107 protein-coding genes and 1 tRNA gene (2 of these 108 running past the window's edge) are annotated in these 115343 nt (G+C 71.7%); 38 read left to right on the plus strand and 70 right to left on the minus strand.

What is annotated here, in order from left to right; all coding sequences use genetic code 11:
• Positions 1-259 carry the final stretch of a PAQR family membrane homeostasis protein TrhA gene (gene trhA, locus ITJ68_RS10535; RefSeq protein WP_194661202.1) on the plus strand. Its footprint begins 446 nt before the window's first position, so only the last 259 of its 705 coding nucleotides appear in the window; its start codon lies beyond the left edge, outside the window; its stop codon occupies positions 257-259.
• A gap of 100 nt (positions 260-359) precedes the next feature.
• On the opposite strand, the gene ITJ68_RS10540 is transcribed toward trhA, so the two are convergent.
• Together ITJ68_RS10540 and mca are read right to left on the minus strand one after the other, a co-directional pair.
• Entirely contained in the window at positions 360-659 is a 300-nt protein-coding gene (locus ITJ68_RS10540) for a hypothetical protein (RefSeq protein ID WP_194661203.1), read from the minus strand.
• Positions 656-1546, minus strand: coding sequence for a mycothiol conjugate amidase Mca (gene mca, locus ITJ68_RS10545; RefSeq protein WP_323743281.1), 891 nt, complete (start codon positions 1544-1546; stop codon positions 656-658). The genes ITJ68_RS10540 and mca overlap by 4 nt, the downstream gene beginning before the upstream one ends.
• A 34-nt stretch (positions 1547-1580) precedes the next feature.
• On the opposite strand from mca, the gene ITJ68_RS10550 reads away from it, so the two are divergent.
• Both ITJ68_RS10550 and greA read left to right on the plus strand, forming a co-directional pair.
• Positions 1581-2060 carry a DUF4307 domain-containing protein gene (locus ITJ68_RS10550; RefSeq protein WP_194661204.1) on the plus strand — a complete coding sequence of 160 codons (480 nt, stop codon included), beginning with the start codon at positions 1581-1583 and terminating at the stop codon, positions 2058-2060.
• 73 nt (positions 2061-2133) lie between these two features.
• Positions 2134-2622 (plus strand): transcription elongation factor GreA, encoded by a 489-nt coding sequence (greA, locus tag ITJ68_RS10555; protein ID WP_071279270.1) that lies wholly within the window; start codon positions 2134-2136, stop codon positions 2620-2622.
• A 107-nt stretch (positions 2623-2729) separates the two neighbouring features.
• Here greA and ilvA read toward each other — a convergent pair whose 3' ends face one another.
• Together ilvA and ITJ68_RS10565 are read right to left on the minus strand one after the other, a co-directional pair.
• Positions 2730-3980, minus strand: a complete 1251-nt coding sequence (gene ilvA / locus ITJ68_RS10560; RefSeq protein WP_194661205.1) for a threonine ammonia-lyase — start codon at positions 3978-3980, stop codon at positions 2730-2732.
• Between the two features lie 45 nt (positions 3981-4025).
• Entirely contained in the window at positions 4026-5333 is a 1308-nt protein-coding gene (locus ITJ68_RS10565) for an AI-2E family transporter (protein ID WP_228505227.1), read from the minus strand.
• A 96-nt stretch (positions 5334-5429) separates the two neighbouring features.
• On the opposite strand from ITJ68_RS10565, the gene ITJ68_RS10570 reads away from it, so the two are divergent.
• Complete coding sequence (locus tag ITJ68_RS10570) at positions 5430-6701, plus strand: winged helix-turn-helix domain-containing protein (protein WP_194661206.1); 1272 nt, start codon at positions 5430-5432, stop codon at positions 6699-6701.
• Here the strand turns inward: ITJ68_RS10570 and ITJ68_RS10575 are convergent.
• Both ITJ68_RS10575 and ITJ68_RS10580 read right to left on the minus strand, forming a co-directional pair.
• Positions 6698-7600 (minus strand): M48 family metallopeptidase, encoded by a 903-nt coding sequence (locus ITJ68_RS10575; protein WP_194661207.1) that lies wholly within the window; start codon positions 7598-7600, stop codon positions 6698-6700. The genes ITJ68_RS10570 and ITJ68_RS10575 overlap by 4 nt on opposite strands.
• Before the next feature lie 22 nt (positions 7601-7622).
• Positions 7623-8204 (minus strand): LemA family protein, encoded by a 582-nt coding sequence (locus tag ITJ68_RS10580; RefSeq protein WP_194661208.1) that lies wholly within the window; start codon positions 8202-8204, stop codon positions 7623-7625.
• A 254-nt stretch (positions 8205-8458) separates the two neighbouring features.
• Here ITJ68_RS10580 and ITJ68_RS10585 point away from each other — a divergent pair, with 254 nt between their 5' ends.
• On the plus strand, positions 8459-10924 hold the full coding sequence (locus ITJ68_RS10585) for a hypothetical protein (protein ID WP_194661209.1): 2466 nt from the start codon (positions 8459-8461) through the stop codon (positions 10922-10924).
• 166 nt (positions 10925-11090) lie between these two features.
• Positions 11091-12755, plus strand: coding sequence for a class I adenylate-forming enzyme family protein (locus tag ITJ68_RS10590; protein ID WP_194661210.1), 1665 nt, complete (start codon positions 11091-11093; stop codon positions 12753-12755).
• 81 nt (positions 12756-12836) lie between these two features.
• On the opposite strand, the gene ITJ68_RS10595 is transcribed toward ITJ68_RS10590, so the two are convergent.
• Together ITJ68_RS10595 and ITJ68_RS10600 are read right to left on the minus strand one after the other, a co-directional pair.
• On the minus strand, positions 12837-14159 hold the full coding sequence (locus ITJ68_RS10595; RefSeq protein ID WP_323743282.1) for a threonine/serine exporter family protein: 1323 nt from the start codon (positions 14157-14159) through the stop codon (positions 12837-12839).
• 28 nt (positions 14160-14187) lie between these two features.
• Positions 14188-14469 (minus strand): hypothetical protein, encoded by a 282-nt coding sequence (locus tag ITJ68_RS10600; RefSeq protein ID WP_194661212.1) that lies wholly within the window; start codon positions 14467-14469, stop codon positions 14188-14190.
• 171 nt (positions 14470-14640) lie between these two features.
• On the opposite strand from ITJ68_RS10600, the gene ITJ68_RS10605 reads away from it, so the two are divergent.
• On the plus strand, positions 14641-15741 hold the full coding sequence (locus ITJ68_RS10605; RefSeq protein ID WP_194661213.1) for a fatty acid desaturase family protein: 1101 nt from the start codon (positions 14641-14643) through the stop codon (positions 15739-15741).
• A gap of 141 nt (positions 15742-15882) precedes the next feature.
• Here the strand turns inward: ITJ68_RS10605 and ITJ68_RS10610 are convergent.
• The 7 genes from ITJ68_RS10610 to ITJ68_RS10640 form a co-directional block, all read right to left on the minus strand.
• Positions 15883-15959 (minus strand) — tRNA-Leu (locus ITJ68_RS10610).
• Between the two features lie 76 nt (positions 15960-16035).
• Positions 16036-17520, minus strand: coding sequence for an NAD(P)/FAD-dependent oxidoreductase (locus tag ITJ68_RS10615; protein ID WP_194661214.1), 1485 nt, complete (start codon positions 17518-17520; stop codon positions 16036-16038).
• 42 nt (positions 17521-17562) lie between these two features.
• Positions 17563-18111, minus strand: coding sequence for a DUF501 domain-containing protein (locus ITJ68_RS10620; RefSeq protein ID WP_194661215.1), 549 nt, complete (start codon positions 18109-18111; stop codon positions 17563-17565).
• A gap of 53 nt (positions 18112-18164) precedes the next feature.
• Positions 18165-18710, minus strand: coding sequence for an FtsB family cell division protein (locus ITJ68_RS10625; protein ID WP_194661216.1), 546 nt, complete (start codon positions 18708-18710; stop codon positions 18165-18167).
• A 192-nt stretch (positions 18711-18902) separates the two neighbouring features.
• Entirely contained in the window at positions 18903-20186 is a 1284-nt protein-coding gene (gene eno, locus ITJ68_RS10630; protein ID WP_194661217.1) for a phosphopyruvate hydratase, read from the minus strand.
• A 98-nt stretch (positions 20187-20284) separates the two neighbouring features.
• Complete coding sequence (hisS, locus tag ITJ68_RS10635) at positions 20285-21538, minus strand: histidine--tRNA ligase (protein ID WP_194661218.1); 1254 nt, start codon at positions 21536-21538, stop codon at positions 20285-20287.
• Between the two features lie 290 nt (positions 21539-21828).
• Positions 21829-22557, minus strand: coding sequence for a MazG family protein (locus ITJ68_RS10640; protein ID WP_194661219.1), 729 nt, complete (start codon positions 22555-22557; stop codon positions 21829-21831).
• Positions 22558-22671: 114 nt separating this feature from the next.
• On the opposite strand from ITJ68_RS10640, the gene nhaA reads away from it, so the two are divergent.
• The gene (gene nhaA, locus ITJ68_RS10645) at positions 22672-23850 is read left to right on the plus strand and encodes a Na+/H+ antiporter NhaA (protein WP_228505229.1); all 1179 of its coding nucleotides are present in this window, start codon (positions 22672-22674) and stop codon (positions 23848-23850) included.
• A 106-nt stretch (positions 23851-23956) separates the two neighbouring features.
• Here nhaA and mfd read toward each other — a convergent pair whose 3' ends face one another.
• The 15 genes from mfd to ITJ68_RS10720 form a co-directional block, all read right to left on the minus strand.
• The gene (gene mfd, locus ITJ68_RS10650) at positions 23957-27556 is read right to left on the minus strand and encodes a transcription-repair coupling factor (protein WP_194661221.1); all 3600 of its coding nucleotides are present in this window, start codon (positions 27554-27556) and stop codon (positions 23957-23959) included.
• 101 nt (positions 27557-27657) lie between these two features.
• The gene (gene pth, locus ITJ68_RS10655) at positions 27658-28242 is read right to left on the minus strand and encodes an aminoacyl-tRNA hydrolase (protein ID WP_194661222.1); all 585 of its coding nucleotides are present in this window, start codon (positions 28240-28242) and stop codon (positions 27658-27660) included.
• Positions 28243-28276: 34 nt separating this feature from the next.
• The gene (locus tag ITJ68_RS10660) at positions 28277-28909 is read right to left on the minus strand and encodes a 50S ribosomal protein L25/general stress protein Ctc (protein WP_194661223.1); all 633 of its coding nucleotides are present in this window, start codon (positions 28907-28909) and stop codon (positions 28277-28279) included.
• Between the two features lie 222 nt (positions 28910-29131).
• Positions 29132-30097 carry a hypothetical protein gene (locus tag ITJ68_RS10665; protein WP_194661224.1) on the minus strand — a complete coding sequence of 322 codons (966 nt, stop codon included), beginning with the start codon at positions 30095-30097 and terminating at the stop codon, positions 29132-29134.
• Positions 30098-30105: 8 nt separating this feature from the next.
• A complete protein-coding gene (locus ITJ68_RS10670) occupies positions 30106-30762 on the minus strand; it encodes a response regulator transcription factor (protein ID WP_194661225.1) in 657 nt (218 codons plus the stop codon).
• Positions 30759-32003, minus strand: a complete 1245-nt coding sequence (locus ITJ68_RS10675; protein WP_194661226.1) for a sensor histidine kinase — start codon at positions 32001-32003, stop codon at positions 30759-30761. The genes ITJ68_RS10670 and ITJ68_RS10675 overlap by 4 nt, the downstream gene beginning before the upstream one ends.
• A 77-nt stretch (positions 32004-32080) precedes the next feature.
• Positions 32081-33025 carry a hypothetical protein gene (locus ITJ68_RS10680; protein ID WP_194661227.1) on the minus strand — a complete coding sequence of 315 codons (945 nt, stop codon included), beginning with the start codon at positions 33023-33025 and terminating at the stop codon, positions 32081-32083.
• 25 nt (positions 33026-33050) lie between these two features.
• On the minus strand, positions 33051-34427 hold the full coding sequence (manD, locus tag ITJ68_RS10685) for a D-mannonate dehydratase ManD (RefSeq protein ID WP_228505231.1): 1377 nt from the start codon (positions 34425-34427) through the stop codon (positions 33051-33053).
• Positions 34424-35701 (minus strand): mannitol dehydrogenase family protein, encoded by a 1278-nt coding sequence (locus ITJ68_RS10690; RefSeq protein ID WP_194661228.1) that lies wholly within the window; start codon positions 35699-35701, stop codon positions 34424-34426. The genes manD and ITJ68_RS10690 overlap by 4 nt, the downstream gene beginning before the upstream one ends.
• Positions 35698-36585: a sugar phosphate isomerase/epimerase family protein gene (locus tag ITJ68_RS10695; protein WP_194661229.1), complete on the minus strand. Its 888-nt coding sequence runs from the start codon at positions 36583-36585 to the stop codon at positions 35698-35700. The genes ITJ68_RS10690 and ITJ68_RS10695 overlap by 4 nt, the downstream gene beginning before the upstream one ends.
• Entirely contained in the window at positions 36582-37796 is a 1215-nt protein-coding gene (locus ITJ68_RS10700; RefSeq protein WP_194661230.1) for a Gfo/Idh/MocA family protein, read from the minus strand. Before ITJ68_RS10700 ends, ITJ68_RS10695 begins: the two co-directional genes overlap by 4 nt.
• Positions 37793-38644 carry a sugar phosphate isomerase/epimerase family protein gene (locus ITJ68_RS10705; protein ID WP_194661231.1) on the minus strand — a complete coding sequence of 284 codons (852 nt, stop codon included), beginning with the start codon at positions 38642-38644 and terminating at the stop codon, positions 37793-37795. The genes ITJ68_RS10700 and ITJ68_RS10705 overlap by 4 nt, the downstream gene beginning before the upstream one ends.
• A gap of 81 nt (positions 38645-38725) precedes the next feature.
• Positions 38726-39676, minus strand: a complete 951-nt coding sequence (locus ITJ68_RS10710; protein ID WP_194661232.1) for a carbohydrate ABC transporter permease — start codon at positions 39674-39676, stop codon at positions 38726-38728.
• Positions 39673-40695, minus strand: coding sequence for a carbohydrate ABC transporter permease (locus ITJ68_RS10715; protein ID WP_194661233.1), 1023 nt, complete (start codon positions 40693-40695; stop codon positions 39673-39675). Before ITJ68_RS10715 ends, ITJ68_RS10710 begins: the two co-directional genes overlap by 4 nt.
• Positions 40695-42035, minus strand: a complete 1341-nt coding sequence (locus tag ITJ68_RS10720; protein ID WP_194661234.1) for an ABC transporter substrate-binding protein — start codon at positions 42033-42035, stop codon at positions 40695-40697. The genes ITJ68_RS10715 and ITJ68_RS10720 overlap by 1 nt, the downstream gene beginning before the upstream one ends.
• Before the next feature lie 215 nt (positions 42036-42250).
• Here ITJ68_RS10720 and ITJ68_RS10725 point away from each other — a divergent pair, with 215 nt between their 5' ends.
• On the plus strand, positions 42251-43291 hold the full coding sequence (locus tag ITJ68_RS10725; protein ID WP_194661235.1) for a LacI family DNA-binding transcriptional regulator: 1041 nt from the start codon (positions 42251-42253) through the stop codon (positions 43289-43291).
• Positions 43291-44727 carry a glucuronate isomerase gene (uxaC, locus tag ITJ68_RS10730; protein ID WP_416354646.1) on the plus strand — a complete coding sequence of 479 codons (1437 nt, stop codon included), beginning with the start codon at positions 43291-43293 and terminating at the stop codon, positions 44725-44727. Before ITJ68_RS10725 ends, uxaC begins: the two co-directional genes overlap by 1 nt.
• 111 nt (positions 44728-44838) lie before the next feature.
• Here the strand turns inward: uxaC and ITJ68_RS10735 are convergent, their stop codons facing one another.
• Entirely contained in the window at positions 44839-45366 is a 528-nt protein-coding gene (locus ITJ68_RS10735; protein WP_194661237.1) for a gluconokinase, read from the minus strand.
• 112 nt (positions 45367-45478) lie between these two features.
• On the opposite strand from ITJ68_RS10735, the gene gndA reads away from it, so the two are divergent.
• A complete protein-coding gene (gene gndA, locus ITJ68_RS10740; protein WP_194661238.1) occupies positions 45479-46936 on the plus strand; it encodes an NADP-dependent phosphogluconate dehydrogenase in 1458 nt (485 codons plus the stop codon).
• Positions 46937-47010: 74 nt separating this feature from the next.
• On the opposite strand, the gene ITJ68_RS10745 is transcribed toward gndA, so the two are convergent.
• Positions 47011-48138: a glycosyltransferase gene (locus ITJ68_RS10745; RefSeq protein WP_194661239.1), complete on the minus strand. Its 1128-nt coding sequence runs from the start codon at positions 48136-48138 to the stop codon at positions 47011-47013.
• Positions 48139-48213: 75 nt separating this feature from the next.
• Here ITJ68_RS10745 and ITJ68_RS10750 point away from each other — a divergent pair, with 75 nt between their 5' ends.
• From ITJ68_RS10750 to ITJ68_RS10760, 3 genes are all read left to right on the plus strand, one after another.
• Positions 48214-48843, plus strand: a complete 630-nt coding sequence (locus ITJ68_RS10750; protein WP_194661240.1) for a TetR/AcrR family transcriptional regulator — start codon at positions 48214-48216, stop codon at positions 48841-48843.
• A gap of 301 nt (positions 48844-49144) precedes the next feature.
• Positions 49145-49978, plus strand: coding sequence for an alpha/beta fold hydrolase (locus tag ITJ68_RS10755; RefSeq protein WP_194661241.1), 834 nt, complete (start codon positions 49145-49147; stop codon positions 49976-49978).
• A gap of 189 nt (positions 49979-50167) precedes the next feature.
• Positions 50168-50638 carry a BLUF domain-containing protein gene (locus ITJ68_RS10760; protein WP_194661242.1) on the plus strand — a complete coding sequence of 157 codons (471 nt, stop codon included), beginning with the start codon at positions 50168-50170 and terminating at the stop codon, positions 50636-50638.
• 16 nt (positions 50639-50654) lie between these two features.
• Here ITJ68_RS10760 and ITJ68_RS10765 read toward each other — a convergent pair whose 3' ends face one another.
• Entirely contained in the window at positions 50655-51338 is a 684-nt protein-coding gene (locus tag ITJ68_RS10765) for a hypothetical protein (RefSeq protein ID WP_194661243.1), read from the minus strand.
• Positions 51339-51461: 123 nt separating this feature from the next.
• On the opposite strand from ITJ68_RS10765, the gene ITJ68_RS10770 reads away from it, so the two are divergent.
• Positions 51462-53027, plus strand: a complete 1566-nt coding sequence (locus ITJ68_RS10770) for a molybdopterin-dependent oxidoreductase (RefSeq protein ID WP_323743283.1) — start codon at positions 51462-51464, stop codon at positions 53025-53027.
• On the opposite strand, the gene ITJ68_RS10775 is transcribed toward ITJ68_RS10770, so the two are convergent.
• The 10 genes from ITJ68_RS10775 to ITJ68_RS10820 all read right to left on the minus strand — a co-directional run bounded on the left by ITJ68_RS10775 (position 53008) and on the right by ITJ68_RS10820 (position 64831).
• Positions 53008-53859 carry a putative protein N(5)-glutamine methyltransferase gene (locus ITJ68_RS10775; RefSeq protein ID WP_228505386.1) on the minus strand — a complete coding sequence of 284 codons (852 nt, stop codon included), beginning with the start codon at positions 53857-53859 and terminating at the stop codon, positions 53008-53010. The two genes, ITJ68_RS10770 and ITJ68_RS10775, sit on opposite strands and share 20 nt — an antisense overlap.
• Positions 53856-54833 carry a ribose-phosphate diphosphokinase gene (locus ITJ68_RS10780; RefSeq protein ID WP_071279358.1) on the minus strand — a complete coding sequence of 326 codons (978 nt, stop codon included), beginning with the start codon at positions 54831-54833 and terminating at the stop codon, positions 53856-53858. Before ITJ68_RS10780 ends, ITJ68_RS10775 begins: the two co-directional genes overlap by 4 nt.
• Before the next feature lie 88 nt (positions 54834-54921).
• Complete coding sequence (glmU, locus tag ITJ68_RS10785) at positions 54922-56349, minus strand: bifunctional UDP-N-acetylglucosamine diphosphorylase/glucosamine-1-phosphate N-acetyltransferase GlmU (protein WP_194661244.1); 1428 nt, start codon at positions 56347-56349, stop codon at positions 54922-54924.
• A gap of 256 nt (positions 56350-56605) precedes the next feature.
• Positions 56606-57985, minus strand: a complete 1380-nt coding sequence (locus tag ITJ68_RS10790; RefSeq protein ID WP_194661245.1) for an MFS transporter — start codon at positions 57983-57985, stop codon at positions 56606-56608.
• Between the two features lie 335 nt (positions 57986-58320).
• Positions 58321-59361 (minus strand): NAD(P)-dependent alcohol dehydrogenase, encoded by a 1041-nt coding sequence (locus ITJ68_RS10795; RefSeq protein WP_194661246.1) that lies wholly within the window; start codon positions 59359-59361, stop codon positions 58321-58323.
• Positions 59358-60767, minus strand: coding sequence for an ROK family transcriptional regulator (locus ITJ68_RS10800; protein ID WP_323743284.1), 1410 nt, complete (start codon positions 60765-60767; stop codon positions 59358-59360). The genes ITJ68_RS10795 and ITJ68_RS10800 overlap by 4 nt, the downstream gene beginning before the upstream one ends.
• Positions 60768-60775: 8 nt before the next feature.
• A complete protein-coding gene (locus ITJ68_RS10805) occupies positions 60776-61810 on the minus strand; it encodes a sugar phosphate isomerase/epimerase family protein (protein WP_268096544.1) in 1035 nt (344 codons plus the stop codon).
• Positions 61807-62904 (minus strand): Gfo/Idh/MocA family oxidoreductase, encoded by a 1098-nt coding sequence (locus ITJ68_RS10810; protein ID WP_323743285.1) that lies wholly within the window; start codon positions 62902-62904, stop codon positions 61807-61809. The genes ITJ68_RS10805 and ITJ68_RS10810 overlap by 4 nt, the downstream gene beginning before the upstream one ends.
• Positions 62889-63581: a ThuA domain-containing protein gene (locus ITJ68_RS10815; protein WP_194661247.1), complete on the minus strand. Its 693-nt coding sequence runs from the start codon at positions 63579-63581 to the stop codon at positions 62889-62891. The genes ITJ68_RS10810 and ITJ68_RS10815 overlap by 16 nt, the downstream gene beginning before the upstream one ends.
• A gap of 53 nt (positions 63582-63634) precedes the next feature.
• Positions 63635-64831, minus strand: a complete 1197-nt coding sequence (locus ITJ68_RS10820) for a Gfo/Idh/MocA family protein (protein WP_228505233.1) — start codon at positions 64829-64831, stop codon at positions 63635-63637.
• Between the two features lie 97 nt (positions 64832-64928).
• On the opposite strand from ITJ68_RS10820, the gene xylA reads away from it, so the two are divergent.
• The 4 genes from xylA (at position 64929) to ITJ68_RS10840 (ending at position 69479) form a co-directional block, all read left to right on the plus strand.
• Positions 64929-66122, plus strand: a complete 1194-nt coding sequence (gene xylA, locus ITJ68_RS10825; RefSeq protein WP_194661248.1) for a xylose isomerase — start codon at positions 64929-64931, stop codon at positions 66120-66122.
• A complete protein-coding gene (xylB, locus tag ITJ68_RS10830; protein WP_323743286.1) occupies positions 66115-67581 on the plus strand; it encodes a xylulokinase in 1467 nt (488 codons plus the stop codon). The genes xylA and xylB overlap by 8 nt, the downstream gene beginning before the upstream one ends.
• A gap of 85 nt (positions 67582-67666) precedes the next feature.
• Positions 67667-68659, plus strand: a complete 993-nt coding sequence (locus ITJ68_RS10835) for an acetylxylan esterase (RefSeq protein ID WP_194661249.1) — start codon at positions 67667-67669, stop codon at positions 68657-68659.
• Positions 68660-68756: 97 nt separating this feature from the next.
• Positions 68757-69479 carry a VIT1/CCC1 transporter family protein gene (locus ITJ68_RS10840; protein ID WP_194661250.1) on the plus strand — a complete coding sequence of 241 codons (723 nt, stop codon included), beginning with the start codon at positions 68757-68759 and terminating at the stop codon, positions 69477-69479.
• A gap of 2 nt (positions 69480-69481) precedes the next feature.
• Here the strand turns inward: ITJ68_RS10840 and ITJ68_RS10845 are convergent, their stop codons facing one another.
• The 9 genes from ITJ68_RS10845 to ITJ68_RS10885 all read right to left on the minus strand — a co-directional run bounded on the left by ITJ68_RS10845 (position 69482) and on the right by ITJ68_RS10885 (position 78759).
• A complete protein-coding gene (locus ITJ68_RS10845) occupies positions 69482-70048 on the minus strand; it encodes a GrpB family protein (protein WP_194661251.1) in 567 nt (188 codons plus the stop codon).
• A 4-nt stretch (positions 70049-70052) separates the two neighbouring features.
• Positions 70053-71009: a carbohydrate kinase family protein gene (locus ITJ68_RS10850; RefSeq protein WP_194661252.1), complete on the minus strand. Its 957-nt coding sequence runs from the start codon at positions 71007-71009 to the stop codon at positions 70053-70055.
• A complete protein-coding gene (locus ITJ68_RS10855; RefSeq protein WP_194661253.1) occupies positions 71006-72466 on the minus strand; it encodes a glycoside hydrolase family 32 protein in 1461 nt (486 codons plus the stop codon). The genes ITJ68_RS10850 and ITJ68_RS10855 overlap by 4 nt, the downstream gene beginning before the upstream one ends.
• On the minus strand, positions 72463-73563 hold the full coding sequence (locus ITJ68_RS10860; protein WP_194661254.1) for a glycoside hydrolase family 172 protein: 1101 nt from the start codon (positions 73561-73563) through the stop codon (positions 72463-72465). The genes ITJ68_RS10855 and ITJ68_RS10860 overlap by 4 nt, the downstream gene beginning before the upstream one ends.
• A 15-nt stretch (positions 73564-73578) precedes the next feature.
• Positions 73579-74475: a carbohydrate ABC transporter permease gene (locus ITJ68_RS10865; protein ID WP_323743287.1), complete on the minus strand. Its 897-nt coding sequence runs from the start codon at positions 74473-74475 to the stop codon at positions 73579-73581.
• Between the two features lie 4 nt (positions 74476-74479).
• Positions 74480-75454, minus strand: a complete 975-nt coding sequence (locus ITJ68_RS10870; protein ID WP_194661255.1) for a carbohydrate ABC transporter permease — start codon at positions 75452-75454, stop codon at positions 74480-74482.
• Positions 75455-75550: 96 nt separating this feature from the next.
• Positions 75551-76861, minus strand: a complete 1311-nt coding sequence (locus tag ITJ68_RS10875; RefSeq protein WP_194661256.1) for an ABC transporter substrate-binding protein — start codon at positions 76859-76861, stop codon at positions 75551-75553.
• A gap of 119 nt (positions 76862-76980) precedes the next feature.
• Complete coding sequence (locus tag ITJ68_RS10880) at positions 76981-78039, minus strand: LacI family DNA-binding transcriptional regulator (RefSeq protein ID WP_194661257.1); 1059 nt, start codon at positions 78037-78039, stop codon at positions 76981-76983.
• Between the two features lie 120 nt (positions 78040-78159).
• On the minus strand, positions 78160-78759 hold the full coding sequence (locus ITJ68_RS10885; RefSeq protein ID WP_194661258.1) for a TetR/AcrR family transcriptional regulator: 600 nt from the start codon (positions 78757-78759) through the stop codon (positions 78160-78162).
• A gap of 108 nt (positions 78760-78867) precedes the next feature.
• On the opposite strand from ITJ68_RS10885, the gene ITJ68_RS10890 reads away from it, so the two are divergent.
• A complete protein-coding gene (locus tag ITJ68_RS10890; protein ID WP_194661259.1) occupies positions 78868-79527 on the plus strand; it encodes an NAD(P)-dependent oxidoreductase in 660 nt (219 codons plus the stop codon).
• 316 nt (positions 79528-79843) lie between these two features.
• Positions 79844-80197 carry a hypothetical protein gene (locus ITJ68_RS10895; protein WP_194661260.1) on the plus strand — a complete coding sequence of 118 codons (354 nt, stop codon included), beginning with the start codon at positions 79844-79846 and terminating at the stop codon, positions 80195-80197.
• Between the two features lie 85 nt (positions 80198-80282).
• Here the strand turns inward: ITJ68_RS10895 and ITJ68_RS10900 are convergent, their stop codons facing one another.
• Positions 80283-81149, minus strand: a complete 867-nt coding sequence (locus tag ITJ68_RS10900) for a cyclase family protein (RefSeq protein WP_194661261.1) — start codon at positions 81147-81149, stop codon at positions 80283-80285.
• A 136-nt stretch (positions 81150-81285) separates the two neighbouring features.
• Here ITJ68_RS10900 and ITJ68_RS10905 point away from each other — a divergent pair, with 136 nt between their 5' ends.
• On the plus strand, positions 81286-81759 hold the full coding sequence (locus tag ITJ68_RS10905) for a MarR family winged helix-turn-helix transcriptional regulator (protein ID WP_194661262.1): 474 nt from the start codon (positions 81286-81288) through the stop codon (positions 81757-81759).
• Between the two features lie 6 nt (positions 81760-81765).
• Here the strand turns inward: ITJ68_RS10905 and ITJ68_RS10910 are convergent, their stop codons facing one another.
• Positions 81766-82542 carry an alpha/beta fold hydrolase gene (locus ITJ68_RS10910; protein ID WP_194661263.1) on the minus strand — a complete coding sequence of 259 codons (777 nt, stop codon included), beginning with the start codon at positions 82540-82542 and terminating at the stop codon, positions 81766-81768.
• 56 nt (positions 82543-82598) lie between these two features.
• Here ITJ68_RS10910 and ITJ68_RS10915 point away from each other — a divergent pair, with 56 nt between their 5' ends.
• Together ITJ68_RS10915 and ITJ68_RS10920 are read left to right on the plus strand one after the other, a co-directional pair.
• A complete protein-coding gene (locus ITJ68_RS10915; RefSeq protein WP_228505391.1) occupies positions 82599-83009 on the plus strand; it encodes a MarR family winged helix-turn-helix transcriptional regulator in 411 nt (136 codons plus the stop codon).
• 244 nt (positions 83010-83253) lie between these two features.
• A complete protein-coding gene (locus tag ITJ68_RS10920; protein ID WP_194661265.1) occupies positions 83254-84057 on the plus strand; it encodes a glycoside hydrolase family 16 protein in 804 nt (267 codons plus the stop codon).
• A gap of 104 nt (positions 84058-84161) precedes the next feature.
• Here the strand turns inward: ITJ68_RS10920 and ITJ68_RS10925 are convergent, their stop codons facing one another.
• On the minus strand, positions 84162-84647 hold the full coding sequence (locus ITJ68_RS10925) for a MarR family winged helix-turn-helix transcriptional regulator (RefSeq protein ID WP_194661266.1): 486 nt from the start codon (positions 84645-84647) through the stop codon (positions 84162-84164).
• Between the two features lie 60 nt (positions 84648-84707).
• On the opposite strand from ITJ68_RS10925, the gene ITJ68_RS10930 reads away from it, so the two are divergent.
• The 3 genes from ITJ68_RS10930 to ITJ68_RS10940 all read left to right on the plus strand — a co-directional run bounded on the left by ITJ68_RS10930 (position 84708) and on the right by ITJ68_RS10940 (position 86933).
• Positions 84708-85076, plus strand: a complete 369-nt coding sequence (locus ITJ68_RS10930; RefSeq protein WP_194661267.1) for a VOC family protein — start codon at positions 84708-84710, stop codon at positions 85074-85076.
• A gap of 120 nt (positions 85077-85196) precedes the next feature.
• Entirely contained in the window at positions 85197-86147 is a 951-nt protein-coding gene (locus tag ITJ68_RS19560) for an AraC family transcriptional regulator (protein ID WP_194661268.1), read from the plus strand.
• A 75-nt stretch (positions 86148-86222) separates the two neighbouring features.
• Positions 86223-86933: an NUDIX hydrolase gene (locus tag ITJ68_RS10940; RefSeq protein WP_416354647.1), complete on the plus strand. Its 711-nt coding sequence runs from the start codon at positions 86223-86225 to the stop codon at positions 86931-86933.
• Positions 86934-87426: 493 nt separating this feature from the next.
• Here ITJ68_RS10940 and ITJ68_RS10945 read toward each other — a convergent pair whose 3' ends face one another.
• The 8 genes from ITJ68_RS10945 to ITJ68_RS10980 form a co-directional block, all read right to left on the minus strand.
• Positions 87427-88074 (minus strand): hypothetical protein, encoded by a 648-nt coding sequence (locus tag ITJ68_RS10945; protein ID WP_194661269.1) that lies wholly within the window; start codon positions 88072-88074, stop codon positions 87427-87429.
• A 4-nt stretch (positions 88075-88078) separates the two neighbouring features.
• Positions 88079-89404 (minus strand): family 1 glycosylhydrolase, encoded by a 1326-nt coding sequence (locus tag ITJ68_RS10950; protein ID WP_194661270.1) that lies wholly within the window; start codon positions 89402-89404, stop codon positions 88079-88081.
• Positions 89401-90318, minus strand: coding sequence for a carbohydrate ABC transporter permease (locus ITJ68_RS10955; RefSeq protein WP_228505235.1), 918 nt, complete (start codon positions 90316-90318; stop codon positions 89401-89403). Before ITJ68_RS10955 ends, ITJ68_RS10950 begins: the two co-directional genes overlap by 4 nt.
• Positions 90308-91276 carry a sugar ABC transporter permease gene (locus ITJ68_RS10960; protein WP_323743288.1) on the minus strand — a complete coding sequence of 323 codons (969 nt, stop codon included), beginning with the start codon at positions 91274-91276 and terminating at the stop codon, positions 90308-90310. The genes ITJ68_RS10955 and ITJ68_RS10960 overlap by 11 nt, the downstream gene beginning before the upstream one ends.
• Positions 91273-92535, minus strand: coding sequence for a sugar ABC transporter substrate-binding protein (locus ITJ68_RS10965; RefSeq protein WP_194661271.1), 1263 nt, complete (start codon positions 92533-92535; stop codon positions 91273-91275). Before ITJ68_RS10965 ends, ITJ68_RS10960 begins: the two co-directional genes overlap by 4 nt.
• 190 nt (positions 92536-92725) lie before the next feature.
• Positions 92726-93775: a LacI family DNA-binding transcriptional regulator gene (locus ITJ68_RS10970; RefSeq protein ID WP_194661272.1), complete on the minus strand. Its 1050-nt coding sequence runs from the start codon at positions 93773-93775 to the stop codon at positions 92726-92728.
• A gap of 636 nt (positions 93776-94411) precedes the next feature.
• Entirely contained in the window at positions 94412-94882 is a 471-nt protein-coding gene (locus tag ITJ68_RS10975; protein ID WP_194661273.1) for a hypothetical protein, read from the minus strand.
• Between the two features lie 107 nt (positions 94883-94989).
• Positions 94990-95871: a manganese catalase family protein gene (locus tag ITJ68_RS10980; RefSeq protein WP_194661274.1), complete on the minus strand. Its 882-nt coding sequence runs from the start codon at positions 95869-95871 to the stop codon at positions 94990-94992.
• Between the two features lie 143 nt (positions 95872-96014).
• On the opposite strand from ITJ68_RS10980, the gene ITJ68_RS10985 reads away from it, so the two are divergent.
• A complete protein-coding gene (locus tag ITJ68_RS10985) occupies positions 96015-97442 on the plus strand; it encodes a hypothetical protein (RefSeq protein ID WP_194661275.1) in 1428 nt (475 codons plus the stop codon).
• Between the two features lie 112 nt (positions 97443-97554).
• Here the strand turns inward: ITJ68_RS10985 and ITJ68_RS10990 are convergent, their stop codons facing one another.
• From ITJ68_RS10990 to ITJ68_RS11005, 4 genes are read right to left on the minus strand one after another with little or no spacing between them, the layout of a single operon-like run.
• Positions 97555-100032, minus strand: coding sequence for a glycoside hydrolase family 3 N-terminal domain-containing protein (locus ITJ68_RS10990; protein WP_194661276.1), 2478 nt, complete (start codon positions 100030-100032; stop codon positions 97555-97557).
• Complete coding sequence (locus ITJ68_RS10995) at positions 100029-100916, minus strand: carbohydrate ABC transporter permease (protein ID WP_194661277.1); 888 nt, start codon at positions 100914-100916, stop codon at positions 100029-100031. The genes ITJ68_RS10990 and ITJ68_RS10995 overlap by 4 nt, the downstream gene beginning before the upstream one ends.
• Positions 100913-101941, minus strand: a complete 1029-nt coding sequence (locus ITJ68_RS11000) for a carbohydrate ABC transporter permease (RefSeq protein WP_194661278.1) — start codon at positions 101939-101941, stop codon at positions 100913-100915. Before ITJ68_RS11000 ends, ITJ68_RS10995 begins: the two co-directional genes overlap by 4 nt.
• Before the next feature lie 8 nt (positions 101942-101949).
• On the minus strand, positions 101950-103245 hold the full coding sequence (locus ITJ68_RS11005) for an ABC transporter substrate-binding protein (protein ID WP_194661279.1): 1296 nt from the start codon (positions 103243-103245) through the stop codon (positions 101950-101952).
• A gap of 159 nt (positions 103246-103404) precedes the next feature.
• Here ITJ68_RS11005 and ITJ68_RS11010 point away from each other — a divergent pair, with 159 nt between their 5' ends.
• Positions 103405-104457 carry a LacI family DNA-binding transcriptional regulator gene (locus ITJ68_RS11010; RefSeq protein WP_194661280.1) on the plus strand — a complete coding sequence of 351 codons (1053 nt, stop codon included), beginning with the start codon at positions 103405-103407 and terminating at the stop codon, positions 104455-104457.
• A gap of 8 nt (positions 104458-104465) precedes the next feature.
• On the opposite strand, the gene ITJ68_RS11015 is transcribed toward ITJ68_RS11010, so the two are convergent.
• Positions 104466-105440 (minus strand): AraC family transcriptional regulator, encoded by a 975-nt coding sequence (locus ITJ68_RS11015; RefSeq protein ID WP_194661281.1) that lies wholly within the window; start codon positions 105438-105440, stop codon positions 104466-104468.
• Positions 105441-105562: 122 nt separating this feature from the next.
• On the opposite strand from ITJ68_RS11015, the gene ITJ68_RS11020 reads away from it, so the two are divergent.
• Both ITJ68_RS11020 and ITJ68_RS11025 read left to right on the plus strand, forming a co-directional pair.
• Complete coding sequence (locus tag ITJ68_RS11020; RefSeq protein ID WP_194661282.1) at positions 105563-106021, plus strand: MarR family winged helix-turn-helix transcriptional regulator; 459 nt, start codon at positions 105563-105565, stop codon at positions 106019-106021.
• A 156-nt stretch (positions 106022-106177) separates the two neighbouring features.
• Positions 106178-106327 carry a hypothetical protein gene (locus ITJ68_RS11025; protein WP_175481309.1) on the plus strand — a complete coding sequence of 50 codons (150 nt, stop codon included), beginning with the start codon at positions 106178-106180 and terminating at the stop codon, positions 106325-106327.
• Between the two features lie 245 nt (positions 106328-106572).
• Here ITJ68_RS11025 and ITJ68_RS11030 read toward each other — a convergent pair whose 3' ends face one another.
• Positions 106573-107586 (minus strand): LacI family DNA-binding transcriptional regulator, encoded by a 1014-nt coding sequence (locus tag ITJ68_RS11030; protein WP_194661437.1) that lies wholly within the window; start codon positions 107584-107586, stop codon positions 106573-106575.
• A gap of 229 nt (positions 107587-107815) precedes the next feature.
• On the opposite strand from ITJ68_RS11030, the gene ITJ68_RS11035 reads away from it, so the two are divergent.
• The 6 genes from ITJ68_RS11035 (at position 107816) to ITJ68_RS11060 (ending at position 113951) form a co-directional block, all read left to right on the plus strand.
• Positions 107816-109045: a sugar ABC transporter substrate-binding protein gene (locus tag ITJ68_RS11035; RefSeq protein WP_194661283.1), complete on the plus strand. Its 1230-nt coding sequence runs from the start codon at positions 107816-107818 to the stop codon at positions 109043-109045.
• 210 nt (positions 109046-109255) lie between these two features.
• On the plus strand, positions 109256-110128 hold the full coding sequence (locus ITJ68_RS11040) for a carbohydrate ABC transporter permease (protein ID WP_416354648.1): 873 nt from the start codon (positions 109256-109258) through the stop codon (positions 110126-110128).
• Complete coding sequence (locus ITJ68_RS11045) at positions 110125-111012, plus strand: carbohydrate ABC transporter permease (RefSeq protein WP_194661284.1); 888 nt, start codon at positions 110125-110127, stop codon at positions 111010-111012. The genes ITJ68_RS11040 and ITJ68_RS11045 overlap by 4 nt, the downstream gene beginning before the upstream one ends.
• Positions 111013-111062: 50 nt before the next feature.
• Positions 111063-111917 (plus strand): ThuA domain-containing protein, encoded by an 855-nt coding sequence (locus ITJ68_RS11050; RefSeq protein WP_194661285.1) that lies wholly within the window; start codon positions 111063-111065, stop codon positions 111915-111917.
• Positions 111914-113017, plus strand: coding sequence for a Gfo/Idh/MocA family protein (locus tag ITJ68_RS11055; RefSeq protein ID WP_268096507.1), 1104 nt, complete (start codon positions 111914-111916; stop codon positions 113015-113017). The genes ITJ68_RS11050 and ITJ68_RS11055 overlap by 4 nt, the downstream gene beginning before the upstream one ends.
• A 139-nt stretch (positions 113018-113156) precedes the next feature.
• Positions 113157-113951, plus strand: a complete 795-nt coding sequence (locus ITJ68_RS11060) for an SDR family NAD(P)-dependent oxidoreductase (protein WP_194661286.1) — start codon at positions 113157-113159, stop codon at positions 113949-113951.
• Between the two features lie 64 nt (positions 113952-114015).
• Here the strand turns inward: ITJ68_RS11060 and ITJ68_RS11065 are convergent, their stop codons facing one another.
• Positions 114016-114495: a MarR family winged helix-turn-helix transcriptional regulator gene (locus tag ITJ68_RS11065; RefSeq protein ID WP_194661287.1), complete on the minus strand. Its 480-nt coding sequence runs from the start codon at positions 114493-114495 to the stop codon at positions 114016-114018.
• Between the two features lie 164 nt (positions 114496-114659).
• Between ITJ68_RS11065 and ITJ68_RS11070 the strand changes: the two genes are divergently transcribed.
• Positions 114660-115343, plus strand: partial view of an MDR family MFS transporter gene (locus ITJ68_RS11070; RefSeq protein ID WP_194661288.1) — the 5' end (the start) only. Its footprint extends 1470 nt past the window's final position; only the first 684 of its 2154 coding nucleotides appear in the window; the start codon lies at positions 114660-114662; its stop codon lies beyond the right edge, outside the window.

Below are 115343 nucleotides of genomic sequence, written 5' to 3' on the forward strand. Positions count from 1 at the left end.
CGTGCCGCTCTACCTGGCGCTCGGCTGCGCGGCCCTCGGGATCCTGCCGCAGCTCTTCGCCGCGAGCGTCCCGATGACCGTGCTCGTGCTGGCCGGCGGGCTCGCCTACGTCGTCGGCGCGGCGGTGTACGGCTTCAAGCGGCCGAACCCCTCACCGATGTTCTTCGGCTTCCACGAGGTCTTCCACGCCCTCACCGTCGCGGCCTTCGCCGCGCAGTGGGCGGGCATCCTCCTGGTGGCGCTGCACCCGGTCCGCTGACGGTCGGCACGGCAGGTCGGGTGCCGGCGGTGACCACGAACGGACGGGAGGCTCGTGGCGGTGTCGCCCCGGGCCTCCCGTCCCTCGGGTGCCTGGCTCGCTAGCCGCGCTCGGTGTCGTCCCCGACGTCGGTGCGGCCGTCCTCGTCGGCGCGACGCGCCGGCTCGTCCGTGAGCGGGCCGCCGTTCCGGGCCTCGGCCTCGAAGCGCTCCCGGATCTCCGCGCGGTAGCGGGTGCGACGGATGCGGCGCGTCATGTCGACGAGCAGCAGGATCGTCACGACGGCGACGACTGCGATCGCGATGAAGCCGGCGACGCCCGGGGTGACGTCGACGTCGGGCACGGCCGAGGTCGGGCTGGGGCTCGGGGTGGCAGCGAGCACTGCTGCGATGGTGGTCACGCGGTGACGTCCTGTTCGGCTGGGATCCCCGCGAAGAGGTCGGACTCGGGCAGCTCGGTGGGCACGCGGGCCTCGACGAGCTGGTAGTCCTCGGTCGGCCACACCGTCGCGAGGAGGTCGTTCGGCCAGTAGAAGAAGGGACTGTTCGGCGGCACCTGGCTGGCGTGGGCGCGCAGGGCGGCGTCGCGGGCGTCGAAGTACTCGTGCACGTCGACGTGGCTGGTCGCCAGGTCGGGCCGGTCCGCGAACCGCTGCACCCACTCGCCGAGCTGCTCGACGAGGGGGCTGTCGGGCTCGCGTTCCTTGATGGCTTCGTAGAACGCGGTGAAGCGACGCGGGTTCATGGTGCGCTCGTAGTAGAGCTTCGCGACCGCCCACGGCTCGCCCGCGTCGGGGTACTTCGTCGGGTCGGCGGCGTCGCGCCAGGCGGCCATCGAGACCTCGTGCGTGCGGATGTGGTCCGGGTGCGGGTAGCCGCCGTTCTCGTCGTAGGTGACGAGCACGTGCGGACGGAAGCGACGGACCACGCGGACGAGCGCCTCGGTCGAGTACTCCAGCGGCACGGTGGCGAAGGTACCGGGGCGCACGGTCTCGCCCTTCTCGGCGTCGGGCAGCCCGGAGTCGTGGTAGCCGAGCCAGACGTGCTCGATGCCGAGCGCGGCCTGTGCCGCGGCCATCTCCCCGCGCCGGAAGCCGGCCATGTCCCGGTGCGCGCGGCTCATCGCGGGCGCGGGCAGGTCCTCGTTGAGGATGTCGCCGGCCTCGCCGCCGGTGCAGGAGACGACGAGGACCTCGTTGCCCTCGGCCACGTACTTCGCCGACGTGGCAGCCCCCTTGCTCGACTCGTCATCGGGATGGGCGTGGACGGCCATCAGACGATGTGGCACGGGTGGATCCTCACGGGTGGGGTCGGGGTCGGAGGTGGCGCACGGCAGGCGTGAACTACCCTGGGATCAGGATAATCACCCCGGGAGCCCCGAACTGTCCGAACAGCTGAACCCGAGCACCACGGCCACCCTCGACGACCGCTACGGCCGCACCGCCGGCCGGTCGCGCCGCACCAGGACGATCGCGATCGCCGCTGCGGCCGCCATCGTCGTCGTGTTCGGTGCCTGGGTGATCTGGGCCGGCCCCGGGCAGACCTCGCACGGGCTCGACTCCGACGACGTCGGCTACCAGATCCTCTCCACGCACAAGGCGGTCGTGCACTCGCAGGTGTCGGTCGACCCCGGGACGGCCGCCGAGTGCACGGTCCAGGTGCTCGACAAGTCGTACACGATCGTCGGCTGGAAGACCGTGACGCTGCCCCCGGCGACCGAGCGCTCGCGGACGATCACGACCGACGTCAACACGACGACACGCGGCGTGACCGGCTTGATCCACACCTGCTGGGTTCCCTAGACTGCCCTGATTCGCCTGACGAGACCGACCGCTCCGGTCGGTCTCGTTCTTCATGGTCGAAGGGACTGACGACATGAGCAACGACACGCAGGCCACCTGGCTCACGCAAGAGGCACACGACCGCCTCAAGGGCGAGCTCGAGGAGCTGAGCGGCGAGGGCCGTGCCGAGATCGCGCGCCGCATCGAGGCCGCTCGTGAAGAGGGCGACCTCAAGGAGAACGGCGGCTACCACGCCGCCAAGGACGAGCAGGGCAAGATCGAGGCCCGCATCCGCGTCCTCACCAACCTGCTGAAGACGGCCACCGTGACCGAGGCCGTCTTCGACGGCACCGTCGAACCGGGCACCGTCGTCACCGCCACGATCGCGGGCGATCCGTCGACGTTCCTGGTCGGCAGCCGCGAGATCGTGGCCGAGGGCTCGGACCTCACCGTCTACAGCCCCGTCAGCCCGGTCGGTGCGGCCATCGTCGGCCTGCGCGCCGGTGACTCCGCCACGTACACGGCGCCGAACGGCAAGGAGATCGCCGTCGAGGTGACGAAGGTCGAGCGCTACGAGCCGTAGCGCGCAGCCGGGCTGTCAGCCCGGACACGTCCATGACGGGAGGCCCGTGGCGGGATCGCCACGGGCCTCCCGTCATGTCCGGGGCCGACCCCGGCACCCGGCGCCGATCAGGGGGTCTGCAGGAGCCGTTCCGGGCGGAAGCCCGCCTCGTGGAGCCGCTGGATGACCTCGTCGGCGTGGTCCGGGCCGCGGGCCTCGATCGACAGGTCGAGCGCGACCTCGCTGATGACGAGCCCCTGGCCGTGCCGGGTGTGGAGGACCTCGACCACGTTCGCTCCGGCGTCGGAGATGACCTGCGCCACGCGCGCGAGCTGGCCGGGACGGTCTGGCAGCATGATCCGGATGCCGATGTAGCGCGAGGCGGCGACCAGGCCGCGCGTGATGATCCGCTCCATCATGAGCGGGTCGATGTTGCCGCCGCTGAGCAGCACCACTGTCCGGCCGGTGTCCCGCACGGAGCCGGCCATGATCGCCGCGACACCGACCGCACCGGCGGCCTCGACCACGAGCTTGGCGCGCTCGAGCAGCACCAGGAGCGCGCGGGCGACGTCGTCGTCGGACACGGTGACGATCTCGTCGACCAGGTCGCGGATGATCGGGAAGTTCATGTCGCCGGGGCGGGCCACCGCGATGCCGTCCGCGATCGTCGGGGTCGTGGTGATCGTGACCGGTTCGCCGGCGTCGAGGGAGTCCGGGTACGCGGCGGCGTTCTCGGCCTGCACCCCGATGACCCGGATGGTCCGGCCGAGGCGTTCCGCCAGGCCCTTCACCGCGATCGCGATGCCGGAGATGACCCCGCCGCCGCCGATCGGCACGACGACGGTGTCGACATCGGGGACCTGGTCGACGATCTCGAGGCCCACGGTGCCCTGCCCGGCGATCACCGCGGGGTGGTCGAACGGCGGGATGAAGACGGCGCCGGTGTGGGCGGCGAAGTCCTTCGCGGCGGACAGTGCTTCTTCCACCGAGTGGCCGCGGAGCACGACCTCGGCGCCGTAGTGGCGCGTGGCCTGCAGCTTCGGCAGGGCGACCCCGACCGGGGTGAAGATCGTCGCCGGGATGCCGAGCTCCCGGGCAGCCAGTGCGACGCCCTGGGCGTGGTTGCCGGCACTCGCGGCGACGACGCCCGCGGCCCGCTGCTCCTCGGTCAGTGCGGAGAGCCGGTTGTACGCACCGCGGAGCTTGTACGCCCCGGTGCGCTGCAGGTTCTCGCACTTCAGGTGCACCGGGGACCCGAGGACCTCGGCGAGGAACTGCGAGGTCTCCATCGGCGTGACCCGGGCGACCCCCGCGATCGTCTCGCGCGCCTTCTCGATGTCGTCCAGGGTGGGGATCGTCGGCGCAGTGGTGTCGGTCACGGTCCCATCATCGTCGGTCGGGAGCCCGATGCCGAACCCGTGACGCTAGTTGGTGCTCGCCGTTCCCTCAGCCGCCGCGGGGGCCTTGTCGCTGCCGGGAGCCGGGACGTCGTCGCCGACCTTGTGCCGACGGCGGCGCATCAGCTGGAGCTGCCCGTGCTGGCCACGCTTCGGGGTGGCCTCGAGCACGTGGTCGGAGTCGAGTCGACGCCAGCGACCACTCGCGATGGTCGTGACCATGGCGTTCAGGGTGGCGATGAGCGGGACGGCGAAGAACGCACCGGCGATGCCGGCGAGACCAGCCGACGCGGTGACGCCGAGGACGACCGCGAGGGGGTGCACCTTCACGGCGTTGCCCATCACGAGCGGCTGCAGGATGTGGCCCTCGATCTGCTGCACCAGGAGCACGACGGCCAGGACGAGCACCGCGGCCACCGGGCCGTTGAAGATGAGCGCGACGAAGATCGCCAGGAACCCGGTCACGATCGCGCCGACGACGGGGATGAACGCCCCGAGGAACACGAACGCGGCGATCGGGATCACGAGCGGCATGCCGCCGAAGAACAGCCCGACGATGAACGCGCCGCCGCCGATGCCGACCGCGTCGACGAAGGCGACGAAGATCTGCACGCGGATGAAGCTGGTGAGGGTGATCCACCCGGCGACACCGGCGCCGTCGACGGCCGCACGGGCCTTGCGCGGGAAGAGCCGGACGGTCCAGCGCCAGACGTTCTTGCCGTCGATGAGCAGGAAGATCGTCGTGAACAGGACGATGAACAGGGCTTCGAACGCGTGGGTGGCCCCGGAACCGGCGCTGGCGACCCCGGACAGGATCGACGCGGAGTTGTCCTGGAGCCACTTCGTGCCGTCGTCCAGCCAGCCGTTGACGTCGCCCTGCGTGATGCCCAGGCCGGAGTTCAGGACGAGGTCCTTGATGTTCGCGTACTGGTCCACCGTGCGGTCACGGAGCGAGGGGTACGACGCGATGACCTGGTCGACGACGAGCCAGATCAGCGCGCCGACGGCGGCGATGCCACCGAGCAGGCTCATCACGATCGCGAGCCACTTCGGCACGTGGTGCCGCTGCAGCCAGTTCGAGATCGGGACGAGGAGCGCCGAGATGACGATGCCGACGAGGAACGGGATGAGGATCTCGCTGAACACCGTCATCAGCCAGATGAAGAGCGCGATCACCCCGACGACGACGAGCACCCGCCACGACCAGGCACCCGCGATGCGGACGCCCGTCGGCACCGCGTCCTCGACCACGGGGTCGGGGTGCGTCCTCGGCGTCACGACCACGGGTGCGGGTACGGGTGCGGGTGCGTCACGGTTCTTCTTGCCCCAAGCCATGCCGCCGATCCTATCCGCGGGCCCGCCCGTCGGGTTCCAGATGCGACATGTGGGTACTGGCAGGCGTCGTCGGCGGTGCTCAGTAGGGTCGGTCGCATGGCTCGCACCACGCTCTCCGCCGCCGAGGCACGCCGCGTCAGCCTGGCGGCGCAGGGCTTCGGACGTGCCAGGACCGACCCGGTCACGACCCGGTCCCTGACCGCGACGATCGGGCGGCTGGGCCTGCTGCAGATCGACTCCGTGAACGTCTTCGAACGCAGCCACTACCTGCCGTTGTTCGCGCGGCTCGGTGCCTACGACCGCACGGCACTCGACCGCCTGACGTTCACGAAGCGGGGACCGTACGTCGAGTACTGGGCGCACGAGGCCGCCTTCGTCCCGCGCGACGACCTGAAGCTGTTCCGCTGGAAGATGGACGCGATGCGCGAGCGGGACGCCGGCCCCACCCGCGCCGCCTGGGTCGAGCGCACCGCCGGTGTCCGGCAGGAACTCCGTGCCCTGCTCGCGGCCGAGGGCCCGATGCCTGCGAGCGCGGTGGAGCACGAGTCGAACGTCCGTCGCGGACCGTGGTGGGGCTGGAGCGACGTCAAGACCGGGCTCGAGCAGATGTTCCGGTGGGGCGACGTCGTCAGCGCCGGTCGCGCCGGGTTCGAGCGCGTGTACGCCCTGCCGGACCAGGTGCTCCCCGCCGGGTTCCTCGACGACGCCCCCGCGCGGCCGGACGCCATCCGCGACCTCGTCGCCCGGGCCACGCGGGCGATCGGGGTCGGCACCCGGGCGGACATCGCGGACCACTACCGCCTGCGCTCGGACGACACCGCGGCCGCGATCGCCGACCTGCAGGACGCCGGCGTGCTCCTGCCCGTGCAGGTCGAGGGCTGGCGGGAGCGCGCCTGGCTGCACGCCGACGCCCGGGTGCCCCGCACGATGACGGCGGACGCCCTGCTGAGTCCGTTCGACCCCGTCGTGTGGTTCCGGCGCCGGGCCGAGCGGATGTACGACTTCCACTACCGGATCGAGATCTACACGCCCGCGCCGAAGCGGGTGTTCGGGTACTACGTGCTGCCGGTGCTGCAGGACGACGCCCTCGTGGGCCGGGTCGACCTGAAGAGCGACCGGCAGGGCGGGGTCCTGCGGGTGCGGACCGCCTGGGACCAGGACACGGCGCAGATCGACGCCGAGCGCCTCGCCGTGACCCTGCGGCCTGCGGCGGCGTGGCAGGGGCTCGACGGCGTCGAGGTCACCGACCGCGGCACGGCGGCGGCGCGGGTCGCGGGGGCCCTCGGTGTGCCGCTCGTCCCGCACCAGGCGGCCGACGACGCCGACGCGGCCGCAGTCACCGCGGACGGTGACGCTCCCGCTCCCTAGAAGTGGTCCTGGATCCCGCGCAGGCGGGCGATGCGGTCCGGCAGCGGCGGGTGCGTCGAGAACAGCCGGTCCAGCACGCCGGGCCGCATCGGGTCGGCGATCCACAGGTGCGCCATCGCGGAGTTCTGCGTCTGCATCGGCTGGCCGTACGCGCCGAGCTTCTCGAGCGCCCTGGCGAGTCCCTCCGGGTGCCGGGTGGTCAGCGCGCCGGTGGCGTCCGCCAGGTACTCGCGCTGCCGGGACACCGCGGCCTGCACCCCCATCGCCGCGATCGGCGCCACGACCACCGCGGCGAGGCCGGCGACGAGCAGGATCGGGTTCGCGCCGCCGCCGTTGTCGCTGTTGCGGTTCCGCCCGCCGGACAGCCCGCTGACGACCGAGATGCGCAGGAGCACGTCGGCGATCAGCCCGACGGCGACGACGAGCCCGAACACCATCGTCGAGACCCGGATGTCGTGGTTCCGGACGTGGCCGAGTTCGTGCGCCATGACGCCCTGGAGCTCCTGGTCGTCCATGAGCTCGAGCAGCCCGGTGGTCGCCGCGACCACGGCGTGCTCGGGGTCACGGCCGGTGGCGAAGGCGTTCGGCGCCGGGTCACGGATGACGTACACGCGCGGCATCGGCGTGCCCGTCGCGATCGCCAGGTTCTCCACGGTGCGCCAGAGCCGGGGTTCCGTCGTGCGGTCGATCTCGACGCCGCCGGCGATCGCCGTGGCCTGGCGCGCTGCGGTGAAGTACTGCAGGAGCGCGTAGGCGAGTGCCACGACCAAGACGATGAACCCGATGGAGACGTTGCCGGCGAGGTACCCGCCGAGGAACCCGAGCGCTCCGATGACCACCAGGAAGACCAGGACGATCACGACGGTGTTGCGCTTGTTGCGCGCGATGGCGCTGTACATGCGAGGGGGCCGTGCCGCCGTGTCAGAACTGGACGCGCGGCGGTTCGGCGATCGCCGCGGGTTCGGTGGTCTCGAAGAAGGAGGCCTCGCTGAACCCGCGGCTCTTCGCGAACGACGAGTTCGGGAAGACCTTGATCTTCGTGTTCAGCTCGCGGACGCCGCCGTTGTAGAAGCGCCTGGCCGACTGGATCTTGTCCTCGGTGTCGACGAGTTCGGTCTGCAACTGCAGGAAGTTCTGGCTCGACTGGAGCTGCGGGTACCCCTCGGCGACGGCGAACACGCTCTTGAGGGCCTTCTGCATGTGCCCCTCGGCCGCGGAGGCCTGGTCGGCGTCACCCGCGTTGAGCGTCTCCGCCCTGGCCTTCGTGACGTCGTCGAACACGGCCTTCTCGTGCGTCGCGTACCCCTTGACCGTGCTGACGATCGTGGGGATGAGGTCGGCGCGGCGCTTGAGCTGCACGGAGATGTCGCTCCAGGCCTCGTCCACGCGGACCTTCAGCGTGACGAGGGAGTTGTACGTGACCCAGAGGTAGATCCCGACCACCACGAGGAGCACGACCACGACGCCGACGACGATCAGGGTCGTGATGAGACCGGTGTCCATGCGGGAGTGCTCCTTGTCGCGTCGGGTTGTCCGCGGCCTGGCCGGTGTCACCTGCACGCCGGACGGACCAGCGTCGATTCTAACGACGGCACGCGCGTGGTCCTCGCCCGCTCCGCGGTTCACGGAGGATTCCCGCGTGCCGCACATCCGACGTTCGGCAGAGACCCTGGTACGGGGTGCATCGCGGCCGGGAATCGCAGATCCCCCGCGAGGAGGATTGACCGATCGGCCCGCGTCGCGTGGGATGGGGGGACATGAACACGCGCGGGGACCACGTGGACACCAGGGCCGTCGGGGGCGACGGCTCAGCTCGTCGTGCCCGGACGGCGGTGACCGGGATCGCCGCTGCCGTGCTCGCGGGCGCGCTCCTGGTGCTCGGCGTCGCCCCGGCGGTGGGAGCGACAGGGGCCCCAGACACGACCGCGCAGGCCACCAGCACGGTCACGGACGGCGCGGCAACGGGCAACCCGGAAAGCGCGGACGACGCGGCAACGGGCACCGCCCCGGCCCCGGACGCCCTGTCCGCCCAGCGCCCCACCGCGTCCCCGTCCCCCGAACCCGCGCGGCCCGGCGCACCGACGTCACCCCCGCCGACCGGCCTCCCGGCGACCGACCCGACGATCGCCGACCCCGGCGACATCACCAGCGCGACCGGGGCCTTCCGCGGCACGGCGACACCCGGTCACGGCATCCGGGTGATGGACCCCCGCGTCGCCAGCGCCTCCGTCTGCACCGCCACGACCGACCTCCGCGGCGCCTGGTCGTGCTCGGGCACCGTCCGGAGCGGCGCGCAGCAGGTGTTCACCGTGCAGGACACGACGGACGCAGCACGACGGACGGCGGACGCCCCCGCCGCGGACGTCGTCGTCCCGCCGGTCGTCACCACCCGCGGGACGACCACCGGATCGGTCTCCGGCAGCGGCGACGCGGGCATGACGGTCACGGTGACGGCGTCCGGCTCCCGGGCGGAACGCACCGCCACGGTCGGGTCCGACGGCCGGTGGGTGGTCTCGTGGGCGATCGGGGCAGCCCCGCGCCCGAGCGGCACCGTCTCGATGACGGCGACCCAGACCGCGAGCACGGCCGCCGGCTACCTGTCCGACCTCCGGAGTGCGACCTCGCAACCGGTGTCGGTGACGTTCGACCGCACACCCCCGGCCGCGCCCCGCATCACCGCTCCTGTGGCCGACCCCCGCGCCGTCGTGCAGCCGCTCACGGTGCGCGGGACCGGCGAGGCGGGGGCCCAGCTCACCGTGTACGTCGACCGCGTCCCCGTGTGCGGGACGACCGTCGGCGCAGACCGCTCGTGGTCCTGCTCGACGGGCGGCTCCCGGTTCACGGCCGGTCGGCACCTCGTCTCGGCGCTGCAGCACGACGCCGCCGGCAACCACTCGGCACCCTCGGCGTCCGTCCGGGTGGTGCTGGCCGCCGCCGGCGCCAGCGTCCCCGGGTCCACGCCGTCGGGGACGGCCGGCGCGGACGACGGCCCGACGTCCGGCACGTCGGGGCAGCCCGGACTCGGATCTGCGAACGGCGGCACGACGGGCAGCCCGGGCACCGGCGGACACGACCGCGACACCGGGCACCACGGCGGCGGCACCGGGAACGGAGGCACCGCCGGCACCGGCGGCGGCACCACCGGCACCGGCGGCGGCAGCAGCACCGGCGGTGCCTCCGGCACGAGCGGCGGCTCCGGCACCGGCACGGGTCCCGGCGCCGGTCACGGCGACTGGTCCGGACCCGCCGGCGACTGGACGACCGCCACCTCGTTCGACCACGCCGTCCCGACGATCCAGTCCTCGGCGTCGTGGCGCACCCTCGCGGTCGCCGCTGCGGTCGCCGTCGGGTTCCTGTTGCTCGTCGCCGGGCCCGCTCGACTCGTCGCCCGGACACTCCGGGGCCGGGTGTCGCTCCGCCCGGCCTCCTTCACCGGCCGCAACCGACCCCGCACCGAGCGCACCCGGGGCGACGACGCCCTGCCGGCGTGGGCCTCGATCGGCCTCGCCGTGGTGCTGGCCGGTGTCCTGACCCTGCTCGCGGTCGGCGTCTCGCTCGAGGCCCGCTACGTCCGCCTCGCCATCGCCGTCCTGCTCGGCACCGCGGTGCTCACGGCGGCCGTGGTCCTCACCACCCGGTGGGCGGCGGGCGCCGACCGGCACACGATCGGCTGGCGCGTCTCCCCGTGGCTCGTGCTGGCAGCACTCGTCGCCTGCGGTGTCACGCGCGCAGCCGACCTCTCCCCCGCCCTGGTCATCGGCGTGCTCCTGGTGCCGGTGGGCCGTCCCGACGCCGACACGGGAGCGATGCGGCTGGGGGCCGGCATCGCCGCGTGCGCCCGCAGCGCGACCTGGCGATCGACCGGTCTGCTCGTCCTCGCCGCGGTCGGCTGGGTGCTCCACAGCCTGACCCCCGGCACCGGGTTCTGGACCGCGCTGGTGTCCGAGTTCGCCATCACGCTGTGCGTCGGCGGCCTCGGTGCCCTCGTCGCCACGCTCCTCCCGGTCGCCGGCTCCGCGGGGAGCGCCCTGTGGGCACACTCCCGAGCCCGGTACGCCGCCGTCGCCGGCCTCGGCGTCGCCCTCGCGGCAGCCGTCTACTCCGGCTCCGCCGGCACCCACGTCCCGCCCGTCGCCCTGGTCGTCGTGGCCTGCGCGAGCGTGGCCGTCGCGGCGGCCACCTGGCTCTGGGTGCGCGTGCTCGAACCGGACCTGAGCGGCTGAGTCGAGCCGAGCCTCCTGACCGGACCTGGAGCGGGACTGGAGGCCCGGCACCGGTCCACGAGACCGGAGCCGTCCACCGGTGCGCGGCCGGCGGGCCGACGCCCCACGCGCCGATTACGCTGGTCTGCGGTGCGTGCGGCGCGCCGCACGAGCCCAGGGAGCGACGATGACCGAGACCCGATCCGACTACGACTCGACCCGCTTCCGCGAGGTGTTCGAGGGCAGCTACACGTACGCCAACGGCTTCCAGCGGAACACCCACCGCTTCGCCACCCGGCCGGCCCTGCGCGATCCGGACACGGACCGGTCGTGGACGTACGCGGAGCTCGGCGACGCGGTGGACCGGATCGGTGGCTGGCTCGTGCGGCACGGTGCCGTCCGCGGTTCGGTGGTCATGGTCGAGCTGTTCAACTCCCCCGAGTTCGCGATGCTGTACCTGGCGTGCCACCGCATCGGCGCGGTGTTCTCCCCCACCAACTTCCGGCTGGCCCCGGACGAGGTCGCGTTCATCGTCGACGACTCCGCACCCGTCGTGCTCGTCCACGACGCCGTGCGGAACGACGACCTCGTCGCCGCGCTGGAGTCCGCCTCGCACCGCCCCGACCACGTCGTCACGGTGGGCGGAGCGCACGACGGGTTCGCCGAGCTGCTCGCAGCGGAGCCGGTCACCGCGTCGGAGCTCGCGGACACCGAGCCGCACAGCACCTACGACGAGACGACCCGGCTCTACACGTCGGGGACGACCGGTCGGCCGAAGCCCGTGCCGCTGCCGAGCCTGGTCGAGGTGCTCAGCGCGCACGACGTCATCATGCACTTCCCGCTCAGCCCGTTCGACAAGACGCTGAACATGTCGCCGCTGTTCCACCGTGGCGGCCTGTACTCCGGCGGGCCGAACCCGGTGTTCTACGTCGGTGCCGAGCTGACCACGCTCCGGCACTTCGACGCCGACCGGGTGCTCGACCTCGTCGAGTCGGAACAGCTGACCTTCCTGATCGGTGCGCCGCCGAACCTCGTGCAGCTCGCGAACGCCCAGGAGCGCCGCCCGCGCGACCTGTCCTCGCTGCACGGCATCGTGACGATGGGTGCCCCGCTGGACCGGGCCGCCGCGCTCCGCTACCAGGAGCTGCTCTCACCGCGGATCTTCAACGGGTACGGCACCACCGAGACCTTCTGGAACACGTTCCTGCGCCCCGAGGACTTCCCCGACGGCGCGGGCTCGACGGGTCGGGCGTCCACGGACGACGACGTCGCCGTGGTGCGGGTGTACGCCGACAAGCTCGCCGACCCGACGGACACCGTGCCGCAGGACGGCAGCGAGATCGGCGAGTTCGCCGTCCGCACCGTCAAGTCCGGCTACTCGTACCGGAACCCGGGGCTCGAGGCCGAGAAGTTCGCGAACGGCTGGTTCTACCCGGGCGACCTGGCGACGTGGGACGAGCACGAGCGCGTGACCATCGTCGGGCGCAAGGACGACATGGTCATCTCCGGCGGGGAGAACGTGCACCCGGTGCAGGTCGAGGCCGTCCTGCAGGAGCACCCCGGGGTCGCCGACTCGATCGTCGTCGGTGTGCCCGACGACCGCTGGGGCGAGGTCGTCGTGGCGTACGTCGTCCGCGACGCGCGGGGCCTGCCGGACGACGACACCGCCGCGGCGTCGGCGCTCGAGGACTGGACCGGCTCGCACCCGGGTCTCGCGCGGTACAAGCGGCCGCGGCGCTACCGGTTCGTCACGGAGCTGCCGTACAACGCCACGGGCAAGAAGGTGCACTACCTGGCGAAGGCGTCCGCGCTCGAGGACCAGGCGGCCGGGCGCTTCTTCATCGAGCCGTAGGGGTCGCGGGCGCGCCCGCGCGGGTGTGCGCCCGCGGCTGTGCGCCCGCGGCTGTGCGGGCGCGGGTGTGCGGGCGCGCCGTCAGTGCGTCGGCGCCGTGCGGGCGAACAGGCCCGGCAGCAGCCCGCCGATCTTCGTGCCGACGCACAGGCTGACGAAGGTGGCGAGGGGCGTCGCCAGTGACTGCGGGTCGGCGGTGGCCACGGCGACCAGCCCGACGGTGCCCGGCACGAGCAGCAGGAACGCCGGCAGGAACGACACCGTCGCCGGGATCACCGGCACCAGCCGCTCGAGGCCACGGGTGGCGACGAACAGCACGGCAGCCGCGGTGCCCGTCGCGACGACGCTCCCCACGAGCGGCGCCAGGCCGGACACGAGCGCGTACGCCCCGATCATCACCACGATCGAGGCCGCCGTGAGCTTCCAGCCGGCGCCGAACACCAGGCCGATGCCGACCGCGAGCACCGCGACGGCCACCCACGACAACCAGTACGCGGGCACCGACTCCCACCCGGCCCGGTCGGTCCCGACACCGGCGACCTCCCCGACGAGCGCGGCGGACCGCGGGTCGACCCGCAACCCGGTGACGGCGCTGCCCGCGGCGATCCCGGCGGCCATGAAGCCGAGCATGATGAGCCCCTGCATCAGCCGCGCGGACCCGGTCACGATGTCCGCGGCCGTGAGCTCGAGCAGCGCGTTCGTGATGAGCGCGCCCGGCACGAACACGGCGACGGGGGCGCAGACGGCGAAGAGCGGCACGTGGTCGAAGCCGGTGCTCGCGGCGACGAGGCCGACGACGGCGGTCGACACGAACGCGGCGAGGAACGGGACGACGGCGACGGCCTCGCGGAACCGGCGGAGCAGCAGCCCGATGACCCCGACGACCGCGCCGACCCCGAGCACGACGAGGACCGCCCACCACGGGCAGCGGAAGACGACGGCCAGGCCCGCGGCGGTCAGGGCGTTCCCGGCGATCCACGGCAGCGGTGCCGGCGGACGGGTGTTCGCGCGGATCGCCCGGACGCGCGCGGGGATCTCGGCGAGGGCGATCGACCCGCTCTCGAGCCCGAGCACCAGCCGGTTCGCCCGCGCCGCCTGCCGGAACGAGAGCTCGATGCCCTCGGCGTTGACGATCGTCGCCGATCCGGTGGCGGTCTCGCTGACGATCACGAGTGCCGGCAGCACCCCGACGGCGAGCCCGGGGCCGATGCCAGCGGCCTCCCGCGCCTTCTCGAGGGCCGATCGGACGTCGGTGACGGAGCTGCCGGCGTCGAGCAGCAGGGCGCCGAGCGTGCCGAGGAGCATGCCGACCGGGACGGACTCGCCGTCGACGGTCTCGACGTGTGCCTCGGGTTGCCGGAGGACGCCACGGAGGTTCGCGAGTGCGCTGCCCAGTCCGACCACACCGTGCATGCTAGCGAGGACCCGGCCGCTACCCGGCCGTCTGCACCGCGCGGGTCCGCCACCGGAGCTCGGTGATGAAGCCGGCGGTGTCGGGCTGGAGCTCGTCGTCCGGAGCGCCCTGCACCAGGACCCCGATCGCGGGAGCCAGCAGGAGACTCGACGTGGTGTTCATCCCCCATCGGTCGACGGTCGGCACGTGCACGGTGTCGGCGAGCCCGGCCTGGGCCAGCGCAGCGGCGTAGTCGAGGACGGCGTAGGCCGCGTCGTCGGTGGTGAGGACCGATGCGAGTCCGTAGATGATGTGCTTCACGGGCAGGGACCTCCGAGCCCGTCGGGTCGCCGCCGAACGGACCGGCGACCTTCCCGGACGGTACGCGCGTTCCACGGTCTCTGCCCAGGTTCGACCCCTAGGTTCCCTAGCAACCGCAAATGCGGGAACTCGAGAGCACGGCCGAAGGGCTGTTCCTGATGGAAGCAGCTCATGTCTTCATCGACCCTGTACCGACCCACCACTCCCCGGACGCCGGGCGCCGCCTCTGGCACGTCCACGTACAAGGACCTCCTCGAGGAGGTCCGCGCCGCCGGGCTCCTGGAGCGCCGCGTCGGCTTCTACTGGACCGTCTTCAGCGTGTTGGTCGTCCTCGTCGCCGCGTGCTTCGTCGCCGTCGCGATGCTCGGTGGCTCCTGGTTCCAGCTCATCCCCGCCGCCGTGCTCGGCGCGCTCTTCACGCAGTTCGCGTTCCTCTCGCACGAGGCCGCGCACCGGCAGGTCTTCGCGTCCCGCAAGTGGAACGACAACGCGGGCCGCATCCTCGGCACGTTCATCGTGGGCCTGTCGTACACGTGGTGGATGAACAAGCACAACCGCCACCACGGCAACCCGAACACCATCGGCAAGGACCCGGACATCGCGCAGGACACGGTCTCCTTCATCGAGGAGGACGCCGCCCAGCGCCGCGGTCTGCTCCGCGCACTCACCCGCGTGCAGGGCTGGGCGTTCTTCCCGCTCCTGACGATGGAGGGCGCGAACCTGCACTTCCTCGGTGTCCGCGCACTCGTCACCGGTCAGCACATCAAGGGCTCCGGCCGTGACCGCATCATCGAGGGCATCCTGCTCGTCGCCCGCTTCGGCCTGTACTTCTGGGCGATCTTCACGCTGATGCCGTTCCCCGTCGCCGCCGCCTTCCTCGGTGTGCAGCTCGCCGTCTTCGGCGTCATGATGGGCGGCTCGTTCGCGCCGAACCACAAGGGCATGCCCGTCATCGCCGAGGGCGCCCGCATCGACTTCCTCTCCCGCCAGGTGCGCACCTCGCGCAACATCACCGGCGGCATCTGGGCCGACCACCTCTTCGGTGGCCTGAACCACCAGGCGGAGCACCACCTGTTCCCGAACATGGCGCGCCCGAACCTGCGCAAGGCCAAGCCGATGGTCAAGGCCCACTGCGCCAAGCACGACATCCCGTACACCGAGGCCAGCCTCGGCAAGTCGTACGCGATCGTCGTCGCCTACCTCAACCGAGTCGGCCTCGCAGCACGCGATCCCTTCACGTGCCCGATGGTGACCGGCTACCGGCTGTACTGACCCACCCGCACGACGAAGCGGCGCTGCCCCTCGGGGCGGCGCCGCTTCGTCGTTGCCAGGGAAGACCTGGTGCCGACCAGATCCGGACTGGAGGCTCCGCGCACGTCGCGAGCGGGGCCTCCTGTCCGCATCGACCACCGCTGGTACCCCCGGAGGGACTCGAACCCTCAGCTCAGCGATTTTAAGTCGCGTGCCTCTACCGATTGGGCCACGGGGGCGGGCCGGACCAGCCTACCGACGCAGCGAGGGCGGCCACCCGGACCGGGTGGCCGCCCTCGGCGGTGATGTTGTGGACTACTCGCTCTTGGCGGCGACCTTCTCGCCGTCGACCGGGGCGGCCTCCTTGGAGACGTCCTCCGCCGGGGTGGCGTACGCCGGGCCGGCGGCACCGGCAGGGGTGCCCTCGGCCGGTGCTGCGGCGTCGACGGCCTTGGGCTCGTCGGCCGTCGCGGGCTTCGGGCGCGACGCCCAGGCCTCGAACGCGGCGCGCGGGGTCTCACGGTCGTCGAGCGACGCGATGTCGCGGCCGAGGAAGAAGCCGCCGACCCAGTCGCTCACGACGCGGATCTTGCGCTCCCACGACGGCATGGCCAGACCGTGGTAGCCGCGGTGCGCGCCCCAGGCGAGGAAGCCCTTCATCGCGAACTTGCCGGACTGGAACACGCCGATGCCGACGCCGAGGCCGGCGACCGCGCCGAGGTTCTCGTGCTTGTACTCGACCGTGGCCTCGTTGCGGAGCACCGCGACGAGGTTCTTGGCGAGCTGCTTGGCCTGACGCACCGCGTGCTGGGCGTTCGGGACGCACATGCCGCCGACGCCACCGCCCGTGAGGTCGGGGACCGCTGCGACGTCGCCACAGGCCCACGCGTCGGGGATGACGGTGCCCTCGTCGACGATGCGGAGGTCGGGCTGCACGGTGATGCGGCCGCGGGGCTCGAGCGGGAAGTCGGTGCCCTTCACCATCGGGTTCGCCATCACGCCGGCGGTCCAGATGATCAGGTCGGACGGGATGGTCTCGATCGACTCGTCCTTGGCCTTGAGCTGGCAGACGCCGCCGACGGCCGACGCGAGCTGCGTCTCGAGGTGCACGGTCGCACCGCGCTGGGCGAGGTTCTCGAGGACCCAGTGCGAGGTCTCGAGGGAGACCTCGGGCATGATGCGCCCCATGGCCTCGACCAGGTGGAAGTGGGTGTCCTCGAAGGCGATCTGCGGGTAGCTCTTCAGCAGGTCGGTGACGAACGAACGCAGCTCGGCGAAGACCTCGATGCCCGCGAAGCCACCACCGACGACGACGACCGTCAGCAGGCGCTCACGCTCGGGGCCGGCCGGCAGGTTCGCGGCCTTGGCGAAGTTGGTGAGGACCTTGTCGCGGATCGCGGCGGCCTCTTCGATGGTCTTGAGGCCGATCGCCTCGTCTGCGACGCCCGCGATGGGGAACGTGCGCGAGACGGCGCCGGCGGTCATGACGATCTGGTCGTAGGTCTCGTCCCACGGCTCACCGAGCTCCGGCGTGATCGTGGCGGTGCGGGTCGCGTGGTCGACCTTCGTGACCTTCGCCGTGACGACGCGGGTCTTCTTGAGGTGCCGACGGTGCGAGACGATCGCGTGGCGCGGCTCGATGGAACCGGCGGCGACCTCGGGCAGGAACGGCTGGTACGTCATGTACGGCAGCGGGTCCACCATGACGACTTCGGCTTCGCCCTGGCGAAGGTGCTTCTCGAGCTTCCAGGCGGTGTAGAAACCGGCGTAACCGCCGCCGACGACGAGGATCTTGGGCACGGGGGATGTTCTCCTAGTGATGAGGGTTGGCCGGGAGTCTGGTCAGACTTCGCCGCCACCCGCCCCGACTCCGGCGTCTGCACCCTCATCATACGCCCGGCACGTACACCGGTCGGGTGACCACGAGGCGCGCTCGAGCGCCAGGTCACCGATGGGGTTCACGCCGGGTCCGGCTGCGAGTGTGTGCCCGACGAGGGCGTGCAGGCACTTCACGCGGACGGGCATGCCGCCCGCGCTGATGCCGTCGATCTCGTCGACGTGCTCGATGGACTCGCGGTCGGCGAGGTAGGCCTCGTGGGCGGCGCGGTACTGTGCCGCCGTCTCGGGGTCGTCGAGCAACGAGGCGAGCTCGGGCATGACGCCGGTCGCCTCGAGCGTGCTGACGGCGGCGGTGGCAGCCGGGTGGCACAGGTAGTACAGCGTCGGGAACGGGGTGCCGTTCCCGAGCCGCGGCTTCGTGGCGACGACCGTGGGGTTGCCGCAGACGCAGCGAGCGGCGATGCCGACGACGTCCCGCGCGGGGCGGCCGAGCTGGGCCGAGACCACCTGCACGTCGTGCTCGGTCGGCGGGTCGAACGGAGGGGTCGTCACGGGTACAAGAGGCTACCGGAGTTCCGGGGTGCTCCGCACCGGTGTGACGGCGGTCAGCGCTCGGTGGCGGTGTCGCCGGTGCCGGAGACGTCCGGGGCGACGAGGTCCTGCTTCGTGTCCGTCGTCAGACCGGACTCGAGCACGGACGACAGCATGGCCTGCACCCAGTCGACCTTCGGCGTCTGCACCGTCGAGCTCACCGGCGTGCCGGAGTCCGTCGTGGGGGCGTCGTCGCGGCGTTTGCCGGCACCCTCCCCCATCACGAGGAAGCTCTGCTCCCCCGGGTACACGTAGAGCAGTCGGTCGCGGGCCTGGGCCTCGATGTAGGCGGGATCGTCCCAGCGGGCGACGTCCTTCTTCTTCTGCGCGACGTCGGACTTCTGTGCGGCGACCTCGTGCTGCTGCTGCGCGATCTGCTCCTGCTGCTGGATGAGCGTCCGGAGTGAGGGTGCGAGGACGACCACGAACAGCACGATGATCGCGAGCATGAGCAGGCTGAAGCCGGAGAACCGGATGGAGCGGTACCAGGGCTGCTCGGCCGTGGAGCCCTCGGGCATCGCGACGGGGACGCGACGGACGCGGGGCTTCTGGCTGGACACGGTCCGACGATAACCCGGGCGCCGAGGCTCGTCACCTCGGCGCGCGCGTGTCCCGCAGCCTCTCAGCGTCCGGCGGGTGCGGCGCTCGACTCAGCGCGGGACACCGCCGTCACGACGAGACGCCGCCCTCCGTGGTGGAGGACGGCGTCTCGGTGGGACGTCAGCGCGTCAGCGCGTCAGCGGTTGCGCGGGTCAGAGCGACGCGGACCGCGGGAAGGCGGTGCGGCCGGCGTAGACCGCGGCGTCGCCGAGCTCTTCCTCGATGCGGAGGAGCTGGTTGTACTTCGCGACACGGTCCGAACGAGCCGGGGCGCCGGTCTTGATCTGGCCGCCGTCCACTGCCACCGCGATGTCGGCGATGGTGGTGTCCTCGGTCTCACCGGAGCGGTGGGACAGGATCGCGGTCATGCCGTGGCGCTGGGCGAGGGAGACGGCGTCGAGGGTCTCGGTCAGCGTGCCGATCTGGTTCACCTTGACCAGGATCGAGTTGCCGGCCTTCTCGTCGATGCCCCGCTGCAGACGCTTCGGGTTGGTGACGTAGAGGTCGTCGCCGACGATCTGCAGCTTGTCGCCGAGCTCGGCCGTCAGGTGGGTCCAGCCTTCCCAGTCGTCCTCGGCGAGGGGGTCCTCGATCGTGGCGAGCGGGTAGTCACGGGCCAGGTCGACGAAGTACTGGGTGAACTCCTGGCTGGAGAGCTGCTTGCCCTCGAACGCGTACTTGCCGTCCGCGAAGAACTCGGTCGACGCGACGTCGAGGCCGAGTGCGATGTCCTTGCCCGGCGTGAAGCCGGCCTTCTCGATGGCGGCGAGCAGGAAGTCCAGCGCGGCACGGTTCGACGCGAGCTCCGGCGCGAAGCCGCCCTCGTCGCCGAGGCCGGTCGCGAGGCCCTGCTTCTTCAGCTCGCCCTTGAGGGCGTGGTAGGTCTCGACGCCCCAGCGGAGGGCCTCGGAGAAGCTCTCGGCGCCGTAGGGCACCAGGAAGAACTCCTGGATGTCGACGTTGGTGTCGGCGTGCGCGCCACCGTTGACGACGTTCATCAGCGGCACGGGCAGCGTGTGCGCGTTCGGGCCACCGAGGTAGCGGAACAGCGGCAGGTCTGCCGAGTCGGCGGCTGCGCGGGCGACGGCGAGCGAGGCGCCGAGGATCGCGTTCGCACCGATGCGCGACTTGTTCTCGGTCCCGTCGAGCTCGATGAGCGCGGCGTCGACGAGGCGCTGGTCGGTGGCGTCGAAGCCCTCGAGCGCGGGGCCGATCTCGTCGAGGACGGCTTCCACCGCCTTGAGGACGCCCTTGCCGCCGTAGCGGGACTTGTCGCCGTCGCGCAGTTCGTACGCTTCGAAGGCGCCGGTGGAGGCACCGGACGGGACGAGCGCGCGCGACACGACGCCGTCGTCGAGGAGGACCTCGACCTCGACCGTCGGGTTCCCTCGGGAATCGAGGACTTCGCGTGCTCCTACGGCATCGATCACGGCCACGGGGTACTCCCTACACGTTGCGGTTGTGGTGCTTGCGGATCGATCCTAGCGACGACCGGTGAACGGTTCCGCCGCTCCAGGTGACCACTGTGGAGAACTCAGGCGAGCGGGCGGAACTCCACACCCTGCAACGTGGTGGTGTCGGCACCCACGCTGGCGAAGGCACCGAAGCCCTGCGCTGCCAGCCCGGCGAGCTGGTTCTTCGTGTTCTTGGTGCGGCGTTCGAGCCGGACGCGCTGGTGGGAACCGAGCGCCTCGCCCTTGAGCGCGGCCAGGCGAACGGGGTCGGCGTCCTTGTCGTACAGCAGCACGACGGCGTCGCTCGTGGCGGACTCGGGCAGGTCGACGAGGTCGACGAGGCGTTCGAACCCGAGCGAGAACCCGACCGCGGGGACGTCCTGACCGAGGAAGCGCCCGATCATGCCGTCGTACCGACCGCCACCACCGAGGCTGTAGCCGAAGTCGGGGTGCGCCACCTCGAAGATCGTGCCGGTGTAGTACCCCATGCCGCGCACGAGCGTCGGGTCGAAGCGCAGGTCGACGCCCGGGAGCGCCGCGCGGAGGCGGAGCAGGTCGTCGAAGGCCTCGGCGTCGAGCCAGTCCGCGCCGGCGGCGGTGTCCCAGTCGGCGTGCGCGAGCTCCTCGATCGTCAGCGTGAGCTCGGCCGTGTCGAACAGGTCCTGCCCGAGCATCTCACTCAGCTCGACCGCCACCCCGTTCGCGCCGATCTTGTCGAGCTTGTCGATCGTGATGAGGGCACGCTCGGCGGCACCGGGGTCGGTGACGCCCCAGGACGCGAGCATCGCGGTGAGCACCCGGCGGTCGTTGATGCGGATCGAGGTCCCGGTGACGCCGAGCTCGTCGAGGGCGGCCGTCGTCGCGCGGATCAGCTCGATCTCGGCGAGCTGGCCGGGCTCCCCGAGGACGTCGATGTCGCACTGCACGAACTGCCGGTAGCGCCCCTTCTGCGGACGCTCCGCACGCCAGACCGGCGCGATCTGCACCGCGCGGAACACCGTCGGCAGCTCGGCCCGGTGCGAGGCGTAGAACCGCGCGAGCGGCACCGTCAGGTCGAAGCGCAGTCCCAGGTCGACCAGGTCGAGCGGCGCCTGGGCAGCGTGGAGGTCCTCGGTCGTGAGCCCGCGGCGCAGGACCCCGAACGCGAGCTTCTCGTTGTCGCCACCGAGACCCGAGTGCAGGCGGGCCGAGTCCTCGACCACGGGGGTCTCGATCTCGTCGAAGCCGTGTCGCGCGTAGACGCCGCGGATCACACCGAGGACGTGCTCACGCCGCGCCTTGTCCGCGGGGAGGAAGTCGCGCATGCCTCGGGGTGCCGTCACGGTCGTCGCCATGGCTCAATCCTGTCAGATCGGACGTCGGACTTGCGGAGCCACCGAACTGCTCATATGCTACATCCAGAACCTCGGTTCGACGGGTGCCTGATCCACCCGTCGGATCGGTCGCGCGGGCACTGTGCTGCAATGTGCCCCGCGGTTCGGGCGGGTATCCCTGCCGGCGTCGCTCCCTGGCGACGCCGAGCGCCCGCTCGCGGGCGTCCTCCTTTTTCGGGTTGGGCGGACGCCCGCACTTCTCGCTCCCGCTGTCCTCGTCGCAGTCGTCGCGATGCGCCGAGCCCGAGACGTCACACCCCGTCCGCCACGCGCCCCTCGGCCTCGAGCATCGCCGCTGCCGCACGGAGGCTCGCGATCGGGTCGACCCCGGCGCACCGGGCCTCGGCCACCGACGCGAGCATCCCCACGCCCCAGGCCACGTCGGCACTCCCGACGCGTCCCGCGTCGGCGCCTCCCACGCCCTCGACACGCTCGACGCGCTCCGCGACGCCGTCAGCCCCGGCCGCTCCGGCCGACCCCACGACGGCGGCGACGGCGGCGACGACCGTGTCGGCGTCCCCACGGTCCTCCAGGCGTTCCAGCAGCTTCACCGCGCGCTCCAACGGGGGCATCGCCCGCGGCACCCCGTCGAAGGCGCTGGTCCGCGCCGCCTTCTCGGCCGCCTTCGCCGCCCGCCACACGCGGACGACGTCCTCGACGGTGTCGGCGCGCTCGTCGCCGAACACGTGGGGGTGCCGTCGGGTCATCTTGTCGCGGGCGGTCGCAGCGACGTCGTCGAGGCCGAACAGTCCCTCGTGCTCCGCGAGCCCGGCGTGGAGCACGACCTGGTAGAGCACGTCCCCGAGTTCTTCGCGCAGGTCGTCCGGGTCGCCGTCCTCGATCGCGTCGACGAGCTCGTAGGCCTCCTCGACCGCGTACCGGGCGAGGGAGGCATGCGTCTGCGCCCGGTTCCACACGCAGCCGCCGTCGGGGGCGAGCAGGCGGTCGACGACGGCGACGAGGTCCTCCATGGCGGTCATCCGGCCATGCTCGCACGGCCTGCGGAGCCGCCGTCAGGGGTCTCCGGTAGACTGCCGGTGGCGTGTCGGGAAGTCTGGTCGACGGACCGTTTCCCGAACCCTCCCGGAGTCCCATTGCTCGCGCTCGTCCGCTCCCCTCGTTTCAGTGCCGTCGCGCTCCTCACGGCTGCCGTCCTCGGCCTCGTGCTCGCGAACACCCCGGTCGGCCCCGGCCTCGACCACGTCCTCCACGTGCACGCCCCATGGGGTGCCGTCGGCCTCGACCTCTCCGTGTCGCACTGGATCAGCGACGGGCTGCTCGCCGTGTTCTTCCTGCTCGTCGCGATCGAGCTGAAGCACGAGCTCGTCGCCGGGGAGCTGTCGAACCCCAAGACCGCGATCGTGCCCGCGATCGCCGCGATCGGCGGGGTCCTGGTGCCCGCCGGCGTCTTCCTCGCGGTCACCGCGGGGACCCAGTACACGCACGGGTGGCCGATCCCGACGGCGACGGACATCGCGTTCGCGCTCGGGGTGCTGGCGATGTTCGGCCGCGGGCTGCCGTCCACGATCCGGGTGTTCCTGCTGGCACTCGCGGTGCTCGACGACCTCATCGCGATCGTCATCATCGCGGTGGTGTTCGCGCACGACACGGACTTCCTGGCGCTCGGCGGCGCGGTCGTCCTCCTCGTGCTGTTCTGGGTGCTCGGACGGATGCTGCGGCCGGGGCGCTCCGGCCAGGGCTGGCTCATCGCGGGCATGGTCGTCATCGGCCTGCTCACCTGGTGGCTCGTGTACCACTCGGGCGTGCACGCGACGATCGCCGGGGTCGCGCTCGGGCTCGTGCTGCCGCGGCGCCCCGGGCACACCCTGCACGAGCGGGTGGAGCCGTGGTCGAACGCGATCGTCCTGCCGGTGTTCGCGTTCGCCTCGGCCGCGGTGATGATCCCCGCGGTCGGCATCGGCGAGCTCTCCCCCACGTTCTGGGCCGTCGTGATCGCGCTGCCCGTCGGCAAGGTCATCGGCATCACGCTGTTCGGCGCCGTCGCGACGCGACTGTTCCGTGGGCCGGGTCGACCGTCGCTGTCGTTCTCGTCGATCGTCACCGTCAGCGTGCTCGGCGGCATCGGCTTCACGGTCTCACTGCTCATGAACGAACTGGCGTTCGCGAGCAACGACGAGATCGTCGACGAAGGGGTCCTCGCCGTCCTGGTCGGGTCCGGGATCGCGATGGTGGCCTCGGCCGTGGTCGTCAGCCTCAAGGCGCGGCACCACCGCGCACGCCGCGAGCTCTCCGAGGCCGAGGCGACGGAGTAGCGCCAGCGGGTCCGGGCGCGGCAGACCGGACCGCTTGCCGGACGGGAGGCTCGGTGCTGGCCGGCACCGGGCCTGGCGTCCGACAGCGGTGCCGGACCGCAGGCCGCTACGCCGCCGGGGCCTCCGCGGGGGCGGCTGCGCCGTAGACGGCGGTGAGGATGCTCTCCACCCACCGGATCAGGGCGTCGTCGGGCAGGGCCAGGTCGTGCGGGCGCGGCACGGGGATGCTCGACGCGTTCTGCTGCGGGAACCACTTCGCGCCGGGGAACATCCGCTTGAGCCGCACCTGGGACGAGTCGGCGAGCTCCTTGCCCGCGACCCGCAGGTTGGAGCCCATGACGACGACGTCGGACAGGCCGACCTGCTGGGCCATGCGGCGCAGCCGGGAGACCTCGACCAGCGTCTGGACGGGCTGCGGGGGCGTGCCGTAGCGGTCGGTGAGCTCGTCGAGCACCATGTCGATCGCGTCCGTCTGCGCAGTCGGGGCCGAGGCGGCCGAGAGCTTCTGGTAGGCCTCGAGTCGCAGGCGCTCGGACTCGACGTAGTCCTCGGGGATGTGGGCGTCGACGGGGATCTCGAGGCGGAGCTCGGTCTGCCCCTCGGCGACGTCCCCGCGGAACTGCGAGACGGCCTCGCCGATCATGCGGAGGTACAGGTCGAAGCCGACGCCCGCGATGTGACCGGACTGCTCGCCGCCGAGCAGGTTGCCGGCGCCGCGGATCTCGAGGTCCTTCATCGCGACCTGCATGCCCGCGCCGAGCTCGTTGTTGGCCGCGATGGTCTCGAGGCGGTCCTGCGCGGTCTCGGAGAGCGGCTTGTCGGCGTCGTAGAGGAAGTAGGCGTAGCCCCGCTCGCGGCCACGACCGACACGGCCGCGGAGCTGGTGGAGCTGCGACAGGCCGTACTTGTCGGCGCGGTCGATGATCAGCGTGTTCGCGTTCGCGATGTCGAGACCGGTCTCGATGATCGTGGTGGAGACCAGGACGTCGAAGCGGCGCTCCCAGAAGTCCACCATGACCTGCTCGAGGGCCTGCTCGGACATCTGCCCGTGGGCGACGGCGATGCGGGCGTCGGGGACGATCTCGGCGAGGTGCGAGGCGACCGACTGGATGTCCTTCACGCGGTTGTGCACGTAGAACACCTGGCCCTCGCGGAGCATCTCGCGCCGGATCGCCGCGGCCACCTGCAGGTCGGACTGCGGGCCGACGAAGGTCAGGATGGGGTGGCGGTCCTCGGGCGGGGTGGCGAGGGTCGACATCTCGCGGATGCCCGTCACGGCCATCTCGAGCGAGCGCGGGATCGGTGTCGCGGACATCGCCAGGACGTCCACGTTGGTCTTGAACTTCTTCAGCTGGTCCTTGTGCTCGACGCCGAAACGCTGTTCCTCGTCGATGATGACCAGGCCGACGTCCTTGAACTGCACGCTCTGCGACAGGATCCGGTGCGTGCCGATGACGATGTCGACGGTGCCGTCGGCCAGGCCCGCGAGGGTCTCCTTGGACTCCTTCTCGGTCTGGAACCGGCTGAGCGCGCGGAGGTGCACGGGGAACCCGGCGAAGCGCTCGGCGAAGGTCTCCATGTGCTGGCGGACCAGCAGCGTCGTCGGGACGAGCATCGCGACCTGCTTGCCGTCCTGCACGGCCTTGAACGCGGCACGGATCGCGACCTCGGTCTTGCCGTAGCCCACGTCCCCGGAGAGCAGGCGGTCCATCGGGATCGGGCGCTCCATGTCGCGCTTGATCTCGTCGATGGTGGTGAGCTGGTCGGCGGTCTCGGCGAAGGGGAAGGCTTCTTCCAGCTCGCGCTGCCAGGGGGTGTCCGGGCCGAACGCATGGCCCTTCGACGCCATGCGCGCCGAGTACAGCTTGACGAGGTCGACGGCGATGTCGCGGACGGCCTTGCGCGCCTTGCTCTTGGCGGCGGACCAGTCGCTGCCGCCCATCTTCGACAGGGTCGGCGACTCGCCGCCGACGTACCGGGACAGCTGGTCGAGCTGGTCGGTGGGGACGAAGAGCTTGTCGCCCGGGTACCCGCGCTTGGACGGCGCGTACTCGAGCACGAGGTACTCGCGCTGCGTCTTCACCGCGTTGCGGCCGCCGCTCGACACTTCTCGGGAGACGAGCTCGACGAACTTGCCGATGCCGTGGGTGGCGTGCACGACGACGTCGCCCGGCTTGAGCTGCAGCGGATCGACGACGTTCTTGCGGCGGCTCGCGAGCTTCTTGACGGTGCGGGCGCCCTGCTGGGCGCTGCGGCCGTAGAACTCGGCCTCGGACAGCACCGCGACGCGGAGGTCGGGGACGGAGAACCCCTGCTCGACCACGGCGGTGGTGACGATCGCGACGCCGGGCTCCGGCGGCCCGGTGACGAGCCCGACCCGTGCGGCGACGCCGGCGTCGGCGAGCACCTGCACGGCGCGTTCGACGAGGCCCTGCCCCTGCGCGGTGACCACGACCGCCCAGCCGTCGTCGGTGAGGGCCTTGACGTGCGCGACGGCACCGTCGGCGCTGCCGGCGAAGCTCGGGACGGCGTCGGCGCGGACCCGGACGTACTCGCCGGCCTCGGCCACGGCGTCCGTGTCGGAGAGCGGTTCGTCCTGCCCGCTGTCGAACGGGGAGATCGTCCACCAGGTGCGCTGCCCACGCGTGCGCTTCAGCTGCGGGACGGTGAGGAAGTTGCCGGCGTCGAGGTCGATCGGGGCCTGCGCACCGGCGACCGCTGCGCTCCAGGCCGCCTGCAGGAACTCCTGGTTGGTCTCGGCGAGGCTGTGGGCACGACCGCTGACCCGCTCCGGGGAGAACACCGCGATGGTCGCGCTCTCGGGCAGGTAGGTCGTCATCGGGACGAGCTCGCGGACGAGTGCCGGGGCCAGGGACTCCATGCCCTCGACCGGGATGCCCTCGGCGACCTTGGCGAGCATCTGCGACAGGCTCGGGAACTCGTGCAGCATCTCGCGTGCCCGCTGCCGGACGTCGTCGCTCAGCAGCAGTTCGCGCGAGGCGGTCAGCTCGACGGCGTCGAGGTCGTCCTCGGTCGAGCGCTGGTCGGCGACGGAGAAGGCCTTGATGCCGTCGATCTCGTCGCCGAAGAAGTCGACGCGCACGGGGTGGTCGGCGGTCGGCGGGAAGACGTCGAGGATGCCGCCACGCACGGCGAACTCGCCTCGGCGGGTGACGAGGTCGACGCGGGCGTAGGCGAGGTCGACGAGCTGCCCGGCGATGGCGGCGAGGTCGTTGCCGCGCGAGGCGGTCCGGAGCACCACGGGGCTGAGTTCGGTGAGGTTGTCCGCGATCGGCTGCAGGGCGGCGCGGACGCTGGCCACGACGACGGTCGTCGGCCGGTCGGCACCCGACGCGGCGGCGTGCTGCCAGCGCTGCAGGGCACGGAGCGTGGCGATGCGCGTGCCGACGGTCTGCGCGCTCGGGCTGAGGCGCTCGTGCGGCAGGGTCTCCCACGCGGGGAACTCGAGGACCTCGGCGTCGGGGAGGTAGCTCGACAGCGAGCCACGCACCGCCTCGGCTTCACGACCCGTGGCCGTGATGACGAGGACGCACTGGGGGCCCTTGCGCTCGGCCATGAGCGCGCCGAGCAGCGGTACTCGCAGGCCGTCGACCACGGAGAAGTCGGCGTCACGAGGAGCGGCGCGGAGGACGCGATCGAACGCGGAGGCGCGCGAGAGCGCTGGGATGATGCCCGAGATCGTCACTCAGGACATGGTACCGGCCAGGTCCGACAGCGGCCGCGCCGTGCGCGACCAGCGAACGCGGCGGGTCAGGACAGGGCGTCGACGGGCCGAGCCCCCGCTCGTCAGGACGGGGCGTGGACGCGCTGCTGCGCGGCGACCAGCCCGAGGTCAACGACGGCCTCGACCGCGTCGGCGGCGTCGGCCAGCAGGTTCGGCAGCGTCTTCTTCTCGGTCGGGGAGAAGTCACGCAGGACGTGGTCGGCGGGGTCCTGCCGCCCGGGGGGACGGCCGATGCCGACCCGCACGCGGGCGAACTCGTTGGTGTTCGTCGCCTTGATGATGTCCCGCAGGCCGTTGTGCCCGCCGTGACCGCCGGAGCCCTTGAGGCGGACGGTGTCGAACGGCAGGTCGAGCTCGTCGTGCACGACGATGAGGTCGGCCGGCGTCACGCTGTAGAACCCGAGGACCGCGGAGACCGGTCCGCCGGACGTGTTCATGAACGACCCCGGCTTCGCGAGCACGAGGCGGGGGCCACCCGGCACCAGCCGCCCCTCGGCGACCTGGTTCGGGGTCTTGTGCTTCTTGAACGTCACACCCATGCGGGCCGCGAGTTCGTCGAGGACCATCTGGCCGACGTTGTGGCGGTTGCCCGCGTAGTCGGGCCCGGGGTTCCCGAGCCCGACCACGACGAACGAACGATCTGCCATCAGCGTCGACCAGATGTCTCTACTTCGGTGCTGCCTACTCGGAGTCGACCGGGGCGGAGCCGCCCTCGGCGCCGGCTTCGGCGCCCGCCTCAGCGGAGGCCTCGTCGGCGGCCTCGTCGTCAGCGGTGCCACGCGGGGTGACGATCGCGACGACCAGCGCCTCGGGGTCGGTCTCGAGCTCGGCGCCCTCGGGGAGCTTGAGCTCGGACGCGTGGATCTGCGTGCCGTCCTCGAGGCCCTCGACGTCGACCGACACGTGCTCGGGGATGTCCGTCGCGAGGACGAGCAGCGAGACGGTGTTGAGGTCCTGCACGTGGATCGTGCCGGCGAAGGACTCGCCCTCGATCACGACGGGGACGTCGACGGTGACCTTCTCGCCACGGCGGAGGACGACGAGGTCGATGTGCTCGATGATCTGACGCACCGGGTCACGCTGGACGTCCTTGACGAGGGCGAGCTGCGCAGCGCCGTCGATGTCGAGGTCCACGACTGCGTTGGCGGTACGGACGAGCAGCATGGTCTCGTGGCCGGGGAGGCTCACGTGCTGCGGCTCGGTGCCGTGACCGTAGATGACCGCGGGGATCTTGTCGGCAGCGCGGAGCTTGCGGGCAGCGCCCTTGCCGAACTTGGTGCGGACTTCCGCTGCGAGCTTGGTGTAGTCGGCCATGGTGCCTCCTGGTCTCGGGGACGACACCGGGGTGCCGGCATCGTGGGGTCTGTGGTGTTGCAACTCGAACGCGTGCACGCGTGAGGAACGGTCCCAGAGTCTGGCCGGATCTCCCACTGCGTCGATCACGGCCGCGCGTACGCGGCCCTCGCCGAAGTCGACCACCAGCGTACCAGTACCGGCCCGGGCGTGTCGGACCACGTCGTCCGTCCGTCAGCGGGTTCAGTCGACGTCGGCCGGCGCCTCCGGCGCGAGGCGCCCGATCGTCCGGTCGAGCCGTCGGTCGACGGCCAGCTGCTGCGGCTCCGCCGCCCCGAGCGCGGCGGCGTCGGTCGCGGTGACGTGCAGGAGCCGGTGCCACTCGGCGTCGTACAGGGCCCGCCGGTAGCCCGAGGACGCCTGGCAGGCGACGTCGCGCTCAGCGACCGCGACCTCGGCGTCCTGGACGGGCGTCGATCCGATGTCCGTCCCGAACTGTCGCCGCACGGACTCCGACGGCATCTCGGCGGGGGACGCTGGCAGGTCCCGCACCCCCGACGGTGCCATGCAGCTGCGCCACCGGGCGGCGGCGGCCACGACGGCGTCGTCCTGCCGAGCGGCCGTCGCCGCGACGTACGTCAGGCGCTTGGCGGTCATCGACGCGGTCTGCGCGGTGCCGTCCTCGTCGTCCAGGCCGAGGGTCCGGTAGCCCTCCTGGAAACACCGGCTCACCGCCGTCTGCGATGCGTCCGCGAACGCGGCGTTCCGCTCCGGGTCCTGACCCCACTCGCGCATGCCGTCCTCGTTCGCTCCGGCGGTCGAGGGGCCGTGGTAGCCCCGCGTCCGTGCGAGGTCGGCGTCGAGCGGCCTCGTCCACGACAACGCCGGCGAGGGGTTGCCCCGCTCGGGCGTCTCATCGGCGTCGGAGGCCGCTTCGAGCCCTTCCGAGGTGGCCCACGACACCGGGAAGTCGATGCCCGCGTGGCGGAGGCACGGCTGGACGACGAGGTTCTCCGCGTAGTCCTGCTTGCCGCCGGCCGGCTGGGCCCACCCGTCGAGCGGCATCGTCCACGCGGCCTGGTCCCGCTCGACCGACGGCCTGACCGCGACGTCGGCGGGCTCGGGCAGGCCGTGGACCACGCCCGCGACGAGGCCGAGGACGACGAGGGCGAGGGTCCCGGTCTTCGCGACCCGTGTGGTGATCTGCATGGTTCCCCCTAGGCGCGGACGAGGCCGCGTTCGTGTGCGGTGATGACCACCTGGATGCGGTTCCGGAGCCCGAGCTTCATGAGCACCGACCGGACGTGGCTCTTCACGGTGGCCTCGCTGAGGAACACCGACGCCGCGATCTCGGCGTTGGTGAGGCCCTTCGCCACGAGGAGGAAGACCTCGCGTTCGCGGGCGGTGAGGGCGTCGAGCACCTCGTCACGACGGTCCGCCTCCACCGGGGTGCCCTGCGCGCGGAGCAGGTCCAGCGCCTCGGCCTCGGTCGGTGCCGGGCGTCCCTCGTGCACGTCGCGGATCGTGGCCGTGACGACCTCGGGCAGCGCGTCCTTCGTCAGGAACGCGGCGGCCCCGGCACGCAGCGCGGCGAGGACGGCGTCGTCCCGACGAATGGTCGTCAGGGCGACCACGCGCGGGCGGTCCCCGTCCCGCTCCCCCAGCCGCGTGAGCGTCTCGATGCCGTTCAGCACCGGCATCCGGAGGTCGAGCAGCAGGACGTCCGGGTGCTCGGCGTCGCAGAGCTCGAGGGCGGCGGCACCGTCGCCGGCCGTCCCCACGCAGGTCATGTCGTCCTGGGCGTCGACGAGCATCCGCATGCCGGAGGCGAACAGCCGCTGGTCGTCGACGACCGCGACCCGGATCGCGGTCACCGTACGACCTCGAGTTCGGCCGCTGCGGTCGGTGCTGTCGGTGCGACCGGTCCACCCGCGGGCACCCACGCGGTCACGACGAACTCGTGCTCCTCGTCCCCGGAGCCGGCGCGGAGCCAGCCACCCGCCAACCGCGCCCGTTCCTGCATCCCCACGATGCCCGTCCCCACCCCGTCGAGCACGACGAGGGGTGCGGCGCCGCGCGACGACACCACGACGCCGAGGCCCGGTCCGCGCCAGTCGAGGACCACCCGAGCGCTCGCGGTCCGGCCCTGGTGCTTGAGGACGTTCGTCAGGCTCTCCTGGACGATCCGGTGCACGGCGGCGGCCACGCCGGGGAGCAGCTCAGCCGGGTCGCCGTGCTGCTCGAACGTGGCGTCCATGCCGAGCTCCCGCATGTCCGCGACGAGCGGTGGGACGTCCGCCAACCCGTACCGGGCGTCGTCGCCCGCGCCCTGGATGCGCTCGACGAGCGCGCGGACGTCCCCGAGCGCCGACCGGCTGACCTCGGCGATGTCGCGGAGCGCGGTCGCCGCGTGCTCGTCCCGCACGGCGATCGCCGCGGCACCCTGGGCCTGGGAGACCACGACCGCGAGCGAGTGCGCCAGCGAGTCGTGCACGTCACGGGCGATCCGCGCACGCTCCTGCTCGGCGTGCAGCTCGACCGTCGTCACCTGGGTCTCCCGCTCGGCCTCGACCACCCGGACCCTGGCCAGGCCGATGCGCCACGTCGCGCCGATCGCGACCCCGATGGCCCAGCCGATGCCGCTCGCTCCCGCCAGGGACAGCGCGATGAGCACGAGGTTCGTCCGGGTCCCGGCCACGGAGGCGACCCAGTTCGCCCACACGTCCTGGTCGGCGACCGTCGGCACCACCATCGCCCAGGCTGCCGCGGCGCTGGCGACCGCCAGCACGGGGACGGCGAGCCACCGGAGCAGGTCCGAGCGCCCGGCACCCACGATGCCGACGACGATCACGATCGCCAGGTACTCCGGCCAGGTCGTGTCGGTGGGGCGGTGCAGCAGTCGGAGCGCCTGCAGCAGCGGGACGACGACGATCAGCCCGAGGGCGGTCGAGGGCATCCAGGCAGCCAGGCCGATGGCCACCGCGAAGGCGGACACCACGACGACGTGGTCGGCGAGTCCGGACCTGCCGGCCTCGGCGACGATCCAGAGCACGAGGTAGACGACGCCGGTGGCGGGTGCCAGCAGGTGTCGGAACCGTCGGAGGAAGGTGGTCATGTCGCCGAGCGTATGGGGACGCTCCGGCGGTCAGCGAGCCGTGCGCGCGGTTTTCATCCGAGGTGATGAAGGGGTGGTCAGCGGCCGAGGGATCGGCGGTGCTCCTGCGCGGCCGCGAGGAGGTCCCGCGCGCGGTCGCTGGCCGTCTCGGCGTCGTCCCGGGAGCGTTCGAGCTGCTCGACCTCGGCGGTGGCACGCTCGAGCTCGCGCGCGAGTCCGGCGCGGCGGTCCTCGGCGGCGCCGAGTTCACGCTCCGCTTCGTCGAGAGCCGCGTCCGCCTCGCGGGACTCCGTCCGCGCCGCGGTCTCGGCCTGGCGGGCGGCGCGGCGCTCGGCGGCGGGGTCGGGCATCGGCTCCGGTTCGGGATCCGGGGCGCGGTCCTGCTGGTCCTGCTGGTCCTGCTGGTCCTGTTCGGCCTGTTTCTCCGGCCTGGAGGCTCGGGTCGACCTCCGCGCGCGCCGCCCCTCCTCGATGTCGATGGGCGGGGCACCGCTGCCCGACCAGGCGTCGGGGACCGCGTCCGGCACGGCGAGGGCGCCGTCGAGGTCGACGTCCTCGAAGCCGACGCTCTCCAGGGGCTGCACGAGGAGCCCCGAGCGGACGGCGGCTCCGGCGTGCGGGTCGGCCATCGCGGCCTCGATCGTCGCGCGGACCTGCTCGAGGACCGCCGGCGTGGCAGGGTGGCCGGCATCCGTGGCCAGGTCTGCCCCGGCCTGTGCCAGTGCGGCCACCACGCTCGTGCGCTGGCGACGGAGCGTGCTGATCTCCTGCGGGTCCGCCTTCGCCTGGGCCTCCCGCAGGGACGGGCCGAGGTCGACCGCCTCGTCGAGGGCCTGCTCGTGTGCCAGCAGGTCGATCACCCAGGCGGCCGGAGTCGGTTTCCGGAGCTTGCCGACCGCCGCGGCGGTGTCGCGGTCGTCAGCGCGCATCGCCCGCTGCCGGGCGGTCCGCTCGGCGACGAAGTCCGCCGGCGCGACGAGCAGGAGCTCGCGGGCGACCCCTGCGAGCGTGTCGATGTCCACGCTCGCAGAGGCTACCCGCGGCGCCTCACCAGTCGTGGACGGTGCCGTCGGCCAGGCGGTTGAACGGCAGGTAGGCCTGTTCGTACGGGTACTTGCCCGCCTCGTCGACGTCGAGCGACACCCCGAGGCCGGGCTCGTCGCCGGGGTGCAGGTAGCCGTCGGTGAACGTGAACGTCTGGCGGAACACCTGGTTCGTCCGGGGCCCGTGCTGCATGTACTCCTGGATGCCGAAGTTGTGGATCGCGAGCCCGAGGTGCATCTGGGCCGCGAGCCCCACCGGCGAGATGTCGGTCGGCCCGTGGAACCCGGACTTGACCTGGTACAGCGCGGCGTAGTCCATCGTCTTCCGCAGCGGCGTGATCCCGCCCATGTGCGTCACGGCTCCGCGGACGTAGTCGATGAGCTGGTCGCGGATGATGTCCTTGAAGTCCCAGATCGTGTTGAAGACCTCGCCGATCGCGAGCGGCGTCGTGGTGTGCTGCCGGACGAGCTTCAGGGCCTCCTGGTTCTCGGCGGGGGTGCAGTCCTCGAGCCAGAACAGGTCGTACGGCTCGAGGGACTTGCCGAGCTTGGCGGCCTGCAGCGGCGTCATCCGGTGGTGGCCGTCGTGCAGGAGCGGCAGTTCGGGCCCGAACTCGTTGCGGACCGCCTCGAACACCGTGGGCAGGTGGCGCAGGTAGGCACGGGTGTCCCAGTCCTCCATCGCCGGGAAGGCCCCACGCTGCGCCGGCTCGAAGTCGTACCGGACGCCGGCGTTGCCCTCGGTCGTCCGGTTCGACGCGATGCCGTAGATCGACTCGAGCCCGGGGACACCCGTCTGGACGCGGATGGAGCGGTAGCCCTCCTCCTGGTGCTCGCGGATGGAGTCGAACAGCTCGGGCAGTTCCTTGCCCGAGGCGTGGCCGTACGCCATCAGTCCGGTGCGGGAGGCGCCGCCGAGCAGCTGGTAGAGCGGCATGCCGGCGACCTTGGCCTTGATGTCCCAGAGCGCCATGTCGACGGCGGCGATCGCGGCCATCGTCACCGGGCCGCGACGCCAGTACGACGAGCGGTACAGGAACTGCCAGGCGTCCTCGATGCGGCTGGCGTCGCGCCCGATCAGCAGCGGGACGACGTGCTCGGAGAGGTACGCCGCGGCGGCGAGCTCCCGCCCGTTCAGGGTCGCGTCCCCGAGGCCCGTCACGCCGTCGGCGGTCGTGATCTTCAGCGTGACGAAGTTGCGGTCCGGGCTGGTCACGATGACCTCGGCCCGGTCGATCAGCTGGCGGCGGTCGGCGCTGGCCCACGTGTCGGGTCGGCCGGCGGTGGCCTCCCCGCTGCGGTCGTCGGTCGCGCCGGGCACAGGGGCGGCCGGGTTCGTCGTGCCAGCCGGGGCGGTCGGGGCGGGGGTGGCGTCGGTCATGCTGGGACTCCTTCGTCGGAGGGCTGGCGGGCTGCTGCCGCGGCGGTGCGGATGCGGTCGGCCGCGGCGGTGACGGCCGCGACCACGGGGGTGGTGTCCAGGTCGGGTGCGACGACGGCCAGGACGTCGTGCACGTCCGAGCCTGCACCGGGTGCGCCCGGGTCGTCCACCAGGTCCGACTGCGTGGTCACGTGCAGCCACCACGCCGCGAGGAGGGTTGCCGCGCCGGGGCCGATGCCGGCCGCCGGGTCACGGTCGAGGCGGTGCCGGACGACGTCGACCACGCGCACGGGCAGCTTCTGGGACCCGCCGGACGCGATCTGCACCAGGGTGTGCCGGATGCGGGGGTTGGCGAAGCGCTCGACGAGGGCCGCGCGGGCGTCGGCGACCTGGTCAGCCGGCAGCGCGAGCTCCTGCGCGGCCTCGTCCCAGAGGGCCTCGACCGCGGAACGGCACACGGGGTCGGCCATCGCCCGCTCGACGGTCTCGTGCCCGAGGAGCAGTCCGAGGTAGGCGAGCAGGGAGTGCGACCCGTTGAGGAGCCAGAGCTTCCGCTGTTCGTACGGGGTGACGTCGTCCACCACGCGGGCGCCGGCGGTCTCCCACGCGGGGCGCTCCCCCGCGAAGGCGTCCTCCACCACCCACTCGGTGAAGGGCTCCGTGACGACGGGCACCCGGTCGCCGTCGAGGGCCCCGGGCAGACCGGCGAGCGCCGCCACGTCGTCCTCGGTCGTCGCCGGGGTGATCCGGTCGACCATCGAGCTCGGGAACGTCACGGTCGCGTCGATCCAGTCCTGGAGGGCCGGGTCGGTCACGGCGTCACGCACGGCCTGGCGCAGGACATCGCCGTTGTGGGTGAGGTTGTCGAGGCTCAGGAGCGTCACCGGGCCGGCGTCCGCGTGCCGGCGGGCGTCGAGTCCGGCCACCAGCCGCACCGGCACGTCGGAGCCCGGGCGGTACCCCTGCTCGGTGACGGTCAGCGTGACCACGGCGGTGTCCGGTGACGCGAGTGCCGCCGTCCACGCGGTGTCGTCGCTGCCCGGGTGCGCCGCGACGACGACGTCGACCACCTCGGCGGTGTCGCCGTCCGCCGCGCGGGTGACGAGCGTGTAGCGGCCGTCCTGCGCGGCGAGCGCCTCGGCGACGGCGGGGGAACGCCCGGTGAAGGCCGTGATCCCCCACGGCTGCCCGGACGCGTGCTGCGTGTACCAGGCGAGGTGGGCGCGGGCGAAGGCGCCGATCCCCAGGTGGACGATGCCGGGTCGACGGTTCACGCGGTCACCGGCACGAGGGAGCGCAGGTAGGCCAGGTTGTCCGCCGTGCGGGCGTCGAGGGGCAGGTCGGTGGAGAAGTCCTCGACCGTGACCCAGCCGTCGTACCCGACGGCGCGCAGGTCGTCGAAGTACCCCGACACCGAGGCCTGCCCGGTGCGCAGCGGTGCCCACTCGTGCTGCCAGACCGCGCTGCCGTCGGCCCGGATGTCGCCGGTGTCGGCCCAGCGGGCGTTCTTCACGTGCACGTGCGCCAGGTAGGGGCCGAGGAGCTCGAACGCGGCGAGGTGGTCCTCCTGTCCCTCGATGACGAGGTTGCCGAGGTCGTGGATGACCCCGACGTGCTCCGGGTCGAGTCCGTCGACGAGCCGCAGGGCCGCCGAGGCCGACGGCGTGATCGTCATGTGGTGCAGCTCGACGAGCGCCTTGACGCCGAGGTCGGCCGCGCGGGACACCGCCCACTCGAGGTCGGCGCGGGTGCGGTCGAAGACCTGGGCGTAGGTCTCACCGGTGCGCTCCTTCTCCTGTCGGTAGACGGGCATGCTGACGCGCACCTGCCCGGCGCCGAGCTCGCTCGTCACGCGGAGCATCGTCTCGACGCCGTCGTGGTCGGCGGCCTGCTGGTAGCCGCCGATGCCGGAGTACGCGAGCCCGGCGCCGTCGGTGACCCGGGCGATCTCGCCGATCCGGTCGTCGATCCCGGTGAACTGCCACGTCGACCGGTTGCCGGCCCAGAAGGCCCGTTCGGCGGGGACGGTGGTGCCGTCGGCGGGACGGTCGTCGATGATCCGCCACTCGATGCCGTCCCAGCCCTGCGCGGCGAGGGTCTCCGCTGCCTGCGACGGGGTCCAGTCGGGGGTGGACGCGGTGAACACGGAGAACTTCATCGGGTGACTCCTCCTGCTGCTGCTGCTGCTGCGACGACCGGGACGACGTCGTCGTACCGGCCGTCGATGACGTCGTCGATCCGCACGGGCTGCCCCAGCGTGGCACTGACGTAGAGGCCGCGGACGGTGGCGAGGGACACGAGGGCGTCGTCGACGGTGACGCCCGGGTCACGTCCGGTGCGGATGGCGTCCACGATGTCGTCGTACTGCCGTCCGTGGCCGGCCAGGAAGTGCTCGGGTTCCGGTGGCCCACCGACGACGTGCTCGGCCGGGACGACGTCGGCCTTCTGGTCCACCGGGTCGGCCACGGCGGTGGTGTTCGCGCTCGCGGCCGCCGACTCGAGCGTGGCGGCGTCGGGTGCGACGTGGAAGTAGCCGAGCTTGTCGTCGTCGACCACGGCCGACCCCTGCGTGCCGTAGACGGCGTAGCGGGCGGAGAGGCCCGGGTACGCGGCCGTCGTGCAGTGGATCACCCCGAGCGCCCCCGTGTCGAAGCGGACGGTGGCCACGGCGGTGTCCTCGACCTCGATCCGGTCGTGGGCGAGCAGGCCGATCTGCGCGGAGATCTCCACGGGGCGCCCGAGCGTCCAGACGAGCAGGTCGACGGTGTGCACGCCCTGGTTCATCACCGCGCCGCCGCCGTCGAGCTCCCACGTGCCGCGCCAGTCGCCGGAGTCGTAGTACCCCTGTGATCGGAACCACGCGACGCTCGCGACGCCGGACGTCACCCGGCCGAACCCGCCCCCGTGTGCGGCACGCGCGACCGCGACGGACGCCGGGTCGAAGCGGTGCTGGCTGATGACGCTGACGACCAGCCCGCGCTCCCGGGCGGCCGTGGCGAGGGCGGCGATCTGCCGCGCGCGCGGCATGGTGGTGTCGAGGGGCTTCTCGATGACGACGTGCTTGCCGGCGGTGAGGGCGGCCTCGGCCAGCTGGACGTGCATGCCGGACGGCGAGCAGATGGCGACGACGTCGATGTCGGTCTGCGCGATGGCGTCCTCGATGGTGGCGGTGGTGAGCGGTCGCGGTGCCCCGGTGGCCTCGATCTCGTCGGCGGCAGCGGTGGCCGCGGCAGGGACGGCGTCGACGAGGGCGACGACGTCGAGTCCGGGGTTCGCGAGGGCGACGCGGGCGTGGTGGCGGCCGATGACGCCGGCGCCGACGACGGCCAGGCGCAGCGGTGCGGTGGTGCTGGTGGTGTCTGCGGTCATCGCAGGGTCACTCCGATCTGGTCGGTGAGGGTGCGGAAGGCCCGGCCGGCGCGGCCGAACGCCGCTGGGCCGGAGAACCCGCCGAGGGCGTTGACGTCGGTCAGGTGCGGTTCGAGCGAGGCGTAGCCGGAGTACCCGGCGTCACGCAGCGCCGTGAGCGTGAGCAGGAGTTCGCCGTCGCCCTGCCCCGCGGGGACCACGGACGAGTCGGCGGCGAGGGCGTCCTTCACCTGCAGGTAGTCGACGTAGGGGGCGAGCTGCGCCCAGCCGTCGGTGAAGGGCCGCACGCCGCACTGGACGTAGTTGGCGTTGTCCCACGCGAGCCGGAGGGACGAGGACCCGACGCTCTCGACGACGTCGAGCACCCGGGCGGGCACGTCGCCGTAGATGTCCTTCTCGTTCTCGTGCAGCAGGGTCACGCCCTCGCGCGACGCCACGTCGGCGAGTGCCCGCATCCGGACGAGGACGTCGTCGCGGACGCTCTCGGGGGTGCGGCCCGCGAAGTAGAACGAGAAGATGCGGATGTTCGTCGTGCCGAGTGCGTGCGCGGCGGCGATCGCCCGTCCGAGCCGCGTGACCTCGTGCTCGACGGGCTCGTCGACCGAGACCTTGCCGATCGGCGAGGCGATGGCGGAGACGGTCTGCCCCCGTTCCTCGAAGACCCGGTGCAGTCCGGCGAGCTGGTCGTCGTCGAGGTCGACGACGTTGACCCCCCAGGCGCTGCGGACCTCGATCGCGCTGGCACCGAGTGCCTGCAGGACCGCGACCTGGACCGCGGGGTCGGCGTCGATCTCGTCGCCGAACCCGGAGAGTTCCCAACTGGACTGTTCCTGTGTGGGCTGGGTCATGGCATTCCTTTCGTTGCGTCGATCCTGGACGAGCGGGGCGGAGCCGCGCCGGGCCTCCAGGCAGTCTGTGGAGAACTCGCGCTACTTCACGGAGCCGGCCGTGAGCCCGCCCACCAGGTAGCGCTGGAAGACGAGGTAGAGGGCGACGACCGGCACCGCGCAGACGATGGAGGCGGCCATCATCTGGCCGTAGATCGGGACCGCGCCGCCCTCCTGCGTCGTGCCGAGCACCTGCAGGACCACGGCGACCGTCCGCGTGTTCGGGGTCGTCATGATCGTGGAGAACAGCACGTCGTTCCAGCCGAGCAGGAAGGCGAAGATGGCGGACACCACGATCCCCGGCCAGGACAGCGGCAGGACGATCTTCGTGAGGATCCCCGTCGAGGACGCGCCGTCGATGCGGGCGGCCTCCTCGAGCTCCTTCGGCAGCCCCCGGAGGTAGGTCACCATCACCCAGGTGGAGAACGGCAGGGCGAACGTCAGGTAGGTGACGAACAGGCCCCACCGGGTGCCGATGACCTGCACGCCGGTGGCGCTCGCGATGTTGGCGAACACGACGAACACCGGCAGGAGCAGCAGGGTGCCGGGGATCGACTGCAGCGCGAGCAGGCCGCGGAGGAACGTCAGTCGGCCGAGGAACCGGAAGCGGACGAGCACGTAGGCCGTCGACACGGCGAGCGCGGCGCTGCAGACGGCGACCGCGCCGGCGGTCAGGATGCTGTTGACGAGCCCCTGCCCGAGCGCGACCGTCGACCAGATGTCGGCGTAGTTGGCGAGCGTGAACTCGGACGGGAAGTACTCGCCGCGGGCGACCGCGACGTCCGAGTTGACCGACCCGAACACGATGTAGAGCACCGGGACGGCGATGAACGCGACGATGACGGCGATCACGGTGACGAGCAGCCAGCGCGGCAGCAGTCGGGTGACGTCGGTGTCGTACGGACGCTTCGGTCGGCGGCCGCCGCCCGGGGCCGTGATGCTCTCGGTGAGCGTGGCGGTCGGGCGGGTCCTGGTGGGGCTGTAGCCGCTCATGCGCGTGCTCCCTCGACGTCGGCGGCTGCCGGGGCTGCCAGCACGGCACGGTCGGCGCGGCGCTGCTTCCGGTTCGGGCCCGCGTCGTCGCCGGTGTCGAGCTGGACGGCCCGCAGGTAGACGAACAGCGGGATGGCGACGATCACGAGCGAGCAGATCGCCATCGCGGCGGAGAGCCCGAAGCGGAACGACTGGAAGCTCGCGATGTACGTCAGGACGGGCATGACCTCGACGCTCGAGGGCAGCGGGATGCCGAACAGGACGAACGGCAGCGTGAAGTTGTTGATGTTGTGCAGGATCGAGATGATCACCGCCAGGCTCAGCGGACCGCGCAGGTAGGGGAACACGACGTCGCGGAGCTTGATCCACCAGGTCGCGCCGTCGAGCGAGGCGGCCTCGTGCACCTCGAGGTCGACCGCCTGCAGCCCGGCGAGGGACAGCAGGTAGACGAACGGCCAGCTCGTCCAGACCATCACGCCGGCGAGTGCCCAGTAGGACGCGGAGCCGTTCAGCCAGAGCACGTCGGTGTGCAGGACCGAGTTCACGACCCCCTGCGGCTGGAGCATCGTGCGGAAGAACGTGCCGACGACGAAGGCCGGGAGCACGTAGGGGATGAGGTAGACCGACCGGACGAGGCCGCGACCGCGGAACCGGTTCTGCGTCGAGATCGCGGCGGCGACCCCGATCGGGACGGTGACGGCGGTGACGAGCACCGCGAGCGACACCGAGATCCAGATGGAGTGCAGCAGCGGCGAGTTCGTGAAGGCCTCGGCGAAGTTCGCGAAGCCGACGAACGGGGCGCTGAACCACTGCCGGAGCGTGTACTGGTCGAGGTCGAGCATCGCGATGAAGAACCCGACGAGGAGCGGCACCACGATGATCGCGAGCATCAGGAGGCCGCCCGGGAGCAGCATCCAGAGCGGACGCTCCCGCTTGTACAGCGGGGTCGTGCCGTGCGGACGGACGGGGTGGTGCCCGTCGGGTCGCCGCGTGCTGGGCTTGGTCTGCGTGGCGGTCATCACAGACCTCCGTTCTTCTGCCGGTCGAGCGTGGCCTGGGCGTCCCGCTGCGCGTCCTGCAGGCGCTTGCGGAGTTGGTCGTCGGTGACCTCGCCGCGCTTGAGCGACGGGATCGACTGCACGACGACGTCGACGAGCGCGAGCTGGATGTCCGACCAGGCGCCGGTGAAGGCGGTGGGCTTGGACAGGCGCCCGGCGTCGATGATGGGCTTGAGCTGGGGGTTCTCCGCTGCCAGCTGCGCGGCGGCGTCCACGTTGGTGGGCAGGTTGCCGAACAGGTCGTAGTACTCGAGCTGGGCCTTCTTCGTGCTGAGCTGCTTGATGAACCGGAACGACAGGTCCTGCTTGGTGCCGTAGTCGGCGACGACGAAGTTGTCACCGGACAGGATGCTGGCCGCCTCGATGCCGTCGGTCGGGCGTTCGGTGGCGCCCGGCGGCACGGTCGGCAGCAGGGCGAACTCGTACTTGCCGTCGACCTTCGTGCCCGTGAACGAGTTGATGGCGGTGGTCGTCGTCATCGGGAAGAACGCCGCCTTGCCCTCGGTGAACTGCGCGAGGGCCTGCGCGTTGTTCCACCCGATCGCCGACTCGTCCACGACGCCGTCCTTCGTGACCCAGTCGAAGTACGTCCGGTAGGCGTTCTGCACGGCGTCCGCGTCGAGCTCGGCCTTCGTGCCGTCGACGATGGTGTTGCCGGCGTTCTCGGACATCCCCCAGATGAACTTCCACGGGTCGAACCCGTCGGCGTAGGCGATCGCGAGGCCGTGGCGGTCACCGGTCGTGGTGGCCTTCGCGTCGGCGGTGAGCTGGTCCCACGTGGTCGGCATCTCGGTGATGCCGGCCTGGGCGAGCAGGTCCGTGTTCACCGCCATCACGAACGGACGGCTGGCGAACGGGATGCCGATCTGCTTCGACGCGCTCGGACCGGAGATGCCGAACGACGCCGGGTCGAACTGGTCCTTCCCCCCGACGGCCGCCCACTGCTGCTTCCCCATCTGGACGAAGGCACCGGTGGCGTAGGCGGTCGGGGTGAAGGTGGTGCCGATCGCGTAGACGTCGGGGCCCTGACCCGAGATGACGCTCGTCTGGATCGCGGTCAGTTCCTCCTGGGCGGAGGAGTACGTCTCCCACTGGATGTCGGCTCCGGTGGTGCGCTTGAACTCGGCAGCGGTGTCCTGCTGCCACTGCTTGCGTTCCGTGGGGTAGGTCGTGTCCGCGCCCATCATGACGCGGAGTGTGTTCGGGTCGTCGCCGCTGCCGTTGACGATCGCGCATCCCGGCAGGGACAGCGTCGCGAGGGCGACCACGACCACAGAACCGATGAGGGTCCGTGCCTTCATGGGGTTTCCTCCTTGGGGCATCCACCCGAGCGGCGCTGCTCGGGGGTCCGCCGGGACGGCCCGGCTGACGACCACTGTCGCGCGGGTGGCAACAGGCGGCAACCGGTTGCCACTTGTTGCCAGAGCGGCCTAGCGTTCGACACGTCGGGACGACGCCGTGGCGCCCCGACCGTCGACCGTCGACAGCAGCAGCAGCACCGGACAGGGAGGTGCCCGTGACCGAGACCGACTCGTCCCGCCGCGTCACGATCCGCGACGTCGCCACCGCGACCGGGGTCGCACCGTCGACGGTGTCCCGTGCCCTGTCACTCCCCGACCGAGTGAACCCCGTCACGCAGCAGCGCATCCAGCAGGCCGCCCGCGACCTCGGCTACGTCGCGAACTCGCAGGCCCGGGCGCTGACGTCCGGCAGGACCCGTGCGGTCGCGGTCCTGGTGTCCGACATCACGAACCCGTTCTACTTCGACGTCATCCGGGGTACGCAGCACCAGCTCGCCGCCGCCGGGTGGACGCAGCTGCTCGTCGACACCGAGGAGTCCGCGGACGCCGAGATGGCCGCCCTGAGCGCGGTGTCTACGAAGGCCGACGGCGTCGTGCTCACCGCGTCGCGCCTGTCCGACGTCCAGATCGCGAAGTTCGCCGAGCGCACCCCGCTCGTGGTGGTGAACCGCCGTCCGGCCGGGGTGCCCTCCGTGCTCATCGACACCCCTGGCGGTGTCGAGCAGGCCGTGCAGCACCTCGCGTCGCTCGGGCACCGTGACGTCCTGTACGTCGCCGGGCCGGACAGCTCGTGGTCGAACGAACGCCGCTGGCGCGCCCTGGTCCGGGTCGCGAAGCGGCTCGACGTCCGCGTCGCCCGGATCGGTCCACACGCCCCGTTCGTCGACTCCGGAGCCGCCGCGGCCGACGCCGCCGTCAACGCGGGAGCGACGGCGTGCATCGCCTTCAACGACCTCATCGCGATCGGGATGCTCGGACGGCTCCGGGAGCGCGGAGTCCGCGTGCCCCAGGACATCAGCATCGTCGGCTGCGACGACATCTTCGGCGCCGACTTCTGCAACCCGCCGCTCACCACGATGACGTCGCCGATCGAGCGGGCCGGCCGCGTCGCGATCCGGATGCTCCTGGGCAGGCTCGGTGCCGTCCCGGCCGACGAGCTCCCCGGGGAGCAGATGAGCGGTGCCGTCGCACTGCCGACCCACCTGACGGTGCGCGAGTCGACCGGACCCGCGCCGTCCTCGCGAAGGAACCGATGATGACCACCACGCCCCCGCGCACCCTGGCCCCGCACCCAGACCGGCTGTTCCCCGCCGACCCCGCCACCAGGACGATCGCCCGGACCCTGTACGACGCCGTTGCGCACGCGCCGATCATCTCCCCGCACGGGCACGTCGACGCGGCCCTGATCGCGGACGACCAGCCGTTCGCCGACCCCGCCGCGCTGCTGATCACGCCCGACCACTACGTCCTGCGGCTCCTGCACGCGAACGGTGTCGGACTGGAGGCGCTGGGTCGCGCCGACCTGTCGGGAACCGGCACCGTGCCTCCCGGCCGACAGATCTGGCGGACACTGGCGGAGCACTGGGACGACTTCCTCGGCACCCCCGTCCGGTACTGGTTCGAGACGGAGCTGCACGACGTCTTCGGGCTGACGGAGCAGCCGTCGGCCGCGAACGCGGACGCGCAGTACGACCACATCGCCGGCCTGCTGCAGCAGCCGCAGATGCGGCCGCGCGCCCTGTTCGACGCCTTCGGCATCGAGGTCCTCGCCACCACCGACGCCCCGGACGCCGACCTCGACGCGCACGCACGGCTCGCCGCCGACCCCACCTTCCGCGGCCGGGTGCTCCCCACCTTCCGCGCGGACGCCGTCTTCGACCCGTCCCGTCCGGACTGGAGGCTCGTGGTCGCGTCCGTCGGTGAGGCCGCCGGCATCGACACGGGCACCCACGACGGGTTGCTCGCGGCACTCCGCGCGCGTCGGCAGCACTTCATCGAGCACGGCGCGACGGCGACGGACACCGGGGTGCTCGACGCCGGGTCGACGCCGCTGTCGCCGGCGGAACGCGCGCGGATCCACGCGGCGGCGCTGCAGGGGCCGGCCGGGGTGACCGCGGCCGAGGCCGTCGCCTACCGGCACGACATGCTCTTCCGGTGGGCCGAGATGAGCGTCGACGACGGCCTGGTCATGCAGCTGCACCCGGGGATCGTCCGGAACCACCACACGCCGACCCTCGAGCGCTTCGGGCCCGACACCGGGCACGACCTGCCCGCGGTCGGCGCGTTCACCGGACCGCTGCGGCCGCTGCTCGAGGCCTTCGGCACCGCGCCCGGGTTCCACCTGGTGCTGTTCACCGTCGACGAGACCGTGTTCTCGCGGGAGATCGGTCCGCTCGCGGGCTTCTACCCCGCCGTGTACGCCGGGGCACCCTGGTGGTTCATCGACACCCCGGCGGCGATCGGGCGCTACCGGTCGGCGATCACCGACTCGACGTCGTTCACGAAGACGTCCGGGTTCATCGACGACACCCGGGCGTACTGCTCCATCCCCGCGCGGCACGACATGGCGCGGCGGGCGGATGCGGCGTACCTGGCGTCGCTCGTGGTGACGCACCAGGTGTCCGAGGAGGACGCCGTGCGCACCGCGCAGCGGATCGTGTCCGACATCCCGCGGGCGACGTTCAAGTTGTAGGGGTGTCTCGTGGTCAGGGTGCGAGGTTGATCACTCGGTGCGAGGTCGCGGCAGCGCACGGGGTGGTCGAGCTCGCACGGGGCGGGCGCGTTCGCACCGTGCAGGCTCCCGTCAGGGCAGGAGGGCGAGGATGCGCGCGACGGTCTCGTCGACCGTGCCCTGGATCGGGACGGCAGCGCCGGCCTCGTCGTCCGCGGGCCGCTCGAGCGTGCCGAACTGCGAGTCGAGCAGCGAGTTCGGCATGTACTCGTGGTGCCGGTGGGACTGCCGGTCCGCGATGAGCTCCCGCGACCCGTCGAGGTAGGCGATGAACAGCCCGGGTGCACTCGCCCGCAGCCGGTCCCGGTAGATGCGCTTCAGGGCGGAGTTCGCCATCACGCAGCGCTTCCCCGCGGCCTCGACCTCGGCGATGCGAGCGGCGCAGGCGTCGAGCCACGGCCAGCGGTCCTCGTCCGTCAGGGGCGTGCCCTGTCGCATCTTCTCCTTGTTCGACGCCGGGTGCAGGTCGTCGGCGTCGACGAACTCCGCGGGCTCCCCACGGTCGTGCAGCGCCGTCGCCAGGGCATCGCCGATCGTGGACTTGCCGGAGCCGGAGACCCCCATGACGAGGACGGGCGGTCGGGTCGGTCGGTCGCTCATGCCTCCACCGTATGGGCAACGCCGACTGTTCTCCCCAGGTTGTGGCAACTGTCGGGCGGTCCCAGCGCGGCGGACGTAGCGTGGGCGAAACGTGACGACGAAGGAGATCCTCGTGGCAGACAGCAACGGTCAGGCGAACATCGGTGTGGTGGGGCTCGCGGTGATGGGGTCGAACCTCGCCCGCAACCTCGCTTCGCGGGAGGGCAACACGGTCGCGGTCTACAACCGCACCTACGCCCGCACCGAAGACCTCATGAAGGAGCACGGTGACGCGGGCTTCATCGCGTCAGAGGACATCGACGGCTTCGTGGCGTCGCTCGCCAAGCCCCGCACCGCCATCATCATGGTGCAGGCCGGCAAGGGCACCGACGCGGTGATCGGGCAGCTCGCCGAGCGCTTCGAACCCGGCGACATCATCGTCGACGGTGGCAACGCGAACTTCCAGGACACCATCCGGCGCGAGCACGAGCTCCGCGAACAGGGCCTGAACTTCGTCGGCACCGGCATCTCCGGTGGTGAAGAGGGCGCCCTGCACGGCCCGTCGATCATGCCGGGTGGCTCGGACGAGGCCTGGGAGACCCTGGGCCCGATCCTGAAGTCGATCGCCGCCGTGGCCGAGGGCGAGCCGTGCGTGACCCACGTCGGCACCGACGGTGCCGGCCACTTCGTGAAGATGGTGCACAACGGCATCGAGTACGCCGACATGCAGCTCATCGCGGAGTCCTACGACCTGCTCCGCCGGGTCGGGGGCCTCTCCGTCGAGGACCTCGTCAAGGTGTTCGACGAGTGGAACAAGGGGGACCTCGAGTCCTACCTGATCGAGATCACCGGTGAGGTCCTCAAGCAGCAGGACGCCGACACCGGCAAGCCGCTCGTGGACGTCATCCGCGACGCCGCCGGGTCCAAGGGCACCGGCGTGTGGACCGTGCAGAACGCGGTCGGCCTCGGCATCCCGGTGTCCGGCATCGGCGAAGCGGTCTTCGCACGGGCCGTGTCGTCGAAGGCGTCGCAGCGTGCCGCCGTCCAGAAGTCCGTGAAGAACCGGCCGTCGATCGCCGAGGTCCCCGACACGTTCGCCGACGACGTCCGTGCAGCGCTCTACGCGTCGAAGGTCGTCGCGTACGCCCAGGGCTTCGACCTCATCATCGCCGGCGCCAAGGAGTACGACTGGGACATCAACCTCGGTGACATGGCGAAGATCTGGCGCGGCGGCTGCATCATCCGCGCGCAGTTCCTGAACCGCATCGTCGAGGCCTACGACAAGGACCCGGAGCTCGAGTCCCTGCTCGTCGACCCGTACTTCGCCGACGCCGTGGCCGAGGGCGAAGCCGCCTGGCGCCGCATCGTCGGCATCGCGGCCGCGTCGGGTGTCCCGGCGCCGGGCTTCTCGTCCGCGCTGTCGTACTTCGACGCGCTCGCGTCCGACCGGCTGCCCGCGTCCCTGATCCAGGGGCAGCGCGACTTCTTCGGTGCGCACACCTACCAGCGCATCGACAAGGACGGCACCTTCCACACGCTGTGGTCCGAGGACGACCGCCGCGAGGTCGAGCAGGAGCCGTCGACGCACTGATCCGACTCCTCGTCGTCGCGACGGAGCGGGTGGACGTGGACGCCCTCCCACTCCGTCACGGCAACGCGGTCATGTCAGCGCACGCGCTCGAGGAGCTGTTCGAGGACCTGCTCCGCGCTCGGACGTTCGCTGATCTCCTGCTGCACCGACCGGGCCGCGGCGGCGACGACGGTGTTGCCGAGCAGTGACCGGACGGCGGCGCCGACGGCCGCCGGGTCGGACTCCTGGACGGCCACGCCCGCCTCGACGGCGCGCGCAGCGTTGATGAACTGGTCGGCGCCCTGCGGGATGACCACCATCGGGACGCCTGCCGCGGCGGCCGCGAGCACGGTCCCGGCGCCTCCGGTCGTGACGACGACGTCGACACCGGGCAGGAGCTCCGCCAGCGGACGGAACCCCTCGAACCGGACGTTCGGCGCCTCGAGGGGCGGCGACGTGAGCTGGACGCCGAGGGTCGCGACGACGTCGACGTCAAGGGCCGCCACGTCCGCGAGGATCGCCGAGAGCAGCGCCGCGTCGTTGAAGACCGTCCCGAGGGTGACGAGCACCGTGGGACGGGTGGCCCCTGCGTCCCGATCGGCCGACGGAATGACCCCCTGGTCGTCCCGTCGGTAGGCCTCGGCCCGGAACGGGAGCGTCAGCGGAGTCGCGGTCCAGTCCGGCGTCTGGAAGGACCGCGGGGCGGGGTCGAGCACCGCGACCGGGGGCTGCATGGTCAGGCCACGAGCGCTGTACCGGGGTGCGACGACGGCGAGCATCGGCTGGGTGAACTCGGGCGGGACGTCCGGACCGAACGCGACCATCGCGTACGGCAGGTCCAGCTCGGCTGCGACGAGCGGGCCGACGAAGTCGACCGCGTCGACGACGACCAGGTCAGGACCCCACGCACGCGCCGCGTCCAGCGCGGCATCGTGGGCGAGGTCCACCCGAGCTCCGGCGAAGAACTCGGCGACGGTCTCCGGCTGGGGGTCGTTGACGGGGTCTGCACCGGGGAAGCGCTCGGCGACCAACGACCCGATCGCCATCGGGTCCGGGCCTGCCGCCAGGAACGTCACGCCGGGCAGCTCGACTGCGAGTGGTCGTTGCATGACGACGCTGGTCATGACGGCGACGTCGTGCCCGAGGTGCGCCGCCGCACGGACGAAGGGGACGAGGGGCAGGACGTGTCCGTGAGCGGGGACGGCGGAGAACAGGAGACGCATGGGATTCCGATCAGTAGATTGAGTGGAGAGCATATACATCGATTTGAGAGAGCCTCCAGTGACTAGGCTGAGACGGTGAGCAGCAACCGGACCTACACGTCCCGGGTCCGCACCGAAGCGGCCGGCCGGACGCGCGACGCGATCCTGGACGCCGCCGAGCAGCTGTTCGGTCGGCAGGGCTACGGGGCGACGCGCCTGCCGCAGATCGCCGCCGGTGCCGGCGTCGTGGTGAACACGATCTACGCGAGCATCGGCGGCAAGCCGGAGCTCATCGATGCGATCGTCGACCGGTACGTCAGTCACGAGGTCGTCCTGACGGCACTCGCGGACATCGACACTGCGACCACGGTTGACGACCTCCTCGTCCTGCTGGTGGCGGGGGTCCGTCGCAGCTACGAGGTCACGCTGCGACCGGCACGCATCGTCATCGACGCAGCGCACACGGATCCAGCGCTGGAACCCGCACTGGACCGCATGACGACCCCGTTCCGCGAGCGGCTCGAGCGGATCGCCGACCGATGCGCCGACCTCACCGACGACCGGAGCCTCGATCAGGACGTCCTGGCGCAGGTCTTCTGGTTCTACCTCGGCTACAGCGCCTGGCACGAGATGGGGGAACTCGGCTGGTCCTGGGAGACGCGGGAGCGGTGGACCGCACGGCGACTGGCCGACGCGGTCGCGGACCTGCCGGACGACCTCCCCTGACCGGATCCGTTCTGCGTGCCCGTAGGTCGGTGGGACCACGGAGGCCGTTCTCGTCGATCTCCGTACCGTTGTCGGACAGCCCCGGTGAGCTCTCGCACCGGTGGGCACGTCGTCAGACCACGTCAGGAGCACCGATGCGCGAGCACCACCGAGCAGAGTCACCAGCACACGGGGACGACCCCGGGAGCACGCCGGCCCTCGTGCGCCGACCCTCAGCCGACGACGCGTGACGACTCCGGGCCAGGGCACTGGACCGGCGAAGCGGGGGCGCACCGGGGCGCTGACTCCAGGCCGACACCGGGTGACCCTGGACGGCGTCGGCATCGCCTACGAGGTCCGGGGGTCCGGGCCGGTCCTGGTCGCGCACGCCGGAGGGCCGGGCAGTGACCCGCGCTACCTGCGCATGCCCGACGTGGAGCGGTTCGCGACGGTCGTGTACGTGGACCCGCCAGGAGCCGGGACGTCAGATCCGCTGCCCGGCGGTGACTCCCGGATCGAGCGGTACGCCGACCTGGCACATCGGCTCGTCATGTCGTTCCCGGAGCAACGGGTGCACTTCCTCGGCCACTCGCACGGCGGCATGGTCGCGGTGCAGCTGGCGCTGGACCACCCCGAGGTCCTCGACAGCGTCATCGTCTACGCAGGCCTGGCGACGAACGTGCGGATCGGCAGCGTCGGGGAGCGGCGGGTCCATGCCTTCCTGGCGCGGTTCCCCGACGACCCACTGGCGGTGGACGCCCGAGCGGCCTGGGACGACCTCGCCGGGATGGACGACCCGGCCGCCGACCCGGAGGCCGAGGCAGCGGCCGTGCGGCGGCTGCGACCGGCATACTTCGGGCACTTCCGGCGGGACGGTGAGGCCCTCCGAGTGATCCAGGAGCACCCCCGCCGCAGTGATCCGGGCCGCTTGCCGGACGAGCCGTGGGACGTCCGTCCGGCGCTGCCGAGCATCACCGTCCCCCTCGCCGTGTTCGTCGGCCGGTACGACTTCATCGCCGGGCCGGAGCACGCCGTCGAGATCTGGCAGGACGTCCCGGGGTCGCGGCTGGTCACGTTCGACGACAGCGGCCACTTCGCCCACCTCGAGGTACCACTGCAGTTCGCCGCGGCCGTCCGGTCCGTCCTCGTCCGCTGACCCGTCGGTGCCGTGGGCGGGAACAGGGCGCGCCGGGCGGCGACCTGGTGCTCGTGGAGGCGCGAGCGAGGCCCCTGACCGCGGCCCGGCAACGGCCGTCCCGCGACTTCCGGACACCATGCGTCGGCTGGGCTCGTTCGGCGGATGTCCGCGTTGACCCGGTTCGAGCGCGCGGCCCAGACTGCAGCCATGACCACCCTCGTGTCCCTCGTGTACATGTCCGTCGCCGTCGACGAACTCACCGATGCGGAACTCGTCGGCCTCCTCCGGGACGCCCGCCTCACCAACGACGCACTCGGCGTCTCCGGTCTCCTCGTGGCCAAGGGCGGCCGCTTCATGCAGGTGCTCGAAGGCCCGGAGTGGAGCGTCGAGGACCGTTTCTCCGCGATCAAGGCCGACCCCCGGCACCAGGACGTCAGGTCGCTCTCGATGGAGCGCATCGACGCCCGCCGGTTCGACGGCTGGTCGATGGCGTTCGGCAACCCCACCGACGCCGACGTCCGTGACGACCCCGGGTTCAGCACGTTCCTCGAGCGCCGCTCCGGCTTGCCGAAGGCGCTCGCGGGGTCCCCCGCGGACTGGCTGTTGCGGTGGTTCCGCAGCCGCGACCTGCGCGCCGTGCCCGACGAGCAGGTGACGCTCGCGCGGACCGCCGCCTGAGCAGCAGCACCCGTCGTCAGGCGACGATGCGCTCCCGCGCCAGCTCCGCGACCAGGCGGTCGAGCTTCGGCCCACGGCCGAGGACCCGACGCGAACCGGGTGCCGTCCGGACGAAGAACGTCGCGACGGCCGTGGTCTCGTCCGGGCGCACGTAGTGCAGCGCGACCGCGCAGCCGGTCCGGCCGCCGGGACCGCTCGCGTCCTCGAGTCCGACGTGCATGACCCGGCTCCACCGGATGACGAGCAGCCGGGTGGCCCGACGCTCGTCGAGTTCCCAGAGCGAGGCCTCCGTCGCGCCGAACGCCCACGTCACACGGGTGCCGAGCGGGACCTCGGGGCGGGTCTCCTCGACCGTCAACCGGAGCTCGGCGGTGGGCGCGGCGGGCACCAGCCACACCGTGGGGTCGATCCGCCGGATCGCCATGGCGAGTGACTCGTCCTCACGGCGCCGGCGGAGCCCCTGCATGCGGAGGATCCCGGCCAGGACGACCCCGACCCCGAGGGCGATGACGACCACCTCGGCGATGCCGAACACGGTGAGGTCGGCGTCGGGAGTCCGCGACACGACGACGATCCTGGCGACCAGGAGCGCCGCCCACACACCGACGATGACCCACCGGATCATCGCGAGGCGGCGGAGCGGCGACATCCGCTGCCGGGCGCGACCGTCCCGCGGGACATGGTCGGGTCGCCTCAGCACGTCCCGATCCTCGCACGGTCGGCCGGAGAACCCCACCGGCCATCCGTGAACACCCGGCGACCCGCTCAGGTGGGACGAGCCTCCACAGGCGGCGCACTCAGCGTGCGGCCGTAGCATCGGCCGGTGCCCACCAGTCGAACGATCCTGCGTCCGCGCCTGGCTGCGGCCGCGGCCGGCGTCGTCGCCGCACTCGCCTTCCTCGCCGTCGCCGAGCTGTGTGCCCTCGTCCTCGGCGGTGCGGGCAGCCCGCTCGTCGCCGTCGGCTCCGCCGTGATCGACCTCGCCCCCGGTGGCGCGAAGGACCTCATGGTCGCGCTGTTCGGCACGGGCGACAAGGTCGCGCTCTTCGCGCTCATGGCAGTGCTGATGCTCCTGGTCTCCGCCGGAGCCGGGATCCTGGAGCTCCGCCGCCCGCCCTTCGGTGCGCTCGTCTTCGCCATCGGCGGTGCCCTCTCACTGCTCGCCGTGACCACCCGGTCCGGCTCGGGCACCTGGGACGGCGGCCCGTCGGTCCTCGGCGTGGGTGCAGCCGTGATCGTCGTGCGCGTGCTCGTCCAACGACTGCGGACGTGGCGACTCGCTGCGGCGACGCCGACCAGGGCCGCAGCCCAGCTGCCGGAACGCCGCTCGTTCCTCGTCTGGACTGCTGCCCTCGGGGTGGTCTCGATCGTCGCCGGAACGGGCGCGCGCCTGGGCACGGCCGGCATGCAGCGCGCCGCGGCGGTCCGACGCTCCATCCGCCTGCCGGCACCGGTCAACGCCGCCCCCGCGGTGCCGGCCGGGGCGTCGCTCGACGTCCAGGGCATCACCCCGTACGTCACCCCGAACGCCGACTTCTACCGGATCGACACCGCGCTCCGGGTGCCGTCGATCGACCCCGCGGACTGGTCGCTCCGGATCCACGGCGCGGTCGAGCACGAGATCACCCTGAGCTGGGACGACCTCCTCGCCCTCCCCCTCGAGGAGCACATGGCGACGCTGAGCTGCGTGTCGAACGAGGTCGGTGGTGACCTCATCGGCAACGCGCTCTGGCTCGGCCACCCGATCCGCACGCTCCTCGCCCGTGCCCGACCCACTGGGGACGCCGACATGGTCCTGTCGACGAGCGAGGACGGCTTCACCGCCGGCACGCCGCTCGACGTGCTGCAGGACGAGGGGACCAACGCGCTGCTGGCCGTCGGGATGAACGGCGACCCGCTGCCCGCGGAGCACGGCTTCCCCGTCCGGATGGTCGTCCCCGGGCTGTTCGGCTACGTGTCCGCGACGAAGTGGGTCGTCGACCTCGAGGTCACCCGCTTCGCCGACGCCCAGGGCTACTGGACCCCGCGTGGCTGGTCCGCCCGCGGCCCGGTCAAGCTCGAGTCGCGGATCGACACCCCGGCGAACGGCACCACGGTGTCCGTCGGCGACCGGGTCGCGATCGCCGGCGTCGCCTGGCATCCGCACACGGGCGTCAAGGCCGTGCAGGTGAAGGTCGGTTCAGCAGACTGGCAGGACGCCGAGCTCGCCGACTCCGTCTCCTCGGACACCTGGCGGCAGTGGGTCCTGCGGTGGACGGCGACGGCCGGCACGCACGACGTGCAGATCCGGGCCGTCGGCGCCGACGGTCAGGTGCAGACGAGCGTCCAGCGTCCGCCGGCACCGAACGGCGCCACCGGCTGGGACACGATCACGCTGACGGCGCGCTGATCCCGGTCTCGCCCGCGGCAGCAGCCGCGGGATCGCCGGTGCCGGCCGCGACGGCGCCTGTGGCCACGGCCACCACGCAGGTGCCGTCGACCTCGTCGTCGTGTTCGATGCGTGCCGCGAAGCCCGCGGACGCGAACACCGCGACCGAGTCAGACGCCTGCGCCGACGACACCTCGATGACCACGGCACCACCCGGGCGGAGCCACTCCCCCGCACCGGCAGCGATCCGACGGTGCAGGTCGAGGCCGTCCCCGCCGCCGTCGAGCGCCACGCGGTGCTCGTGGTCGCGGGCCTCGGCCGGCATGGTGGCGATCGCGTCGGTCGGCACGTAGGGCGCGTTCACCGCGATGACGTCGACGACCCCGCGGAAGCGGACCGGCAGCGGCGCGAACAGGTCGCCGGCGACGACGATGCCGCGGTCGCCGATGTTCTCCGCGGCGACGTCCACCGCGTCGGGGTCGATGTCCGACGCGACGAGGTCGAGCGCGCCCACGCGGCCGAGCAGAGCGACGGCGATCGCTCCGGCCCCGCAGCACAGGTCGACCACGCGGTCGTAGCGGTGCAGCAGCCGTGCAGCCTGCTCGACCACGACCGTGGTGCGGGTGCGCGGGACGAAGACGCCCGGAGTGACACGGATGCGGTGGCCGTCGAACGCGGCCCACCCGAGCACGTACTCGAGCGGCTCACCGGCCAGGCGGCGCTGGACGACGGCCCGGAGTCGTGCCGGGTCGCCGTCGCCGGCGGCCAGCAGCAGGTCGGCCTCGTCCTCGGCGAAGACGCTCCCCGCCGCCCGGAGTCGGGCGGCGAGGGCGTCACGCGCGGGGTGGATCAGGCTGCACCGTCGAACATCGACGTCACCGAGCCGTCGTCGAAGACCTCGTGGATCGCACGCGCCAACAGCGGGGCGATCGGCAGGATCTCGAGACGGTCCCAGCGCTTCTCGACCGGCACCGGCAGGGTGTCGGTGACGACGACGCGGTCGATGAACTCGCTCTGCAGCAGCTCGGTGGCCGGGTCGGAGAACACGGCGTGCGTCGCGGCGACCACGACGCCGATGGCCCCGGCGGCCTTCAGGGCCTCGGCGGCCTTGGCGATGGTGCGGCCGGTGTCGATGAGGTCGTCGACGAGCAGGCACCAGCGGCCGGAGACGTCACCGACGATCTCGTGCACGGTGACCTGGTTCGGCACCAGCGGGTCGCGGCGCTTGTGGATGATGGCGAGCGGTGCGCCGAGCTTCTCCGACCAGATGTCGGCCACGCGGACGCGGCCCATGTCCGGGGAGACGACCGTCAGCATCGACGGGTCGAGGATCGCCTTGAAGTGCTCGAGCAGGACCGGCATCGCGAAGAGGTGGTCGACGGGGCCGTCGAAGAAGCCCTGGATCTGCGCTGCGTGCAGGTCGACGCTCATGATGCGGTGCGCGCCGGCGGCCTTGAACAGGTCGGCGACGAGCCGGGCCGAGATCGGCTCGCGGCCACGGCCCTTCTTGTCCTGGCGTGCGTAGGGGTAGAACGGCGCGACGACGGTGATGCGCTTGGCGGAGGCCCGCTTCAGCGCGTCGACGATGATGAGCTGCTCCATGAGCCACTCGTTGATCGGAGCCGTGTGTGACTGGATGACGAAGGCGTCGCACCCGCGGACCGACTCGTCGAACCGGACGTAGAGCTCACCGTTCGCGAAGGTGCGGGCGTCGGTGGGGACGAGTTCGACGTCGAGTTCGTCTGCGATCTGCGCCGAGAGTTCCGGGTGGGCCCGACCCGAGACGAGGACGAGTCGTTTCTGGCCGGTCGTTTTGATTCCGGACAAGTGCCGTACTCACTCCCTGGCCCCGCGGGGCCGTGTGTCCGGACCCGTTGCCGGGCCCTCGTGTGACGGCGGGTGGCCGTCGAAGGTGTCATTCGCCTCGCGCGTGCCGAGCCGCCTCGGCCGCCGGCGTGCCGGGTCGGTGTTCCTGGACCCAGTCGTCGGTGTTGCGCTGTGGGGCGTAGCTGATCGCGAGCGACCCGGCAGGGACGTCCTTGCGGACTGTCGTCCCTGCACCCGTGTACGCCCCGTCCCCAATCCTAACCGGGGCGACGAACACGTTGTGCGAGCCGGTCCGGACGTGCGACCCGACCTCGGTGCGGTGCTTGTGCACGCCGTCGTAGTTCGCCGTGATCGTGTTGGCCCCGATGTTGGAGTCCTCGCCCACCTCGGCGTCGCCGATGTACGACAGGTGCGGGACCTTGCTGCCCCGGCCGATCCGCGCGTTCTTGGTCTCGACGAACGTGCCGATCTTGCCCTGGTCGCCGAGGACCGTGCCCGGCCGCAGGTACGCGAACGGCCCGACCGAGGCGCCGTCGCCGATCACGGCGAGCGTGGCGTCGACGCGGTTGACCGTCGCTCCAGCGCCGACCTCGGTGTCGCGGAGGGTCGTTCCCGGGCCCACGACGGCGCCGGCCGCGATGGCCGTCGCGCCGATGAGCTGCGTGTCGGGGAGGATCTCGGCGTCCGCCTCGATCGTCACGTCGAGGTCGATCCACGTCGAGGTCGGGTCCTGGATCGCCACACCGGCGAGCTGGTGGCGCCGGACGATGCGGTCGTTGAGCACCCGGGCCGCGTCGGCGAGCTGGGCGCGGTCGTTGATGCCGGCGACGACCCACGGGTCGGGCAGCGTGACGACGTCGATGCGCCCGCCGCGTGCCTGGATCAGGGCCGGGGCGTCGGTGATGTACATCTCGCCCTGGGCGTTCTCGGTCGTGATCGCGGGCAGCACGGCACGCAGGTGCGTCACGTCGAACGCGTAGATGCCCGCGTTCGCCTCGGTGATCGCGCGCTGGTCCTCGGTCGCGTCCTTGTGCTCGACGACGCCGACGAAGGCCCCGTCCGCGTCGCGCAGGATGCGCCCGAGTCCGGTGGGGTCCGGCGCGATGGCGCTGACGAACGTGACGGCGTTGCCGGCCACGCCGTGGGCGTCGACGAGCGCACGGAGGCTCGGCCGGTCCAGCAGCGGGACGTCACCCGAGAGCACGATGACCGCCCCGTCGAACTCGGCCGGCAGTGCTGCCACGGCCACCTCGACCGCACGGCCCGTGCCCGGGACGTCGTCCTGGTCCACCACGATCGCGTCCGGCATGCGCTCGGACACCTCGGCGGCGACGCGCTCGCGCTCGTGCCGCACGACGACCACGACGTGCTCCGGCGCGAGCGACTCGGCCGTGCGCAGGACGTGGGCGACGAGGGGCAGCCCGGCGAGTCGGTGCAGCACCTTGGGCGTGGAGGACTTCATGCGTGTGCCCTGCCCGGCGGCGAGGACGACGACGGCGATCCGCTGGTCGGTCATGTCCCCATCCTGGCCCACCCGGCGAGCGCGCACCAACGCCACCACCCACCGGACGGGAGGCTCCCCCCGCGTCCGGCACCGAGCCTCCCGTCCGGCGGCCTCCCGCTGCCCGGCAGCGACACCCTCGAGGTCGTACGACAGCGAGGTTGTCGCGGTCCGGCGGCGTCCCAGACGCACGCGACATCGTCGAGGTCGTACGACAGCGAGGTTGTCGTTCTGAGTCGGGAAGGGGACGGGCGGCGGCGCGCCCCGCGGGTCAGGCGGCGGCGGGGACGCGGGGCTCGGGCTTGACGAAGGCCATGAGCACCAGGCCAGCGACCAGGACCACCACCACGCCGATGATCCCGAAGCGCGTCGATCCCCCCACGGTCACGGCGAGGCCGAACATGGCGGGGGCGATGAACGACGCCGCACGACCGGTGGTGGCGTAGAGGCCGAAGAGCTCACCCTCGTGGCCGGGCGTCGCGAGCCGGGTGAGGTACGAGCGCGAGGACGCCTGCACCGGCCCGACGAACACGCACAGTGCGAGCCCGAGCACCCAGAACCCGGCGGGCGCGCTGCCCACGAAGAGCACCGCCGTCCCGCACACCGCCAGCCCGACGAGCGACACCATGATGAGCGCGCGCGAGCCGAAGCGGTCGTCGAGCCGGCCGGAGGCGAAGGTCGCGATGCCGGCGACGACGTTCGCGACGATGGCGAACAGGATCACCTGCGACGCGCTGAACCCGAAGACCTGCGCCGCGATGATCCCGCCGAAGATGAACACCGCGCCGACGCCGTCACGGAACACCGCGCTGGCGACGAGGAACGCCAGGACGTTGCGGCGCTCGCGCCAGAGCCGGGCGATGTCCCGGCCGAGGTCCCGGTACGCGGACAGCAGCGTGCCGGCGCGGGCGTCGTCGCGCGCGGCCTCGGGCACGACGAGGAACAGCGGGACCGAGCTCACGGCCAGCCAGACGGCGGCGATGCCGATGGCCACGCGGACGTCCCATTGCCCCGAGGCGACGGTCGCGGGCAGGTCCAACAGGCCCGCGGTGTCGCCGGCGCCGAAGTCCTGGATGCAGAGGACGAGGAGCACGACGAGCAGCACGATGCCGCCGAAGTACCCGGCAGCCCAGCCGATCGCCGACACGCGGCCGGTCGAGCGACCGGGAGCGACCTGCCCGAGCATCGCGTTGTAGCCGACGCACGCGATCTCGTACGCGACCGTGCCGATGCCGATGAGCGCGGCGCCGAGCACCAGGAACGGCTGGCTCGGGGCGACGAAGACCATCGCGCCGATCGACAGGGCCACGCCGATCGTTGCGACGAGCACGGAGCGGCGACGGTGCCCGGAGGAGTCCGCGAGCCGGCCGACCGCGGGGGCGACCAGGGCGACGACGATGCCGGCGATCGTCAGCGCGGTGGAGACGACCGTGGCGTTGTGCGCGAGTTGGTCCTGCACCGCCTGCTTCGCGGTGGCGGAGCTGTCCTCGGCCGCGACGAGCGCCGGGTCGACGAACGCACGGCTCGCCAGGTAGGTGCTGAACACGAAGGTCGTCACGACGGCGTTGAACGCCGCCGATCCCCAGTCCCAGAGCGCCCAGGAGACGAGGGCGCGACGATCGGTGCGCTGCGGCGGTGGAGCGACGGTCATGCGCGAACCGTAGCGCGTCCCAGTGGCGCGGGGGTGGCCCCGGTCCGGGGCGCGTACGGACAACCGGTCGCGAGGAGTCGAGACACCCCGCTCAGGTCCGCCGATCGGTCGAGAACCGTCGGCCAGGGCGTCGCACAGCGACGCTCACCGACCGCACGGCGGCACGCACACGGTGTGTCGTGACCGGTCACGCTCCGGACGGGAGGCTCGGGGCAGGCTGGCACCGAGCCTCCAGTCCGGCGGATGGTGCGGCCATCGATCGAGGGAGCAGGAATCGTCGGGTGCGGTCAGGCGACCCGACGATTGCTGCTCCTTCGACGGCGTGCGTGGGCGCGTCAGGCTGCGGGGACGCCGCCGGGGTAGACCACGGACTTCAGGGACTCGGGGTCGGTGTCGCTCTCCAGGGCCTCGCGCACGTCGTCGAGGCCGAAGCGCCCCGTGACGAGCGAGTCGAGGTCGATCTGGCCCGAGGCGACAAGCTCGATCGCGACCGGCCACGTGCCGGTGTAGCGGAAGATGCCGGTGACCGTTACCTCGAGGTTCTGGATGTGCTCGACGGGCAGGGTCATCTCCGAGTTGCCGAGGCCGACCAGGACGGCCGCTCCGGCGGGTCCCACGGCCTTGATGCCGTCGGAGACCGCGCGGGGTGCACCGCTGGCGTCGATGAAGGCGTCGACGGGCACGATGTCGGACGCGACGGACACTACCGTGGGGTCGACGACCTCGGTCGCGCCGTAGGACAGCGCCCGCTCACGCCGCTCGGCGACGAGGTCGCTGACGACGATGCGGCTGGCGCCGAACGCCTTGGCGGCCTGTGCGCAGATGATGCCGATCGGGCCGGCGCCGGCGATGAGGACCGAGGAGCCGGGGACGATGCGGGCCTTGCGGACCGCCGCGATGGCAACGGAGAGTGGTTCGAGGAGGGCGCCGGCCTCGAACGACACGGAGTCGGGCAGCGGGTGCGCGAACTCGGCCTCGATGGTGACGTACTCGGCGAAGGCACCGTCGACCGGCGGCGTCGCGTAGAAGCGCATGTGCGGGCACAGGTTGTACCGGCCGGCCAGGCACTGGGCGCAGCGGTGGCACGGGCGCTGCGGCTCGACGGCGACGCGCTCCCCGATGCGGGCGGTGTCGACGCCCTCGCCGACGGCGGTGATCGTGCCGGAGAGCTCGTGGCCGAGGACGAGGGGCTCCTCGACGACGAAGTCCCCGATCCGGCCGTGGCGGAAGTAGTGCACGTCGGAGCCGCAGACACCCACGGCGGCGACCTGGACGAGCACGTCGCCGGGGTCGACGGCGGGGACGGGGCGGTCCTCGATCGTGAGGGCGTCCTGGCCCTGCAGGACGCTGACGCGCTGGGTGTCGGTGGTGCTCATGCGGTGCTCGCTCTCTGGTGCGTGGTGGCGCGGTCGGCGGGGGTGCCGTCAGCCGCGGCGGGGTCGGTGTCGGCGACCCGGCCGGGGTCGGTGTCGGCGACTCGGGTGGGGTCGTCGAGGAGGTCGCGGAAGCCGATCTCGGCGGCTCCGCGGAGCAGGACGTCCCGGCCGAGGGCGGCGGGGACGATGCGGACGCGGTCGGCCATGGCGGCCATCGACTGCTCCCGCACGGCGGTGACGATGCGGTCCCCCACGTGCCCGAGCAGCACGCCGAGGAACCCACCGAGGACGACGACCGCGGGGTTCACGGTGTGGATGGCGTTGCGGAGCCCGGTGGCCAGCGCCGCCACCTGCCGGTCGACGACGCGCTCGACTGCGGAGGGACCCTCGGGGAGCGCTCCGGCGTCGGCCGACGTCGCGGCGTCGGTCAGCGCCACGGAATCGGCCAGCGCCGCGGCGAGCGCCTGCAGGTCGTCGGCCGGGACCCCGGTGACGGCGACGAGCGCTGCCCGGGACGCCTCGGTCTCCAGGCACCCGATCGCTCCGCAGTGGCAGCGGATGCCGTTCGCGGCGACGAAGGTGTGGCCCATCTCGCCCGCGTACCCGTCGGCGCCGCTGAGCGGTCGACCGGCGCTGATGACGCCCCCACCGATGCCGCTCGCGCCGCCGTTGAGGTAGATGAGGTCGCGGACGCCGCGGCCGCTGCCGTAGAGGTGCTCCGCCCGGGCGCCGAGGTTGGCGTCGTTGGCGACCCGGACCCGGTGGCCGGTGGCGGCGGCGAGGGGTTCCGCGAACGGCTCGTCGCGCCACCCGAGGTGCGGGGCGTACCGGACCAGGCCGTCCTCGACGCGGACCGTGCCGGGGATCGCGACGCCGATGCCGACCAGGCGGAGGCCGACGAGCTCCTCGTGCAGGCCGTCGAGCAGGGCGGCGACGAGGCGGACGGCCTCGACGGCGGTGGGCCGCTCGGTCGTGTGCTCGGTGACGCGGACGCGGATGGAGCCGTCGAGCCCGACGAGCGCCACGGTGACGGCGTCGATCTCCACGGTGACCGCGGCCGCGACGACGTCAGCAGAAGCGCGGACGGTCGGGCTCGGGCGACCGCGGCCGGTGCCGGTGCCGGTGCCGGTGCCGGTGCCAGTAGCTGTGCCGGTGCCCGGCGTCAGCGGGGAACCGGCCGCCGGCGCGGCTCCGGCGGCCGGCGCGTCGCCGCCCGCCCCGGCAGTCGCCCCGCCGTCCAGGTCCTCCCCCACCAGCCCGAGCTCGACGAGCTCCCCGACCAGGGCCAGGGTGGTCGAGCGGTTCAGCCCGGTCAGTCGGGTGAGGTCGGCCCGGGTGAGGGGGCCGTCCTCGTGGACGATGCGGAGCACGCGGGCGGTGTTCCGCCGGGGGACGTCGGTCGGCACGCGGACCCTCAGCGCGACCGCGAGAAGGCGGCGTCGAACGAGGCGTCGGGCGGTGCGATGGTGCCGAGCCGCCGCACGAACGCCAGCGCCTCGGGACCGCCGACGAGCCGGTCCATGCCCGCGTCCTCCCACTCGACGCTGGTCGGCCCGGTGTACCCGATGTGGTTCAGCACGCGGAACACCCGCTCCCAGGGCACGTCCCCGTGGCCGGCGGTCACGAAGTCCCAGCCCCGGCGCGGGTCGCCCCACGGCAGGTGGCTGCCGAGGCGTCCGTTGCGGCCGTCGAGCTGCTTCACCGACTCCTTGCAGTGCACGTGGTACACCCGGTCGGCGAAGTCGAGCAGGAAGGCGGCGGGGTCGAGGTCCTGCCAGACGAAGTGCGACGGGTCGAAGTTGAAGCCGAACGCGGGGCGGTCGGCGAAGACCTCCAGCGTGCGCTTCGCCGTCCAGTAGTCGTAGGCGATCTCGGACGGGTGCACCTCGAGCGCGTACCGCACGCCGACCTCCTCGAACACGTCGAGGACCGGTGACCAGCGGTCGTGGAAGTCCTGGTACCCGGCGTCGATCATCGCGGGTGGCACGGGCGGGAACCCGGCGACCGTCTTCCAGATCGAGGACCCGGAGAACCCGGTCACGGTGTCGACACCGAGCGCGGCGGCGGCACGGGCCGTCCACTGCAGCTCCTCGGCGGCGCGCTGTCGGACGCCCTCGGGGTCACCGTCGCCCCACACGTGCGGCGGCAGGATGTCCTCGTGCCTGGCGTCGATCGGGTCGTCGCACACGGCCTGCCCGACCAGGTGGTTCGCGATCGTCCAGACGCCGAGGCCGTTCTCCCGCAGGATCCGCTGCCGGTCGGCGACGTACTCCGGGTCCGTCGCGGCGCGCCGGACATCGAGGTGGTCGCCCCAGCAGGCGATCTCCAGGCCGTCGTAGCCCCACTCCCCGGCCAGTCGTGCGACCTCCTCGAACGGCAGGTCGGCCCACTGTCCGGTGAACAGCGTGACCGGACGGGAGGCTCGCCCCGCGTCCGCCACGGCGCTCACCAGGACTCCGGTCGGGAGCCGGCGGCCACCGGGGCCGGTCGGTCGACACGCGACCCGACGGTCACGACGGTGTGGTCACGGCCGGCGGTGGTGATCGCCTCCATCACGTCGAGGACGTGGAACGCGAGGTCGCCGGAGGCCCGGTGCTCGCGGTCGGTCTCGACGGCGCGGGCCAGGTCGGACAGTCCGTAGCCACGGCCGGCGTCCCGGTACCCGGCGCCGACGGGCAGCTCGCGCCAGTCGCGGTCGTCGGCGGTGGCGATGCGGACGGGGTCGGAGAAGCGGTTCGGGTCGGCCACCTCGAGGGTGCCGGCGGTGCCGTACACCTCGAAGAGCGGGCTCTGGGTGGCCCAGACCTCGAACGACAGGGTCACGGTGGAGACCACGCCGCCCTCGTGTTCCACGATCGCGACGACGTGCGTGTCGACGTCCACCGGCAGCACCGTGCCGGCTGCTGGGCCGGTGGCGATCGTGCGCTCGCGGGTGGACCGGGTGGTGCTGCCGCTCACGCGGACGACCGGGCCGAAGAACGTGACGAGGCTGGTCAGGTAGTACGGGCCCATGTCGAGGAGCGGACCGCCGCCCGGCTGGTAGTAGAAGCCGGGTGCCGGGTGCCAGAGCTCGTGCCCCGGGGCGCTCCACGACACGGCGGCGCCGAGCGCGGTGCCGATCAGGCCGTCGTCGAGCGCGGCCCTGGCGGTCTGGATCCCCGTGCCGAGGACGGTGTCGGGCGCGCTGCCGACCCGGAGTCCGGCGGCGCGCGCCTGCTCGAGCACCGGGGTGGCCTCGGCCGTCGAGAGCGCGAGGGGCTTCTCGCCGTAGACGTGCTTGCCCGCGGCGAGCGCCCGCGCGGCGACGTCGGCGTGTGCGGCCGGGATCGTCAGGTTGAGGACGACGTCGACGTCGTCGTGCGCGAGCAGCTCGTCGACGCCGAGCGCCAGGACGCCCTGCTCGGCGGCGACGGCAGCGGCACGCTCGGTGTCGAGGTCGGCGACCGCGGTCAGGCGGAGGTTCGGCAGGCTCGGGAAGTGCTCGAGGTACTGCTTGCTGATGTTCCCGACGCCGACCATGCCGACGTTCATCGTGCTGCCCACAGGAGTCCCCTCTCGATGACGGTGCGGAGCGGCTGGGACTCGACGATCTCCACGCGGTGCCCGGGTGCGGACACGAACACGCGGCCCTTGCCCCACTGGCGGGTCCAGATCGCCGGTGCGGTGACCGGGCGGTTCCAGGCGTCCCACGGGCGGGCCTCCTGGGTCGTGGTCGCGAGGACGTCGTTGTACTCGTCGCTGAGCACCCAGTACTGCTCGGTGACCAGGTCGAAGTCGTCGATGCCCTGCGTGATCGGGTGTTCGTGGCCGAGGTCCGTCATGTGCACGGTGTACGGCACGTAGTTGTCGGACTGCTCACCGATGCGTTCGTCGGGGTGCTTGCCCGCGTGGTGGGCGAACTGGCCGCCGATCATGTGCAGGTAGTCCGCGTTGTTGCGGTAGGCGTCCGCGATGCCACCGTGCCAGCCGGCGAGCCCGGTACCGGCGAGGACCGCCCGCTGCAGACCGGCGAACTCGTCGTCGGCGATGGTCGTCATGGTGTTCACCTGCACGACGAGGTCGGTCTCCGCCATCACGGCGTCGTCGGCGTACACGGCCGTGGAGTCCTCGACGCGGACGTCGAAGCCGTTGTCGCGGAGGAACGGGATGAAGACGTCCGTGGTCTCGACGGGCTGGTGTCCGTCCCATCCTCCGCGGACGACGAGTGCGTGGCGTGCCATGGTGCCCTCCTGGTGGGCTGTGGTCGTGGGGTCGGTCCCGGTCACGGTCTCGGTCACGGGATGGCCGTCCAGCTGCTGCCGTCGGCGGCGCTGCGTTCGACGGCGTCGAGCACGCGCTGCACGTGCAGGCCCTCGGCGAACGAGGGTTCGGGGTCGGTGCCGTCGGTGATCGCGGTCACGAGGTCGGCGACCTCGTGCGTGAAGGTGTGCTCGTACCCGATGAGGTGACCGGTCGGCCACCACTTGTCCATGTACGGGTGCTCGGGCTCGGTGACGAGCACGCGGGTGAAGCCCTGCTCCCCGGCGGGGGCGGTGGCGTCGTACACGCGGAGTTCGTTCATGGACTCGAGGTCGAACTGGATCGCGCCGGTCGACCCGCTCAGCTCGATCGTCAGGCCGTTCTTCCGGCCGGTGGCGTAGCGGGTGGCCTCGAAGGACCCGACCGCGCCGTCGGCGGCCCCGCCCGCGAGCCGGCCGAGGAACCAGGCGGCGTCGTCGACGGTGACCCGGCCGCGCTCGGTGGACGCGGTGCCGGACAGCCCGACGCCGTCGGCGAGCAGCGGACGCTCCTCGACGAAGGTGGCGAGGGTGCCGGAGACGCTGGTCAGCGAGGACCCGGTGACGTGTTCGACGAGGTCGATGGCGTGCGCGCCGATGTCCCCGAGGGAGCCGGAGCCGGCCTGCTCCTTGTCGAGGCGCCAGGTCATGGGGCCGTCCTCGTCGGCGAGCCAGTCCTGCAGGTAGAGCGCACGGACCTGCCGCACGGTGCCGATGCGGCCGGCCTGCACGAGGGCGCGGGCCTGGGCGATCGCGGGCACCCGGCGGTAGCTGAACCCGACCATCGCGCGGACACCCCGCGCTGCCGCTGCCGTCGCGGCCGCGGTCATCGCCTCGGCCTCGGCGACGGTGTTGGCGAGGGGCTTCTCGCAGAGGACGTGCTTGCCGGCCTCGAGCGCGGCGATCGCGACCTCGACGTGCGACGACCCCGGCGAGCAGATGTCGACCACGTCGATGTCCGGGTCGGCCACGACGGCGCGCCAGTCGGTGGCGGCGCGCTCCCAGCCGTAGTGGGCCCGCGCTGCTTCGGTGCGTTCGGGGTCACGGCCGACGATGACGGACATCTCGGGCTCCACCGCGAGCGGGAAGAACCGGGCGACCGTCCGCCACGCCTGTGAGTGGGCAGCGCCCATGAACCCGTGCCCGACCATCGCGACCCGCAGCCGTTGCTGCGCCTGTCGTTCCTGTGCCATCCGCTCGCTCCTTTGCGATCACGTCCTTGCCACGATCCACCCTACCGCTTATGTTGGGCGCGGCAACATTTTGTTCGACGACGAACGGTGACACACCATGGCGACGACGCCCACCCGCGAAGACAAGTTCTCCTTCGGTCTCTGGACCATCGGATACAACGGCTCGGACCCCTTCGGCGGTCCGACACGACCCCCGCTCGACGTGGTTGAGGGGGTCGAGAAGCTCGACGAGCTCGGGGCCTACGGCCTCACCTTCCACGACGACGACCTGTTCGCGTTCGGTTCGACCGACGCCGAACGACAGAAGCAGATCGACCGCCTCAAGGGTGCACTCGAGTCCACCGGCATCATCGTGCCGATGGTCACGACGAACCTCTTCTCCGCCCCGGTCTTCAAGGACGGCGGCTTCACCTCGAACGACCGTCAGGTCCGCCGGTTCGCGCTCCGCAAGGTCTTCCGCAACGTCGACCTCGCCGCCGAGCTCGGCGCGAAGACGTTCGTCATGTGGGGTGGCCGCGAGGGCGCCGAGTACGACAGCGCCAAGGACGTGCAGGCCGCGCTCTCCCGCTACAAGGAGTCCGTCGACCTGCTCGCGCAGTACGTCACCGACAAGGGCTACGACATCCGGTTCGCGATCGAGCCGAAGCCGAACGAGCCCCGCGGCGACATCCTCCTGCCGACCCTCGGCCACGCGATCGCCTTCATCGACACGCTCGAGCGCCCCGAGCTCTTCGGTGTGAACCCCGAGGTCGGCCACGAGCAGATGGCGGGCCTGAACTTCACGGCCGGCATCGCCCAGGCGCTCTACTCGGGCAAGCTCTTCCACATCGACCTCAACGGCCAGCGCGGCATCAAGTACGACCAGGACCTCGTCTTCGGTCACGGCGACCTGCAGAACGCGTTCTCGCTCGTCGATCTGCTCGAGCACGGCTCCCCGCAGGGTGGTGTCGCGTACGACGGCCCGCGCCACTTCGACTACAAGCCGAGCCGCACCGAGGACTTCTCCGGTGTCTGGGACTCCGCGGCCGCGAACATGCGCATGTACCTGCTCCTCAAGGAGCGCGCACAGGCCTTCCGCGCCGACCCCGAGGTCCAGGCAGCCCTCGAGGCCTCCAAGGTCCCCGAGCTGTCCACGCCGACGCTCAACGAGGGCGAGACCTACGACGCGTTCCTCGCCGACCGCTCCGCGTACGAGGACTTCGACGCCGACGCGTACTTCGGCGGCAAGGGCTTCGGCTTCGTCCGGCTCCAGCAGCTCGCGATGGAGCACCTCATGGGCGCTCGTGGCTGACCTGGTCGCGGGGGTCGATTCGTCCACCCAGTCCTGCAAGGTCACGATCCGCGACGCCGACAACGGCGCCGTGGTCCGTGAGGGTCGTGCGTCCCACCCGGACGGCACGTCGGTCGACCCCCGCCACTGGTGGGACGCCCTCGGCACCGCGATCGCGGACGCCGGCGGGTTCGACGACGTCGCCGCCGTCGCGGTCGCTGGCCAGCAGCACGGCATGGTCGCGCTCGACGCCGAGGGTCGCGTCGTCCGCGACGCCCTCCTCTGGAACGACGTCCGCAGCGCCGACGCGGCCGCACAGATGGTCGAGGAGCTCGGCCGGGAGGCCTGGGTCACCCGCACGGGACTGGTCCCGGTGGCCTCGTTCACCGGCACGAAGCTGCGCTGGCTCCGCGACGCGGAGCCGGAGAACGCAGCCCGCGTGGCAGCGGTCGCACTCCCCCACGACTGGTTGTCGTGGCGGCTGCGCGGCTTCGGCCCCGCGGACGAGAGCCCGAACGGACCGGACCTCGACGCCCTCGCGACCGACGGCTCCGACGCCAGCGGCACGGCATACTGGGACCCGGCCCGCAAGGCCTACGACGCCGAGCTGTTCGAGCTCGCGCTCGGTCGGCCGATGCGCGTCGCCGGTGACGGGTCCACGGACGCCGTCGTCGTGCCCCGCGTCGTCGCGCCCGACGCCGCCATGGGCACGCTCGACGCCGACGTGACCCTGCCGGGCGGCACCGTCGCCCGCGCGGGCCTCATGGTCGGGGCCGGCACAGGCGACAACGCCGGCGCGGCCCTCGGCCTCGGGCTCGGCCCGGGCGACGTCGCGGTGTCCCTCGGGACCAGCGGGACCGTCTTCGGTGTCACCGACACCGAGCTGGCGGACCCGAGCGGGACCGTGGCGGGCTTCGCGGACGCGACGGGGGCGCGCCTCCCGATCGTCACCACGCTCAACGCGGCCCGCGTGCTCGAGGTGATCGGCGGCCTCCTCGGCGTCGACCACGGCGAGCTGGGTCGTCTGGCGCTGGCGGCACCGGCCGGGGCCGACGGCCTCGTCCTGGTGCCGTACTTCGTCGGTGAGCGCACGCCGAACCGTCCGGACGCCACCGCGTCCCTGCTCGGGATGACCCCGGCGACCACCGACCGGGAGCACCTGGCCCGGGCGGCGTTCGAGGGCATGCTGTGCGCGCTCGCGGACGGCCTGGCCGCGGTCGAGGCGACCGGCGTCACCGTGGAACGGCTCCTGCTCATCGGCGGGGCCGCGCGCAACGAGGCCGTCCGGACCATCGCCGCGCAGGTGTTCGGCCGCGACGTCGAGCTGCCCGAACCCGGCGAGTACGTCGCCGCCGGTGCCGCACGCCAGGCGGCCTGGGCGCTGACCGGCACGCTGCCCTCGTGGGACATCGCCACGACGACGGTGCCGGCGGACCCGCGCCCCGAGGTGCTCGAGCGCTACCGCGACGCGGTGCGCTGAACACCGCGCCGACCCACCTGATCACCGTGCCCCCGGTGCCGTCTCGACGGCGCCGGGGGCATGATCGTCCCCGGAGGACACCACCATGCCGCTGACCGACCTGCCCCTCGACGAACTGCGCGCCCACCGCCCCACCATCCGCCGACCCGACGACTTCGACCGGTTCTGGGCCGACACAGTCGCCGAGGCCCGCGCCGCGGGCGCCGACACCGCCCCGACCCTGGTGCCCGCGGACACCCCCGTCACCGGGCTCGTCGTCGAGGACCTGACCTTCCCGGGCTTCGCGGGTGACCCCGTGCGCGCCTGGGTCACCCGACCGGTGGATGCCGAGGGCGACCTGCCCGTCGTCGTCGAGTACCTCGGCTACAACGGCGGACGCGGTCGCCCCGGGGAACGGGTGGCCTGGGCCCTCGCCGGATACGTCCACGTCGTGATGGACACCCGCGGGCAGGGCAGCGGGTGGGGCGGCGGGGACACCCCCGACCCGCACGGCGCCGGCCCGCACATCGGCGGGTGGATGACGAGCGGCATCGAGCGGCCCGAAGACCACTACTACCGGAGGGTCTTCACCGATGCCGTCCGACTGGTGGATGCGGTCCGCACGCTCCCAGGTGTCGACCCGGACCGCATCGCCCTGACCGGTGGCAGCCAGGGTGGCGGCATCGCGATCGCCGCGGCCGCGCTCGTCGAGGCCCACGTCGGTCCGCTCGTGGCCGTCCTGCCCGACGTGGCGTTCCTGTGCGACTGGGAGCACGGTGCCCTCGTCGCGGTGAGCGACCCCTACCAGGAGCTGGTCCGTTACCTCGCCGTGCACCGTGACGCGGCCGAGACCGTGTGGACGACGACGTCGTACCTCGACGGGGTCAACTTCGCGGCCGGGATCACCGCTCCCGCACTGTTCTCCGTCGCGCTGATGGACGAGGTCGTGCCGCCGCGCACCACCTTCGCGGCGTACAACGCGCTCGGCTCCACGGACCGGGAGATCGCGGTGTACGCGTACAACGGGCACGAGGGCGGCGGCTTCCGGCACTGGGAGCGGCAGGTGGCGTTCCTCCGGGCTCGCGACGGGGGTCGGTGAAGCTGGGGTAGGTGAGGCTGCCCTCACCTGGAAACCCCAGGTCAGGACAGCCTTGCCTGGCTGGACAGCCGCACCGTCCGGGTGTTTGCTCGTCCACATGGCAACCACCACCGTCCCCGCACTGCCCGACCTGTCACCGGCGGAGTCGACGAGTGCCGCACGGCTGAACTGGCTCCGCGCCGGCCTGCTCGGCGCGAACGACGGCATCGTGTCCGTGGCCGCCGTCGTCGTGGGTGTCGCAGGTGCCGGCGTCGCGATCGGTCCCGTGCTCGCGGCTGGTGGGGCGGCACTGGTCGGCGGCGCGGTGTCCATGGCCCTCGGCGAGTACGTCTCGGTGAGCGGTGCCCGGGACGCCCAGCGGACCGGGCAGACCGCCGCCGCCGCTCGACGCGCGGCGGCCGCCCAGCAGCACGACGACGTCGCCGCCGCCTACCGGTCGCTCGGGGTGTCCGCGTCCGTCGCGTCGTCGGTCGCTGACGAGCTCGCGCGCCCCGAGGTCCGTGACGCCTGGGTCGCCGCAGAGGAGCGTGCGGCGGCCGAGGAGGTCGTCAGCCCGTGGCGTGCTGCCTGGGTGTCCGCGGCGACGTTCCTCGTCGGAGGCCTCCTGCCGTTCGTGGCGACCGTCCTCGCCCCGCCGTCGAGCCGCATCGCCGTCGTCGTCGTCGCCGTGCTGCTCGCCCTGGCCGCGACCGGCATCACCGGAGCGGTGCTCGGCGGCGCACGCCGTGGCCGTGCAGCCACCCGCGTGGTCGTCGGTGGGGCACTCGCCCTGGCCGCGACGTGGATCGCCGGGATGCTGCTCGGGGCGCACGCCCTCTAGGGTCAGCGGCCCACGCGCGCTCGAGCCGTGATCTCCTGCACCACGGCGGTCTTGGCGTCCGCGTAGTCGTTCATGTCGTCCCACTGCCGGCGGAACAGCTCGCGCTTGGTGGTCTCGTAGAGCGCCCTGTCGGCGGGGTCGGAGCGGAGCCGGTCGCGGAACAGCCGGTACCGCTCGACCGCCGGAGCATGGTGCTCGTAGACGTGCACGTGGACGGAGCGTTCCGGTGTGCGGACCAGTCGATGGCCGGGCTCGCGGACGCGCAGCACGTACCCCGCCACCAGCAGCGGCTCGACGTGGTCCTCCTCGGCGGTGATGTCGTCCACCGTCACCAGGACGTCGATGATCGGCTTCGCCGCCAGCCCGGGCACGGCCGTGGAACCGATGTGCTCGATCCCGACGGTCGCTCCGCCCGCGCCGAGTGCCCGCCGGATCCGGTCCCGGTGCTCGGCGAACACCGTGGGCCAGCGCTCGTCGTACGGGTGCAGGTCGACGTGGACCGCTTCGGGCCCGCCGACGATCTCGATCGTCGTCACGTCCGGGCGGCGGCGGTCGTCGCTGTGCTCCATGCCGTCATCCTCGCAGGCGCTCCGGTGCTGCCCGGCGGAAGCGGTCGAGGTCCTCGGACGTCGGCGGGTCGGCGCCCGGCCGGGAGACCGTCAACGCGGCCGCCGCGACGGCGTGGTGCAGTGCCGCACGCCACGTCGGCACGTGCCGGGGTCGGCGACCGAGGGCGTCCTGCCGCCAGAGGAAGGAGAGGAACGCCGCACAGAAGGCGTCGCCGGCGCCGATGGTGTCCGCGACCCGTACCCGCCGTGCCGGAGCGTGCTCGGTGTGCCCGTCCACGAAGAGCGTCGCGCCCTCCTGTCCACGTGTCAGGACGACGGCGCGTCCGCTCGTGCTCCACGCCGCGGCGACCTCGGCCGGTTCGACGGACGGGTACAACCAGGCGAGGTCCTCGTCCGATGCCTTCACGAGGTCGCTCGCGGCCACGAACGCCTCCACCCGGGCCACGGTGCGGGGAGCGTCGTCGACCGCAGCGGGGCGCATGTTGACGTCGTAGCTGACGAAGGACGCCTCCGGTGCTCGCTGGACGGTCTCCAGCACGGCGTCGGCTCCGGGGAGCAGCAGGGTGCCGAGACACCCCGTGTGCACGAGCGCGGGCGGACGGAGTGGGTCCAGGGTCGGGCGGACGTCCCAGTCCACGTCGAAGGCGTAGGTCGCTGCCCCGTCGGCGTCGAGCACGGCGTGCGCGACGTGGCTCGGGCACGACGGGGACCGGTGGACCTCGGCGATGGTGACCCCCGCCGCCTCGAGCGGGGCGCGGAGTGTCCGCCCGTCGTCGTCGGGGCCGATGTGGGTGGCGAGGACGACCGGGTGCCCCAGGCGGGCGAGGCCGAGCGCGACGTTCGCTGCCGCCCCGCCGGGGTGCCGGCTCGTGGTGCCGTCCGCCCGGTGCACGGCATCGACGAGCGTCTCCCCGATGACCAGCGCGGGCCGGGACCGGGCGTCGGCAGCAGGGGCGGTCATCCGGGGACCGGCGTCTGGTCGATGTGGGCGGACGACTCGAGGTGTCCGACGACGCTGCCGCCGCCGACGGCACGCAGGGTCAGGGACGGGGTGGCGGCACTCGGCGGCAGGAGTGCCGTGAGCACCGTCGCACCGTCGTCGGCGACGACCTCGACCGAACCGTTGTCGAAGTACAGCTCGACGCTGCTGGTGTCCCCGGAGAGCGGCACCCGCGTCGTGGACGGGAACGGCGACCCCGCACCGTACCCGCCGACCACCCGGCGGTCGAGGACCAGCTCGCGGTCACGGAGCGACCAGGACAGCGTGCACCCGGGGCCGTCGACGAGCAGGTCGCCGGAGGTCTGTCCACGCTCGAGCCGCAGGCGGAGGCCGACGGGGTCGCCGTCGGGGCTCGTGATGCGGACGGCCGAGCCGGCCAGGAGCTCGAGTGGCCGAGACGCCGGCGGTGCGAGGGGGACAGCGATCTCGACGGCCACGTGCTGCACCAGACGGGGTCGTCCGTCGACCGTCCGGAGGGCGAGTTCCCGGGGCAGCGTCATCGCACCGCGCCACCCGTGGTCCGGGAGGACGTGCGCGTACTGCCAGTTCGACATCCAGGCGACCATGACGCGTCGACCCTCGAGCGCGTCGGTGAACGTGACGCCGGCGTAGCAGTCACGTCCCTGGTCGACCCACTCGGGCTCGGCGTCCGCGGTGTAGGTCTCGCCGTCGAAGTCACCGATGAACGCGACCATGCCCGAACCGCCCGCCGGGTGTCCGTCACCGACGCTCAGCAACAGGACCCACCGGACGTCCCCGCTGTCGGGGTCGGTCAGCGGGAACAGGTCGGGACACTCCCAGATCCCGTCGACCGCGATGACCGGGGCGAACCGGCTGAGCGGGTGCCACTCGACCAGGTCGTCCGACCCGTAGACCACCACCGCCCGCTCCACCGCTTCGACGGCGACCATCACCCACCGCTCGTCGACGCCGTCGGACCACCGGAAGACGTGTGGGTCGCGGAAGTCCGTGGACCCGCGGTCGAGCACCGGACCGCCCGCACGCTTGGACCACGTCCGACCCCCGTCGGCACTGGTGGCGAGCGCCTGCGCCTGGGACCCGGCGCGGTCCGAACTCGCTGTGCCGACGCTGGTGTAGACCGCCACGAGGTCGCCGGCCCGCGGTGCGTCGTGCCGGTCCGTCGGCCGTGCGACGACGACGCTGCCGGAGAACACGTCCTCGTCGGCGTCGTGCGGGATCGCCACGGGTTCCTCGTGCCAGGTGCGCAGGTCGACCGACCAGGCGTGTCCCCAGGACATGCTGCCCCAGTCGGTGCCGTGGGGGTTGTGCTGGAAGAAGAGGTGCCACCGGCCCCCGTGGACGACGAGTCCGTTCGGGTCGTTCATCCACCCCTGCCGCGGCGTGAAGTGCTGCCGCGGCCGGAGCAGGTCACCGTTCGCGGCCTGGACCGTGCTCATCGGGGCTGTCGTGCGCGGGCGTCCGGGAACGCCGGGAACGGAGCGGTGTCCCCGGTCTGGTACCAGTACGCGGTCGAGCAGACGTCGTCGTTGCGCTCGAAGAGGCCGCCGTCCCATGCACCGATCTGCTGCAGCGTGACGCGGAGCGCCGAGTCGAACAGGATCGGGTCCGGCAGGTGCCAGCGGTACATGCCGTGGCTCGGTGCCATGGCCGTCGCGAACGGCGACGCGGCGGTGGTGTCGGCGGTGGTGCGCTGCGGGTAGCCGAAGTAGGGGGCGCTGTACGTGATCGGCTGCGGTTCCGGGCTGGCACGGAGGGCGTCCTGGAACGCCCACGCACCACCCGCGTAGTCCTCGAGCCCGGTGCTGCACTGGGTCGGGTGGGTGGTGTCGTCGTCCAGGAAGAACTTCACCTCGCCCTCCCCCCACCAGTACCGTTCGAGCGACGTCAGGCCGATGAAGGTGCCGAGGTACCGACCGGTGCCGGTCACGCCGTCGAGGACGACGTGGTCGTTGCCGTGGCCGGCGGTGGCGTTGCTGCGTCGCCACTGTGCGTGGAAGGACCCGACGTTGTCCGCGATGTCGTCGCCGACGGTGTAGTCGACCTGGAAGAACACGGCGTCGACGTCGTCGGGGTGGTCGCTGTCGATGACGATCCGGGCGTGCTTCCGGAACGGCATCGCGAAGTAGGAGTTCATCCCACCGGTGGGTGCCACCGTGATCGGGATCGACGTGACGAGTGCGCGCTCGGCGAACCCGTTGCAGAAGAAGTCGCCGACGGGCACCTCGACCGCGGGGCTCTCGGAGCCGTCCCAGTACATGCGGAGCACGAGGTTGCGGAGGACGAACGGGTTCGTCTCCGTGGTGTCGGGGACCGTCAGCCAGATGTGCCGGATGACACCGGGCCCGTCGATGTCGGCGAGGACGAGACGCCCTCCTGCGGGCAGTGCCGAGAACGCTCGGCCCTTGCGTCCGGGACCGAGGTCCGATGCGGTCCGCGCGGCCCCACCGGGCGAACCGTCGGGGTTCTCGGCGTTGATGGAGCGGCTCCTGACACCGGTGGGCAGGACGGCGAGCTGGTCGAGTTCGTGGATCATGGTGTCGCTTTCGGGCTACTTGACCGCGCCGGCAGTGATGCCGCGGGTGAGGGTGCGTTGGAAGAAGAGGAAGAACAGCAACGTCGGCAGGAGGGACAGCAGGGATCCGGCGTTGAGTTCGGTGATGTCGGTCGAGAGCTGGCCCCGGAGGGTCGACAGTGCGATCGGCACGGTCTGGTTCGCCGGGTCGGTGAGCATCACCACGGGGATGTAGAACTCGTTCCACGTCCAGATGAAGAAGAAGATCAGCAGCACCGACAGGGTGGGCCGCATCACGGGGAACACCACCTGCCAGAGCACCTGCCAGCGGTTGGCGCCGTCCAGTCGTGCTGCCTCGAGGAGGGACGGCGGGAAGGTGCCGAACACGCTGCCGAGGAGGTAGGTCCCGAAGGCGGCCTGCAACACCGCGAAGATGATGACGACGGACCAGATGGAGTCCCGGAGGCCGAGGGCCTGTGCGCCGTGGAAGAGCGGGTAGATGATCGCTTCCTGCGGGAGCATCGTCGCGAACAGCAGGACGCCGGTGACGAGCGTCGCCCCGCGGATCTTGCCGACGCCGATCGCGTACGAGGCGAGGAGGGAGATCAGCACGCCGATCACGGCGACCAGGAGCGAGATGGCGACCGAGTTCCAGAGCGCGAGCGGGAAGTCCACGTCCCGGAGGTACCGGCCGAACGCCGAGAGCGTCAGCTGGTCGGGGACCGAGAACGGTCCGTTCGCCGCGTAGTCGGACTGCGTGCGGAAGGCCGTGAGCACGAGGACCAGGAACGGCGAGGCCATGACGACCCCCGTGAGGATCGCGATGCCGAGCACGACCCACCGGACGGCTCCGCGCTTGTGTGCCGGGCGGGGCTGTCGTGGTGCCGGGGACGTCTGTTCGGCGGGTGGACGGGTCTCGATGAGTGTGACCACGGTGTCAGTCCTCCAGGTTCCGGACGCTGCGGCGCTGCCACCAGAGCAGGACCGCGGCGATGATGAAGATGATGACGGTCAGGACGGTCGACAGGGCCGACCCGTACCCGACGCGGGAGAGCTGGAAGAAGTTGAGGTACGAGTAGTACGAGGGCACGTACGTCGAGCTCTCCGGCCCACCGTTGGTGAGGATCAGGACCGGCGCGAACACCTTGAGCGCCCCCACGGTCGCCGTGAGGACGACGATGAACACCTCGGGCCGGATCTGCGGGATGCTGATCGCGCGGAAGCGGTGCCACCAGTTGGCGCCGTCCATCTCCGCTGCCTCGTGCAGTTCGGGATCCACACGTTGCAGGGCCGACATGAAGATGATGACCGGGTAGCCGATCTGTCCCCAGACGAGCATCAGCATGATCGAGAAGAGCGCCAGCTTCGGGTCGCCCAGCCAGTCGGGTCCGTTCTCGATGCCCACGGCACCGAGGATCGAGTTGATCGCGCCGCCCTGGGTGTTGAGGATCCAGCTCCAGACCACGCCGGCGACGGCGATCGGGACGATCTGGGGCAGGTAGTAGGTGGCACGGAGCACCGATGCTGCGCGCGGACCGAAGGTGCGACCGAGGTAGTCGAACAGGACCGCTGCGAGGACCAGGCCGATGACGGTCGGAACCACGACGATCGCGACGATCATGAACGCCGTGTTCCGGAACGACTCCCAGAACAGGTCGTCGTGGAGCAGGTCGGTGTAGTTGCCCAGTCCGTACCAGGACATCGGGGCCAGACCGCCCTTCCACTGGAAGAAGCTGGTGTAGACGTTGACGGCGAACGGCACGAGCACGACGGCGGTGAACCCGACGATGATCGGGGTGAGGTACCACCAGTAGGAGACGCCGCGGAACGGCCGTCCACGGGTGGGCGTCACACGGTCGGCGGCGGCGCGGGAGGCGGAGCCACGACTGCGGAGCGAGGTGTCTGAGGTCATCTTTGTCCTTCGATGCGAACGGGGAGGTGCGCGGCCTGACGGTCGTGCGGGGTGGGGCGGGCACCGACGCGGTACCCACCCCGTGAGCAGGGACGGCTAGCCGTCGACCTGCTTCTTGCCCTTGCTGTAGAACGCCTGCAGTTCCTTCGTGAACTCGTCGGCGGTCTTGGTCTTGTTGACCATCGCCTGCATGCCGGACTGCTGGAAGTCGAGCAGCCCGGGGACCGGGTAGTCCGGGAAGAACGAGATCTGGTCCTTGTCGACGACGTCGGCGAACTGCTGCGTGAGCGCCTTGGTCTGCGGGTCGCTGATGACCGAGGGGTCACCGGCGAGGGGCAGCCCCGCGCGCTTGCCGATGGCGTTCTGCACCTGGGAGCTCAGCGTCGTGTTGATCCAGTCGTAGGCGAGTTCCTTGTTGCCCGACTTCGTCGGTACGGCCCAGAGGTGACCGGACGAGCCGGCGTTGAGGCTCGCGCCGGGGAGGGTGAACGTGCCCCAGTCGAACTTCGCGTCCGCCTTGAAGCGGTTGAACGCCGCGGAGTCCTCGACGATCAGCGGGCTCTTGCCGGAGAGCCAGGTGGCGTCCATCTGGTCGCCGGTGACGCCAGCGAGCTTGCTCCCGAGGTACCCCTTGTCGATCCACTGCTGGAACTGTTCCGTGCCCTCGGCGAAGGCCCCCGAGTCCAGGGACGGGCTGCCCTTGAGGAACATGTAGTTGTCGATGAGCTTCCGGTCGGCCTTCGCCGAGACGAGGCTGTACCAGGTCCAGAGCGCGCCGAACGCGTTCGCGCCGCTCGCGACCGGGGTCGTGCCCTGGTCCTTGAACGTCTGCATGTCCCGCTCGAGCTCGTCCATCGTCGTCGGGGCCTCCGTGATGCCGGCCTTCGCGAAGGCGTCCTTGTTGTAGAACCAGACGATCACCTCGCCGATGTTCGGGACGCCGTACCAGCTGCCCGAACCGGCGTTGCCGTTCCGGTCGTACCGCGCAAGTGACGACATCGCGCCCTTGACCTTCTCGTCCCAGCCGTACTTCTGCACCTGCGGGTCCAGGTTCTCGATCAGGCCCTGCGAGGCCAGCTGTCCGGCATCCGCGTTGCCCTTGTTCACCTCGACGACGTCGGGGACCTTGTTGCCCGTGAGGAGCAGCTTGGCGTTCTTCTGCATGTTGTCGAAGCTGGTCGACACGAGCTTCACGTCCACGTCCGGGTGCTTCTCCTTGAACGTGGTGACGGCGTCCCGCCACGACTGGTACTGCGCAGAGTCCTTGGCCTCGTACTGCCAGATCGTGAAGGTCTTGCCGTCGCTGCTGTCGCCGCCGGACGAGGCGCAGCCGACGAGACCGACCCCGACGAGAGCCGTGGCGACGATCCCGGCGAGCAGGCGCCGAGCTGTTCGGGTGGTGCGCATGGTGGTGCTCCGTTCACTTCGTTGTGGTGGATGGCGCGCGACTGCACGGGGACGCAGGCGCGACGGACCAGACCGGCGGCGTGGGCAGCCGGCTGGGAGACAGGGAGGACAGGGGACCGCTACGAGCGCGCGGTCCGGGCTCCGGAGATGACGGTGACGTCCGCTGGTGGACCGACGGAGCCGCGCTCGACCAGTTCGCACGCCTGACGGTGGTGCGTGGGGTCGGCAGTGTCGCCGTCGATCCGTTCGATGGCGCGCCGTGCCGCCCACTCCCCCATCGCACGGTGCGGGAGCTGCACGGTGGTCAGGCCGGGGTCGAGCGCGTCGGCGACGTAGTGCTGGTTGTCGAAGCCGACCACCGACAGGGCGTCGGGGATGCCGATGCCGAGCCGTTGCGCGACCTGGTAGAAGCCGAACGCGAGCTGGTCCCCGAAGCAGAACACGGCGGTCGGCCGGTCGGTCCTGCCGAGCAGCTCCGCGGCGACGGGTCGCGCGGCCGCGGTGGTGCTGTCGGATGCGGCGACGACCAGACGCTCGTCGAACGGCAGGCCCGCGGCGTGGAGGGCGTCGAGGTACCCCTGGAACCGCTGGTGTGCCGCTGGCACGTCCTCGGCGACACCGCAGTACGCGATGCGCCGGTGACCGGCGTCGATCAGGTGCCGGACAGCTCCCTCCGCTCCCCCGCGCTCGTCCGGAACGACCCAGTCGGCCCGGGATCCCGGGTCGGAAGGCAGCCCGTCGAGGACGATGAGCGGGATCCGGTCCGGCACGACCGGGAGGTCGACCGCGCGGTGCCAGGCGGCGGCGTAGACGAGCGCGTCGACGTTGCGCTGCACCAGGCTGCGGACGGCCACGCGCTCCTGACCCGCGTCGCCGTCGGTGTCGATGAGCAGCAGCAGGAAGCTCTCCGACTGTGCGACACGTTCCGCGCCGCCCAGCATCGAGCTGGCGAACGGGGCACTCGCCACCTGGTCCGAGAGCAATCCGATCGTGTGGGTCCGTCGCGTCCGGAGGCCTCGTGCCATGAGGTCCGGGACGTACCCGAGCTCGTCGGCGACCTGCCGGACGTGGGCGCTGAGCGCGGGCCGGATGCGCCCCTCGTCGAGCCCGTTGAGCACGAGCGAGACCGTGGAGGCTGACACTCCGGCTTTCGCAGCAACGTCGCGCAGGGTCAGCATGAGGCCTCCTTCCGGTGATCGACGCTCGGTGTCAATCGGTTGACGTGGACGTTATGGCGTCAAGAACGTTGACACCAGAGCGTTACCGGACCGTGATGTTCCGGGTCGTCCCGCCCCGGATCAGTGCCGTGCGACGACCTCGCGACCGAGCTCGGAGTCGAGCAGCATCGCCATCGCGGCGGTCACCAGGACGTCGCCCTGGGCACGGGCGATGCGACCGGACGCGACGAGCGCCGCGATCCCCTGCATGGTCGCTCCGAAGAGCATCTTGAACGTGTCCCGCGCCCCGTCCGCCATGGTGGGCCCCGGCGGGCCCATGACGTCGTCGAGCGCGCCGAACAAGCGGCCGGCAGCCTCCTGCACGGCCCCGGGTCGCGCACCGGTCTTGGCGGCGAACATCAGTTCCATCAGCGCGGCGTCCTCGATCGCGAAGTCGACGTAGGCCTGTGCGACGCGGTCGAAGCCGACACGAGCGGACTCGGCGCCGTCGACGGCAGACCGCACCGCTCGCGTCAACCGGTCGAACCCCTGCTCGGCGAGCGCGTCGAGCAGCGCCTGCCGGTCGATGAAGTGGCTTCGCGGGGCGCCGTGACTGACACCGGCCTGGCGGGCGAGTTCCCGGAGCGACAGACCGTCGGACCCGACGGTACGGAGCATGCCCTCGGCCTGTTCGAGCAGGACGGCCCGCAGGTTCCCGTGGTGGAACGGCCGCGTCGTCATGGGCTCAGCCTACGAGGATGTAGGCATTGACTCCTTTCTAGACAGTGACTACTTTGAGGACGAGGCTGACACCGGCACTTCTCCGCACGATCGACGACAGGACCACCCATGGACCAGCAGAAGACCTTCCTGGTGTTCGGGGCCACCGGACAGACCGGACAGCACTTCCTCCGGCTCGCACTGGAGCAGGGCCATCGCGTCCGCGCCCTCGCCAGGACCCCCGCGAAGCTCACCCGGACACACCCCGACCTCGAGGTCGTCGCCGGGTCCGTCACCGGCGACCTCGACCTCGATGCGCTCCTCGACGGGACCGACGCGGTCGTGGCGATGCTCGGCGACGTCGTGGCGCAGCGCGACCGGCAGGTCAACACGGAGTTCGTCCGCCGACTCGTCCCCGCGATGCGGCGCCAGGGCGTCTCCCGCTTCCTCTACCAGGCGGGCGGACTGAGCGCCCCTCCCGGCGAGCGGCTCCCTCCCGTGCTCCGGGCGGTCCGCGCCACGATCGCGCGCGAGTACATCGGGCAGCACGAGGACAACGAGGCGGTCATGCGGCACCTCAGCACCGAGGCCCACGACCTGGAGTGGATGGTGCACCGCGCCGGCATCGGGTCCGACGGCCCGTCGAAGGGCACGCTCCACCGGTCCGGCAAGCGGATGAGCATCGGCACGTTCGCCGACTGCGCTGACTACACGCTGCGGACGGTGTTCGACGACTCCGCCGTCCACACCTGCGACCCGAGCAGCTACCACTCGGCGAGCGCCACCTGACCCGTTGCGGCCGTTGCGGGCAACCGCACGGTTCCGACCAACTGGTCGTCCGGGGTGGAGGATGATCCGGGCACCCCGATCCGCCCGGAGGAACAGCGATGCGCGTCGTGGTCTCCGTCCTGGTGATCGTCGTGGCGACAGCGCTCACGCTGGGTGCCGCACTGCTGGTCGTGTTCGGCTTCGCGGACGCCGACCGGACGCTCCGGATCGGTTCGGCGACCGCCGCGCCGTTCCTCGTGATTGGTCCGGTCGCCATCGGTGGACTCGCGGGTTACTGGGACCACCGAGCCTCACCGGAGAGCCGGCGCTTCCTGGGGTGGTGGTTCGCCGGGGTGGCTGCGATCGACGTCGTCGCAGCGGTGTTCATCGTGCTCGCGGCGCTGTCCGCTCGGGCGCCCGTCTGGGTCCCGACGCTGCTCGTCGTCGGCGGGGCGGCCAGCTCGTCCTGCAGTTCCAGCTCGCCTTCTTCGGACTGCTCTCCACCGGGCTCACGTTCCAGTTCGTGTCCTCGGCGCTCCGCGGGACGGTCAGTTCCCTCGTCTTCCTCGCGGGACTGGTCCTCGTCCTCGTCGTCCTGGTGCCGCTGACCGTGCGACGGATCCGCCGCGCACGCCGGTACTCGCAGCGGCACGGACACCCCGCGGACAGCCGCACCGTCGTCTCCGACTGACGACGGACGGCCGCAGAACCGGTCGACGCCAGCATCCCGACCCGCGGACCCGGACCTGGGCCCAGGCCCGGGCCCGGGCCATTGCTCAGAAGACCGCGATCGGATTCACCGGGACGCCGGTGAGGCCACTGATCCGGGGCGGTGCGACCACGAGCATGAACGCCGTGCGGCCGACCTCGGCACAGACCGTGGCGAGCTCCTCGACCGCGACGCCGTCGACGAGCGTCATGCCGAGCCGTGCGAGTCCGACCATGTGGAGCGGCATCGGCACGTCCGAGTCGAGCGGCGGGAAGCTGTCGCCGACGTCACCAGCCCAGACCGACACGTCGTGGTCGTGCAACCACCGGACGGCGTCGACCGTGACACCGGGGCCCTGCTCGTCCGCGTCCCACCGGAACGTCCAACCCGTCCGGACGACGAGCGCGTCCCCCGGTTCGACCTGGACGCCACCGCGGGCCTCCGCCACGTCGAGGTCGTCGGCGGTGATCGGATGCGCTGACGGCAGCCGTCCACCGGGAGCCAGGTCGAGCAGCACGCCACGGGTGACGATTCCCGCGGCGAAGGCCGAGGTGGAGCCGTGGGTGACGATCCCGCCCGTCACGGCGTCGCCGAGTGGGACCGCCGGGAAGACGACACCGTCGATCGGCATGTGGACCAGGGCGTCGATGTGGGTCAGAGCTGGGTGGTGCGGCGTCACGGTGATCACCTCCGCCATGCCCATCGGCGGCGTCCCGGTGTGCAGGAGCGCCTGCTGTACCGGGGGAGACGGGGGCGCGAACGGCCCGCCGAGCATCGATGCGGGATCCGTCGGCAGGGCGAGCGAGACCCACCGTCCGACCTGGACTGCCGAGGCTGCGCGAGCACGAGCGGCATCGTCAACGAGGTTGAGGGCGCCGAGCTCGTCGGCGTCGCCCCATCGTCCGCGGTTGTCGGGGAGCTGCGTGGATGTCATCGGCGTCGTCCTGTCGATTCGTGGTCCTGGTGGACTTCGGGCATGCTCCGGAGGGGGACTCGGGAAGCAGGTTCCTGCAGGGTACGGCAAGAAGCAGGTTCCTGCTTGTGAACGATCGACAGGAAGATGGGCATCGATGGACGCGGACACCCATGACGGGCTCGACCTGGTGCTGGGATGGAACGCTGTGAAGGTCGGACGGATCATCGGCACCCGGATCACCACGGGCCTCGCGGACCACGGCATCGGCCTCGTGCAGTTCGGCGTGCTCTCCTGCCTGGCCCACGGCGCCGCGCTGACCTCCGCCGAGATCGCACGGGCGGTCTTCGTCCGACCTCAGAGCATGGCGCAGGTCCTGGACGGCATGGAGGAGCAGGGGCTGATCCGGCGTGCGGCCGCCCGTTCGAAGGGGCGCAGGAACCCGGTGCAGCTCACCGTCGACGGCGAACACACGCTCGAGACGGCACTCGCGATCGCACTCGCGAGCAACGACCTGACGAGCCTCGGGCTCGACCGGACCGAGAGCGGACGACTCAACGAGCTCCTGCTCACCGTCATCCGGGCCGCCGAGGAGCCCCCCGAGCAGCACGCCCACCGAGCCGTCAGCTGACCCGCGTCACACCCGCCCGAGGAACGGGTCGACGACCGTCCACGTCGCCTCGGGCGCCTCGAGGTGCGGCAGGTGCCCGGCAGCCGGGACCTCGGCGAACTCGGCTCCCGGGACGGCAGCGGCGACGGCGCGCGCGTACGCGGGCGTGACCACGCGGTCACTCGCCCCCGAGACCACGAGGGTCGGCACCCGGACGCCGCCGAGCCGACCGAGCAGCGTCGGGTCGCTCATCCCCCGACCGGCGACGACCGCCATCGTGGCGCCGTTCGACCGCTGCACGGCGCGCTGCTCGTTCGTCAGGCTGGCGGGGTCCATGTACCCACGCGAGGGGTCGTGCCAGGCGACCTCGGCGAGTCCGCGGGCGTCGAGCGCGAAGAAGTCGGCGATCGGCGCACCCTCGACGACCGCCCCGACGCCGTCGATGTCGACCACGGCGCCGACCACGCCCGCGTACCGGTCGTCAGCGGCGGCCTGCACCGCCATCTCGAGCGCGACCCAGCCACCGATCGAGGACCCGACCAGCACCGCGTCCTGCACGCCGTCGGCGAGGAGCCGGTCGAGGTAGGCCGTGGCGAGGGCGGCGACGGAGTCGATGTCCGTTGGCCGGGAGGTGCCGTCCCAGCCCGGGTGGGTCGGCGCGAGCACGTGGAACGCCGGCGCGAGGTGCCCGACGATCGGCGCGACGGTCTGCGGGCCACCACCACCGTGCAGCACGAGTGCGACGCGGGCGGTGGGCTCGCCGGCCTGGAGGACCCGCAGGTCGTCGGGGAGGGAGATGGTCATGGTGGTCATCCTGTCTCAACATGTTTATGTACTGGTGTTGATACGGTAGCACCGTGATGACGGACCTGGAGACACTCGGCCAGCTGGTGAAGCGGGCGCAGTACCGCAACCACCGGACGATGGACGCTGCCCTGCGCGACGTGGGGGTGTCGCTCGTGCAGTGGGACGCCCTGCGTGCCGTCGACCGGACGCCGTCCGCCTCCGGTCACGACCTGGCCGTGGCGACCTTCCAGAGCGACCAGGCCTTCGGCACGCTCGCCACCCGGCTGGTCGACCGCGGGCTCGTCACGCGCACGGCCGGTCGTGGTCGACGCATCGAGCACACCCTCACGGACGAGGGCCGCGCGGCGCTCGCGGGTGGCCAAGCGGTGGCGGTGGAGGTGCTCGACGAGCTGTTCGCACCGCTGTCGGAAGGCGACCGCTCGTCCCTCTCCCGCCTCCTCGAGACCCTCACAGCAAACAGCTGACACACCCGGCGCCATCCGGAGTTCAGACGCCGGTTCCCGTGATCACCCCCCGAACGGGGCACAGATGATGCATGATGTCCGGGGACGCGTCACCGAACCACCGTGCACCACCCAGCACTCCGAGCGCGTCCCACCAACCCCAACCCGCGCCGAGCCCATTCAGGGAGCCCGACATCTCCATGCCAAGCACGTGCACGCCCAAGCGCGGCACATCCCCCATGACCCTCACTGAACGGAAGACCCGATGAACCGTCGACACCGCGGCCTCCTCGTCGCCATCACCGCTGGCGCCCTCGTCTTCGGCGCCCCCACGGCCGCCTCTGCCGCAACCACGAGCGGCTGGTGGTGGGGCGGACACGGCCGCTGGCAGCCGCCGGTGACCGCACCCACCCCGACGCCCGCGCCGGCCCCGGTCGCCGACACCGACTCCTCCGCGCCGGCTGCCTCGTTCGTCGAGGACTTCAACGACTACGCCGCCACCGGCCTGGTCGCCCAGACCTACAAGCAGGCCTGGCAGCCCTACCCGGACGGCACCTCGGGCATCTACGCCCCGAGCAAGACCGTCTCGGTGCACGACGGCGTCATGGACGTCCAGCTCGGCGGCGCCGGCACGGCCGGCACGTTCGGCACCTTCGCCAAGGCGTGGGGCCACGTCGGCGGCTCGTTCTCCGTGCGCGCCAAGGCGACGGGCGGCGACGGCAACGGCGCGGCCTTCATGCTGTGGCCGACCTCCGGCATCTGGTCCGACGGGGAGATCGACTTCCCCGAGGGCAACTTCGACGAGAGCCCGTCCGCGTACCACCACTCCATGACCCCGGGTCAGGAGTCGAACCGCGTCCAGCTCGGCACGGGCGTCTCGTGGCGTGACTGGCACACCTACAAGATCGACTGGGTCCCCGGCAAGTCCGTCACGTACAGCGTCGACGGCCGCGTCCTGGACACCATCACGCACGACGTGCCGTGGACCCCGCACCGCTTCATGTTCCAGACGGGCAACTGGGGCGACTCGGGCAACCTGCTCATCGACTGGGTCTCCACCACCGAGTGACCGGCTCCGGACCGGGCTGATCCCCGGTCCGGACCACACTCCAGCCCCACCACGGGGCAGACGGGAGGCACGGTGCCAGCTGGCACCGTGCCTCCCGTTCGTCGTCAGTCGCGCCCCGTCTCCGTGGGCGCGTCCCGGGGACCCGGACCGGACCGGAGCGCGCGCACCATGCTGCGGAGCAGCCGGAGGGCCTCGGCACGGTCGTCCGCCGTCAGGCCGTCGAGCATCCGGACCTCGACGGAGCGGACCGCAGCGGTCGCGGCGGCCAGGCGTGTCCTGCCGACGTCCGTGAGGCGCGTGGGCAGGGCCTTGCCGACGGGCGCCTCGGCGGCACGCGTCACGGAACCGTCCCGCTCGAGGGCCTGCAGCAGCACGTTCATCGACTGCCGGGTCACGAAGGCACCGCGGGCCAGCTCGGAGTTCGACAGACCGGGGCGCTGCGCGAGGAGCTCGAGGCACGAGTAGTGCGTGATGGTCATGCCGAGCGGTCGGAGCACGGCCTCCATCGCGGTGCGGAGGGCGCTGGCCGCCTCCTTCAGCAGGTACCCGAGTGAGGTGTCGAGGTCGATCCCGTCGGCGTCTTGACTCATGTCAGGATTCTGACATAGGTTGCTCCGTGTCAGAAGACTGACACACAACGAAGGAGCACCATGCCCGTCACCGGCCCCGACTTCATCTCCCTGCAGGTCCGCGACCTCGACGCCTCCCAGGCGTTCTACGAGCAGCACCTCGGCCTGGTCCGCTCACCAGCCGGGCCGCCGCACGCCGTCGTGTTCACCACGACGCCGATCGCCTTCGCGCTGCGCGACGTCGTGCCGGGCACCGACCTCGACGCCGTCGCACAGCCGGGCATCGGGGCCGCACTCTGGCTCCACGCGACCGACGTGCAGGACATCCACGACGCCCTGGTGGCGGACGGACGGACCATCGTCAGCGCCCCGGTCGACGGCCCCTTCGGCCGGACCTTCACCTTCGCGGACCCCGACGGCTACCACGTCACACTCCACGACCGCGCCTGACCCGGCGGAGCCGTCGCGCGTCGCGGCCCGAGGCCGATCCGGCTGTGACCTCGGGATTGTCCGATTCCGGAAGCCGCGTGTCCCCTTGCAGGACGGCTCGGTTCCGGTGAGGATCGACCCGTGGCAGAACTCCTGCGTCGGACCCGGCGCGAGACCCGCACCCGGGACCGACGGGTCGCAGCGGCGACCGTGATGCGCGACGACGTGACCCACGGCCTGCTGGTCGAGGGGCGGGAGTCGTCGTTCTCCTTCGAGGACCGCACCCGCGGGACGCACCTGCTGTCGCTGGGGTCGTGCAGCTGCTCCGGCGTGGTCTCGGGCGAGATCGCCCCGGACAACGCGATGACGCTGATCTGGCTGAAGTCCGGCCGCGGGCACCTCGACGGCGACCTGATGACGATCGGGCGCCCGACGCTGCTCCGCACCGCCGCGCAGCCGTTCCGGTGGGAGTCGTTCCACAAGGACGTCATGCGCATCGACCGCGCCACGGTCGAGGCCGTCGCGGCCGAGCGCGGCGACTGGGAACCCGGTCCGCTGGTGTTCCAGCCCCGCCACGTACCGGAGGGCCCCGCCCTCGCTGCCTGGTGGCTGATGGTCCGGACCGTCGCCGCCGAGGTCCTGAACGGCCCGGACGAGGTCTCACTCGAGCGCGAACAGGAGCTCACGCGGTTCGCCGCGGCCGGCCTCCTGACGGCGATCCCGCACTGGCCCGTCGGGCAGGACGAACCGCCGCGGACCGCCGCCAGCGCGCGGTTCGCCCGCGCCGAGACCTTCCTGCTCGAGAACGCCACCGAGCAGATCACCGTGGCCGACGTCGCCGCCGCTGCGGGCCTGAGCGTGCGGGGGCTGCAGGACACGTTCCAGCGGCACCACGGCATCGCCCCGCTGACGTACCTGCGCGGGATCCGTCTGCTCCTGGCGCGCGAGCACCTGCAGACGACCCCGACGGCGAGCGTCGCCGAGGTCGCGCGGGCCGCGGGCTTCGCGCACCTCGGCCGGTTCGCCGCGGCCTACCGCGCGGAGTTCGGCGAGCTCCCCCGGCAGACCCGGCAGGCGGCGCAGGAGGCCTGACCCGTCAGCAGCCGCGTCGTGTACTCCGTGCCCCGATGACGCGCCTGCCCGGTGGTCGGTGCATAGGCTGCTGTCGTGACGGAGACGAGTCGGGCGACGGACGACGTGACGAGCGCCAGGGCGGAGCTGGCCGCGGTCCTCGACTCCGCCGGCGGTGAGCCGCTGGTCGCCGGGCTCCCCGCAGCCGTGTCGCCGCGTCAGGCCGCGGTGCTCATCCTGTTCGGGGTGCTCGACGGGGTGCCGAGCGAGCGTGCGGACACCGCCGTGTCGCGGGACCTCGACGTCCTGCTGCTCTCACGCGCGACGACCCTGCGTGCACACCCCGGCGAGGTCGCCTTCCCCGGCGGCCGTGTGGACCCCGGCGACCGCGACCCCGTGGCTGCCGCCCTGCGCGAGGCCCGCGAGGAGACCGGCCTGGACCCCTCCGGCGTCGACGTGCTCGGCACGCTGCCGGCCGTCCCGCTCGCGTTCTCACGGCACCTGGTCTCGCCGGTGCTCGGCTGGTGGCGGGACCCGTCGCCCGTGCGGGTCGTGGACGAGGCCGAGTCGGCGGCGGTCTTCCGCGCGCCCGTGGCCGACCTGCTCGACCCCGCCAACCGCGGCGTCACGGTGATCCGGCGCGACGGCCAGGAGTGGCGCGGGGCGGCCTTCACGGTGGACACCGACGCCGGGACGCACGTGGTGTGGGGCTTCACGGCGTCGCTGCTCGACGCGCTGTTCGACCGCGCCGGGTGGACGGAGCCCTGGGACCGGGAGCGCGAGGTGCCGCTGCCCGCTGCGCGGTGAGCGCGGCCGGGCGGCCCGCGCCCGGCCGGCCCACGCCCGGCCCGCCCGCGCCCGGTGGTCGGCCGGCCCGCGCCGAGACTCGGCCAGGCGGACATCCTGCGGCCTGCGCGGGGCGCGACCTGCCCGCTGAGCCGAGTCTCGGCAGGTGACAGCGCGCCGGACGGGAGGCTCGGCGCCGGACGTGCGCCGAGCCTCCCGTCCGGTGCGTGATGACCACGCGGCTGCGGGGTCGGGCCCACGGGTGGGCAGAAGCGACATGCTGCGTGCGGATGCGCGGCGCAGACGGACCCGCGTTGTCGCTCGATGCGATCGCATGGTGCGCGTGGCGACGGACCGGCCGGTCGGCAGCGTCCTCGACGTCAGACGGCAGACGCGACAGGCTCCCGACAGATGCGCCACGCAGACGGACCCGCATTGTCGCCCGATGCGCTCGCATGGGCGCAGACGGCCGGACCGTGTCGCTTCCGCAGGCACACGCGCACGACGTGCTGGGTCATCCGACCCTGGCCGGGCGGAGCGCGCGGAGCACCCGCGCGAGGACCTGGAGCCTTGCGGCTGCGATGCCCGACGGCCGGCCGAGCGCACCCCGCGGGGCGAGCACGACGTGCCCTCGGTCGGTCGCGAACCACAGGCCGTAGTCCTCGTCCATGCCGCCGCGCACCCGGTGGGTCGCGACGTCGATGCGGCGGATGCGCTCCCACGGCAGGTCGTGGACGGGTCGGTCGTGGTGGGAGGACCAGCCGTGGAGGCCCTCGTCGTCGACGGTCCAGAGCACGGGTGCCGGGTCGGGGAGTTCGTCGGGCTCCCGGATGACCGGCGCCGTCACCGGCAGGTGGAAGGCCACCGGGGTGCCCGATTGGCGGATCCGCGCCAGGACTCGGCGGTCTCGACGGGAGGCCCACCACGCGGCCAGGCCGGCGACGGGGCCGGCGACCAGCAGCGCCGGCGGGACGAGCACGAGGAGCCCGATGCGGCGGGTGTGCTCCCAGAAGTCCGCGACCCACTCGAGGTGCAGCGCCTCGGCCCAGAGCAGCAGAGCGCCGACGACCGAGAGGGCGAGGAGCCCGAGCACGAGTCCGCGGACGGGCGGGACCTCACCATCACGGAGGCGGCGTACCCACGGTTCGGCGTTGTCGTCCACCTGCTCAGCGTGGCACGGTCGCGAGCCCGCGGTACGTCTCCGCCGCGCTGGTGACGACCCGGGCGAGGGTGCCGTCCGCCTGCTCCTCCAGGCGGACGAGGCCCATGCGGCGCAGGTACGGGGTCTTGCTCCCGGTACCCGAACGTTCGGCCACCACATCGTCCGACACGGCGAACTCCTCGACGTTCCTCCCGCCGGAGGCGTAGGACCAGTCGACGAAGTCGAACACCGGCCACCACGTCCAGCCACGGACGTCGACCCCGGCGTCCACGAGGGCGCGGACGGCGGCCACGGAGTCGCGGACCCACGCTGACCGGACGGCGTCGGAGCCCTCGATCGAGGTCTCGGTGACGACCATCGGCACGCCGTAGCGGGCACCGAAGCGGGTCACGGACTCCACGAGTCCCTCGCTCCAGCGGTCGTAGGCGTGCTGCACCGTAGCCGCGGCCCCGTTCACGAGCCGCCGCGGGGAGAGGTCCGGGTAGTAGTTGACGCCGAGCAGGTCGATCGTCACGGCACCGTCGACGAGGTCCGCGAGCGCAGCAGGATCGGCGCCGCGCGCCACGAGCCACGCGTGCGACGGGTGGGTCTCGACGACACGGCCGAGCACCAGGTCGGTCGGCACCCAACCGAGGTCCTCGAGCAGTGCGGCCTCGGCGGCGAGCGCCGTGTCGTCGCCGCCCGCCGTGAACAGCGACGACGCCTCGACGTGCACGACGACCACGTCGGGGTTGGCGGAACGGACGGCCGCGACCGCCTGCTGGAAGCCCGCGGCGATGCCGAGGACCACACGGGTCCACCCCTCCCAGCCGGTGAGCGCCGGCGGCCACACCCCGCGCAGCCCTGCGAACGACGCCGTCGTGATCGGTTCGTTGAGGGGCGTCACGTGGTCGACGACCCCGGCGTACCGCGCCGCGAAGGCACCGGCGAACGAGGCGATGGCCGCCGGGTACCCGGGGTCGGCGAACGACTCGGCGAGCCAGCTCGGCGTGCCGTAGTGCACCAGGTCGGCGATCACCGTGATGCCGATCGATGCGGCGTACGGCAGGCGTTCATCGAGCACCGCCCAGTCGAAGACGCCCGGGGCGACGTGCACCCGCGGCCAGTCGACGCCGTAGCGCAGGGCCGTGGCACCGAGGGACGCGACGAGGTCGAGGTCGTCACGCCACACGTCGTCGTGGCCGGTCAGCTCGTGCTCGTCGAGGGGCGCCATCGCGAAGTGCTGCGGCGGGTACACACAGGTGTCCTCGATCCCGGCGACGAACGTGAACGTCCCCGGCACGAACACCCGCCCGGCGGTACGGGTGTCCGTGGGGCCGGGCGCGCTCACTTCAGCCCCGTCGTGGCGACGCCGGCGACGAAGAACTTCTGCGCGAAGAAGAACCCGAGCGCGATCGGCAGCAGCGAGATCACCGCGCCGGCGAGCAGCACCGCGTGGTCGGTCACGTGCGCTCCCCCGAACAGCGTCAGCCCGGCCGGCAGCGTGAGCATGTCGTTCGACGTCGTCACGACGAGCGGCCAGAGCAGGTCGTTCCAGAGCGCCATGCCGTTGAGCACGGCGACCGTCGCGATCGCGGGCTTCGCCAGCGGCAGGATCACCTGCCAGTAGATCCGCCAGTGTCCGGCGCCGTCGATGCGTGCGGCCTCGTCGAGCTCGGCGGGGATGTCCACGAAGAACTGCCGGAACAGGAAGATGCCGAACGCGCTGGTCGCTCGCGGGATGATCAGCCCCTGGTAGGTGTTGAGCCACCCGAGGTGGAACAGCTCCACGAAGACCGGGATGAGCGTCACCTGGAACGGCACCATGAGCGTCGCGATGACGAGCACGAAGGCCACGTTCCGCCCGACGAAGCGCATCCGCGCCAGGGCGTAGGCACACATCGAGTCGAACAGCAGTGTCAGCGCCGTCGTGACCACGGTGAACAGGAGCGAGTTGAGCAGCAGCCGCAGGAACGGGAGCTGCTGCCAGACCCCGACGTAGCCGTGCAGGGTGGCACGCGTCGGGAACAGGCTGGCCGGGTGGCCGAACAGGTCGGCCTCGGACCGGAACGACCCGCTGACCATCCAGATGAACGGGACGAGCACGAAGACGAGCCCCATGCCGAGGTACACCCACTTCAGCACGGAGCCGGTGCGCTCGACACCGCTCCGCAGGACCGGGCGCCGGTTGCTGATGCGGGCCGGACGGGAGGTCCGGGTCGGCTCCGGCAGGGACGGTCGCCGCGTGCGCGCCTCAGTCGACATCGTCGTACCGGAAGAGCCGGAGCTGGAGGAGGGAGATGAGCATGATGATCACGAAGAGGACCCAGGAGATGGCCGACGCGTAGCCGGTCTGGTAGTTGACGAACCCGTCGCGGTAGAGCAGGTTCACGAGCGTGTCGGTGTGGAAGACCGGACCGCCGCCGGTCATGACGTACACCAGGTCGAACACCTGGAACGACTGGATCGTCAGGATCATCGACGTGAAGAGCATCGTGGGGCGGATGCTCGGCAGGGTGATCCGCCAGACGGTCTGCCAGCGGTTCGCGCCGTCGAGTTCCGCGGCCTCGTACCGTTCCGCCGGCACGCCCTTCAGCCCGGCGACGAAGAGGATCATCGCGAAGCCGAGGCTCTTCCAGACCGACACGGCGATGATCGTCGGCAGGGCCAGCGACGTCGACTGCAGCCACGCGATGCTCGGCAGTCCGAGCGCCGCGGTGATGCCGCCCACGAGACCGATGTCCGGGTCGAGCAGGAACTTCCAGACCAGGCCGATCGTCACGAGCGACACGATGGTCGGGAAGAAGAAGACCGATCGGACGATGCGGTTCGCGAGGGTGTCCTGCTGGAGGAGGATGGCGGCGACGAACCCGAGGACGACGAGCAGGACGACCGAGACGAGCGTGTACTCGAGCGTGATCCGCAGGGCGTTCCAGAACTGTCCGTCGTGGAACAGCGCGACGTAGTTGCCGAAGCCCACGAAGGGCTGCGAGACCGCCCCCACGGTCCAGTCGAAGAACGAGTAGTACAGCGACCGGAGGATGGGGAAGACCACGAACGCGCCGAGGATGAGCAGCGACGGGGCCATGAAGAGCCAGGCCGGCTGGAACCGACGCGATCGGCGGCGGGTGGGGCGAGCCTCCCGTCCGGTGTCGCGGCCGGAGGCCGGGGCCCCGCCACGCGGCGTGCGTGGCGGGGCGGACCCGGTGAGCTGGTCGGTCACTGACCGCAGCCGGTGAGGCCGTCGATCGTCTGACCGGCGCTCTTCGTGGCGGAGGCGACCGACTTCCCGCGGGTGATCTCGCCGATCAGGGGGACGTAGCCGTCGGAGTCGACCTTCGTGGCGTTCGGCACGTGCGGCAGGTACAGGCGCGCGTTGGGCACCTGGCTGGCGAAGACCGACACGGTGGGGTCTGCCTTCAGCTCCGCATCGTCCGACAGGTCGGTCCTGAGCGGCGGGAAGCCCGTCTGCAGCGAGAACTTCTGCTGCGCGGACTTCGACGTCCAGTAGGCCAGGAACTCCTGCGCCTGCTTCGGGTACTTCGTCTTCGCCGAGATCGACAGCGGGGCGATCGCGCCGAGCGTGCTCGACTTGCCGTCCACGCCGACCGGGATCGTCGCGATGCCGAGGTCGATGCCGGCGTCCTTGTACCCGGACGCAGCCCACGGGCCGTTGATCTCCATCGCGGCCTTGCCTGCCGAGAACAGCGAGTCAGCCTCGGCACCGGTCAGACCGACCGGGCTGACCTTGTCCTTCGCGACCAGGTCCGCCCAGGTGGACAGTGACTTCTGCCCGTCGGAGGACTGCACGACGCTGCAGTTCTTGCCGTTGACGATGTCGCCGCCCTCGAGCCACTGCAGTACAGGCCACATCTGGATCGTCTGGTTGTCGGCGAGCGCGATGCCGTACTTGCCGCCGGCGGTGAGTCTCTTCGCGTCCGCCGCCATCTCGGCGACGCTCGACGGCGGGTCCGTGATGCCGGCCGCCGCGAAGAGCTTCTTGTTGTAGTACAGGCTCAGCGTGGCGAAGTTCGCGGGGACGCCGTAGAGCTTGCCGTCGTAGGTGAACTCGTCGACGGTGCCAGGGGCGAAGGCATCCGTGTTGATCTTGCCGTCACCGCTGCCGGTCGCCGTGATCGGCATCACCGACCGCGTCTTGACGTACTGGGCGACGGCGTTCGGGTCGGAGGACACCGCGGCGACGTCGGGACCCTGCCCGGTCAGCCAGGCCGACGGGAGCTTCTGCTGGATGGTGTCCCACGGCTGCACGGTCATGTCGACCTTGACGTCCGGGTGGGCCTTCTCGAAGTCCTTGACGATGGTGGCGTAGCCGGGGCGGTCGCCGCCGGTGAACCCGGTCCAGACCTTGAGGGTGACGGGGCCGACCGTGCTGGCGTTGCCGCCGGCGGAACAACCGGTGAGGGTGAGGGCCGCCACGGTGGCGACGGCGCCGATCGCGAGGGTCGTGCGTGCGTGCTTCATCGGGAACGCTCCTTTGCGTTGCTGTGCTCGCAGGATGGGTGGGGGTACTGCGGGTGGGTGGGGCTGCGGGTGGGTGCGGCTGCGGGTGGGTGGTGCTGGTGCTGGTGCTGGTGCTGGTGCTGGTGCTGGTGGGGTACTGCTGGTGGTGGGGGCCTGCTGGTGCGCCGGGTACTGCTGGCGCGGCGTCCGCTCAGGTGCGGACGCGTTCCGCGTCGGGGTCGCACCCGCAGGATCGGCGGGTGACGAGGTCGACGGGGAGCTCGGTGCGGGCGGGTTGGCCGCCGCGGTGGTCGACGAGGTCGAAGAGGCGCTCGGTGGCGATGCGGCCCATCTCCTCGGCGGGGACTCGGATGGTCGTGATGCCCGGGGTGGTGACGCGGGCGAGCCCGAAGTCGTCGAAGCCGACGACGGAGACGTCCTCCGGCACGTCGACCCCGGCGCGACGGAGGGTGTGGAGCCCGCCCACCGCCATGTCGTCGTTCGCGAAGACGACGCCGTCGGGGCGGGTCGCGGCGTCCTCGTGCAGGAAGTGCTCCATCGCGGCGGCGCCGGAGGTCTCGGACAGGTCGCCCTCGACCATGGAGACGTCGGTGAGACCGTGTCGCTCGGCAGCCCGGAGGAACCCGGTCCGTCGGTCGAGCCCGGTCTGGTGGTCGAGCGTGCCCGTCACGTGCAGGAGGCGGCGGCGCCCGTGCACCTCGACGAGGTGGTCGACGAGCCGCTCGGTGGCGGCCACGTCGTCGATGCCGACCGTGACCGCGTCGGCCAGGTGCGGGTAGTTGCCGATGAGGACAGCGGGCAGCCCGCTCGCGACGAGCCCCTGGACGTGGTCGTCGTCGATCGCGGCACTCGTGACGATCGCGCCGTCGGCGGTGCGGGAGCGCATGACCCGCTCGTAGGCGACACCACCGTTGGAGGTGTCCGCGTTCGTCGAGACGATCACCTGGGCGTCGTGCGCGTTGGCCGCGGTCGACATCCCCGTGAGCACGTGCATGAAGTAGAGGTGCCCGAAGACGTGTGCGGACGAGTTCGGCACGATGAGCGCCACGGCGTCGGCCCGCTGACTGCGCAGCGCGCGACCGGCCGAGCTCGGGACGTAGCCGAGCTCGTCCGCGGCCCGCTTGACCGCTGCTCGGGTGCGCTCGCTGATCCGTTCGTGTCCAGCGAGCGCCATGCTCGCAGCGGCGGACGTCACGCCGACCTTCGCGGCGACGTCCTTCAGAGTGACGGACTTCGGCATGATCGCCTCCTCGGCTTCGTTGCTTTATCGATTAACTACGCCCATCATGCACGTGCTTAATCGATGAAGCAAGCCCCGGCGCGGAATGTGACGCGCGCGACTGGCGGCCGCCGCGCCGACTCCCGCCCGCCGGCCCGGCCTCTAGGCGCGGCGCCGAGTCTCGCCCTCCCGGACACTGTGCGCCCCGCAGACGCCACAGACTGTCCGCGGCGCCGAGTCTCGCCGCCCGCAGGCAGGTGCGGGCACGCGGGCCCGTCCGGCGCAGCCGGCGGAAGCGACACCGTGGGTACGGATGCGCCGCGCAACAGCCCGCACGATGTCGCTCGATGTGCGTGCACCGACACGGGAGCGGCACCGGCCAGCCGGAAGCGACAGGGTCCGTGCGGATGCGGATGCGGCTGCACGGGCGCAAGGCGCAGCCGCGGCAGGCGCAAACCAGCGGCGCGAAGCGAGTCTCGGCCGGGCGGACATCGCTCGAGGCGAGCGCGGCGCGATGTGTCCGCGGGGCCGAGACTCGGGCGGGCGCCGGGGCGCGGACGGACGGGAGGGAGGGAGGGAGGGAGGGGACGCGACCTCGCGTGCCCGATGCGCGGGCATGGACCCGCGTGCGACGAACCTGGGGCGGAAGCGGCAGGGCTACTTGCTGGCGCCGTCCGTCACGCAGTTCTCGACGCGGCTGGCGGCTGCGGAGTCGGCGGCGAAGGTCTTCGGCGCCGGGGAGGCCGTGGCGGTCGGGGCGTCGACCTCGTCGGTGGCCGCGCGGTTGAGCGGGAAGACCGTGCCGTCGAAGTCATCGGCGGTGGGGTCGACGGTCGTGGCCCAGAGGGCGACGTCGCCGCCGGACGCAGGGGTCGTGCCGAGGTACCAGCCACCGTCAGCGGCCTCGATGTTCACCGTCGTGACGTCGTCGCTGCCGGTCAGGGCGTTGATCGCGTCGACCGTCGCACTCGAGGCGGTGTCGCACGTCGCGGCCCTCGTGGTGTTCTCGGCGAGAGGTCCGGTGTTCGCCGGGTTCGGCTCCTGGGCTGCGCCGTTGCAGGACGCGAGCAGCAGGGCGAGGGCGACTGAGCCGACGAGGGCGGAAGCGGTCTTCGCAGTGGTTCGCATGGTCGGGACGCTAACCACCGGCCGGTGAGCCACGTCCCAGGTGGAGCGGCCGCCGGACAGGCGCAGCGGTACCAGTCGCTGCGCTCCTGTCCGACGGCCGACCACGGTCACTCCTTGTTGAGCTTGTCCTGCACGGCGCCGGCGGTCTTCTCGATGATGTTCGGGAGTTCCGTGGTGCCGTAGAACCGAGTGTCCGGGTGCGTGGGCGGGGGCATCGGCACCGACGACGTGGGGCCGTCGCGGTACGAGTACTCGCCCTTGCCGTCGAACGACGGACCGCTGGCCCAGGGGCCGTTGCCCGCCTCGGCACCGTCCGAGAAGTTCAGGTACTGGTAGCTGAACTCCGTGTGCTCCTTGGACTGCGGGAACTTGTTCGGCACCGGGAAGTCCTCGATGCCGGCCTCGCGCAGTTCGGCCGCGGCGGACGCCCACATGTTCTGGTGCATCGTGTCGCGGGCGATGAGGAAGCCGAGGAGGTCACGGACGCCGTGGTCGTCGGTCATGTGGTACAGCCGCGCGGCCTGGACACGGCCCTGCATCTCGGCGTTCTCGTTCGCCGTGAAGTCGGCGAGCAGGTTGCCGCTGGCGGTGATGTACGAGCCCTGCCAGGGGTTGCCGTTGCTGTCGACAGGACGAGCCCCGGCGCCGGCCACGATGCCGTGCTGGACGTCGGTGCCGCCGATGATCGCGGCGACGGTCGGGTCGTCCTGCACCGCGTCCTCGGTGATCCCGAGCGGCGACTTCTCCAGCAGCTGCGCGATCATCGTCGCGAGCATCTCGACGTGGCCCATCTCCTCCGCACCGATGCCGAACACCAGGTCGCGGTACTTGCCGGGCATGTGCATGTTCCACGCCTGGAACTGGTACTGCATGGCCACGGAGATCTCGCCGTACTGACCGCCGAGCACCTCCTGCAGCTTCCTGGCGTAGACGGCGTCCGGCTTGTCAGGAGTGGCCTTGAACTGCAGTTCTTGCTTGTGGAAGTACACGATCGCTCCTTCTGTTCGCGGCCTGGTCCGGGCTGGTCCCTGGATGGTCCACCGCGATGGCCGGGACGGTAGGCGGACGCTCCCGGACGGCGACGGAGATTGTCCACCGCACGAAAGCGGGGCTCGGCAGTAGCGTCGGGACCATGGCAGCACCTGAGGACCCGCTCGTCCCCGCCGACGCGGTGGCGGTCGGTGCGACGACGCTCGTGCCCGACCTGTTCCGACCCGTCGCGGCCGTGGTGACCGCCGGGTCGGTCCGGTGGCTCACCTGGCCCGGCGTCTCGCTGCCGGACCGTGCACTCGAGGAGGTCGAGGTGCTGCCGACGGCGTCCGGAGCGTGGCTGCTCTACCGGTCCGACGGGCCCGGGATCGACGAGGACGGCCGGGGTCGGTCCGGGACCGTCGCCGTGCACCTCGGTCCGAGCGGCGTCTCGGACGGCGTCGAGCTCGACGGCCTCCGTCCGCTCGGCGCTGACGAGGGCGGGTTGTGGCTCGGCGACCCGCGTGACGCGTTGGAGTGGATGAGCGACGACGACGACGACGAAGACGACAACGACCCCGCCGACATCGATCCCGCGACGCTGCCGAGGACGCCAGAGGAACCGTTCTGGCCCGACCCGTCCGAGTGGACCGAGCCCACGGACGAGGACAGCGACGACGAGGACGGCGACGACGACGGGTACACGTGGTCCATCGGCTTCGCCGACGAGGACGACGAGGACGACACGGACGACACGGACGACACTGACGTCGTCGTCGCCGGGGAGGACCCTGGACAGCGCGACTCCGACCCGATCGAGCGCGCAGATCCGATCCCGGCCCCGAGTCGCCCGCTGCCGACCCCGCCCACTGACCTGGTGTGGATCGCACCGGACGGCACCCGCACGGTGATCCGCGTCGACCACCTCGTCGACGACGTGCGTCGGGAGGGCGCGGCCCTCGTCGTGCGGTACTTCCCCGCGGGGCCTTGCCGCGTCGTGCACGAGGACGAGGACGGTGGCGGCTGGTGGGACGTCGTGTACGAGCCGCACGAGGTCCGCGTCGACATCTCCAGCGCGCTCCCACGGTCCATCGACACGGACGCCCTGGAGTCCGAGCCGGCAGCCGAGGAGGACGAGGACGCCTGGGAGCAGGCCATCGACGCGCGAGAGGCGCGGCGAGCACCCTGGCTCGACCGCCTCGACCTCGCCGGTGTCGCGGGGACGCGCTGGCCGATGTGGGACGCGGACGAGGTCTCCCGCGCACGTGCGGTCGACCGGCTGCGTGCCCAGTTCATCGGCCTCGACGAGCGGGTGGTCCTGTGGACGCGCGACCACCCCGAGCCGCGGAGTGTCCCGAGCGACCAGCGCGACGTCCAGGTGGTCACGGAGGGCAGCTGGCCCGACACCGAGGTGGTGGTCTCCTTCGAGCACACCGCGGTGCCGTTCCTCCGACTGCGCAGGCGGTACCGGGTCTTCGACGCGACCGGTCGGCCGATCGACTGGACCCACGTCACCGTGCACCTCGAGGAGGACGTCCTCACGGCACTGCCACCCCGGTCCCACGCGGTCGACGGCGTCCTCGACCTCTGACACCACGGCACACCGCCGCGAGACGCCCCTGAACCCCGGCGTCTCGCGGCGGTGCGGCCGACCGGCTGATCAACCGATCAGACGATCGGCCGATCGGCCGATCGGACGACCCTCAGACCAGCGACCACCCCACGACGCGCGGCTCACCGAGCGCGACCTCGTGCACGGCCCCCGTGACGGCGACCGTCGCACGCTCCGTGGCGGAGCCGGGCACGTCGACAGCAGCCAGCCCGTCGCCCACCGCGACGATCCCACCGGAGTCGAGCGGGCCTCCAGGCCGGGACGCCGCCGCGTGGGACGCGACCCACACCTCGACGTCACCCGGCTCGACCACCTTCCGGAGGTGCCGGTCGGTGAAGGCGAACCGCTGCGCCGGGACGGCGAAGCGGACCCGCGCGGACTCCCCCGGGCCGAGCGCCACGCGGGCGTACCCGAGGAGCTGCACGACCGGGCGGGTGACGGTGGCGGCGAGGTCGTGGCCGTAGAGCTGGACGACGTCCTCCCCCGGGCGGGCGCCGGTGTTGCGGACGGTGACCTCGGCGGTGAAGGTGCCGTCGGTGGTGACGGCGGGGTCGACGACCAGGTCCTCGTGGACGAAGGTCGTGTACGTCAGGCCGAAGCCGAACGGGCGCACCGGTGTCGAGTCCGTGGCCGTGACGTCCGACGGACCACCGAGCCGCGGGTGCAGGTACGTGTACGGCTGCGCGCCGGCGGACCGCGGGAGCGAGACCGGCAGGCGGCCGGACGGCTCGGCGACACCGGTGAGCAGGTCGGCGATCGCGAGACCGCCGCCCTCCCCCGGGAAGAACGCCTGCACGACGGCGGCGGGGCGTGCGCCCGGGCCGTCGAGCGCCCAGCCGATCGCGTACGGCCGGCCGGTCAGGAGCACCAGGACCGTCGGGGTGCCGGTGGCGACGACGGCCTCGACCAGTTCGCGTTGGACGCCGGGCAGTTCGAGCGACTCGGAGTCGTTGCCCTCGCCGACGGTGCCGCGGCCGAACAGGCCCGCCTGGTCACCGACGACCAGGACGGCGACGTCGGAGGCGGTGGCGAGCGCGACGGCCTCGTCGAAGCCGGAGCGGTCGTCGCCGGTGACGGCGCAGCCGGGCGCGAGGGTGAGCTGCTGGACGTCCGCCCCGCCGCCCCGCCCCGCCAGCGCCGCCGGCAGCGCCTCGAGCACCGTCGGGATCGAGAAGCCCAGCGGCAGGTCGGGGTGCGTCGCGAGCACGTGGTTCGCGAACGAGTAGCACCCCTGCAGGGCCTCCGCGCGATGGGCGTTCGGGCCGATCACCGCGATCCGGTCGGCCGGCGCCTGCAGGGGCAGCACCCCGTCGTTCGCCAGGAGCACGAGCGAGCGGGCCGCGAGCCGTCGAGCCAGGTCCTGGTGCTCGACGGTGTCCAGGTCGACGCCGGTGGGGGCGTCGTCCTCGAACACGTCGGGGTCGAGCAGTCCGAGCCGCTCCTTCTGCCGGAGGACGCGCAGGACGGCCCGGTCGACCAGGGCCTCGTCGACCGCGCCGGTGCGGACGCGCTCGACGAGCGGCGCGAGGTACGCGTCGCCGGTGGGCAGCTCGACGTCGATGCCGGCCTCGAGCGCCATGGCCGCGGCGTCACCACGGTCGGTGGCGATGCCGTGCATGACCTCGAGGAACGCGACCGAGAAGTAGTCGGCGACGACGGTGCCGTCGAAGCCCAGGCGGTCACGGAGCAGGTCGGTGAGCAGGGCGCCGTTGGCTGCGACGGGCACGCCGTCGACCTCGGCGTACGAGTTCATCACCGAGCGGGCGCCGCCGTCGAGCAACGCCATCTCGAACGGGGGCAGGTAGACGTCGGCGACCTCGCGGGGTCCGGCGTGCACCGGCGCGTGGTTCCGACCGGCCTGCGAGGCCGAGTACCCGAGGAAGTGCTTCAGCGTCGCGTCGACGCCGGCGCTCTGCAGCCCCTTGACGTACGCGGTGCCGACGGTCCCGACCAGGTACGGGTCCTCGCCGATGCACTCGTCGACCCGGCCCCAGCGGGGGTCACGGATGACGTCGAGCACGGGCGCGAGGCCCTGGTGCACCCCGAGCTGCCGCATGGACCGGCCGATGACGGCGCCGACCTGCTCGACGAGCTCCGGGTCGAACGCGGCACCCCACGCGAGCGGGGTGGGGAACGTCGCGGCCTTCCACGCGGCGAGCCCGGTGAGGCACTCCTCGTGGACGAGCGCGGGGATCCCGAGTCGGGTCTCGCGCTTCAGGCGGCGCTGTTCGTCCCAGAGCCAGGCCGCCCGCTCGTCGGGTTCGACGGGGCGGGTGCCGTAGACGCGGGTGAACTGGCCGAGGCCGTCCCGCGTGACCTCGGCGAGCGTCGCCGTCGGCCCCTCGGGCGTGCCGCTGGTCATCTCGCCCTGCATCGGGGCGACGAGCCCGTTCTGGTCGAGCCAGTAGCCGACGAGCTGCGCCGTCTTCTCCTCGAGCGTCATGGCGGCGAGCAGGTCCTCGGCCCGGCGGGCGGGCGCGGTGGTCCCGGTGCCGCCGGTCCCGGCCGTGCCGCCGGCCTGGAGGCTCGGGGCCGCGTCCGTCAGGTTGGTCGCGTCCGTCGCGGTCATCCCTTCACCGCACCCGTCAGGCCACCGACGATGCGGCGCTGGAACACCGCGAAGAACGCCAGCGCCGGGATCATCGACAGCGAGGTGAACGCCAGGACCCTGGCCGTGTCCACGGAGTACTGCGACGAGAACGCCTGCACCCCGAGCGGCAGCGTGTAGGCCGACGCGTCGTTGAGGATGAACAGCGGCAGGATGTAGCTGTTCCAGCTGCCGATGAACGCCAGGATGCCGGTCGTGACGACGCCGGGGAGCGACAGCGGCACGACCATGCGGAAGAAGAACCCGAGCCGGCTCGCCCCGTCGATCGAGGCCGCCTCCTCGAGCTCGTCCGGGATCGCCCGGAGGAACGGCACCAGGATGATGACGGTCGTCGGCAGGCCGAAGGCGATCTGGGGCAGGATCACGCCGGCCAGGCTGTTCGTGAGACCGAGGTCCTTCACGAGCAGGTAGAGCGGCGTGATCGCGACGGTGATCGGGAACATCAGGCCGGCGGCGAACAGCGAGTACAGCACGCCACGACCACGGAAGTGGTAGCGGGCCAGCACGAAGCTCACCATCAGGCCGAGCACGACGACACCGATGGTGGTCGTGATGCCCGCGATCAGCGAGTTGCCGAGCTCCTGCCAGAACACGCCGCTGGAGAGCACGGCGCTGTAGTTGCCGAAGTTCCACGGTGCGGGCAGACCAGCCGGGCTCGACGTGATCTGCGCGTTGGTGCGGAAGCCGCCGAGCACGATGTACGCGACGGGGCCGACGCACACCGCGATGAACAGCAGCGCGATGAAGTACGTGCCGAGGTTCCGTTCGCGGCGGACCGGACCGGAGTCCCCACGCCCGCGGTCACGGCGACCCTTCGGCGCGATGATGGATGCGGTGGCGGTCATCGTGTGGCCTTCTCCGTGAGTGCGCCGGCGGTGTCGCGACGCAGGACGAACCGCTGGTAGACGAGTGCGATCACCAGCGAGATGAGGAAGATCACCACGGCCACGGCGTTGCCGTACCCGTAGTTGCCGGAGTTGCGGCCGTTGGCGACCATGTACGTCGCCATCGTCGAGGTCCCCGCGGTCGAGGCGATGTACTGGCCCCAGATGATGTAGACGAGGTCGAACAGCTGCAGCGACCCGATGATCGACAGGAACGCCCAGATGCGCAGCGTCGGGCCGAGGAGCGGCAGCGTGATGCGCCGCTGGATCTGCCAGTAGCCGGCACCGTCGAGCTGTGCGGCCTCGAACAGCTCCTCGGGGATGCTCTGCAGGCCGGCCAGGAACAGGATGACCGCGAAGCCGATGTACTTCCACGAGATGATCGCCAGGAGCGTCCAGATCGCGATGTCCGGGTTCGACAGCCAGTCGTTGCGGAGGCCACCGAGACCGAGCGTCTGCAGGAGGTCGTTCACGGCCCCGCTGCTCGAGAGCATCAGGCTCCACCCGGTGCCGACGATCACCTCGGAGATGACGTACGGCACGAAGATGAGCACGCGGATGAGCCCACGGCCCCGGATGCGCTGGTTCAGCAGCAGCGCCAGGATGATCGCGATCGGCCCCTGCACGAGCAGCGACCCGATGACGATGAACAGGTTGTGCCACAGCACGCCCCGGAAGTCGGGGTCGGTGAAGATGATCTTGTAGTTGTCGAACCCGACGAAGTCCGTCGGGGTGCCGTAGCCCTGCCACTTGTAGAAGCCGTAGTAGGCGGCCAGGGCGACCGGCAGGATGACGAAGCCGACGAACATGATCGTCGCCGGACCGGCGAGCAGGGCGATCTCGACCCGCTTGCGGACGTCGGCGACGGGGCGCTTCCGGGACCGGCCGGCCGGGGCCGACGGCTGTGCGCCGTCGGCCCCGGTGGTGCGTCCCGCGTCCGCCCGCTCACCGGAGCGGGGAGGACGAGGTGCGACAGAGGTGGCCATGGGTCGGGTCAGCCCTTCGCCGCGGCCTGGTTGACGGTCTTGACGATGTCGTTGACCGAGCCCTTGCCGGCGAGCAGGTCGACGACGCTGGTGTTCAGCGCGTTGCCGACGTTCTGGCCGTACAGGGTGTCCAGGTAGTTCGACACGAACGGCGCCTTGTTGTAGGCCGCGAGGACGGACTTCAGGTACGGCTCGGTGACGACGGACTGGGCCGACTCGTTCGCCGGGATCGCGTTGAAGGCCTTGTAGTACTCCTGCTGCACGGTCTTCTCGGTCATGTAGTTGAGGAACTGCGTGCACGGGCCCTTCGGCGCCTTGGCGGAGCAGGAGTACCCGTCGACCGCACCCATCATCGAACCGGGCTCACCCTTGCCGCCGGACACCTCCGGGAAGGGGAAGAAGCCGAGGTCGGCGAGGGGCTTGGCGTCGGGGGTGAGCGAGGAGATCACGCCCGGGTCCCACGCACCCATGAGCTCCATGGCGGCCTTGTGGTTCGCGACCAGGCCGGCCGAGCTGCCGGCACCCTGCTGGGCGGCGGTGGTCAGGTAGCCGTCGTTGAAGGGCTTGGTGTCGAAGAACGTCTTGGTGTCCTGACCGGCCTGCTTCCAGCAGCTGTCCGTGAACTTGAGGTCCTTCGCGGCACCGTTCAGCGTCTTCTCGCTGCAGGCGCGCAGCGCGAAGTTGTAGTACCAGTGCGCTGCGGGCCAGGCGTCCTTGGCGCCGACGGCCACCGGCTGGATGTCGGCGTCCTTGAGCTTCTGGATGTCCGCGTTCAGCTCGTCCATCGTCGTGGGCGTGCCCTCGATGCCGGCCTGCTTGAAGAGGTCCTGGCTGTACCAGATGCCCTCGGGGTTCACGTCGACCGGCATCGCGTAGGTCTTGCCGTCGAGCTCGTAGCCCTTGAAGGCACCGGCGCTGACCTCGGTCTTGGCGTTCTTGCCGATGGAGCTGGTGATGTCCATGAGCTGGCCGGCCTGGGCCATGGCGTTCATCTTGCCGCCGCCGCGCTGCAGGAACACGTCGGGAGCGGAACCGGAGTTCAGCGCCGTCTGGAGCTTGCCGTCCAGGTCCTCGTTCTGGATCGCCTGGATCTTGATCGTGACCTTCGGGTGGGCCTGCTCGAAGTCCTTGACGGTCTTCTCCCAGAAGGCCTTGCCCGGACCGGTGGTCGAGTTGTGCCAGAAGGTCATCGAGACCTTGCCGTCACCGCTCGATGCGTCACTGCCCGCGGAACAGCCTGCGGCCGTCAGTGCGGTGGCCCCGATCAGCGCGATGGCTGCCGCGGCTCGGATCTTCCTCGTCATCGTGGAACTCCTCGGTGTCGTCGTTGACATGCGCGACATCGACTGCCGCTGCGACAGAGCGTGCCAGGCGCTCCACTGGCTTGTCAATCGATATCGATAACGTTTTCTTTACCAACGCCGACACCCCCGCCAGACGGCGCACACCGGTACGGTGAGCACATGGAGACCGCTGTCGGTGCGCAGCGCGGCCATGACCGCGTGACGATCGGCGACGTCGCGCGCGCCGCCGGGGTGTCCATCCCGACGGTGTCGAAGGTGATCAACAACCGCGACGGCGTGGCCTCGGCGACGATGCTCCGCGTGCAGGAGGTCGTCGAGCGTCTCGGCTACGAGACCTCGCTCGTCGCCAGGAGCCTCCGCAGTTCCCGTACCGGCGTCATCGGGATCCTGGTCCCCGAGTTCGAGCCGTTCTCCACCGAGCTGCTCCGTGGCGTCTCGAGCGCGGCGATCGGCACCGGGTACGAGCTGCTCGCCTACGCCGGCCTCGTGACCGGGTCGAGCCAGCCCGGGTGGGAACGCCGCTCGCTCTCCCGGCTCTCCGGCACGCTCATCGACGGCGCCATCGTCGTGACGCCGAGCACGGCGCTGTCGAGCTCGTCCATCCCCGTCGTCGCGATCGACCCGCACACCGGCCCCGAGGGCCACGCCACGGTCGACACCGACAACGCCGGCGGTGCCAGGAGCGCGGTCGAACACCTGCTCGCCCTCGGCCACACCCGGATCGCCCACATCCACGGCCGTGCGGACCTGGCGTCGGCACAGCTCCGCGAGACCGGGTACCGCGAGGCCCTCGCCGCCGCCGGGATCCCGATCGACGAGGACCTCGTCCGCGCCGGTGACTACCAGGAGGACCAGGCCACGGCCGTCGCCTGCGAGCTGCTCACCGCGCCGGACCGCCCCACCGCCGTGTTCGCCGCGAACGACTCCTCCGCGATGGGCGTCCTGCGCGCCGCCGCGGACCTCGGGCTCCGTGTCCCGGAGGAGCTCTCGGTGATCGGGTTCGACGACGTGCCCCAGGCCTCGATGACCTCGCCGCCGCTCACCACCGTCGCCCAGCCCCTGGCCGAGCTCGGCGCCGCGGCGGTCGACATGCTGCTCGCGATGCTCCGCGGCGAACCGGGCCCCGACCACGTGCGGATGACGACGAGCCTCCGCGTGCGGCGGAGCACCGGGCCGGTCCCGACCGAGGTACGGCGGGTCGACGCCGCCTGACGGCGCCCTCAGCGTCGCAGCGTCTGCTTCGGGTACTCGCCGAACCGCTCGTAGTACGCGGCCGAGAACCGGCCGAGATGCGCGAACCCCCAGCGCCGTGCGACGTCACCGACGGTCACCGACTGCGGGTCCTGCTCGAGGAGGTCGTCACGCACGCGCTCGAGCCGCACCTCGCGCAGGTAGGTCAGGGGCGAGACGCCGAGCACCCGCGCGAAGGACTCCTGGACGCTCCGCACGCTGAGCTCCCCGACGGTGGCGAGGTCGCCGACCGTCACGGGCTCGCGGACGTGGGCGTGCACGTACTCGACCATCGCGCGCAGCCGGGCGTTCCTCGGCAGCGACAGCTCAGCGGGCAGGGCCTCCGAGCGCGGCGGGTACAACCCGAGGAAGGCCTCCGCCGCCGCACGCTTCGCGATCCCCCAGGCCCGGGACTCGACCCCGTCGCGGAGCGCCCGCGACAGGCTGACGAGCGCGTCCCCCCACCGGCCGAGCGCGCTCGCGTCGGGCGCCCGGTGGTGGTCGAACCGCAGGGGCGACTCACCGACGTCGTAGTGGTCGACGGCGACGTCGTGGACCATCGCGCGGGACAGGTGGACCAGGCGCTGGTCGGAGTCGTTGCCGATCACGACGAAGGCCTGCTCCGTCGGGTAGAGCGTGGGGGCGTCACGGCGGGAGTCGACGCGCTCCCCGTCGAGGTCGACGACCACGGACCCCGCGGTCACCCACTGCACGACGTAGTCGTCCCCGGGGTCGACGACGCCACGGACGAAGCCCTGCACGCGGGAGCGGCGGATCGTCACCTCGCTGTCGCCGATCGCCGTGTAGCGGTAGGAGTAGTCGGCACCGGTGCGGCGCGACGTCCACTGACGACCTGCACCGACGGCGGTCAGGTCACGGACGGCCGACTCGGGGTCGCGTCCGGTGACCTCGATGCGGATCAGGTCGACCGACGCGGACGAACCGTCGTTCGGGGCATCGGGCATCAGCGCACCGCCCGCCACGCCGGGGTGCTGCCTGTGACGCTCTCCTCGCTATCTGGATACGCTGTTGCCCTGACCTGGGCGTAACGTGACGCGCAGCCGAGACGCACGGAGGAGGCGACGGGGTGACGGCCAGCGACCTGGAGCTCGACCTCGACGCCGCGCTCACGCGACTCGACGCCTCGATGGCTGCCCTGCGCAACCGGCTCCGCGAGCACCTGGGCATCGCGGGCGTCGACCTCACCGTCGTGCAGTTCGTGTCCCGCGCCGAGTCCGGCGGACGACCCGTTCGCGTGAAGGACCTGTCCTCGCACCTCGGCATCACCGGGCCGGCGGTCACCAGCGCGGTCGACCGCCTGGAGCGGTCGGGTCACCTGTTGCGCCGCCCGAACCCCGACGACGGACGGAGCCGCCTGATCGAGCTCACGGACACCAGCCGGGAGCAGTACCACGCCGCGATGGACAGCACGAACGAGCACCTGCACGAGCTGATGTCCTCCTTCTCCGATCGCGACAAGGCCCGGTTCGTCCGCATCATCGACCGTGTGGTCCGGGCGCTCGACGGCGGGGCCCCGAGCCCCTGAACGGCAGATTAGAGGGGGCGCGACGAACCTTCGGGTTCATTGTCCGCGGAGCGCAGTTGGATAAGTCTTCTACCTAAATCCGGTCATCGCAAGAGGCTCGGTCGTAGCGTCTGACCCGGTGGGAACACCTGGGGACGGATCAGGACGGAGGACGCTGTGAGCAACTACGACACCGAGCCGGGCATCGACCCGGTCCGCATCACCACCTTCCGGAGGATGCGACGCAAGTGGAAGTTCGGGGAACAGCCGACCGAGGACCAGACGGTCTTCGACGACCTGTTCACCGACACGGCGCGCCAGCGCTGACGCTGCACACACGAGAGCGGCGCGACGTCCCCCGAAGACGTCGCGCCGCTCTCGTGCGTGGTGAGTTGATCCCCACGTAGAGGGTCGAATCGCGCGTTGGTGGTCGGATCTTCCGACCACCAACGCGCGATCCCCCTTGCATCGCGAGTGCGATGGGTGCGAACGCGCACCGCGCCGGACGGGAGGCTCGTGCCGGCCTGGCACCGAGCCTCCCGTCCGGTGGGTACGGGCTCCGGCAGCGCGGGTCAGGCGGGGCGCGGCGCCGCGGCCGTGGACTCCGCGGGACGGAGGACGCACGGCAGCAGGAAGTGCGGGAGGTCCGCCGAGGTGCCGTCGAGCTGCTCGATGAGGGCGTCGGCCGCCCGCGTGCCGAGCTCCCGGCCGGGCGCGACCATCGTGGAGAGCCGCGGGTAGTGCTGGTCCCCCGCGGCACCGGACGACGCGATGCTCAGCACCGAGACGTCCTCGGGGATCCGGCGTCCGGCGGCGTACAGCCCGACCAGGAGCCCGGCGGACGAGTCGTCCTTCATGACGAGCACCGCGGTGACGTCGGGCGCGGCCTCGAGGAGCTTCCGGGCAGCCTCGCGACCACCTTCGCTCCCGGCCTCCGAGTACACGACGGTCCCGGTGAGCCCGCGGTCGGCGATCGAGCGCTCGAAGGTGGCCTCCACCCGGAGGTGCGGCGCGTAGCCCTCCATCGGGGTGCCCGCCAGGTCCTCGAGCACGAGTCCGAAGTGCCGGTGCCCGAGCTCCTCGAGGTGGTCGAGGCTGTCCTCGATCGTCGTCTCGAAGTCGATGTCGACGTACGGCAGCCCACTGCTGTCCCGGGTCCGGCCGATGAGCGTGAAGGGGACGTCGAGTTCGGAGAGCTTGGCGACGCGGGGGTCGTCCATGCGCACCTCCATGAGCACCACCCCGTCGACGAGGCCCCCGGAGACGAGGTCGTCGAGGTCGTCACCAGCGGGGTCGACCGGCCAAAGCACCAGGTGGTAGCCGCGCTCGGACGCCCGCTCGGCAGCGGCCATGAAGAACTCCGACGTGGTGGGGCTGAACCGGTTGCCGGTCGTCGGGAACAGCAGCGCGATGATCCGGGTGCGGCGTGACGCGAGCGCCCGGGCGACGACGTTGTTCCGGAACTTCAGGTCGCGCATCGCCGCCTTCACCCGCGCGGTGGTGGCGGGCGTGACGTACTTCGTGCCGTTGACCACGAAGGAGACGGTGGCGATGGAGACGCCGGCGCGGTCGGCGACCTGCTGCATCGTGGCCAAGGCGGTTCCTGCTCTCGGGGTCGTGGTCTGGACCAGCCGAGGTCGTACCGACATCGAACTGAGACGTTCCCAGCTTAGCGGGACCTTTTCAGAAAAGCGCTTTACAGGCAAAGCGCTTATCTGTTAGCTTCTCGCCTCAAGAAGACCCGCGACGACGACGTCCCGAGCGTCGGCGACGCGTGCCTGACCCCAAGCACCCGTCAACGAGAAGAGCTATGCAATGAAGCCCAGCCTCCCCTCCACGTCACGCAGGATCCGTGCCCTCGTCGGCGCCGTCGCGGTGGTCGCCGCGATCCCCCTCGTCCTCACCGGGTGCTCCGGCAGCGGTGCCGCGTCGTCCGGTGGCAAGACCCTCACGATCGAGGACTACTACGCGGCGAACTACAACCCGATCTACAAGCAGTGCGCCAAGACGGTGGACGCGAAGCTCACCATCAACCACGTCGCCGGCGCCGGCCTGATCGCGAAGGTGCTGCAGCAGGCATCGTCCCGGTCGCTGCCCGACGTGCTCATGCTCGACAACCCCGACGTGCAGCAGATCGCCGCCTCCGGTGCCCTGTCCGACCTCGGTGACTACGGCCTCGACGCCAGCGGCGACGTGCCCGGCGTCAAGGCGGCGAACACGTACAAGGGCAAGCTCTACGGGCTGCAGCCGGCGACGAACTCGATCGCGCTGTACTACAACAAGAAGCTCCTCGCCGACGCCGGTGTCCAGCCGCCCAAGACGTGGGACGAGCTGCAGGCGGCCGCGAAGAAGCTCACGAAGGGGTCGACCTACGGCTTCGCGATGAGCAACATCAACACCTACGAGGGCACCTGGCAGTTCCTGCCGATGTTCTGGTCGAACGGCGGGGACGAGAAGGACATCGCCACCCCCGAGGCCACGCAGGCCCTGCAGTTCGTCGAAGGCCTGCAGAACGACGGCTCGATGTCGAAGAGCTCGATCAACTGGGCGCAGGCCGACGTGAACAGCCAGTTCATCGCCGGCAAGGCCGCCATGATGATCAACGGCCCGTGGCAGCTCCCCGCGCTGAACGCGGCGAAGAACCTCGAGTTCGACAGCGTCCCGATCCCGACCCGGACCGGCGAGGCGACCGTCGCACCGCTCGGCGGCGAGGCGTTCACCGTCCCGCAGACCGGCAACAAGGACACCATGACGCTCGCCGGCAAGTTCGTCGGCTGCCTCAACTCCGTGAAGATGCAGAAGGTCATCGCCGGCACCACCGGCAACGTCCCGACGAACATCGAGGCCGGCGCCGCCTGGGCCACGGACCACCCGGAGGTCGCCTCCTTCGTCACCACGGTGAAGACCGCTCGCGCCCGCACGGGTGAGCTCGGACCCGACTGGCCCAAGGCCGCGACGAAGATCTACACCGCCGTCCAGCTCGCCCTCACCGGCAAGGCCGACCCCGAGGCAGCGCTCAAGCAGGCGCAGTCGCAGAGCCAGTAGTGCGGACGGAGTCGGCCGTCCGGTCGACTCCCTCCACGGGGAGCCGGTCGTCCGGCCGGCTCCCCGCCCGGTGGTGAACGCGGGAGCCGGTCGTCCGGTCGACTCCCTCGGTGGTGAACGAGAGGAACCGGCGTGAGCGCCTCAACACAGACCCGACCACGGACCCAGGTGCCCGTGGTCCCCCAACGACCCGGCCAGCGGCGAGCGCGCATGCGGGCCGGCATGACCCGGTGGCTCTTCGTGGTCCCGGCAGCCGTGTTCGTCGCGCTGTTCTTCGGCTACCCCGTGGCCAAGAACATCGTGATGTCCTTCCAGGACTACACGACGAAGACCTTCTTCACGGGCGAGGCCCCCTGGGTCGGCCTGAGCAACTACATCGCCGTGTTCCAGAGCTCGGTGTTCGCGACGAGTGTCGTGAACACCGCCCTGTTCACGGCCGGCTCGATCATCCTGCAGTTCGTCATCGGGCTCAGCCTGGCGCTGTTCTTCCGCCGCCACTTCCCGCTGTCGGGCTTCCTGCGCGGCCTGCTCCTGCTGCCGTGGCTGCTCCCCCTCATCGCCTCGAGCGCGGTGTGGAAGTGGCTCCTCGACCAGGACAGCGGTGCGCTCAACCAGCTCCTCGGCGTGGTCGGGATCGCCCCGGTGCCGTGGCTGGTCAGCCCGAGCCTGGCGCTCCTCGCCGTGATCGGCGTCAACGTGTGGCTCGGCATCCCGTTCAACACGACGATCCTCTACAGCGGGCTGCAGTCCGTCCCGCCGGAGCTCTACGAAGCCGCGTCCCTCGACGGCGCCACGGGCATCAAGGCCTTCCGGTACATCACCTGGCCGAGCATCCGGTCGGTGGTGAGCGTCGTGATCGTCCTCGGGGTGGTCTACACGTTGAAGGTCGTGGACATCATCCTCGGCCTCACCGGAGGCGGCCCCGCGAACTCGACCCAGACGCTGGCGACCAACGCGTACCACCAGTCCTTCATCAACTTCCAGTTCGGCATCGGAGCCGCGGTCAGCAACGTGCTGATCGTCGTCTCGTTCGTCTTCGCGATGGTCTACATCGCGATCTCCCGGAAGGCGGTCGACGAATGAGCGTCGGGATCGTGAACCAGACCGTGACCGCGACCCGCGCGATCACCACCAGGCGCGGCGCGAAGGTCCCGCGACCGCGCGGCAAGCGGGGGATCCCGCTGACGATCCTCGGCATCGTGTTCCTCGCGATCATGGTGTTCCCCGTCTACTGGATGGTGAACACGAGCTTCCAGGCGACCTCGGGTGCGGCCACGGCGACGTGGTTCCCCCTGGCGCCGACGCTCGCCGGCTACCGCGCGGCGCTCGAACAGCAGGGCCAGAACTTCGTCTCGAGCATGGTGATCAGCCTCGGGACCGTCGTCCTGACGCTGGCCGTCGCCACCCCGGCGGCGTACGGCCTCGCCCGGTTCCGGATGCGCGGCACGCGGGTGTTCCTGCTCGTGCTGCTCATCACGCAGATGATCCCGGCGATCGTCATCGCGAACGCCCTGTACACGCTGTTCAACAACGTGGGGCTCCTGAACAGCTACGTCGGCCTGATCCTCGCCGACAGCGCCGTGCAGGTGCCGTTCGCCATCCTGCTGATGCGCGCCTTCATGGAGTCGATCCCGCCGAGCCTGGTCGAGGCGGCCCTGGTCGACGGAGCGAGCGACTTCCGGGCGTTCGTGTCGATCGTCGTCCCGATCAGCCGGAACGCCATCGTCACCGCGGCGCTGTTCACGTTCCTCGGGGCCTGGGGCGACTTCCTCATCGCCCTCACACTGACCTCGACGACCGCGGTCCGCCCGATCACGCTCGGCATCTACAACTACATCGGGTCGAACGTCACCGACTGGGGGCCCGTGATGGCGACGAGCGTGCTGGCGTCCCTGCCGGCCGCCGTGCTGCTCATCTTCGCGCAGCGGTACATCTCCGCCGGCGCCCTCGGCGGAGCCGTCAAGTGACCCACACATCCGAACGACACGACCCCGATCAGGGAAGAAGAAGCAACGACATGAGCGACACGACCACCACACCGCTCCGCATCACCGTCTGGGGCGAGAACGTCCACGAGCAGGTCGAACAGCACGTCGCCGAGCGGTACCCCGACGGCATGCACGGCGCGATCGCCGACGGCATCCGCGAGAACCTGCCCGACGCCGTCGTCCGCACCGCGACCATGCAGGACCCCGAGCACGGCCTGACCGACGAGGTCCTCGCCCAGACCGACGTCCTCACCTGGTGGGGCCACGCCGCGCACCAGGACGTCGACGACGCCGTGGTCGACCGCGTGCACAAGCACGTGCTGTCCGGCATGGGCCTGATCGTCCTGCACTCGGGCCACTGGTCGAAGATCTTCGGCAAGCTGATGGGCACCACCTGCACGCTCCGGTGGCGCAGCGAGCACGACCAGGAACTCGTCTGGACCGTGAACCCGCAGCACCCGATCACGCGCGGCGTCCCGAACCCGATCGTCATCCCCGAGCAGGAGATGTACGGCGAGTACTTCGACGTGCCGACCCCCGACGAGCTCGTGTTCATCTCGGGCTTCACCGGCGGCGAGGTGTTCCGGAGCGGCATGACCTACCGACGCGGCCTGGGGAAGATCTTCTACTTCTCCCCCGGTGACCAGGACTTCCCCGTGTACCACCACCCCGACGTCCGCCGCGTGATCGCGAACGCCACCGAGTGGGCACGGCCCGAGCGCGAGCGGGAGATCCCGACGCTCCGCCGCTACGACCTCGGCGAGTACTTCGACGGCCAGCACTACCGCGGCCCGTTCGACGACGCCCCCGTCGAGGACGCGGCAGCCGAGCACGACGCAGCCCAGCACGACGCAGCCCCGCTCGACGCCGAGGTCCGGGCGTGACCGCCCTCCGCGTCGTGCAGGTCGGTGCCGGCGGGATGGGCCGCGCCTGGCTCAGCACCGTCGCCGCCGACCCGGACGTCGAACTCGTCGGCATCGTGGACCTGGACCTCGACGTCGCCCGCGCCGGTGCCGAACTGGCCGGCGACCCCGGGATCCCGGTCGGCACGAGCCTGACCGCCCTGGCCGCCGAGACCGGGGCCGAGGCCGTGCTCGACATCACGGTGCCCGTCGCCCACCACCCCATCACGCTCGAGGCCCTGCACGCCGGCCTCCCCGTGCTCGGCGAGAAGCCCGCGGCGCAGACCGTCGCCGAGGCGCTGTCCCTGGCCGCGGCCGCCGAGGCCACCGGCGAGCTGTTCATGGTGTCGCAGTCGCGGCGCTACAACGACCAGCTCGTCGCGTTCCGGCAGCACGTCCGCGACCTCGGCGACCTCGGCACGCTGAGCACCCGCTTCGCGAAGGCCCCGCACTTCGGCGGTTTCCGCGAGGAGATGGACGACGTCCTGCTCCTCGACATGGCCATCCACCCGTTCGACTCGGCCCGCTACGTGCTCGAACGCGACCCGGTGTCGGTCTACTGCGAGTCGTACAACCCCTCGTGGTCCTGGTACCGCGGTGACGCGGCGGCCGCTGCGGTCTTCACGTTCGAGGGCGACGTCCGCTACGTCTACGACGGCTCCTGGTGCGCACCGGGAGCCGAGACGTCCTGGAACGGCGACTGGCGGGCTTCGGGCGCGGAGGGCACCGCGCTGTGGGACGGCGACCACGACCCGTCGAGCGACCGTGACGGCACGCCCGGCTCCCCCGAGGCCGCCCCCGGCGTCGGGACCGAGATCGGCGGTGCCCTGACGTCCTTCGTGCGTGCGCTCCGCACCGGTGTCACCCCGGACGGCGAGGTGCACACGAACATCATGAGCCTCGCGATGGTCGAGGCCGCGATCCGCTCCACCCGGACCGGCACCCGCATCGTCATCGACGAGGTGCTCGAGCAGGCCCACGCCGACGCGCTGGCCGCGGAGCGGCACGATGCGGTGCGCGAGCGCCTCGCGGCGTGGGGGTCCGTCCGGAGCGCGCTGACGAGTGCGGTGCCAGCTGGCTGATCGGCACCGGTTGCTCCGTCAGCACGAGACGGACGGGAGGCTCCCCACCAGCTGGTGGGGAGCCTCCCGTCCGTCGGGGGGTGCGGCAGAGCGGACGACGGGGGACGATGGAGGTCCGCCCACGAACCAAGGAGCTCCCGTGCAGATCGACCTCGGCGGCAGGACCGCCCTCGTGACCGGATCCACCCAGGGCATCGGCCTGGCGATCGCCACCGGACTCGCGTCGGCCGGTGCGTCCGTCGTGGTGAACGGCCGCTCCGAGGAGAGCACGGCGCGGGGCGTCGACGCCGTCCGCGACGCCGTGCCCGACGCTTCGGTGCGCGGGGTCGCTGCCGACCTGGCGACGGACGAGGGCACGGCGACGCTCTTCGCGGCGCTGCCCCGGGTCGACGTGCTCGTGAACAACCTCGGGGTGTTCGGCAGCGCCGACGCGCTGGGCATCGAGGACGACGAGTGGCGCCGCTTCTTCGAGGTGAACGTCATGGTCGGCGTGCGGCTGACGCGGCAGTACCTGCCCGGTATGACCTCGGCCGGCTGGGGCCGGGTGCTGTTCATCGGCAGCGACTCGGCCGTCGTCACCCCGGCGGAGATGATCCACTACGGCATGACGAAGACCGCGCTGCTCGGGGTGTCCCGCGGGTTCGCGAAGGCGGCGGCCGGCACCGGCGTAACCGTGAACAACGTCCTCGCAGGGCCGACGCACACGGGTGGCGTCGAGACCTTCGTGCGCGAGCTCGTCGGGGACGACCTGCCGTGGGACGAGGCGCAGCGGGAGTTCATGAAGGAGCACCGGCCGCAGTCGCTGCTGCAGCGGCTGATCGAGCCGTCGGAGATCGCGAACATGGTGGTGTACCTGGCGTCACCGCTCGCCTCGGCGACGACGGGTGCTGCGGTGCGGGTGGACGGCGGGTACATCGACGCGATCCTGCCGTAGGGGTGGGCGCGCCCAGGGCGTTCGCGCCACGGGCCGCGTCAGCGCGAGCGGGACGGGGGGCGCGTCAGCGCGAGCGGACAGCCGCGCCGAGGACCTCGTCCGCGCGGTCGTTCAGCCGCCCGAGCAGCGCCGACAGCGCCCGCAGGTCGTCGTCGGGGAACACCTCGATGAGCTCGTCGAAGACCTCGTCCCCGTGCGCGTCGAGCACGTCGAGCAGGCGTTGACCGGCGGGAGCGACCTCGAGCAGACTCGCGCGGCCGTCCTCGGGGTCCGTCGTGCTCGCCAGGTGCCCGGCCGCGACGAGTGAGCCCACGCGGCGGCTGACCACGGGCCGCGACAGCCCGGTCAGCTCGGCGACGACGGTCGAGCGCACCGGCCCGAGACGTTCGACCGCGCGCAGGATCACCCGCGCCGTCGCATCGAGCCCACCCCGGTCCTCGATGAGCACCGAGCGCAGGGCCTGCCGCACCCACAACCGGTCGAGCTGCTGGCGGAGTGCGCGCTCGGAGTCGCCTCGCGTGGCGGCGGGCTGGTCATCGGTCACCAGCCAAGACTAGGGCGCTCATTTAGTTGCTTGCTGGAAGCATCTAGTGTAACTTTGCACTCGCTGCAAGGTCGAGAACGGTGCCGGCGCCCACCCCACGGGTCCGCGCGACGGTGCGTCCGGTCTCCCGAGCAGCCGCCCCACCGATCGAACCGAAGGAACCCATGTCAACCGCCACCGCACCGGTCCAGGTGCACCGCGGACGTCACGGCGCCTCCGCAGCCGGCACGCCCGGCTCCGGGCAGCCGCTCATGACGCACCGCCAGATCCTGCTCGTCATCTACGGCCTGATGGCCGGCATGTTCCTGTCCTCGCTCGGGCAGACCGTGTTCGGCACCGCCATCCGCACCATCGGTGACGACCTGCACGGGCTCGACCAGCAGGCGTGGGTCACGACGGCGTACCTGATCACGTCGACCATCGCGACGCCGATCTACGGCAAGCTCTCCGACATCTTCGGCCGCCGCCCGCTCTACATCTTCGGCATCGTGGTCTTCATCCTCGGCGCCGTGCTGTCGTCGATGTCCACGTCGATGCTCATGCTCGCCGGCTTCCGCGCCGTGCAGGGCATCGGCGCCGGCGCGCTGATGTCGCTGCCGCTCGCGATCATGGGCGACATCCTCGCGCCGCGTGAGCGCGCCAAGTACCAGGGCTACTTCCTGGCCGTCTTCGGCATCTCGAGCGTCATCGGCCCGCTCATCGGCGGCCTGCTCGCCGGCACGAGCGAGATCCTCTTCATCACCGGCTGGCGCTGGGTGCTCCTGATCAACGTGCCGATCGGCATCGCCGCGCTCCTCATGGTCATCGTGTTCCTGCACCTGCCGAAGGTGCACGACGCGAGCGCCAAG

Origin of the sequence: Curtobacterium sp. VKM Ac-1395 (assembly GCF_015350975.1) — a bacterium.
Classification (GTDB): Bacteria; Actinomycetota; Actinomycetes; order Actinomycetales; family Microbacteriaceae; genus Curtobacterium.

Bases quoted from the DNA above. Each gene is read 5' to 3' on its own strand.
- ITJ68_RS10790 (WP_194661245.1), bottom strand. From the start codon at position 57,985: ATGACCGTCGCTCCACCGCCGCAGCGCACCGATCGTCGCGCCCTCGTC.
- ITJ68_RS10870 (WP_194661255.1), bottom strand. From the start codon at position 75,454: ATGACCTCAGACACCTCGCTCCGCAGTCGTGGCTCCGCCTCCCGCGCC.
- ITJ68_RS10820 (WP_228505233.1), bottom strand. From the start codon at position 64,831: ATGGCACAGGAACGACAGGCGCAGCAACGGCTGCGGGTCGCGATGGTC.
- ITJ68_RS11040 (WP_416354648.1), top strand. From the start codon at position 109,256: ATGCGGGCCGGCATGACCCGGTGGCTCTTCGTGGTCCCGGCAGCCGTG.
- ITJ68_RS10665 (WP_194661224.1), bottom strand. From the start codon at position 30,097: ATGCAGATCACCACACGGGTCGCGAAGACCGGGACCCTCGCCCTCGTC.
- ITJ68_RS10885 (WP_194661258.1), bottom strand. From the start codon at position 78,759: ATGACGACGCGGCCGTTCCACCACGGGAACCTGCGGGCCGTCCTGCTC.
- manD (WP_228505231.1), bottom strand. From the start codon at position 34,427: ATGACCGACGCCACCCCCGCCCCGACCGCCCCGGCTGGCACGACGAAC.
- ITJ68_RS10955 (WP_228505235.1), bottom strand. From the start codon at position 90,318: ATGTCGACTGAGGCGCGCACGCGGCGACCGTCCCTGCCGGAGCCGACC.
- glmU (WP_194661244.1), bottom strand. From the start codon at position 56,349: ATGACCGACCAGCGGATCGCCGTCGTCGTCCTCGCCGCCGGGCAGGGC.
- ITJ68_RS10915 (WP_228505391.1), top strand. From the start codon at position 82,599: ATGACGGACCTGGAGACACTCGGCCAGCTGGTGAAGCGGGCGCAGTAC.
- ITJ68_RS11045 (WP_194661284.1), top strand. From the start codon at position 110,125: ATGAGCGTCGGGATCGTGAACCAGACCGTGACCGCGACCCGCGCGATC.
- ITJ68_RS10700 (WP_194661230.1), bottom strand. From the start codon at position 37,796: ATGACCGCAGACACCACCAGCACCACCGCACCGCTGCGCCTGGCCGTC.
- ITJ68_RS11035 (WP_194661283.1), top strand. From the start codon at position 107,816: ATGAAGCCCAGCCTCCCCTCCACGTCACGCAGGATCCGTGCCCTCGTC.
- pth (WP_194661222.1), bottom strand. From the start codon at position 28,242: ATGGCAGATCGTTCGTTCGTCGTGGTCGGGCTCGGGAACCCCGGGCCC.
- ITJ68_RS11000 (WP_194661278.1), bottom strand. From the start codon at position 101,941: ATGGCCACCTCTGTCGCACCTCGTCCTCCCCGCTCCGGTGAGCGGGCG.
- ITJ68_RS10855 (WP_194661253.1), bottom strand. From the start codon at position 72,466: ATGAGCACGGTCCAGGCCGCGAACGGTGACCTGCTCCGGCCGCGGCAG.
- ITJ68_RS10660 (WP_194661223.1), bottom strand. From the start codon at position 28,909: ATGGCCGACTACACCAAGCTCGCAGCGGAAGTCCGCACCAAGTTCGGC.
- ITJ68_RS11015 (WP_194661281.1), bottom strand. From the start codon at position 105,440: ATGCCCGATGCCCCGAACGACGGTTCGTCCGCGTCGGTCGACCTGATC.
- ITJ68_RS10990 (WP_194661276.1), bottom strand. From the start codon at position 100,032: ATGACCGCGACGGACGCGACCAACCTGACGGACGCGGCCCCGAGCCTC.
- ITJ68_RS10735 (WP_194661237.1), bottom strand. From the start codon at position 45,366: ATGAGCGACCGACCGACCCGACCGCCCGTCCTCGTCATGGGGGTCTCC.
- ITJ68_RS10695 (WP_194661229.1), bottom strand. From the start codon at position 36,585: ATGAAGTTCTCCGTGTTCACCGCGTCCACCCCCGACTGGACCCCGTCG.
- ITJ68_RS10705 (WP_194661231.1), bottom strand. From the start codon at position 38,644: ATGACCCAGCCCACACAGGAACAGTCCAGTTGGGAACTCTCCGGGTTC.
- ITJ68_RS10925 (WP_194661266.1), bottom strand. From the start codon at position 84,647: ATGAGTCAAGACGCCGACGGGATCGACCTCGACACCTCACTCGGGTAC.
- ITJ68_RS10840 (WP_194661250.1), top strand. From the start codon at position 68,757: ATGGCAACCACCACCGTCCCCGCACTGCCCGACCTGTCACCGGCGGAG.
- ITJ68_RS11050 (WP_194661285.1), top strand. From the start codon at position 111,063: ATGAGCGACACGACCACCACACCGCTCCGCATCACCGTCTGGGGCGAG.
- greA (WP_071279270.1), top strand. From the start codon at position 2,134: ATGAGCAACGACACGCAGGCCACCTGGCTCACGCAAGAGGCACACGAC.
- ITJ68_RS10835 (WP_194661249.1), top strand. From the start codon at position 67,667: ATGCCGCTGACCGACCTGCCCCTCGACGAACTGCGCGCCCACCGCCCC.
- ITJ68_RS10580 (WP_194661208.1), bottom strand. From the start codon at position 8,204: ATGGACACCGGTCTCATCACGACCCTGATCGTCGTCGGCGTCGTGGTC.
- ITJ68_RS10710 (WP_194661232.1), bottom strand. From the start codon at position 39,676: ATGAGCGGCTACAGCCCCACCAGGACCCGCCCGACCGCCACGCTCACC.
- ITJ68_RS10745 (WP_194661239.1), bottom strand. From the start codon at position 48,138: ATGCGTCTCCTGTTCTCCGCCGTCCCCGCTCACGGACACGTCCTGCCC.
- ITJ68_RS11030 (WP_194661437.1), bottom strand. From the start codon at position 107,586: ATGCAGCAGGTCGCCGACCGCGCCGGCGTCTCCATCGCCACCGTCTCC.
- ITJ68_RS10565 (WP_228505227.1), bottom strand. From the start codon at position 5,333: ATGGCTTGGGGCAAGAAGAACCGTGACGCACCCGCACCCGTACCCGCA.
- ITJ68_RS10850 (WP_194661252.1), bottom strand. From the start codon at position 71,009: ATGACCGCCCCTGCTGCCGACGCCCGGTCCCGGCCCGCGCTGGTCATC.
- xylA (WP_194661248.1), top strand. From the start codon at position 64,929: ATGGCGACGACGCCCACCCGCGAAGACAAGTTCTCCTTCGGTCTCTGG.
- ITJ68_RS10845 (WP_194661251.1), bottom strand. From the start codon at position 70,048: ATGGAGCACAGCGACGACCGCCGCCGCCCGGACGTGACGACGATCGAG.
- ITJ68_RS10975 (WP_194661273.1), bottom strand. From the start codon at position 94,882: ATGCGAACCACTGCGAAGACCGCTTCCGCCCTCGTCGGCTCAGTCGCC.
- hisS (WP_194661218.1), bottom strand. From the start codon at position 21,538: ATGGCGACGACCGTGACGGCACCCCGAGGCATGCGCGACTTCCTCCCC.
- ITJ68_RS10930 (WP_194661267.1), top strand. From the start codon at position 84,708: ATGCCCGTCACCGGCCCCGACTTCATCTCCCTGCAGGTCCGCGACCTC.
- ITJ68_RS10905 (WP_194661262.1), top strand. From the start codon at position 81,286: ATGGACGCGGACACCCATGACGGGCTCGACCTGGTGCTGGGATGGAAC.
- ITJ68_RS10715 (WP_194661233.1), bottom strand. From the start codon at position 40,695: ATGACCGCCACGCAGACCAAGCCCAGCACGCGGCGACCCGACGGGCAC.
- ITJ68_RS10920 (WP_194661265.1), top strand. From the start codon at position 83,254: ATGAACCGTCGACACCGCGGCCTCCTCGTCGCCATCACCGCTGGCGCC.
- ITJ68_RS10890 (WP_194661259.1), top strand. From the start codon at position 78,868: ATGGACCAGCAGAAGACCTTCCTGGTGTTCGGGGCCACCGGACAGACC.
- ITJ68_RS10900 (WP_194661261.1), bottom strand. From the start codon at position 81,149: ATGACATCCACGCAGCTCCCCGACAACCGCGGACGATGGGGCGACGCC.
- ITJ68_RS10910 (WP_194661263.1), bottom strand. From the start codon at position 82,542: ATGACCATCTCCCTCCCCGACGACCTGCGGGTCCTCCAGGCCGGCGAG.
- ITJ68_RS10675 (WP_194661226.1), bottom strand. From the start codon at position 32,003: ATGACCACCTTCCTCCGACGGTTCCGACACCTGCTGGCACCCGCCACC.
- ITJ68_RS10875 (WP_194661256.1), bottom strand. From the start codon at position 76,861: ATGCGCACCACCCGAACAGCTCGGCGCCTGCTCGCCGGGATCGTCGCC.
- ITJ68_RS10995 (WP_194661277.1), bottom strand. From the start codon at position 100,916: ATGACCGCCACCGCATCCATCATCGCGCCGAAGGGTCGCCGTGACCGC.
- ITJ68_RS10815 (WP_194661247.1), bottom strand. From the start codon at position 63,581: ATGGCACGCCACGCACTCGTCGTCCGCGGAGGATGGGACGGACACCAG.
- ITJ68_RS10605 (WP_194661213.1), top strand. From the start codon at position 14,641: ATGTCTTCATCGACCCTGTACCGACCCACCACTCCCCGGACGCCGGGC.
- ITJ68_RS10760 (WP_194661242.1), top strand. From the start codon at position 50,168: ATGACCACCCTCGTGTCCCTCGTGTACATGTCCGTCGCCGTCGACGAA.
- ITJ68_RS11005 (WP_194661279.1), bottom strand. From the start codon at position 103,245: ATGACGAGGAAGATCCGAGCCGCGGCAGCCATCGCGCTGATCGGGGCC.
- ITJ68_RS10570 (WP_194661206.1), top strand. From the start codon at position 5,430: ATGGCTCGCACCACGCTCTCCGCCGCCGAGGCACGCCGCGTCAGCCTG.
- ITJ68_RS10640 (WP_194661219.1), bottom strand. From the start codon at position 22,557: ATGACCGCCATGGAGGACCTCGTCGCCGTCGTCGACCGCCTGCTCGCC.
- ITJ68_RS10880 (WP_194661257.1), bottom strand. From the start codon at position 78,039: ATGCTGACCCTGCGCGACGTTGCTGCGAAAGCCGGAGTGTCAGCCTCC.
- uxaC (WP_416354646.1), top strand. From the start codon at position 43,291: ATGACCACCACGCCCCCGCGCACCCTGGCCCCGCACCCAGACCGGCTG.
- ITJ68_RS10965 (WP_194661271.1), bottom strand. From the start codon at position 92,535: ATGAAGCACGCACGCACGACCCTCGCGATCGGCGCCGTCGCCACCGTG.
- ITJ68_RS10795 (WP_194661246.1), bottom strand. From the start codon at position 59,361: ATGAGCACCACCGACACCCAGCGCGTCAGCGTCCTGCAGGGCCAGGAC.
- ITJ68_RS10985 (WP_194661275.1), top strand. From the start codon at position 96,015: ATGGCAGCACCTGAGGACCCGCTCGTCCCCGCCGACGCGGTGGCGGTC.
- ITJ68_RS11010 (WP_194661280.1), top strand. From the start codon at position 103,405: ATGGAGACCGCTGTCGGTGCGCAGCGCGGCCATGACCGCGTGACGATC.
- ITJ68_RS10590 (WP_194661210.1), top strand. From the start codon at position 11,091: ATGACCGAGACCCGATCCGACTACGACTCGACCCGCTTCCGCGAGGTG.
- ITJ68_RS10970 (WP_194661272.1), bottom strand. From the start codon at position 93,775: ATGCCGAAGTCCGTCACTCTGAAGGACGTCGCCGCGAAGGTCGGCGTG.
- ITJ68_RS10860 (WP_194661254.1), bottom strand. From the start codon at position 73,563: ATGATCCACGAACTCGACCAGCTCGCCGTCCTGCCCACCGGTGTCAGG.
- ITJ68_RS10585 (WP_194661209.1), top strand. From the start codon at position 8,459: ATGAACACGCGCGGGGACCACGTGGACACCAGGGCCGTCGGGGGCGAC.
- ITJ68_RS10720 (WP_194661234.1), bottom strand. From the start codon at position 42,035: ATGAAGGCACGGACCCTCATCGGTTCTGTGGTCGTGGTCGCCCTCGCG.
- ITJ68_RS10575 (WP_194661207.1), bottom strand. From the start codon at position 7,600: ATGTACAGCGCCATCGCGCGCAACAAGCGCAACACCGTCGTGATCGTC.